General features: G+C 50.0%; 70 protein-coding genes, 5 tRNA genes and 1 riboswitch (1 of these 76 cut by a window edge). Of the genes, 66 read left to right on the top strand and 9 right to left on the bottom strand.

What is annotated here, in order from left to right:
• Positions 1–224 precede the first annotated feature (224 nt).
• The 6 genes from MRBLPE1_RS31945 to MRBLPE1_RS31920 all read left to right on the top strand — a co-directional run bounded on the left by MRBLPE1_RS31945 (position 225) and on the right by MRBLPE1_RS31920 (position 2407).
• Positions 225–301, top strand: a tRNA-Met gene (locus MRBLPE1_RS31945).
• A 40-nt stretch (positions 302–341) separates the two neighbouring features.
• Positions 342–418 (top strand) — tRNA-Asp (locus MRBLPE1_RS31940).
• Between the two features lie 30 nt (positions 419–448).
• Positions 449–523 (top strand) — tRNA-Gln (locus MRBLPE1_RS31935).
• A gap of 32 nt (positions 524–555) precedes the next feature.
• Positions 556–635: transfer RNA gene (locus MRBLPE1_RS31930), tRNA-Leu, on the top strand.
• A 376-nt stretch (positions 636–1011) separates the two neighbouring features.
• A tRNA-Gly gene (locus tag MRBLPE1_RS31925) sits at positions 1012–1086 on the top strand.
• A gap of 721 nt (positions 1087–1807) precedes the next feature.
• Positions 1808–2407, top strand: coding sequence for an AAA family ATPase (locus MRBLPE1_RS31920; protein WP_364154244.1), 600 nt, complete (start codon positions 1808–1810; stop codon positions 2405–2407).
• A gap of 54 nt (positions 2408–2461) precedes the next feature.
• Here the strand turns inward: MRBLPE1_RS31920 and MRBLPE1_RS31915 are convergent, their stop codons facing one another.
• Positions 2462–3850 carry a DUF5808 domain-containing protein gene (locus MRBLPE1_RS31915; protein WP_364154241.1) on the bottom strand — a complete coding sequence of 463 codons (1389 nt, stop codon included), beginning with the start codon at positions 3848–3850 and terminating at the stop codon, positions 2462–2464.
• Between the two features lie 10 nt (positions 3851–3860).
• Positions 3861–4256 carry a GntR family transcriptional regulator gene (locus tag MRBLPE1_RS31910; RefSeq protein ID WP_364154238.1) on the bottom strand — a complete coding sequence of 132 codons (396 nt, stop codon included), beginning with the start codon at positions 4254–4256 and terminating at the stop codon, positions 3861–3863.
• Positions 4257–4452: 196 nt separating this feature from the next.
• Between MRBLPE1_RS31910 and MRBLPE1_RS31905 the strand changes: the two genes are divergently transcribed.
• From MRBLPE1_RS31905 to MRBLPE1_RS31890, 4 genes are all read left to right on the top strand, one after another.
• Positions 4453–5448, top strand: coding sequence for a Gfo/Idh/MocA family protein (locus tag MRBLPE1_RS31905; protein WP_364154235.1), 996 nt, complete (start codon positions 4453–4455; stop codon positions 5446–5448).
• A 103-nt stretch (positions 5449–5551) separates the two neighbouring features.
• Positions 5552–6316: an NUDIX domain-containing protein gene (locus MRBLPE1_RS31900; protein WP_364154232.1), complete on the top strand. Its 765-nt coding sequence runs from the start codon at positions 5552–5554 to the stop codon at positions 6314–6316.
• A gap of 28 nt (positions 6317–6344) precedes the next feature.
• Complete coding sequence (locus MRBLPE1_RS31895; RefSeq protein ID WP_364154229.1) at positions 6345–7154, top strand: ribose-phosphate pyrophosphokinase; 810 nt, start codon at positions 6345–6347, stop codon at positions 7152–7154.
• 1 nt (position 7155) lies between these two features.
• Positions 7156–8640, top strand: a complete 1485-nt coding sequence (locus MRBLPE1_RS31890) for a nicotinate phosphoribosyltransferase (RefSeq protein ID WP_364154227.1) — start codon at positions 7156–7158, stop codon at positions 8638–8640.
• Positions 8641–8709: 69 nt separating this feature from the next.
• Here MRBLPE1_RS31890 and MRBLPE1_RS31885 read toward each other — a convergent pair whose 3' ends face one another.
• Positions 8710–9171, bottom strand: coding sequence for an SRPBCC family protein (locus MRBLPE1_RS31885; RefSeq protein ID WP_364154224.1), 462 nt, complete (start codon positions 9169–9171; stop codon positions 8710–8712).
• Positions 9172–9557: 386 nt separating this feature from the next.
• On the opposite strand from MRBLPE1_RS31885, the gene MRBLPE1_RS31880 reads away from it, so the two are divergent.
• The 7 genes from MRBLPE1_RS31880 (at position 9558) to MRBLPE1_RS31850 (ending at position 20924) form a co-directional block, all read left to right on the top strand.
• Positions 9558–10976, top strand: a complete 1419-nt coding sequence (locus tag MRBLPE1_RS31880) for an RtcB family protein (protein ID WP_364154221.1) — start codon at positions 9558–9560, stop codon at positions 10974–10976.
• Between the two features lie 258 nt (positions 10977–11234).
• On the top strand, positions 11235–12017 hold the full coding sequence (locus MRBLPE1_RS31875) for a nucleotidyltransferase domain-containing protein (RefSeq protein ID WP_364154218.1): 783 nt from the start codon (positions 11235–11237) through the stop codon (positions 12015–12017).
• A gap of 40 nt (positions 12018–12057) precedes the next feature.
• Complete coding sequence (locus tag MRBLPE1_RS31870) at positions 12058–13323, top strand: methyltransferase domain-containing protein (protein WP_364154215.1); 1266 nt, start codon at positions 12058–12060, stop codon at positions 13321–13323.
• Positions 13324–13328: 5 nt separating this feature from the next.
• The gene (locus MRBLPE1_RS31865; protein ID WP_364154213.1) at positions 13329–15914 is read left to right on the top strand and encodes a metallophosphoesterase; all 2586 of its coding nucleotides are present in this window, start codon (positions 13329–13331) and stop codon (positions 15912–15914) included.
• A 120-nt stretch (positions 15915–16034) separates the two neighbouring features.
• Positions 16035–16120, top strand: a riboswitch (cyclic di-GMP riboswitch).
• Between the two features lie 79 nt (positions 16121–16199).
• Positions 16200–19106 (top strand): EAL domain-containing protein, encoded by a 2907-nt coding sequence (locus MRBLPE1_RS31860; protein WP_364154210.1) that lies wholly within the window; start codon positions 16200–16202, stop codon positions 19104–19106.
• Between the two features lie 132 nt (positions 19107–19238).
• A complete protein-coding gene (gene speD, locus MRBLPE1_RS31855) occupies positions 19239–20048 on the top strand; it encodes an adenosylmethionine decarboxylase (protein WP_364154207.1) in 810 nt (269 codons plus the stop codon).
• A gap of 6 nt (positions 20049–20054) precedes the next feature.
• Positions 20055–20924, top strand: coding sequence for an SDR family oxidoreductase (locus MRBLPE1_RS31850; RefSeq protein WP_364154205.1), 870 nt, complete (start codon positions 20055–20057; stop codon positions 20922–20924).
• Between the two features lie 15 nt (positions 20925–20939).
• Here MRBLPE1_RS31850 and MRBLPE1_RS31845 read toward each other — a convergent pair whose 3' ends face one another.
• On the bottom strand, positions 20940–21824 hold the full coding sequence (locus tag MRBLPE1_RS31845; RefSeq protein ID WP_364154202.1) for an SDR family oxidoreductase: 885 nt from the start codon (positions 21822–21824) through the stop codon (positions 20940–20942).
• 136 nt (positions 21825–21960) lie between these two features.
• Here MRBLPE1_RS31845 and MRBLPE1_RS31840 point away from each other — a divergent pair, with 136 nt between their 5' ends.
• From MRBLPE1_RS31840 to MRBLPE1_RS31685, 32 genes are all read left to right on the top strand, one after another.
• A complete protein-coding gene (locus tag MRBLPE1_RS31840; RefSeq protein WP_364154199.1) occupies positions 21961–22917 on the top strand; it encodes a helix-turn-helix transcriptional regulator in 957 nt (318 codons plus the stop codon).
• 128 nt (positions 22918–23045) lie between these two features.
• A complete protein-coding gene (locus MRBLPE1_RS31835; RefSeq protein WP_364154196.1) occupies positions 23046–24278 on the top strand; it encodes an aminopeptidase in 1233 nt (410 codons plus the stop codon).
• Between the two features lie 472 nt (positions 24279–24750).
• Positions 24751–25194 (top strand): prepilin peptidase, encoded by a 444-nt coding sequence (locus MRBLPE1_RS31830; protein ID WP_364154193.1) that lies wholly within the window; start codon positions 24751–24753, stop codon positions 25192–25194.
• 88 nt (positions 25195–25282) lie between these two features.
• Positions 25283–26101, top strand: a complete 819-nt coding sequence (gene cpaB, locus MRBLPE1_RS31825; protein WP_364154191.1) for a Flp pilus assembly protein CpaB — start codon at positions 25283–25285, stop codon at positions 26099–26101.
• A gap of 4 nt (positions 26102–26105) precedes the next feature.
• Positions 26106–27317, top strand: coding sequence for an AAA family ATPase (locus MRBLPE1_RS31820; RefSeq protein WP_364154188.1), 1212 nt, complete (start codon positions 26106–26108; stop codon positions 27315–27317).
• Positions 27283–28626: a CpaF family protein gene (locus tag MRBLPE1_RS31815; protein WP_364154185.1), complete on the top strand. Its 1344-nt coding sequence runs from the start codon at positions 27283–27285 to the stop codon at positions 28624–28626. The genes MRBLPE1_RS31820 and MRBLPE1_RS31815 overlap by 35 nt, the downstream gene beginning before the upstream one ends.
• Positions 28619–29560, top strand: coding sequence for a type II secretion system F family protein (locus MRBLPE1_RS31810; RefSeq protein ID WP_364154182.1), 942 nt, complete (start codon positions 28619–28621; stop codon positions 29558–29560). Before MRBLPE1_RS31815 ends, MRBLPE1_RS31810 begins: the two co-directional genes overlap by 8 nt.
• Positions 29561–29564: 4 nt before the next feature.
• Positions 29565–30497 carry a type II secretion system F family protein gene (locus tag MRBLPE1_RS31805; RefSeq protein WP_364154179.1) on the top strand — a complete coding sequence of 311 codons (933 nt, stop codon included), beginning with the start codon at positions 29565–29567 and terminating at the stop codon, positions 30495–30497.
• 23 nt (positions 30498–30520) lie between these two features.
• A complete protein-coding gene (locus MRBLPE1_RS31800; RefSeq protein ID WP_169083940.1) occupies positions 30521–30742 on the top strand; it encodes a Flp family type IVb pilin in 222 nt (73 codons plus the stop codon).
• A 49-nt stretch (positions 30743–30791) separates the two neighbouring features.
• Positions 30792–31175 carry a TadE/TadG family type IV pilus assembly protein gene (locus MRBLPE1_RS31795; protein ID WP_364154175.1) on the top strand — a complete coding sequence of 128 codons (384 nt, stop codon included), beginning with the start codon at positions 30792–30794 and terminating at the stop codon, positions 31173–31175.
• A gap of 27 nt (positions 31176–31202) precedes the next feature.
• Complete coding sequence (locus MRBLPE1_RS31790) at positions 31203–32954, top strand: hypothetical protein (RefSeq protein ID WP_364154173.1); 1752 nt, start codon at positions 31203–31205, stop codon at positions 32952–32954.
• Positions 32955–32959: 5 nt separating this feature from the next.
• The gene (locus MRBLPE1_RS31785; protein ID WP_364154172.1) at positions 32960–33253 is read left to right on the top strand and encodes a hypothetical protein; all 294 of its coding nucleotides are present in this window, start codon (positions 32960–32962) and stop codon (positions 33251–33253) included.
• Between the two features lie 31 nt (positions 33254–33284).
• Positions 33285–34094 (top strand): S-layer homology domain-containing protein, encoded by an 810-nt coding sequence (locus MRBLPE1_RS31780; RefSeq protein WP_364154170.1) that lies wholly within the window; start codon positions 33285–33287, stop codon positions 34092–34094.
• Positions 34095–34102: 8 nt separating this feature from the next.
• Positions 34103–34903, top strand: coding sequence for a Tad domain-containing protein (locus MRBLPE1_RS31775; protein WP_364154282.1), 801 nt, complete (start codon positions 34103–34105; stop codon positions 34901–34903).
• 250 nt (positions 34904–35153) lie between these two features.
• Positions 35154–36209 carry a fatty acid desaturase gene (locus tag MRBLPE1_RS31770; RefSeq protein WP_364154167.1) on the top strand — a complete coding sequence of 352 codons (1056 nt, stop codon included), beginning with the start codon at positions 35154–35156 and terminating at the stop codon, positions 36207–36209.
• 155 nt (positions 36210–36364) lie between these two features.
• Positions 36365–37483: a sensor histidine kinase gene (locus tag MRBLPE1_RS31765; RefSeq protein WP_364154164.1), complete on the top strand. Its 1119-nt coding sequence runs from the start codon at positions 36365–36367 to the stop codon at positions 37481–37483.
• Between the two features lie 28 nt (positions 37484–37511).
• A complete protein-coding gene (locus MRBLPE1_RS31760; RefSeq protein WP_364154161.1) occupies positions 37512–38111 on the top strand; it encodes a response regulator transcription factor in 600 nt (199 codons plus the stop codon).
• 177 nt (positions 38112–38288) lie between these two features.
• Positions 38289–39734 carry a nicotinate phosphoribosyltransferase gene (locus MRBLPE1_RS31755; protein WP_364154158.1) on the top strand — a complete coding sequence of 482 codons (1446 nt, stop codon included), beginning with the start codon at positions 38289–38291 and terminating at the stop codon, positions 39732–39734.
• Positions 39735–39848: 114 nt separating this feature from the next.
• On the top strand, positions 39849–40874 hold the full coding sequence (locus tag MRBLPE1_RS31750; RefSeq protein ID WP_364154155.1) for an S-layer homology domain-containing protein: 1026 nt from the start codon (positions 39849–39851) through the stop codon (positions 40872–40874).
• Between the two features lie 402 nt (positions 40875–41276).
• On the top strand, positions 41277–42239 hold the full coding sequence (locus tag MRBLPE1_RS31745) for a sialidase family protein (RefSeq protein WP_364154152.1): 963 nt from the start codon (positions 41277–41279) through the stop codon (positions 42237–42239).
• Positions 42239–43990, top strand: a complete 1752-nt coding sequence (locus tag MRBLPE1_RS31740) for a glycoside hydrolase family 35 protein (protein ID WP_364154149.1) — start codon at positions 42239–42241, stop codon at positions 43988–43990. The genes MRBLPE1_RS31745 and MRBLPE1_RS31740 overlap by 1 nt, the downstream gene beginning before the upstream one ends.
• Before the next feature lie 27 nt (positions 43991–44017).
• Entirely contained in the window at positions 44018–47158 is a 3141-nt protein-coding gene (locus tag MRBLPE1_RS31735; protein WP_364154146.1) for a beta-galactosidase, read from the top strand.
• Positions 47159–47193: 35 nt separating this feature from the next.
• Positions 47194–48456: an alpha-L-fucosidase gene (locus MRBLPE1_RS31730; RefSeq protein ID WP_364154143.1), complete on the top strand. Its 1263-nt coding sequence runs from the start codon at positions 47194–47196 to the stop codon at positions 48454–48456.
• Positions 48453–49760: a glycoside hydrolase family 125 protein gene (locus tag MRBLPE1_RS31725; protein WP_364154141.1), complete on the top strand. Its 1308-nt coding sequence runs from the start codon at positions 48453–48455 to the stop codon at positions 49758–49760. The genes MRBLPE1_RS31730 and MRBLPE1_RS31725 overlap by 4 nt, the downstream gene beginning before the upstream one ends.
• A 37-nt stretch (positions 49761–49797) precedes the next feature.
• Positions 49798–50808, top strand: a complete 1011-nt coding sequence (locus MRBLPE1_RS31720; RefSeq protein WP_364154138.1) for an asparaginase — start codon at positions 49798–49800, stop codon at positions 50806–50808.
• A 374-nt stretch (positions 50809–51182) separates the two neighbouring features.
• Positions 51183–52607 (top strand): alpha-L-fucosidase, encoded by a 1425-nt coding sequence (locus tag MRBLPE1_RS31715; protein WP_364154136.1) that lies wholly within the window; start codon positions 51183–51185, stop codon positions 52605–52607.
• A gap of 159 nt (positions 52608–52766) precedes the next feature.
• The gene (locus tag MRBLPE1_RS31710; RefSeq protein WP_364154280.1) at positions 52767–54980 is read left to right on the top strand and encodes a helix-turn-helix domain-containing protein; all 2214 of its coding nucleotides are present in this window, start codon (positions 52767–52769) and stop codon (positions 54978–54980) included.
• Positions 54981–55271: 291 nt separating this feature from the next.
• Positions 55272–56240, top strand: coding sequence for an ABC transporter permease (locus MRBLPE1_RS31705; RefSeq protein WP_364154133.1), 969 nt, complete (start codon positions 55272–55274; stop codon positions 56238–56240).
• 12 nt (positions 56241–56252) lie between these two features.
• A complete protein-coding gene (locus tag MRBLPE1_RS31700) occupies positions 56253–57152 on the top strand; it encodes a carbohydrate ABC transporter permease (protein ID WP_364154129.1) in 900 nt (299 codons plus the stop codon).
• Positions 57153–57261: 109 nt separating this feature from the next.
• Positions 57262–58914 carry an ABC transporter substrate-binding protein gene (locus tag MRBLPE1_RS31695; protein WP_364154126.1) on the top strand — a complete coding sequence of 551 codons (1653 nt, stop codon included), beginning with the start codon at positions 57262–57264 and terminating at the stop codon, positions 58912–58914.
• Positions 58915–58997: 83 nt separating this feature from the next.
• A complete protein-coding gene (locus MRBLPE1_RS31690) occupies positions 58998–61316 on the top strand; it encodes a glycoside hydrolase family 3 N-terminal domain-containing protein (RefSeq protein WP_364154123.1) in 2319 nt (772 codons plus the stop codon).
• Entirely contained in the window at positions 61304–64444 is a 3141-nt protein-coding gene (locus MRBLPE1_RS31685) for an alpha-mannosidase (RefSeq protein WP_364154120.1), read from the top strand. The genes MRBLPE1_RS31690 and MRBLPE1_RS31685 overlap by 13 nt, the downstream gene beginning before the upstream one ends.
• 125 nt (positions 64445–64569) lie before the next feature.
• Here the strand turns inward: MRBLPE1_RS31685 and MRBLPE1_RS31680 are convergent, their stop codons facing one another.
• Positions 64570–65448, bottom strand: a complete 879-nt coding sequence (locus MRBLPE1_RS31680) for a tetratricopeptide repeat protein (RefSeq protein ID WP_364154118.1) — start codon at positions 65446–65448, stop codon at positions 64570–64572.
• A 27-nt stretch (positions 65449–65475) separates the two neighbouring features.
• Positions 65476–66441, bottom strand: coding sequence for an ATP-binding protein (locus MRBLPE1_RS31675; RefSeq protein WP_364154116.1), 966 nt, complete (start codon positions 66439–66441; stop codon positions 65476–65478).
• A 227-nt stretch (positions 66442–66668) separates the two neighbouring features.
• Between MRBLPE1_RS31675 and mutT the strand changes: the two genes are divergently transcribed.
• The 5 genes from mutT (at position 66669) to MRBLPE1_RS31650 (ending at position 71287) form a co-directional block, all read left to right on the top strand.
• On the top strand, positions 66669–67052 hold the full coding sequence (mutT, locus tag MRBLPE1_RS31670) for an 8-oxo-dGTP diphosphatase MutT (protein ID WP_364154113.1): 384 nt from the start codon (positions 66669–66671) through the stop codon (positions 67050–67052).
• 95 nt (positions 67053–67147) lie between these two features.
• Positions 67148–67945, top strand: a complete 798-nt coding sequence (locus tag MRBLPE1_RS31665; protein ID WP_364154110.1) for an alpha/beta hydrolase — start codon at positions 67148–67150, stop codon at positions 67943–67945.
• Positions 67946–68153: 208 nt separating this feature from the next.
• Positions 68154–68606: an ATP-binding cassette domain-containing protein gene (locus MRBLPE1_RS31660; RefSeq protein WP_364154278.1), complete on the top strand. Its 453-nt coding sequence runs from the start codon at positions 68154–68156 to the stop codon at positions 68604–68606.
• Between the two features lie 391 nt (positions 68607–68997).
• Complete coding sequence (locus MRBLPE1_RS31655; RefSeq protein WP_364154107.1) at positions 68998–69207, top strand: hypothetical protein; 210 nt, start codon at positions 68998–69000, stop codon at positions 69205–69207.
• A gap of 184 nt (positions 69208–69391) precedes the next feature.
• Complete coding sequence (locus MRBLPE1_RS31650) at positions 69392–71287, top strand: ATP-binding protein (RefSeq protein ID WP_364154104.1); 1896 nt, start codon at positions 69392–69394, stop codon at positions 71285–71287.
• Positions 71288–71386: 99 nt separating this feature from the next.
• Here the strand turns inward: MRBLPE1_RS31650 and MRBLPE1_RS31645 are convergent, their stop codons facing one another.
• A complete protein-coding gene (locus tag MRBLPE1_RS31645) occupies positions 71387–71629 on the bottom strand; it encodes an NHLP leader peptide family RiPP precursor (RefSeq protein ID WP_414698949.1) in 243 nt (80 codons plus the stop codon).
• 342 nt (positions 71630–71971) lie between these two features.
• On the opposite strand from MRBLPE1_RS31645, the gene MRBLPE1_RS31640 reads away from it, so the two are divergent.
• A complete protein-coding gene (locus MRBLPE1_RS31640; protein ID WP_364154099.1) occupies positions 71972–73882 on the top strand; it encodes a HAMP domain-containing sensor histidine kinase in 1911 nt (636 codons plus the stop codon).
• A 26-nt stretch (positions 73883–73908) separates the two neighbouring features.
• On the opposite strand, the gene MRBLPE1_RS31635 is transcribed toward MRBLPE1_RS31640, so the two are convergent.
• Both MRBLPE1_RS31635 and MRBLPE1_RS31630 read right to left on the bottom strand, forming a co-directional pair.
• Entirely contained in the window at positions 73909–74157 is a 249-nt protein-coding gene (locus MRBLPE1_RS31635) for an NHLP leader peptide family RiPP precursor (protein ID WP_364154097.1), read from the bottom strand.
• 114 nt (positions 74158–74271) lie between these two features.
• The gene (locus tag MRBLPE1_RS31630) at positions 74272–75207 is read right to left on the bottom strand and encodes a hypothetical protein (protein ID WP_364154094.1); all 936 of its coding nucleotides are present in this window, start codon (positions 75205–75207) and stop codon (positions 74272–74274) included.
• Between the two features lie 373 nt (positions 75208–75580).
• On the opposite strand from MRBLPE1_RS31630, the gene MRBLPE1_RS31625 reads away from it, so the two are divergent.
• The 11 genes from MRBLPE1_RS31625 to MRBLPE1_RS31575 form a co-directional block, all read left to right on the top strand.
• Positions 75581–76150, top strand: a complete 570-nt coding sequence (locus MRBLPE1_RS31625; protein WP_364154091.1) for a hypothetical protein — start codon at positions 75581–75583, stop codon at positions 76148–76150.
• Between the two features lie 80 nt (positions 76151–76230).
• Positions 76231–77313 (top strand): Gfo/Idh/MocA family protein, encoded by a 1083-nt coding sequence (locus tag MRBLPE1_RS31620; protein WP_364154088.1) that lies wholly within the window; start codon positions 76231–76233, stop codon positions 77311–77313.
• 96 nt (positions 77314–77409) lie between these two features.
• On the top strand, positions 77410–78423 hold the full coding sequence (locus MRBLPE1_RS31615; RefSeq protein ID WP_364154086.1) for a substrate-binding domain-containing protein: 1014 nt from the start codon (positions 77410–77412) through the stop codon (positions 78421–78423).
• Between the two features lie 33 nt (positions 78424–78456).
• On the top strand, positions 78457–80325 hold the full coding sequence (locus tag MRBLPE1_RS31610; RefSeq protein WP_364154083.1) for a cache domain-containing sensor histidine kinase: 1869 nt from the start codon (positions 78457–78459) through the stop codon (positions 80323–80325).
• A 15-nt stretch (positions 80326–80340) separates the two neighbouring features.
• Positions 80341–81561 carry a response regulator gene (locus MRBLPE1_RS31605; RefSeq protein ID WP_364154080.1) on the top strand — a complete coding sequence of 407 codons (1221 nt, stop codon included), beginning with the start codon at positions 80341–80343 and terminating at the stop codon, positions 81559–81561.
• Positions 81562–81756: 195 nt separating this feature from the next.
• Entirely contained in the window at positions 81757–82839 is a 1083-nt protein-coding gene (gene chvE / locus MRBLPE1_RS31600) for a multiple monosaccharide ABC transporter substrate-binding protein (RefSeq protein WP_364154078.1), read from the top strand.
• Between the two features lie 154 nt (positions 82840–82993).
• A complete protein-coding gene (gene mmsA / locus MRBLPE1_RS31595; RefSeq protein ID WP_364154075.1) occupies positions 82994–84526 on the top strand; it encodes a multiple monosaccharide ABC transporter ATP-binding protein in 1533 nt (510 codons plus the stop codon).
• Between the two features lie 5 nt (positions 84527–84531).
• Positions 84532–85695: a multiple monosaccharide ABC transporter permease gene (mmsB, locus tag MRBLPE1_RS31590; protein WP_364154072.1), complete on the top strand. Its 1164-nt coding sequence runs from the start codon at positions 84532–84534 to the stop codon at positions 85693–85695.
• A 191-nt stretch (positions 85696–85886) separates the two neighbouring features.
• On the top strand, positions 85887–86759 hold the full coding sequence (gene efeO, locus MRBLPE1_RS31585; RefSeq protein WP_364154069.1) for an iron uptake system protein EfeO: 873 nt from the start codon (positions 85887–85889) through the stop codon (positions 86757–86759).
• A 4-nt stretch (positions 86760–86763) separates the two neighbouring features.
• On the top strand, positions 86764–88077 hold the full coding sequence (gene efeB / locus MRBLPE1_RS31580; RefSeq protein WP_364154066.1) for an iron uptake transporter deferrochelatase/peroxidase subunit: 1314 nt from the start codon (positions 86764–86766) through the stop codon (positions 88075–88077).
• Positions 88078–88135: 58 nt separating this feature from the next.
• A protein-coding gene (locus MRBLPE1_RS31575; protein WP_364154063.1) for an FTR1 family iron permease crosses the window boundary here: on the top strand, positions 88136–89349 show its 5' portion. Its footprint extends 601 nt past the window's final position; the window shows 1214 of its 1815 coding nt (coding positions 1–1214); it begins with the start codon at positions 88136–88138; its stop codon lies off the right edge, out of view.

Here is an 89349-nt window from a genome sequence, read left to right as displayed (position 1 = left end):
ATACTAATCGGTCGAGGGCTTATCCTACAAAGTTTGAGAAGCAAACTTACATCGTAAGCATACGCTTAAGTTTGCCCCGGACCCATACATCCGGCAGACAGCAGCTAAAAAGGTTTCAGCAAACCTAAACTTTCGTATCCAGTTTTCAGGGCGCAATCTGCTAATGTTTACATTAGTTAACGTCCGACTAAGTGGCGTTTGTTCTGATTATAAGCAACAATTGACGCGGGGTGGAGCAGCCCGGTAGCTCGTCGGGCTCATAACCCGAAGGCCGCAGGTTCAAATCCTGCCCCCGCAACCAAACCTTGGTTTTACCTTCGGATTTATCCGAGCATACATATGGAGCTGTGGTGTAGTGGCCCAACATGCCTGCCTGTCACGCAGGAGACCGCGGGTTCGAATCCCGTCAGCTCCGCCATTTTAACAAAAGTGCACGAAATATAGATGTTGGGGATTAGCCAAGCGGTAAGGCAACGGACTTTGACTCCGTCATTCTCAGGTTCGATCCCTGAATCCCCAGCCATTTTCTTTAAACGGCTGGAATTTTATAATTGCGCGCGTATGGCGGAATTGGCAGACGCACTAGACTTAGGATCTAGCGGGCGACCGTGGGGGTTCAAGTCCCTCTACGCGCATCATACGAAAAAAGAGCCCTTGCTTAGCGGGGCTTTTTTTTATTTTTGAGGATGGGTTATGGGTTTGGTTTTATTTCTAGAAGGAGTTTTTTGATTTTGTCCCTCATGAGATGCAGTTAATTTATCATATGCTCATGCGTTATTAAAGAGTTATGAAGAACTGGAAAAGTATAATCGCTGTAAAACGCATAGGGGGATAAGTGCGGGCGAATTTCGATATGAACAAGCTCAGTGGGGTTAATATAAGAATTATCGCCGCGTTTGTTACAAGGTGAAATATTTTTTTCAGAAAACACTTGTATGTTATTCGTCAAAATGTTATTATATTTCTTGTCGCCGAAATGATAGGACAAAGATTCGTTCGATAAAATTATATGCGGAAGTGGCTCAGCGGTAGAGCATCGCCTTGCCAAGGCGAGGGTCGCGGGTTCGATTCCCGTCTTCCGCTCCATTCTAACTATCCCAAACACCTTGCGCTGCGAGGTGTTTTTTTGTTATGTATTTTGAGGGATGAATGTAGTATCTAGCTCAGAATACCTCTAGAATAAGGCCCTAGCAGCAGAAGGTTTATGCTTCGTCATATTATAAAATGAATATATCCATCTAATTATCTTGAAAAGTATCTATGATTTAAAATAGATGGAATTTCTCCCGTTAATTATAAGGGTTTCACTCGGAAGCAGGGAAAAGGGGGGAATTAGAAGGAGTTTTTCCTGTTAATTGGTTCATTATCTAGAATTACAGTACATTAGCGGGAGAAATTCCATCTAAATTCTAAGATCCTAGCAAGGCGGAAATTAGTAGCTATTTTCTCCTAAGAGTGGAGAAAGACAGCAGTTACGGGATAGAATGAAGGCGAGCCGAGAGTTGGCGGTATCGGGAGAGGATGAAGGAGCAGCCGAGGGTTGGCGATGTAGGAATAGGATGAAGGCGAGCCGAGAGTTGGCGGTACCGGGATAGAATGAATGAGCAGCCTGGTGTAGGCGGTTACGGGATAAAATGAAGGCGAGACGAGTGTTGGTGATACCGGGATAGGATAAAAGAGCAGTCGAGAGTCGGCGTATCGGGATAAGATGAAGGAGCAGCCGAGAGTTGGCGGTATCGGGAATAGAAGAGGGATAACCGTATTGTACAAATTAAGAATGAAGATAAGCGTTGAAGGAGGAGGGTTCATGCGTAAACTTGTGTTTTTTGTAGGCGGGGCAGGTGCGGGCAAGACTACGCTTGCGAAGGCTTTAGCGAGGAAACGGGGCGTTGCCGTAATCGACATGGATACGGTGCTGCGGCCGGCAGCGGAGGCGCTCATGACGCAGGCTGGACTGGATCCAACCGACCGGGATTCCAGCAGCTACAAAGCGTTATGCCGTGATTTGGGTTACCGAATTACGATGGATGCGGCGCTTGAGAATATTGCGAATGGCGGAGATATCTTTGTGATTGGGCCGTTTACAAAAGAAACGGAGACCCCGGATTGGATCGAGCATGAGCTCTCATCAATAGGGGCCTCCTTATCGGATGTTGAGGTAAAGGTCGTATTCGTTTATCTCCGGGACGAGCAGCTCCACTACGAGCGGATCAAGCACAGGGGATTGATTCTCGATCAGCACAAGCTGGACAACTGGAGCGAGTTCAGCCAATCATCGCTTGCGAAGCGAGAGCTGAAGTGGCGCATTCCAGCGGCATCTGTGCTTTATTTTGACAACTCCCAAAACCTAAACGAGCAATCGCTGGAAACGCTTGAGCATTTCGTATATGGCGCCAGCTCCTCTTAGCTTGCAGTGCTAGGAGTTCCCCTAATTCGCAGTGGCTATGGCGTTCTTTTAGCTCTATGGCGTTATGTGCGCCTTGAGCTCGTTAAAGAGCGCTTCCGTCTTCGCTGCGTCTTTGTCATTGAATACGACGGTTTTATCTTCTAATTGGATGAAAATGTACGGCGGCGAATTTTTGAATACATACAGTTTGGCGGCTCCCAGCTTCTCTAAGGAGAAATTGCCCCGGGCATATTCCGCCGTCGCCGTGCCGTTCGTCCTGAAGCCGCTCGGCAGCTCCTCCTCCAGCGTAATTCCTTTTATTTCGCTCAGATTAAAGCTGTAATCATACAACGGATAGTCAATCGATACGATGCCGTTGTCCGCAATGGTCAGAGCAGGCGATGTATGATCAGACTGCACGGCAAATGCGGCAAGCGGAAGGATGATAAGAAGCGCCAACGCCATTCCGCCGTATTGAATCCATTTGCCGCCACGCGTGGCCATATTCAGGGTCGTACCGATGCCCACGCGTTTAGGTACCATTACGGATTTATCATCCGGGTTGTAATAAGTGGAGCCATTAATCCAGTAGCCGTCATCATCGCTAGGAACAGCCTCCCCGTCAGTTTCAGCCAGACTCTCCTCTAAAGCACGAACCTTATTATGAACAAAGAAGATGCTGCCCAGCGGCACTAACGACACCATCACAATGCCGATCATCCACTGCGTAAAGCTAAGTGAGCTGCTTCCTGTTGTCAAAATTAGATAAGCGACATAAGCGTTAATACTCTCGAAAATAGCGAGAATTAGCCAAAGCATCGACCAGTAGCGCCGTGCTGCACGGTTAATAGCGGCATTGATATCGTGATTATCGCTGTAAACCTTCGTTTTCATATTGCCGAAGGCAGCGTAAATGACGTATAGGACGACGGTCATCGCAAGCGAAGCGATCCCGGTCATTTTTAGGAGAGTATCTTTGTTCTGAAAGGATACAAGAATGGGGACGATGGATAGCAAAGCGGGAATCAGAAACCAGTATGGCGATACGATCATCGCTTTTTTTAGCTGCGTGACCTTGGTATCGATTCGAATCATTCGTTTCTCGCCAACGAACCATTCGTTTTCCCGTTTTAGCGCGGCGGCTTTATAATGGATGCTGTTGAAGGGGAGCTTTGACGTGTAAAGAAATGCGGCAAACCAAATGATCATATAAGTTAGCGATAATGAGAAATAATGGCCGAGAAAGAAAAACGGCGCGAGGGATAGCAGCATGGCGGATCCGTAGATGGTATATGATTTTTTATATTCGGCTTGAAGCTTCTTCATCGCTTCATCCTCCAAGGCATGCGAAGGAAGCGTGACGCCGAATAAAATTTGATTGCTTGGCACGGCTTGCTTTAGAAACAGGACAAGAATACTGATATAAGCAATTACGGCTGGAATAACGAAATAAAAATTGTTCATAAAAAGTCTCCTATTCTATTAGGGGATGATTTTTGCTGGCTGCAGAAGTAAAGATATTCGAGCAAATTTGCATAAACTCCTCTTGTCCGACTCCCTTAAGGCAGGCCTCCGAAATGACAAGCTCTAATTCGCGTTCGAGCTTGCTGTTGAAGCCGGCCTGCTTGTTCCATACGGTACAAACCTTTGCGCCGCGCCGCCTGTCCATGGATATGTAACCTTCGGTTTTCAAAATGGCATAAGCTTTGTTTACCGTCATCGCATTGACGCCCAGATCATCTGCGAGCTGCCTGACCGTAGGCAGCCTTTCGCCATAATCGAGCCCGCCTACGCCAATTCCGATGACAATTTGGTTGCGGAGTTGTACGTAGATCGGTATGTCAGAGTTGAAATCAAGCTTCAAAATCATCGGATCACCCCTTGCAACAAAGTATTATTTGTATTGCAAATACTAATACAAAAGAACCGGCAAGTCAAAAATAGAGGCGCCAGCCTTTGGACAGGCTGTCCCTCGGATGGCTATAATAAGCAGAAGCGGATTTTATATCCTAACCATTTATGAGATTAAATCTTTAACCAATAAAATAGTTCAAGGAGAGAATACAATGATTAAATTCGGCGTTATCGGAACGAACTGGATTACGGAAGCTTTTATCGACGCAGCGCGTGAAATAGAGGATTTCGCTCTAACGGCTGTTTATTCCCGTTCGGAGGAAACGGCAGCTGCTTTCGCGGCGAAGCATCAGATCGCAGCATCGTTTACGGACGTGGCAGAAATGGCGGCCAGCGGCCAAATCGACGCCGTTTATATCGCAAGCCCTAACTCCTTCCATATGGGGCACGCGATTACTTGCATGAATCACGGCGTTCATGTGCTCTGCGAGAAGCCGATCGCTTCGAACGCGCATGAAATGCGCCAGATGATTGCGGCGGCCAAAGAAAATGGCGTACTGCTGATGGAGGCGCTGAAGTCGACGTTTCTTCCCGGTTTCAAGGCAGTGCAGGAGAACCTGGATAAGCTGGGAGAGGTGCGGCGCTATTTTGCAAGCTACTGCCAATATTCCTCCAGATACGATGCTTACAAAGCCGGAACCGTCCTTAATGCTTTTAACCCGGTGTTCTCGAATGGGGCGCTGATGGATCTTGGCATTTATTGCTTGTACCCGCTTGTAGCCTTGTTCGGCAAGCCGGATGTTGTTAAAGCTACCGGCGTGATGCTGGAATCGGGCGTGGACGGCGAGGGCAGCATCGTGCTGCAATATGCCAGCATGGATGCTGTCATCATGTATTCGAAGATCACCCATTCCTCGCTGCCATCCGAGATTCAAGGGGAGAGCGGAAGCATTGTGATTGATAAAATCAGCGAGGCAGGAAAGGTGGAAATCCAATATCGCAACGGAACAACCGAGGATATTTCCAAGCCGACAAACCCTAAGTCCATGTACTATGAGGCTAAGGAATTTATGGAGCTGATTAAAGCCGGCCAAACCGAATCATCCGTCAATACATATGAGAATTCGTTGATCACGCTGGAGGTTATGGACGAGGCAAGAAAGCAGATCGGCCTTGTATATCCCGCGGATAAAATAGAATCCAAATGATGAGCGGCCTATTCTTGGAAAAAGGCATTGACAACGCTTATTAATAATGTCATTATGATAATATCAAATCGAAACAATAACCTTGATCAGGAGAGCGGCAACCATGGTCGAAAATGAATCCAATTATTCCGCAAGCCATTACCGCACGCCGGATGGCGCGCCGGCAGATATCGTCATCTTTACAATCGTTTCGACGGAAAAGCCGTCAACGAAGAAGGCATTGCCCACCCGCGAGCTGCGCGTGATGCTGGTTCAGCGGAACATATGGCCCTACGAAGGGAAATGGGCGCTGCCGGGAGGCTTTACCAAGGAGAACGAGACCGTATACGAATGCGCGGCACGCGAGCTGCAGGAAGAGACTGCGGTCGATAACGTTCACATTGAATATTTTAACGTGTACAGCGCACCTGGGCGTGACCCGCGAGGCTGGATTATCTCGCATGCTTTTCTGGCGCTCGTTAATGAACGGGCATTAGCGCATAGGGCAGCGGCGGTTGATGCCTCGGATGTGCGGTTGTTCACGGTCGAGGAAGCTTTGCGGATGGACCTTGCCTTCGACCATAAGCAAATATTGAGCGATGCGCTGCAAGGCGTTCGCAAGAAGATGCTTACCACGACGATCGCTAAAGAATTTTTGCCGGAGGACTTTACGCTAAGCGAGCTGTATCAGGTGATTCAGACGGTTGTTCCGGATTTCGAGGAGCCGAACTTTATTCGCAAGCTTACGTCAACGAAAAGCCGCAGCACGATTATCGAGGAAGCAACAGACGAGCACGGATTGCCGAAGCAATCCAAGCAGTACTCGCAGCGGGCGGCGCAATTGTACCGTTTTACGAAGGAAGAGCCCCAGTTGTCTATCTACAGCTGAAGGCTTAGCTCACGAGGAGAGTGACGGCATGCTGAAGTTTAATGGTGTAGAGCTTGGCTTAAAGCAGTTTCCCAACGGGGAGACGCTCATTAACGGAGACGAGATTCTTACGCATATGGCGGATTTCAACACTATCGCATGGAAGTACGAGAATGACGGAGATCTCGTGAAGCTCATGTTCGTTAAGAGCTATCTCGATGACCGGAGAGTCAAATGTACGTTAACCGTATATTATTTGCCTTACAGCCGAATGGACCGGGTAGAGGGAACGTCCGCTTTTACGTTAAAATATACGGCCGCCTTCATTAACAGCCTGAACTTTGAGTCCGTTACGATTATTGAGCCGCATTCGGATGTGTCGCTTGCGCTGATCGACCGCAGCATCGGGAAATATCCGACGATTCAGCTGCTTGAGCGGGTTGCGGCAGAGGTAGGTTTCCAGGCGGAGCAGGATTATCTGTTCTTTCCGGATGCAGGGGCGCAGAAGCGGTACAGCAAGGTGCAGGGATATAAGCAATTGGTAGGCTTTAAGGCGCGAGACTTCCAGACGGGGCAAATCAAGAGCCTTGAGGTGGTTGGAAACGTAGAGCGTACGGGCTTCAAAGCAATCATCGTAGATGATCTTTGCTCTTATGGCGGAACGTTTATGCTTAGCGCGGAGAAGCTGAGGGAGATCGGCGCTTCGCAAATCTATTTGCTGGTCGGGCATTGCGAGAATTCGATTTATAAAGGGAAAATATTAGAATCCGATCTTATCGATAAAGTCTATACGACCGACACCATCCTCAGTCAAGCCGGGCATGAAAAAATTCACGTATATGAAATGGGAGGCCTTTAAAATGACTCAAACCTTCGTTTATCCCGCAACGCTGCTATGTGATTTTTACAAGGTGAGCCACAAAAACCAATATCCGAAAGGCACCGAGCTCGTATACTCGACCTGGACTGCGCGTACCAGCCGATTGGAAGGCATAAACGAGATTGTGGCATTCGGCTTCCAATCGTTTATTAAACAATATTTGATTGCTTATTTTAACGAGCATTTCTTTGCCAGAACAAAAGATGAGGTTGCCGCCGAATACAAAAGGCTTATCCGGCATGCGCTTGGCGAGGCGGAGCCCGATGCTTCGCATATCGAGGAGCTGCATACGCTTGGTTACCTGCCGATTCGGATCAAAGCGATAAAGGAAGGCGCATTAGTGCCCGTAAGAGTACCGATGCTGACCATCGAGAATACGAAACCGGAGTTTTTCTGGCTGACGAACTATTTGGAGACGTTGATGTCGTGCCAGCTGTGGATGCCGGCTACGAGCGCGACGCTTGCATTCGAATACCGCAAAATACTAGAGGCCTACGCGCTTAAAACCAATGGAGACAGTGCGGGAGTTCCGTTCCAAGGCCATGATTTCTCGATGCGAGGCATGGGCGCGCTTGAATCGGCGCTTGGCAGCAGCGCGGGGCATCTGCTTTCGTTTACGGGAACCGACACGATACCAGCCATTTTCTATTTGGAAAATTATTATAACGCCAATATCGAGACGGAATTGGTCGGTACGTCGATCCCGGCAACGGAGCACAGCGTGATGTGCGCGCACGGCCGTGACGAGATGGCATCGTACCGTTATTTGATCAAAGAGGTATATCCTAGCGGCTTCGTCTCGATCGTATCGGATACGTGGGATTTATGGAGCGTGCTGGATGTGGTTATCCGCGGCTTAAAAGAAGATATTATGAGCAGGGACGGCAAGGTGGTTATTCGTCCGGACAGCGGAGATCCGGTCAAAATCATATGCGGAGACCCGGACGGGGAGAGCGAATTCGAGCGCATGGGCGTTATCGAAATCCTCTGGGATATTTTCGGAGGCACGGTCACCGAAAAGGGCTACAAGCAGCTCGACAGCCACATTGGAGCGATTTATGGCGACGCGATTACGATTTCGCGCTGCAGCGAAATTTGCGAGAAGCTGGCTGCCAAAGGTTTTGCTTCGACGAATATGGTATTCGGCATCGGTTCGTTTACCTACCAGTACAACACGCGCGATACGTTTGGCTTTGCTTTGAAATCGACTTTTACCATCGTGGAAGGCGAGGAGCGCAAAATCTTTAAGGATCCCAAAACCGACAACGGCGTGAAAAAGTCGCAAACGGGCCTGGTTCTTGTTACCGAGCAGGACGGAAAACTTGGCTATACCGACAATCTAAGCGTTGCGGAGTATGAGGCGCGCAAAGCGGAGGATCTGCTGGAGGTTGTGTTTGAGGATGGGAAGCTGGTGCGGGATTTGAAGCTGGCTGAAGTACGCGCGAACTTATTGGCTCATTTATAATATACAATCGGAGAAAACAGCGACAGCAGCGACTATATACTAGTCGCTGGCTGCCGCTGTTTTATTTTCTTAACGTTTAACGTGGGCGTCCGGTGCCTTATCGTATACGAGATTCAAGAGGATGCCATGCTCGAGAAGCGCTTTTAATCCGCAGAGCACCATCGTGAAGCCGCCCATCGCATCAACGGCCTGCTCGGCCTTTTGAACCGCATCTCCGGCAAACCCCGAACTAGTAATCGTGACGAAGGTTTCATTGTCTGCCCGGGAAGTGAAGATCCACTCAACCGTGTAGCCGAGGTCGATGAGTATGCGCTTGTTTTCCTCGATCGCTTTGACAGCGATGTCCGCGGCAGCGCCGTACATTTCCCATTCCCAGTGGACCGTTTTTCCGGGTTCCAGTACTCCGCTGCCTTTGGTAAACCAGAATTTCGATGTGATCGCGGGATCGATAAAAGCCTGAAAAACCTCTTCAACCGGTTTTCTAATCAGCATTTCCGCTTTTGCAATCGGTTCATTCGTGAGAGCTGCCATGATCACTTCTCCTTATATCGTACAGGTTTCCTTAAATCATAGCATACTTTTCATTGCAAATAGGATGGGCCGCACGGCACGGCGCAGGCGGCTGCTGAAGTTGGGATTTTTATAAAGTGGTTGACAGATGTTGGTTATTGGGATTATTATGATGTAAATCAAATGAAGGGAGGCCGATGACAATGCACGAACAAAATTTAGAATTATACGCAGCTTTATATAGCAAGTCCATTTCATCGGCCTCTGCGGGGCCTATGACTGTTTTCTAATCGTTAGCATGCCGTATGCGCTGCAAGGGTTAGGGAATATAGGCGCAATCAAAGCCATGGACATCTTGAGGTCCATGGCTTTTTTGTGTTCATTTGATCATGAGGAGATTACCGTTTATGAAAGAGAATTTTTACCAAAAAGTACAGCTGCCGGCAGGGCAGGTACATGTGTATGCAGGACCGGAGCTATTCGCGTCCTTGGACTATAAAGTGTTTGAAATGGCGAACAACAATTTGCAAATTCCGAAGCAGGTCTATATGAGCTATACGCCGGATGTGCATGTGGGCGTAGGAACCTGCATTGGCACCACAGCGGTGTGGAATGCCGCTGACGGCTTTGTATCCCCATCGATCGTTGGCAGCGATATTGGCTGCGGGATGCGCGTACAGCTTACGAGCCTCCATAAGGATGACCTGAAGGAGGTTAAGCTGCGGCGGAAGTTCGTTCGGGCGATCGAGAAATACCTGCCTGTCGAAGAGCATGCGAGAGGCCATTTCTCTGACATTCGTCTGGAGAATGTTGTGAAGAAGGGGCTCCACGGCCTGCCGAAAAAATATATTCCGGATGCTTATACGCCGCGCAAAGCGACCTCGCTCACGCATGTGGAGAGCAGCCAGTTTTATTTTGACGACGAGGTGCTGGATAAGTTTCCGGAGATGGTTTGGCATCGCGCGCATCGGCAGCTTGGCACGCTGGGAGGCGGCAATCATTTCGTGGAAATACAAGCGATCGAGATTGCCGAAGAAAACCGGGAAATTGCAGAGGCTTGGGGCTTATACGACGGCCAGGTCGTGATTATGATTCATTCCGGCTCCCGTGCTTGGGGCGGGGCGGTCAGCCAATATTGCGGCACCGATATTGCAAAAATGATGCGGCAGGAGGGCCTCGGAACGGCTGATCCGATGCTGCTGTATGCGCCGCTCTCGCATCCGCTCGGCCAGAACTACGTGAATTTGATGTACTCTGCGCTAAATTACGCAGTCGTGAACCGCCACTTGATTGCCTATGCCGTCCGGGAAGCCGGTAAGGACCTATTCGGTCCGAAGTTCGAGCTGCGCACGCTGTATGATCTTGTGCATAACTATGCATGGGAGGAGAAGCAGGATGGGCATTCCTATTTCGTTCACCGCAAAGGGGCGACAAGGGCGCTTCCGGCAGGGCATCCGGATAACCCGGAGCCTTACCTTAGCACGGGCCATCCGGCGCTTATTCCCGGCTCGATGGGAACCGCGTCGTATATTATGGTCGGCAGCCCTGAAGGGAAAGCAAATCATTATTCGATCTGTCACGGAGCGGGAAGAATCCGTTCGCGGAATGCGACGAAGCAGCTGGTTTCGGTAGAAGAGGCTGCGGCGGCGATGCGCGTAGGAACGGATGATGAAATCGTCGTGAACCAGCGCTCGATGGAGTCTCTGGTCGATGAATCGCCAATGGCCTACAAGGATGTCGATCAAATCATTGAAAGCGTCGTTGGAGCAGGACTTGCGCAGGTTGTTGCCAAATGCAAGCCGCTGGCTGCAGTTAAAGGAACTTAAAATAAAGGAACAAAGGGGGTCCGGGGAGAATGGTAAATCGAGTAAATCAATATCTAGAAAAAAAGGTATTTTTTGAAAATAGTCAATTAAGCCATTTACGTCTCCAAAACGAAAATAGCTGTACCCATCGGACCCGTTGTTTGATGTAAGGGGAGCCATGCGCTGCGATCATGTGAGCGGATGCGCTGATTTTCCTTATTTCAAGACCATGGACGAATAGTCCATGGTCTTTTTTTGTGAAAGAAAGGAGCTGGTGAAATGAACAAAATACATACGGATATTTTAATGGAGCTGCATAAGATCGAGCAGGAGGAGCAGGTCCGGATTGTTTATGCATGCGAATCAGGCAGCAGGGCATGGGGCTTTCCTTCCAAGGACAGCGATTACGATGTCCGGTTTATCTACGTCAGGCCGGTCGAATGGTATTTATCCATTTTTGACAAAAGAGACGTCATCGAGCGTCCGATCAGCAATCTGCTGGACATTAACGGCTGGGATCTGAGAAAAGCGCTTCTATTGTTCCGCAAATCCAATCCGCCGCTGCTGGAATGGCTGCAATCGCCGATTCCGTATTACACCAAATACACGGTGGCCGCACAAATCCGCGGAATCTCCCCGCTCACTTTCTCGCCTAAGTCATGCATGTACCATTACCTCAATATGGCAAAGGGAAATTACAGGGATTACTTGCAGGGCGAGCATGTGAAAATTAAAAAATACTTTTACGTGCTGAGGCCGATCCTGGCCTGCGGCTGGATTGAGACTTACAATACGATGCCGCCGATCGAATTTGACCATTTGATGGATGCGCTCATCCCGAGAGGGAGTGTGCTTAGGGCCACGATTGAACTGCTTTTGCGACGCAAGAAGGCAGGGGAGGAACTCGATTATGAGCCAAGGCTTTACGCCATTAACGACTATTTGGAGGAGCGGATGGTTCATTTCGAACAAACGGCCTTTGCGCTAAGACAAGGCGAGGGCGCGCGGGACGAACAGCTCGACGAGCTTTTTCGCAGCGCTTTAAACGAAGTATGGCGTTAAAGATTCAGGTTGTTAATTTAGAGGCAAGGGGAAGGTCAGAATGGCTGTCGTGCAACTGAAATCGACGAATCCGAGCTTTTCGTTCGTCATTAGAAAAAATCCGCAAACCGGCATGCTGCTGCGCGCCGTCCGCAAAGGGATGGCTTACGGCTGGTATTCGGATGAAGCAACGTTCAATGTTTATTTTAAGGACGCTGACAATGAGGTTTCTTACAAGCAGCATAGAGAGGATCAATTCGAATATCTCAATGTGTCAAGGTACAACACGCCGCTCTTCGTACTGGGAGCGATCAATGAATTTTTTGCGTCGCCGCTCAAGGCGCAGCATACCAGTGACACGGAGGAATATGAGCATGCCTTTTATATCAATATGATTCATATCCAGCTGCTTCGGTATATTGATTTTTTCGGAAAGCATCTGACGGATTATACGTTTGAAGCGGTGCATCAAGCGCACAAAAGCTATTCGCTCACGATAAAAACGCGGAAATCGCTGTATGAGCTTATGCATGTCGTCAGCGTGCTGTGCTTGTTCCTATCCATGTTCAGCGACGAATATATCGATATTTCCGATGATATTTTGATCAAATACGTGAAGAGCATTCAAATTATCGATGCGCCTTTCTATATTCGCAGCTTGTTTTCCCGCAACTTCCTCGCTTCGAGAGAGCGATTCAAGAAGTATAAGGAAGAGCTGGAGCGGACGGACCGTTACGCCATCCAGCTTGCCTTCGGGGGAACGGCGCAGCAGCGGAGAAGCTATATCGGAAGCGTGCTCCCGTTCGATAAATCGATCGTGGATGTCGGCTGCGGCGAGGGTTTTTATGCGATACCGTTCGCTTCCAAGATCGATGCCAGCTATTATGCGATCGATATTGAGGAGCCGTTGCTCGAGATCGTGCAGCGGAAGGCGAAAGCGAAGGAGCTGGACAACATCGCGACCTTCCCATCCATCGACCGCTTTCTGGAGGCGTACAACGGGGAACAGGTGGATGTTGTGCTGACCGAGGTGATCGAGCACATGAGCCTCGCGGAGGCGGGATCGCTTATCCGGCAAATTTGCGAGCATATCGACTTCGATTATTTTGTGCTGACTACTCCCAATTCGGAATTTAATGCTTATTACGAGCTAACCGATTTCCGGCATGATGATCATAAATGGGAGCTCGGAAGAACGGCATTTCAGGAATGGCTGCTTGAAGAGGTTAAAGCGCAAAACGTAGAATGCGACTTTGTTGCGGTCGGTGACGGCGTAAACGGCGTTCAAACGACGCAGGGTGCGATCTTGAGGAAACGGAGGGAATAGCCGAAATGGTGATAAGAACGAGAGTCCATACGATTTTTATGCTGATTGGCTCGACAGAATGCGGGAAGACGACATTTGCGAACGAGGTTCTAATGCCGCAGCTGCGGTTTCGCGATGAGCTTAAAGGCGTGAATGCCAATGTGCAGTACATTTCCTCTGACAGCATCCGGCAGGAGCTGCTGGGCGCTGCTTACGATAAATACGATCAAGTAATGCTTGAGGCGAGCGAGCAGGCTTTCCGGCTTTTGTTCGAGAAGCTGCGCCTCGTGACGACCTATCCGGTCAATGCCGAGTTTGTCGTGGTTGATACGACGGGCTTGGCGGATCATTTCCGGGCGAAGGTGCGGGAGATCGCAAAGGATAACAACTATAACCTTGAGGTTATTTTGTTCGACTACCGGAAGCGGGATGATTATTATGCGTCGGAGCGCTCGAAGAAGCTGATTACGAGCCATATTAACCGCTTGCGCAAGGAAGTGCTGGGCGCGCTCTCCGGGGAAAAGTACGGCAAGATCCATAAAGTGCGCGCCAAGGATTTTTATTCGCCTATTGAAAAGCAAGCAAATGCGGAGTACAAAGTTATCATTGAGGATACTGACGAATATTTGAGCGCCATTTTGCCGCTTGACCAGAAGACGATTATCGTAGGCGACGTCCATGAATGCGTGGATGAGCTGAAGGCTCTGCTCGTTAGCTGCGGCTTTCAAATAGAAGGAAATCAGCTGTTTGAAACGGGAAAGGTAAGCGGTGCGAAAATTTTGCTGGTCGGCGATTGGATTGACAAGGGAAACCGAACGCGGGAAACTATCGATTTCCTTTATGAGAACAAAGATCAATTTTTGTTCGTATTAGGCAACCACGAAAACTTCGTATACAAGTATCTGCGCGGTGAGATTAAAGGAGTCGAGGAGGAGCTGCTGCACGCGTACTTCGATTCGACGGAGGTGCTTAAAGCGGATGAGGAGCTGCTTCGGCGATTCAATCATCTCGTCTCGCTTTCCAAGCCTTTTTACCGAACGGTGGGCAAAAGAGGGCCGTCCTTCTATGTCACGCATGCGCCCTGCGAGAACAAGTACATCGGCAAGTTGGACGTGAACTCGGTCAGGCATCAGCGGAATTTCCGGATCGATCGCTCGGCTCCGCTGGAGGAGCAGCTCCTGTTCCTGAAACAAGACGCGGCAGCGAACCAGCCTTATCATGTATTTGGCCATATTGCAGCCAAAAACGCTTTTCGGATTAAGAATAAAATCCATTTGGATTCCGGCGCGGTGCACGGCAACCTGCTGAGCGCGGTCATGCTTGCGGCGAAGCCGTTTTTCAAATCGCAAAAATCGGCGCATAAGGCGATGGATGACGAGCTGCTCACGCTCTTTAAGGATGAGCACAAGGTATCGGTGCAGGAGCTGGATGATGACTCGGCCCGTAGACTGCTTTACAGCTCAAACCATAAGATCAACTTTATATCCGGTACGATGTCGCCGGCGGATAAGGACGAAGCGGCTAGGGAGCTCGAGTCGCTGCAAAAAGGCCTGGACTATTTTGCGGAGCGCGGCGTGAAGGAAGTAGTGCTTCAGCCGAAATACATGGGTTCCAGATGCAATATTTATTTGCATGCCGAAGCAGACCGTTGTTTTGCGGTTAGCCGCAATGGGTACAAAGTCAGTAAGGTCGACCTATCGGGCATTTACGCGGGTCTGCTGCAAAGATTCGGAAATTATATGAAGGAAAACGACATCGCGATGCTGCTCCTAGACGGAGAGCTGCTGCCTTGGCTGGCGCTTGGCGAAGGGCTAATCGACCGCCAGTTCAAGCCGATTGAGAAGGCGCTCGAAACCGAGCTGGGCTTTCTAAAGGCGAACGGTTTCGAAGAATCATTCACGAAGCTTGCGCAGGAATATAAGTCCAGCGGTTTCGAGAAGGACCAGTTCCATCTCAGCAAGGCGGCCATGAATGAAAAATACGGCCAGACCGTCTATCAAAACTACAAGCATGTCCATGAGTTATTGGAGAAGCATGTGCCGCTGGATGAGCATCAAAAGGCATATGAAACCTACAAGAAGCAGCTGGAGCTTTACGCCGAGCCCGGGGAGTTGGAATACAAACCTTTTTCACTGCTCAAAATCGTCTATGGGGACGGAAGGGAAACGCTCCCGGATGGGAAGACATCGGATATGTACCGTTTCCTCTCGGATGATCCTTTCATCACGCTCTCGCTGTCCGATCCCGAAAGCGGCAAGCAGGCGGAGAAGTATTTCCAAACGCTCACGGTAGAAAACCATATGGAAGGTGTCGTCATTAAGCCCGAGATGCCAGAGCCTTATATGGTTCCTTATATGAAGGTACGTAACAAGGACTACATGTCGATTATATACGGCTATGATTATCGCTTTCCGCATAAATACAATAAGCTGATCAAGCAGAAGAGCATTACGATGAAGCTCCGCACATCCTTGAATGAATACAGGCTGGGGCAGAGCATGCTCGCGGTTCCGTTTGCGGATATAGCACCGAGCCATGAAGGCTATACGTCTGCCGCAGCTAATCTATTGTTCGAGGTTGCCAAAGAGAAGGAAATCGACCCGCGTTTGTAAAAATAATCGACCTAATAGACCTCCCTAGCCGGGAGGTTTCTTTGACTCGAAACTTTAATAGCAAAAAATTAGCTATGGAATATCTCAGTATTATATGGAATACTTATATAAGCAAAAAGTCCTAGTAAATAGCAAAGTTATCGAAAGATAATGACGCAAAGCCAACAGACCTAAAGGAAGCTTCCAAAGGTGGCTGGGTTGCCAAAAGGATGAGTGATTATTAATATCCTCCTCCGCAACACATCAGGTTACCGCATACGTTATACATAGGAAGGGATATTATAGATGGAGCAAAATATTAAACGTTATCGTGGCAATGATAACAGCTTTGACATCGTTCAGAAAATAGCGAATTTAGGCTATTGGGAATTCGACCATGGCAGCAAACAAGTATCATGGTCGAACCAAATGTTTTTCATATACGGGATGGATTTGGATTTTGTAATGAACCAGGAACGCTTTTTTGATCTAATCCATCCAGAGGACCGCGAGCGGGTTAAACGGCAATTTTTTTCCTCGGTCGAACAAAAGAAAGAGAGCACCAGCGAGTACCGCATTGTCCGCCAAAGCGGCGAAGTGAGATATGTTGTGGAAAATCTGACGATTGTTCTGGATGAGACCAATGAAGTATCGCTAACCATAGGCACGCTCCAGGATGTTACGGAAACCAAAAACCTAGAACATCGTTTGACTGTCGAAGAGCAGCATTATAAATCCATATTCGAGAATAACCCGGATGCGGTCTTCTCGTTTGACTTGAATGGTCGGTTTATGTCATGCAACGCATCGCTTGAGCAAATGTTTGGTTATGCGCGGGATGAGATTATGCACGGGAGTTTCCATCATTTTGTGGAAGAAAAGAGCTTGGAGCGGACGATTTTGCATTTTGAGGACACTGTGAATACGCTTACGCCTCAAAATTACGATACGACGGGCATAACCAAAAGCGGGCAAATCATTGAGGTTAACGTAACGAACATTCCGATTATCGTTAATCAAGAATTGATCGGCATTTATGGCATCGCCAAGGACATTACGCAAAAAAAGATGGTTGAACGATCTCTAATCGAATCGGAACTCAAATACCGCAGTATTTTGGAGCAGTCTATCGTAGGCATTTTTGTCGCGCAGAAGGAAAGATTCGTCTATGCGAACGATCAGTTGAATAAGATGCTAAGCTATGACACGCTGGTCGGCTTAGAGGTGGAGAAGGCTGTCCATCCGGATGACCGGGAAGCCGTCGTATCTCAGGTTATGCAGCTTACGGAAGGAGAGTATCTTCCGAATTTTCCTCATCGGGCAATTAAAAGGGATGGTACCGTCATTCATTGCGAGGTGCATTATAACCGTGTTTCTCATATGGGAGAAAAGGCGATTGTGGGCATTGTTATGGATATTACGGATCGGAACAGGGCGGAGGAGCTCAATCACTTTTTGGCTTACCATGACTATTTAACGGAGCTGCCGAATCGCAGGATGTTCGAGGAGCAGCTCAGCAAGCAGCTCAAGGTGAGCGAATATTTTAAACAAAAGCTAGCGATCTTGCTGATTGATTTGGATCGCTTCAAGTACATAAACGACACGCTGGGGCATCCGATTGGCGATGCATTGCTCAAGAAAATCGCTCATAGGCTGAAAAGCAAGCAACGGGAGGGACAAGTAACCTACCGGATTGGCGGAGACGAATTTGCCTTTATTATTGCCAACGTACAGAGAATAAGCGATGTAGCCGATATGGCGGATCATATTATACATTTGATTAAGGAACAATTAGTTGTTGAAGAATTTGAGTTGAATGTCACGGCAAGCATCGGAATCAGTCAATCGCCTGAGGATGGATGCACGGTGGAGTCGTTGATGAAAAATGCCGACGCCGCTCTTTATTTTGCCAAATCCAGAGGGAGAGACCAGTCGCAGTCTTATTCTTCTTCTTTAAACGTGCAGTCGTTTAAGCTGTTCTCGCTCAGCAATGACCTGCGCAAAGCGCTGGATAAGAAAGAGCTGTTCCTGCATTATATGCCTCGCGTGCATGCGCAAACGATGGAAATCGTCGGCGTAGAGGCGCTGCTGCGCTGGAATCATCCGGATTGGGGGCTGGTGCCGCCGACTGAATTTATTCCGATCGCAGAGGAAACGGGGCTCATCGTTCCCATTGGGGAATGGGTGCTGCGCGAGGCTTGCATGCAAAGCAAGCGTTGGCAGAGCAAGGGCCTGCCACCGATTACCATATCGGTTAATTTCTCGGTACAGCAGCTGCTGAAGCAAAATATTTTGCAGATGATAGATCAAATCGTGGCGGAAACGGGTTTGTCCCCCGATAGACTTGAAATCGAAATAACGGAGAGCTCATTTATTAGCAATGAGAAGATCGTGACCGAGCTTCTGCTCGAGCTGAAGAAAAGAAACATCAAAGTATCGCTCGATGATTTCGGCACTGGTTATTCCTCGCTTTATTTATTGAAGCGTTTAGCGCTGCATACGATTAAAATCGATAAGTCGTTTGTGGATGAGATGTTGACGGAGCCGTTCAATAAGAGCATTATCCAATGCATTATTCGTTTGGCAGGGGAGCTGAACATGCAGGTAGTGGCGGAGGGCGTCGAGAACGAGGCGCAGTTCAACTATCTGCGGGAGCAGCAGTGTGACGAAATCCAAGGCTATTATTTCAGCCGGCCGGTAGAGGCGGAAAGCATCGCGCAGCTATTAAAAAATAAATCACTGATGAAGCCTGTCTCGTTAAGTCATAGCAAGCAGCCAGTCGTTAATCGCAGGCAGTATTTCCGGATTGAGCTGAAGCATTGTTTGTTGGCAGAAATGACGATCACCATGTTTAAGGGAAGAAGCGTAAGACTCGGAAGCACGGAGGTGCTCGTTAGAAATATCGGGCCTGGCGGCTTAAGGTTTATGGTAGGCGTTAAGCTGCCGGTTAACAGCGATATTCTGCTGATGTTCAAAACACAGATTGCTAATCAACTGTATGTGCTGTACGGCATTATCGTGTGGTTTAATGAAGTGGAGCATGATATCTTTGAATACGGCGTGCAGTTTCAGTTGAAAGTGAAGGAGCATAACGAGCTCGTTAATGCATTAAATATTCTTGCGATTAAGCAGCGGGACGGCGTTATGCCTCAGACGCAAATTTATGTGGGTGACCCTATACTCCGTATAAAAGAATTGAAAAAACTCAATTAAACCAAGCAGAAAAAGCATTTTGCATTCGGCGATAACCGAGCGTGAAATGCTTTTTTTATTATGCGTAGGGTTTGGCCGCATCGGTCTTTGGGTAAAAGGAAATAGTAGTTATTGAAAAGGAGGAGTGCGCACTTGAAATTAACGCCGGAACAACGAATTCAACTGCATGGCTTCAATAACTTAACGAAGTCACTCAGTTTTAATATGTATGATGTCTGTTATACCAGAACGAAGGAAGAGCGCAAAGCCTATCTAGCCTATATCGACGAGCAATACAATTCAGATAGGCTGACCAAAATTTTAAATACGGTATCCGATATTATCGGAGCGCATGTGCTCAATATCGCCAAGCAGGATTATGAGCCGCAAGGCGCCAGCGTTACCTTGCTCGTATCGGAAGGGCCAGTCGCTGGCGGTCCGAATGATTCGTTTGAGGAGTCTCCAGGTCCGCTGCCTGATTCAGTCGTCATGCATTTGGATAAAAGTCATATAACGGTCCATACGTATCCGGAATACCACCCGAACGAAGGGATCAGCACGTTCCGCGCTGACATTGACGTGTCTACCTGCGGCGAGATTTCGCCGCTTAAAGCGCTGAATTATTTGATACATTCCTTCGATACCGATATCATGACGCTCGATTACCGGGTAAGGGGTTTCACTCGCGACATAAACGGGCATAAGCTGTTTATTGATCATGATATTAACTCGATTCAGAATTACATACCGAAGGAAGAAAGCCTTTTGTATGACATGATCGACGTCAATATTTATCAGGAGAATGTGTTCCATACCAAATGCAAGCTGAAGCAATTTGACCTGAACAATTATTTGTTCGGCTATACGAAGGATACGCTGTCCGTGAAGGAGCAAGAGGAAATTACGAGAAGATTGAAGACGGAAATGGACGAGATCTTTTACGGAAAAAATATAAGGAGCTGAACCAGTATGCCAAACTCGTCATCGAAAAAACAAGTAAACCCGCCGCAGCACCAGAACCAACAACCGGGTATAGAATCTGAAATGAACCCGCTTCCGGTCTACGAGTCTGACTCGTATAAAGCGGCAGGAAAGCTGAAGGGCAAAACGGCGATTATCACGGGAGGCGACAGCGGCATTGGCAGAGCGGTTTCCATTGCCTACGCGAAGGAGGGCGCCGACGTTGCGATCGTGTATTTGAATGAGCATGAGGATGCGAAGAAGACGAAGGAGATCGTCGAGAAAGCAGGCGCAAAATGCTTGTTGATTTCCGGCGATATCGGAGACGAGTCGTTCTGCAAGAGCGTGGTCGAGCAGACGGTAAACGAATTCGGCAAGCTTGATATTTTGGTGAACAACGCTGCGGAGCAGCATGTGCAGCAGAAGCTGGAGGATATTACGTCCGAGCAGCTGGTGTCTACGTTCCGAACGAATGTATTCAGCATGTTCTATCTGACGATTGTAGCGCTGCCGCATTTAAAGGAATCCGGTTCCATTATTAACACTACGTCGATCACGGCCTATCGCGGAAATCCATTGCTGATCGATTACTCGGCGACGAAGGGCGCTATCGTATCCTTTACTAGAGCGCTGGCCGTAAATGTAGCGGAGCAAGGCATCCGCGTAAACGGCGTCGCTCCCGGACCGATCTGGACGCCGCTCATTCCCGCGACGTTCGATGACCAGGCCGTAGCGACGTTTGGGTCCGACACGCCGATGAAAAGACCCGGACAGCCGCATGAGCTGGCCGCGGCTTATGTTTACCTAGGCTGCGACGATTCCAGCTACATGTCCGGCCAAATCATGCATATTAACGGCGGCGAGGTCGTTAACGGTTAACGGATAGCGTTTACGTTACAGGAAGCCATGCTGCTTCGCATAATTTCCCCAGTGCGGCTGTCTGCCATCGACATCCATGATGCCGAATTCATCGGACAGCTGCCAGCTCGGGAACACCTGCCCGGACCTCTCCATGTGGTCTTTTTTTGCTGCCAGCGCAGCAATGCCGCGGCCAATGTAATAAGGCGTTTCCGATTGGGCGAAATGCTCGGCATGCGGTTTGCCGCTGTGTACGGCATCCTGCCATGTGGCTTCCGTTACGCCAAAGTACTCGAGCATTTCCTCGGAGCGGAGAAAGCCCGGCGTAACGGCGACTGCGGATACGCCATGCGGTTTTAAATCCGCTGCCATCGCTAGAGCAAGATGGATGGTCGAGATTTTGGCCAAGCTGTAAAATAAGCTTCCGCGGTACCGGTAATCGATCCCGTCGGTTACTTCAATAATCAACCCGCTTTGTCTCTCGACCATAAGCGGTGCCCCATAATAAGCCGTAATGAGATGTGTCTTTACGGCACGCTCCTGCATAAGCAGCCCCTTGCTTAAGGAATGCTCCCAAAAAGGGGTTTCCCATTCCGTCAGCTGCTCTCCGCCCCAAATATTGTTGACAAGGATGTCGAGCTGTCCGTTTTGTTCCTTCTTGATTTGCTCGAATAGAGCCTGAACCTCATCTTCTGCCGTATGGTCGACTCTGACTGGAATACCGGTGCCGCCTTTTGCAGTGACAAGTTCAGCCGTTTCTTCGATGGTCTCGGTCCGGTTCAGGTCCGAAGCCTGTCCGCGTATGCTTCTGCCCGTGCAATAAACCGTTGCGCCCGCTTCGCCCAAGCTTGCGGCGATGCCTCGGCCGGCTCCGCGTGTCGCACCGGCGACAACCGCGATTTTCCCGTGTAATGGTTTCAATCCAATCTCTCCCGTCTTGTTTCATTTGTTTACTCTTTGTCAGTTTAGCAGACGATATACGACAGCTCTTGTCATATATTCATGCTAGAATGAAATTAACTTTGAAACGGATGCACGGATGGAGGAGGCAAGGGGAATGCGGGCTAGCCGGTTGATCGCGATCGTATTACTGATGCAGAATAACGGAAAAATGACTTCGAAGGCATTGGCAGAGAAGCTGGAGGTATCCGAGCGGACGATCATCCGCGACATGGAATCGCTAAGCGAGGCGGGCGTACCCGTCTATGCGGAAAGAGGGCTGCACGGAGGCTGGGTTTTGGCGGAGGGCTACCGAACAAATTTGACCGGCATGCAGGTGGATGAGCTGGTTTCGGTCCTTTTGGCGGATCAATCTGCTTTGCTGGATGATCTGGGGATCGCGAAGCACTACGATGCCGCCATTCAGAAGCTGCTCGCGGCTGCGCCCGTTGCTGTAAGCAGGGGCGCTGCACTCGCGAGGCAAAAAATTCATATCGACGGAGCGGGCTGGCATCAAGTCCAGGAGTCGCAGCCTTTTTTGGCGACGGTGCAGGAGGCGGTGTGGGAAGAGAAGCTGCTGCGTTTCCAATATCCGCGCGAGGACGGCATAGCCGAACGAACCGTCCAGCCTTTAGGTCTCGTTGCCAAACGAAGCGTATGGTATTTGATCGGCGAGGCAGACGGCGGAAAGCGGACATACCGCATCTCAAGGCTGCAGGATGCCGTCATGCTGGAGGAACGGTTCGAGCGTCCGGCTGATTTTGATTTGGCTGCGTATTGGGAGCAGTCTATAGGCGAGTTCAAGCAAAGCCTGCCGAAGCTGCCGGCTCTGATTGAGCTTCAGGAGAGCCTGCTTGCCAGACTAACCAGGGAGCGTTACGTCAAAATAATAATGAGCGAGCCTTCCGTGAGTCGGCCGGGCTGGCTGTCCGCACGGGTCGAATTCCAATCGGCAGAATCAGCCCTCGAAATCGTTCTAAGCTGCGGCTCACGCATTAAAGTCCTTGAACCCTCCTCGCTGCGGGAACGGGTTAGGGAAGAAGTGAAAGCCCTGCATGGACTGTATGCTCTTTAATAAACAAAACGTGGTTTTATCTGAGCCGGAAGGAAGCATGAATTTGACTGTGGGCTTGTATATTCGATACAATTTAGACGACAGCATGTGTGAGCTTAGAGGCATTCATGAAGGGAGAAAAGGATATCATGAGCGGATTTGAACATCATTTAGATACTTACGCACAATTAATCGTAAAAATAGGCGTGAACGTACAGCAGGGGCAAGAGGTATTTATTACTGGGGCCGTTGATCAAGCCGTGTTAGTCAGGCTGGTGGCGGGCAAAGCTTACGAGGCAGGCGCGAGCAACGTGCATGTCGATTGGACGGATGATTCGTTATCCAGATTGAAATACGAGAAGGCGGCAGACGAAGTTTTTACAAGGTTTCCCGAATGGGAGACAGGCAAGCGCAATTCGTTCGTGGAACGCGGCGCGGCGTTTATCTCGATCGTATCCTCGAGCCCGGATTTGCTGAAAGGCATCGATTCCAGCCGGATATCGAGCTTCCAGAAAGCATCCGGCCAAGGGCTGAAGGAATTCCGCAGAGCGATCCAAGCCGATAAGGTAAGCTGGACCGTTGTGGCGGCTGCGAGCAAGCAATGGGCGGCGAAGGTATTCCCGGAGGCAGGCGAAGAGGAAGCCGTCGAGCTGCTTTGGAAAGCGATATTTGATTCCGTTAGGCTTCATGCGGAAGATCCGGTGAAGGCATGGGAAGAGCATAATGCGAACTTACATAGCAAAGGCGAGACGCTGAACCAGAACCATTTTCAAAAATTGCATTACACCGCTCCCGGCACGGACCTCACGATTGAGCTGCCAGAGAAACATATTTGGGTCGCTGCGGGCAGTACAAACGTAAGCAACATTCCTTTCATGGCGAATATGCCGACGGAGGAAGTGTTTACGGTTCCGCTCAAAACGGGCGTGAACGGCTACGTTTCAAGCACGAAGCCGCTTAGCTACGGCGGCAACATTATCGACCGCTTCAAGCTCACTTTCGAGAACGGGCGTATCGTGAAGGTAGAGGCGGAAGAAGGTCAAGAGATTTTGCAGAAGCTGGTCGATATTGACGAGGGCTCGCATTATCTGGGAGAGGTTGCGCTTGTCCCGCATGAGTCGCCGATCTCGCAGTCTAACATTTTGTTCTATAACACGCTGTTCGACGAGAATGCCTCGAATCACCTTGCAATCGGCAGCGGCTATGCGTTCAATATCGAGGGCGGCAAAACGATGTCCCCGGAAGAGCTGGAAGCAAGCGGCGTCAACGCAAGCATTACGCATAACGATTTCATGATCGGCTCGGCCGAGATGGATATCGACGGGATTACGAAGGACGGCAAGGTCGTACCGATCTTCCGTAAAGGAAACTGGGCTATTTAACCCTATTAATGATGCGCTGTCGTCAACATTGAATCTGTGACCCATAAGAAGGACGCTTTGGAAAAAAGTGACCCTCTTGTGGGTCATTTGTGTTTTATTTAGTCATGAAGAGGGCGCGGGATAAGAATTTGAGAAAGAAATTTGATCAAGTAGTACTAAGAAATTATTACCAACAACACTTATTTGTGGTTTGGAGTCGGGAAATGGACCTATTTTTCGCGGGGGAAGGATGATGCATCCAGACTATTTCTTGCAGACTGCGTCACTGCTACACTAGAATTTGCGTTTTCTTCCCGAGATATCTTTTTTTGAGAAATTTCAGGAATGGTGTTTCATATTGTCTCAATGTGTTTAATAGATCAAAGATAGTGGTGCGTCCATTTTTGAAAATCCAATTTATGTAAGGAATTAATATCATTTAAATAAAAGGATATTAATTGCTTGCTGTTCGAGTCAGGATGATGTTTGTTCTATGCAAATGGCGTTAATCGTACTGTTAGTCTGTCTATTATTGGTTTGCGTCGTCACTGATTTAAGAAGCCGCAAGATTTATGATGGGGTGACCCTGCCGGGTACAGCGGCCTTTCTTGTTATTCATCTCATAACGAGGGATATTTCCTTGCTTGAGCCGCTCGCGGGGGCAGCCGGGCTGGGAGGGATCGCCTTGCTTGTCGCGGTGGTCAGCAAAGGGCAGTTCGGCGGCGGGGATATCAAGCTTTTTATGATGATCGGCGCAGGCTTAGGCTGGTCGGTCGGGATTTGGGTGTTTATGTTTGCTTTTTTGGCTGCGGCCTTTATCGCTTGGCCGATTATTGTGCTGCAGAAGCTGCTGCCGCAAAAACGGAGAGTGAAGGAGCTGCCGATGGCGCCCTTTATCGCTTTCAGCGCTATGCTTATCATGGCTTTGGCTTACTGATGGAGGCCGTCGAACAACCAGAAATACATAAGTATGAAAAGAGAGAAGAGATTAAGCTTATTACTAAGGCCAGGAGTGTTGGGAATTTATGTTTGAGTCAAAAAGACGCGCATTTTTATTATTATTCGTATCCATTGCGTTAGGATTGATCGCTGTTATTTTATTCTCCACGTATATGCAGGAAACGAAGGAAAGCATGGGAGAACTGGTTATGGTTCAGGTCGCGGGAAATGACATTCCCGCGGGCCAGCTCATCACCGAGGACCTGCTGACGGAAGAACAAATTCCCCGCAAGTATATGCTGGATTCTCTTATCCAATCGCCGGCCGAACTTGTCGGTAAGGTATCGATGGTTCCGATCGCCAAAGGAGCGGTTATCACTTCTGTCATGCTTAGAGACAACAGTCTCGTGTCGGGAGAGTACCGCCAAGTTATGCTTCGCGCGCCCATGTCCGTATTCGATGATCAGATCGATGCTTATGACGAGGTTGATATTCTTGTTTCTTACGAGCAGGAAGGCGGTGCCAAGGAAGCGGCGGCGGACCGCAGAACGACGAAGGTGCTCCTCAAAGGGGTAACGGTGAGCAGTGTGCATAAAAGCGGCGACGAAACGGTTGCCGTAGGCGTGCTTTTGAAGCTTGCCGATACGAAGAGCTTGATATGGGCACTTAATTACGGCAAAGAGGTACGGCTGCTCAAAACAGGCAATGCGAAAGCCTCGCAAGAGACTCTAATGGCCGAGGAACCTATAGCAGCTGAGCCGGCACCAAGTCCGAAGCCAACGGCCAAGCCAACGGCCAAGCCAACGGCCAAGCCAACGGCTAAGCCTGCGGCAGCCGGAACCGCTAAGCCGACAGTAAAACCGACGGCGCCAGCTGCCGTTACGCCGCCGAAGGGAGGAGAATAAGCCTGTGAACACTGCCAAAATATCGATCATTACGGATGACAGCCGCCTGATGCAGCAGCTCGTCCAGCATGTCAACTTTCTCAACCTGAGCATTGGAGAAACGATTGATAAGCCCAGAGAGGCTTACATGCATCTGCATCCGCTGGAGCCGCGGGTCGTGCTCCTTGCTGAACCTCTCGAGGAGATGAGCGTTCCCCAAATCGTCCAGCAATTAAAAAAAGTGAACAGCAGCGCGCCTATTATATTCATGTCGCGCGAGGGCCGCTTCGAGCAAATACGCGAGCTGTACCGCTGCGGGGTATCCGACGTGCTCCGCGTTCCGGAGGAGCTGGGGCAGCTCGAGCTGCTGCTGGATAAAACCGTGCGTCAAACGTCGGACAATCGGAATCGGAGCAAAGTCCCCGGATCGACAGGCTCGGAAGGCGGCCAGGTCATTGCCCTATATAGCGCAAAGGGCGGCTCGGGTACGACAACGGCAGGCATTAATTTGGCGCAAGGGCTCGCGATTCAGTCCGGTGCCCGTGTCCTGCTCATCGACCTGAACATGCAATTCGGCGGCTTGCAGCAATATCTCGACATACAGTTCGAGCGGAATTTAGGCGACTTAAAGTCCGTGCTAAAGGAATTGACATACAGCCAGCTGGATAATGTCCTCTACAAGCTTGCCCCTTCAGATGTCAATCTTCTGCTGTCGCCGGCTCATCCGCAGGAGGCTGAAAATTTCAAAGGCGAGGACATCGAGCTTTTATTCGCCGCTTGCCGCGCGCATTTTGATTATATCGTGCTGGATTTACCGAAGGAGCTCAATGAAATTTCGATCTGCGCGCTGGGCCAAGCTGACCGTGTGCTGTATCTGCTGCATTTGGACCGGCCATCGATTGTGCGGATGAAAGGCGTTTTTGATATTTTGGAACGATACCATTTGACCCACGAGGAGAAGCTTTCCATTGTGGTGAACAGGCACAGCAAGAAAAATGACGTCACGCTGGAGAATCTGGAGAAGATGACGACGATTCCTGTGGTCGGCGTCCTGTCAGAGGACGTAAAGCGCAACGTGCAAACGTCTATGAATCTTGGAAAGCCGCTTCTGACCGAGAAGAAGGTGAAGGGACTTAAAGGCCCTGCGAAGGATTACATGGCTCTGGCCGCAGCATTGCTCAAGCAAGAAGGGGGCGTGAACCGTGTCCATCTTCCATCAGCTAAGCAGTCGTCTTGAGGATTCGCCAAAAATAGAAAAGACCGCCCAGGATTATATTGACTACTTATTTAACCATTACAAGGAACGGCTCCTGAAAGAAACGAACCTGGATCAATTAATCAAGCTTCCCAACTTTCAGAAGCGGCGTACGATCGAGAAGCTGATCACCGACATGCTGGAGCAGGAGAAGGTCATTATTACGCAGCTCGACAAAACAAAGCTGCTGGATATGATTCTCAATGATTCGGTCGGCTACGGACCGCTCGAGCCGCTGCTGCAGGATGAAGATATTACCGAGATTATGGTAAACGGCCCGAATGAAGTGTACATAGAGAAAAAAGGCACCATCACGCTCTCGAACATATCGTTCAAAAATCAAGAGCATATCCGCCATATTATTGACCGGATCGTCGCGCCGATCGGCAGACGGATCGATGAAAGCTCGCCGCTTGTCGACGGGAGGCTGGAAGACGGCAGCCGGATTAACGCCGCGATTCCTCCGATTGCTTTGTACGGACCTGTGCTGACCATTCGAAAGTTCAAGAAGGACCCGTACTTGATGCACAACCTGCTTGAATTCCAATCGCTGTCGAAAAAAATGTCCGAGTTTCTTGAGGCGGCGGCGGCCGGAAAGATGAACATTCTGATTTCCGGCGGTACAGGCAGCGGGAAAACCACGCTCCTGAACGTCGTATCCGCAGCCATTCCCGTCGGAGAACGCGTCATTACGATCGAGGATATGGCAGAGCTTCGCCTGGGCCGCAAAAACTGCGTCTCCTTGGAGGCAAGGCCTGCGAATATGGAGGGAAGCGGTGAAATTACGATCCGCCATCTCGTGCGCAACGCGCTTAGGATGCGGCCGGACCGCATTATTGTCGGCGAGGTGCGCGGCGGAGAAGCGATGGATATGCTGCAGGCGATGAATACCGGCCATGAAGGCTCGCTGACGACGATTCATGCCAATACGCCCCGCGATGCGATGTCGCGTTTGGAGGCGATGATTCTGATGAGCAATACCTCGATGACGGCCGAGGTTGTCAGGCCGTTCATTTCCGCCGCGATCCAGATCGTCGTTCAAACGCTTCGTTTGTCTGACGGCTCGCGAAAGGTTGTATCGGTTGCCGAGGCGGTGGATGAAGCGGGCGAGCTGAAGCTAGTGGATATTTTCCGCTATGTGAGAACAGGCACGAGCGCGAAGGGAAAAAGCATCGGACGGTATGAAACCACAGGCTACGTCCCGAAATGTTATGAGAAGCTGAAGGCCTACGGATATGACCTTGGCATTGATTTTTTTGCGCCAGGCCAGGAGGACGTCACCCATGTCTAACGAGCTTTGGTTATGCATCGTTTTATTTCTCACCGTAGCGCTCGGCACGCTTGGCATCTATGAGCTTGGCAGCGTGCGCAAACGGATGAACGGCCTTAAACGCAAGCTGGATGAGCTGCATACGGAGGAGGCCAAAGCCTCGCGGGGAATGTATCATCGGCTCTCTCTGCGTTTTAAGCAAACAGAGTATGGACGGAGCTTAGAGGACCGTTTGACTGCCTCTAACGTCATGCGGAGCCCGCTCGATTGGGTGCTCATTTTGACCGTATTGTGGGCGGTGCTGTCCATACTCGTAGAACGGATGATGGGACTCGGTGTGCCTTACAATCTGCTTGCGGCTTACTTTGTGACCAATTGGGGCTCGAAGCAATGGCTTAAATCCCGAAGCAGCAAGTTCAGCCAGCTGATTAACCGGCAGCTTCCCGAGGTATGCCGTATGATGTCAAGCTGCATTCGCGCAGGCATGAGCGTGCAGCAAGGAATTGATATCGTAGCGAAAGAGCTGAAGCCGCCTGCGGGATTGTTGTTTCAAACGATGTCCAGGGAGCTCAAAATGGGTACGACGCTGCATTTGGTGTTGGAGCGCGTGCATGAGCGCTTTACCAGCAAGGACATTCGCTTGCTGACGCAGACGATCATCGTGCAGCGGCAGGCGGGAGGCAATCTGGGTCAAGCGCTTGACCACTTGGCGAAAACGCTTGAGGAGCGCGAGCGCATGAACAAAGAGATTAGCAACCAGACAGCGGAATCGCGTTATATTGCGCTTACGCTGGCGTTAATGCCCGTTTTCCTGATCGTCGTGTTTAATATGGTGTTTAAAGGATTTATTATGCCGATATTCACGGTTCCCGGCATGGTCCTGGTAGCCGTGGTGCTGCTGCTGATGACGGTAGGTTTCCTGATGATTCGCAAAGTATCCAATATAAAGGCGTGACGATATGAATGAGTGGACTGAGGCTTTGTTGTATGCGGGATTCGCGGTTTGGTGCTTATCCATGCTGCTGTTCTGGCGATACTGCCTGCATCGCATAGCGCTGCTTAAGCGGCTGGGCCTGATCAAGCTGGAGCGGAAAAAGAAAGAAAAATGGACCAATCGCTTCTCAGTGCGCGTTTTCGCGTGGTCCAAGCAGCTTGCGCCGCTCGGGCGCCGCTTCCGGATGTTCTCGAACGAGGAGGAGCTGGAGCGGAAAATAGCGTTAGCCGGCTATCCTGGAGGCTTGCAGCTTGATTCCTATTATGGCTTTCGCTTTTTGTGCCTGTTCTCCGGTCTGTTCGGAGGGACGATTTTGTCCTGGCTCGGCATAGGCGGCGGCGGCACGATTCTAGCTCTGTTCGCCGCAGGCCTTGTGTTTCCGCCGATGTGGATTCGCTCGGCTGCCGCACGCAGACAAGAGCAAATCGCGATTGAGCTTCCCGATTTCATGGATGCGATGAGCGTGACGCTGCAAGCAGGCGTGCCGCTGGATCCCGCGATGAAGCAAATCGTGAAGACGATGGATGGGCCTCTGCAGGAGGAAATGAGCCGCTTCCAGCAGGAGCTGGATATCGGGGTGCCGAGAGAGCAGGCCTATCTGCGCTTAATGCACCGCAATCAATGCAAGGATTTGGAGACTCTTATCCTGTCCTTGATTCAAGGCAGTAAGCTGGGCGTTCCGATTGCCAATACGTTCAAGCTGCTTGCCGAAGACATGCGGGAATCGCGCATCGGGCGAATTAAGGAAAGGGCTGCGAAGGCAGGTCCTAAGGTGACGCTTATTACGACCTTTGTGATTCTGCCGGCCGTCATCCTGTGCGTAATCGGATTGCTTGTTCTTAACTTTATGTATAACCCGGAAGGGCTCGGCATTTCTTGGGATGCATTCAACATGTAAATAGGAGAGGAGGTGAACGGATCATGCTGACGAATTTCGGGATCAAACTATACGGCAAATCAGTTCAAATATGGAACCATACAAAAAATCAGCGCGGCGCGCAAGCCATCGAATATATCGGGGTTGCTGCCCTTGCCGTCGTACTCATTCTCGCGATGATTAAGCTGTTTGGAAGCGACGGTGATGGAATTGCGAAAAAATTGGTTGATAAGCTTAAGGACTTTATCGATAAAATCAGTCTTTAACCGTACCCGCAAAAGAGGCCGGGAAAATCATCTCGGCCGTTTGAGGCGGATGGCCGGAAATGAGCAGGGCTCCCAAGCGATTGAATTTGTCGGGGTGCTGCCTTTATTTTTGTTAATGATATTAATCGTTACCCAATTCGTCTATGCAGGCGTGACCGTTGTCGTTGCGAAGCAAGTCGCCATGGAGGGAGCGCGCGCTGCCATGGTTGAACTTACGTCAGGGGCGAATTACGAGGCTGCGGTTCGCAACGCAGCGGGTAAATATAAGGTGAACAGCCTATCTAAGCATGAGTATATTTCCGGGTCGGATACCTATGTCACCGTTAAGGTTACGCTGGAATCTCCCATCGTGACAGGAGGATTATTTCGATCCTCCGGCATTTCGCTTCCCGTCTCGTCAGAAGTGACGGTGCGTAAGGAAGAGTTGGAATAGCCTGCTGGCTGAGAGGTTGTGATTACGATGCGAAGAAGCTCGAAACAGCGCTTCCTGCTTGCGTTGACCATCCTAATATGGATAGGTGGAGCGGTTCCTTCTGCTTTTGCGGAAGATGCTGATATTGATTCACAGCTTGATTCCTACACGATTCCCGACAAAAGCGTCCCGGCTGCTCCAATCATTGTGGATACGGCCGTACCGGACGGCTCCAACGTCAATCCACCGACCTATGAAGTAGGCGATACCGGTCCAGGCACTGGCCAAGGGGGATTGCCTGACACGCCGGGCGGAAGCGGGCAGCTTCCGGGCTATGATTCGGGCGGCGGCTCGAAGGGCGGATCCGTCGACGGTAAAGGGGATGGGCCTCCGGAAGGCGGCGGGATAGACGGGGCAAACCCTCAATCCCCCGAGCAGCCTGGCAGCGAGGGGACGCCGGGCGGAACGAATGATCCTCAAGGCCCGCTGCTTCCGGGATCCGGCGGCGACGGCAGCACGCCGGGCGTCACTGATCCGCAGACGGGAGAAGCCGGCAGCACAGGCCAAACGGGAACAGGGAACACAGGTACTGAGAATACAGGAACAGAGGATACAGGAACAGAGAACACGGGAACTGAAAATACAGAGACGTCGGATACCGATGCGCAGAGCACGAAGGACCCAGAAAACAAGCCTTGGTACGAGAGTTTCTTTAATCATGTTAAGCAAGCGGCGACGGGAGCATTGGCCGGCGCCATTGGAGCTGCAATCGTCATTGTCGTCGTCGTAGCGGTCGCGGCAGTGCTTGGCGTAACGATTGGCATTCCTTTATTAATTGTAGCGGCTGCCGCGGGTATAATCGCGGGAGCGGTATATGCTTTATATGCAGGGGATTCCTTTAATTTCCTGAAAGGCATCGGAATCGGCGGACTGGCCGCGGTATCGGTTATTTCCATCGGTCAAGCTGGAATTGCCGCGGCTTTCCGCGGCGGCTGGCAGCTCATTACGAATGTGGGGGTGCGGGGAGCTTTGCGGGCCGCCGGCTCGCGAATCGCAACCTTTGCGAATGGTGCATTCGGCGCGCTTAGAAGCGGACTTACCGCATTAGCGCGTACGCCGGTCGCAACGCTCAAATCGACGATCGTGTCGAAAACGTTCGGCTTTACGGTCTTGCTTAATATGGGAACGAGCGTATTCAGCAAACTTGCTTTTGAAGGGGAAATGCCAGGCCTTCAAGAAGGTGCTCTCATGCTCGCGGAAAGTGTCACGGGGGCGCTTATTTTTGATAAAATCGGAGATATCGTAGGCAAGCAGGCTCTGAGCAAGCTGGGGAAACGGCTGTCCTCGTTTGTTGCGAGCGCTTTTGAGTCAATGACAATCAATGTGCTGCTTAAGCGCGAGAACGCGGATGCGGGGACTGCGTCGCAGGTTGGCTTTTTTAAAGCATTTATCCTGCAGCCGCTGCTTGGCTTCCGTTTAAACCGCTGGCGGACGAATGAACAGGTAGGCACGGCGCTGTCTGATCTTGAGGCCAGAGGCATCACGGTAGATTCCTCGAACATCGGCGATAAAAAAATGACGAATGTGCAGCTGGACCGGCTCTGGAATAACGGCGCGAACCCCAATTCGGTTCGTCACTGGGGCCAAGACGGCCATCAGGTTACCCAAAACCAGTATGATCGGCTACTGGAGAACCAAGATAAGCTGACACAGATGGAAAACAAGCAGAAAATCGTCGAGAAGCTCACGGAGAAAGCGATTGAGGAGCCGGCTAAGGATAAATTCGGATTAGGGAAGTGAATGGGATGCTGAAGCGGATCCGGGAGCTGGAGGATAAGCAGCTGCTCCGCGGCGTATGGTGGAATACCGGTATTTTTGCGGTTGTTTTTCTTATATTGTGCTACTTGGCTGGCGATCGTGATTATGTGAGCTTCCAAGCCGCAGTCATTATATTGATTGTCGTATACATTCCAGGCCTGCTGCTTTTGCTGGCGATGTATGTCAAAGCAGATGCCGATACGCGAAAAGCCTATAACATGCGAATCGGATTAGTTGCCGCCGCAGGCGTTATTATAGCTTTGTGGAGGTATATGAATTAGCGACAGCCGTAGAAAAGGATGTGTATCATCGTTGCATAAAAGAATGGCTTTATTAATTTTATCCATGAGCCTCGCTGCCGTTATGCTTGCAGGATGTTTCGGAGGGACGGAGCCTAAGGAAGGCGGAGTGTCCGCCAATGCCAACGCCGTTAATGCCGAAGCGCCGTCGCCGGTACCGACTGCGGATAATGCTCCATCCGATGAAGAGGAGCAAAGCACGGAGACGCCTGAGGAATCTGCGCAGCCGGAGCCCGTTCAGGTTAAGGATATCGCAGGGCATACGTCTGAAACGTACATTACGCAGCTGCTGCAAAGCGGGAGCATTACTCCGGATGCGGACGGTAATTTCCGGCCAAACGAGGCGATTACAAGATCGGAATTCATTCATTGGATGTACGGCTATGACAACAAAGGCATTAAGCCTTATAAGCCTTCGGCGCCAAGCTTCATCGACGTGCCGAAGGAGCATGCTGATTTTGAGCTGGTAGAAGGGCTGCACCAAGCCGGGGTTATCACCGGATTCCCGGATCAATCCATGAAGCTGGATAAGGAGCTTACCCGCGAAGAGCTGTGCTTGCTCTGGGCTTGGTATCAAAGCGCGGATAGCGTAATCGATCCGATTATTCCGCTCGCATCCGCGGAGCTTAGCTTGAAGCCTTACGGAGACGGGGATAAGGTCGGCCAAATCTTCATCCGCGCCGTCGATCAATATTTAACCAATGAAGAGGTATCGTACACGGCCGTGTTCGGCAAAACGCCGAAGCTGAATCCGCAAGGATCGGTTACAAGAGCGGAAGCGGCGCAATGGATCGTATCGTACAGCGATGACAACGAGCAGTAAGAAGGGTGATGCTTAAAGTGAAGGGAGATTCCTGTCGGAGCGGTATCGCTGCAGCCGTGAAGAATGAGCGCGGAAGCATGTCGCTGCTGGCGATAGGCACCTTGGCGCTTGTGATCATCGTCAGCGTTTATTTGTTTTATTTTTTTACTGTCTTTATTGAGAAGCGCCAAGCCCAAAACATCGCCGATGCCGCATCGCTGACTGCTGTTCAGACGATACGGGAGGAATATGAAGAGGCAATGCAGGACAAGGCGGAGAATGAAATCGAAGCTTTTCTTCTGGAATACGGCGAGCTGCTTAAGCCTGCAGTGCCTGACACCGAGGGAGAATCCCCATTGCCTGAGAGCGGAAGCGATACGGAAGGCGGCCCAACCGGTTCAATCATTCCTCCGGTACCGGCGCTTAAGCTTGAGGACTTGATCGACAGTACGGAGCTGCGCAATTTAATTGCGAGTGAAACCTTCGATAAGGAAGAGCATTGGCTGCTTGTTGCCAAGGAGAGCTACTTCTCGGATGAATTCACTGCGCGAAAGAATGGCGAGCTTCTCTATGATGTCATTCGGCGCGAGGCTGGACAGGTTGAAGCGGCTGCCAGAGAAGCCGTCGCGGCAAACAACGGCAAAGCCGGCGGCAGCCTGACCTTTCCGGTGGAGGGCGAGCCGAAATTCCTTCTCAAAGCCACGCGTACGATGAAGCTGGACAGCATCGGCTTCGAAAAAGATATATTAACCGGCGCCGCCGCAGGCATTTCTTCGAAAGAAGTGCCTATTGACGTAAGCGGGAAGCCTCCTTTTACAATTTATTGGTAACGAATTAGCTGCTGTTGGAAAAGTCCCTGACTTTTCCAACAGCAGCTTTTTTGATGTATGAAAAATCCCTCGAATTGTAAAAACTAGCGGATGAAAGGCGGCAAAATCACGTCGTATATGACATTTGTCATGCCATCGTATTGACGTTTATGACTACAAGCACCTGACACTTTTCTTTACAATAAAGTTAGAATACTGCGATAGACGTTCGAGATACTCTCCAAGCGTCATATTGAGGAGGAAGAATGCGATGACAGAGCCGAAACATGCTCACCTGAAGAAAGAAGTTGCCCCATTTGAGAAAACGGATTTAAAGTCGAGCATCAGACAGCTTATTAACACCTTAGTGCCACTCGTTCTGCTCTGGTATGCCGCTTACTATAGTCTCTCGATATCGTACTGGCTTACCGCTCCACTCGTGCTGCTTACTTCTGGTTTCGTTATTCGGACCTTCATCATTTTCCATGACTGCTGTCATGGCTCATTCTTCAAAAGCAAAAAAGCAAATGATATCATAGGCACCATTACAGGCGTCATCACGCTTGTTCCTTATAGACAGTGGAAAAACTCGCATTCGATCCATCATGCGACGAGCAGCAACCTCGATAAACGGGGAGTCGGCGATTTGTGGATCCTTACCGTAGAAGAATATGCAGCAGCGCCGTTGATGCGCCGTATCGCATACCGCATGTACCGTCATCCTTTGGTTATGTTCGGGCTAGGCCCAATCGGCGTATTCCTTATTCAATACCGCTTTAATACAAAAGGCGCAAAGCGTAAGGAACGTATGAACACCTATTTAACGAATGCTTTGATCGTCGGCGTTTATGCTCTGCTCATTTGGGCAATCGGCTGGCAAGCGTTTCTGCTCGTGCAAGGTCCCGTGTTTTTTGTATCAGGCTTGCTCGGCATCTGGTTGTTCTACGTACAGCATCAATTCGAAGATTCCTACTTTGAAACCGAAGACGAATGGAGCTATGTAAAAGCAGCGGTTGACGGAAGCTCTTATTACAAGCTGCCTAAAGTACTCCAATGGATTACCGGCAACATCGGCTTCCACCATGTTCACCATTTGAGCCCTAAGGTTCCTAACTATAATTTGGAGAAAGCGCATAATGCGACTCCGCCGCTTCACAAAGCAACGACGATTACAATTGGCGAGAGCCTAGAGTCGCTTCAATTCCGCCTTTGGGACGAAACCGACAAAAAGTTCGTCAGCTTCAAAGGCATCAAGCATCGCCTTCGCAAGATGCAAAATGCTTCAGACAAGGTGAAAGCATCGCAGCCGAGCTTGAAATTCAAATAGCTGTCGCATATACCAAATGAAGCCATGCCCTCACAGGCTGGCTTCTCTTATGTACAGCGATAAGGAAAATAAATACTTGAATAGATGTATATGATAAAATGGAACTATTCATTGAATCGTAACCTTAAACCGGATGAATAGAAGGATGGACGACCATGAACAAGTGGTATCAGATTTTTCATAAAAACACAGGTCTCAGCCCTTACGTTTGGGTCGTCTTCTGTATTCTTCCTTTTTACTTTATCTTTCGCTCATCGACGCCCTATGAGGCGGTATCGGGCATTATCATGATTATCCTGTTTTTTATATGTTACCGGTTATCCTTTGTATCGAAAGGGTGGCTCGTTTACTTCTGGACGAGTGTGCAAATTGTCATATCGATCGCGATGACCTTGTTGTTCAGCTACGTCTATTTTTCGATTTTTCTCGCTTTTTTCATCGGAAACATTCAGAACCGGGCCGGCTTTTTTACGCTCTACGCGATTCATATCGTCAGTACGTTTATTACCGTCAATTATGGCTTTGCCACACAGAACACGCTGTTTTTCACGCAGTTTCCGTTCATTCTTATCAGTCTGATCGTCGTTATTTTGCTTCCCTTCAACACCTACAACAAAATTAAGCAGGGACAGCTTGAAGGGCAGCTTGAGGATGCGAATAAGCGGATTTCAGAGCTGGTTAAGCTGGAGGAGAGACAGCGGATCGCGCGCGATCTGCATGATACCCTCGGACAAAAGCTTTCCTTAATCGGGTTGAAAAGCGATCTCGCCGGAAAGCTGATGGTTAAGAACCCAACGCAAGCGCAGGCTGAAATCAACGATGTCCGCCAAACGGCGAGGACGGCGCTCAAGGAAGTGCGGGAAATGGTCACGCAGATGCGCGGCACCAGAATCGAGGACGAAATGTTTCGGGTGAAGCAGATTCTGAAGGCGGCTGAAATCGAATTCGAGCTCGAAGGAGACTTAAAGCTCGGTACGACGGATCTATTGACTGAAAATGTGCTCAGCATGTGCTTGAAGGAAGCAGTGACGAATGTGGTGAAGCACAGCGGCGCTTCAATCTGCACCGTAACGATTCAAACCTCGCGCACAGAGCTGCTGCTCAAGGTGAAGGACAACGGGGTAGGCATCCCCGAGGAAGCAAGAAATTACGGGGGACATGGCCTTCAAGGGATGAAGGAGCGGCTTGAATTCGTAAACGGCAGCTTGGAAATCGTGAACAATGACGGAGCAGCGCTGAATATACGGATACCGAACGTAATCAAACAAATCTAATGCTTAGCGATAGAAGGGATTGAGGGTTATGATCAGAATCGTCATTGCCGAGGATCAGCGCATGATGCTGGGCGCCCTTGCTTCCTTGCTTGATTTGGAAGAGGACATGAAGGTCGTCGGAAGAGCGAGCAATGGAGAAGACGCCATAAATCTTGTTCATCAGCATAAGCCCGACATTTGCATCATGGATATCGAGATGCCGGCGAAGACCGGACTCGATGCTGCCGAGGAGCTGAAAGGGAAGGACTGCAAGGTCATTATTTTGACCACCTTTGCGCGGTCTGGCTACTTTGAACGCGCGCTCAAGGCGGGCGTGAGCGGCTATCTGCTGAAGGACAGCCCAAGCGAGGAGCTGGCGAATTCGATACGCAGCGTCATGGCCGGACGGCGCATCTTTGCTTCCGAACTCGTAGATGAGGCATACGGCCAGGAAAATCCGTTAACGGAGCGCGAGAAGGAAGTGCTGGTGCTCGTCGCGGACGGCAAGAATACGAAGGAAATTGCGAGCGAGCTTTTTATTACGACCGGGACAGTCCGCAACTATATATCCGTCATTCTCGACAAGCTTGATGTCAGTAACCGCATTGAAGCGATTACTCGTTTTAAGGAGAAGGGCTGGTTTAAATAATGCGATGGCCGAAGGCTGAATAGGCAGGTCAAAGCATCATGCGCTATTGAGAGGAGTCATCCGTCTCATCGGCGCTTTTTTTGTTTATATAAGAGAATAGCGGCAGCTGTCATATACGCAGGCGAAGAGTGAAAGCGACGGGGAATGGAAAGAGTACTAAGGAAGGGAGTTAATGGGATGAACTATTCGAATTTGACGCTTCATACCGATAAATATCAAATCAATATGATGTACGCGCACTGGCTGCAAGGCAGCTCGAATGAGAAAGCGGTTTTTGAGGCGTATTTCCGCAAGCTGCCCTTCGGCAACGGCTTCGCTGTCTTTGCCGGACTAGAGAGAATCGTTTCTTATATCCAATCGCTTCGGTTCGGAGACGAAGAAATTACATATTTGCGTGCCCAAGAAGAAAATTACAAAGAAGAGTTTCTGGAAGAGCTGCGGCATTTCCGGTTCACCGGCAATCTGTATGCCGTAGAGGAAGGTACGCTTGTGTTTGCAAACGAGCCGCTGCTCTGCGTGGAGGCCCGCATATTTGAGGCGCAGCTGGTGGAAACCGCGATTCTTAACATGATGAACTATCAAACTTTGATTGCGACGAAGGCGGCACGTATCAAGCAGGTTGCGCCGGATGACGTGCTGCTGGAGTTCGGAACAAGACGCGCGCAGGAGACGGATGCCGCGATTTGGGGAGCGAGAGCCTCCTATATCGCCGGCTTCCATGCTACATCCAATATGCGCGCCGGCATGCTCTTCGGCATTCCCGCCAAAGGGACGCATGCCCATTCCTGGGTGCAGGGGCATGATTCGGAGGAGGAGGCGTTCCGCCTTTATGCGGAATCGCTGCCCGATCAAGTGACGCTGCTGGTGGATACGTATAACACGCTCAAAAGCGGCGTGCCGAACGCGATTAAGATCGCCGGGCTGCTGGAGCAGCAGGGAAAGCGGATGAATGCGATCCGTCTCGATAGCGGCGATCTGGCGTATCTCTCCCAGATGTCGCGAAAAATGCTGGACGAAGCGGGTTATTCCTACGTGCAGATCGTGGCATCCAATGACCTCGACGAAGGCATTATTGCGAATCTGAAATCGCAGGGAGCAAAGATTGACGTATGGGGCGTTGGAACGAAGCTGATCACCGCGGCAGACCAGTCTTCGCTGGGCGGCGTGTACAAGCTGGTCGCGCGCGAGAAAAACGGCAGCTATGAGCCCGTGATCAAAATATCGGCCAATCCGGAGAAGGTATCGACGCCGGGATTCAAGGAGCTGTACCGCATCGTGAATACGGAGACGGGAAAAGCAGAGGCGGATTATATTACGCTGAAGGGCGAACAGCATATCCATGACGGAGCGAAGCTAAAGCTGTTTGACCCCATTCATCCTTATATTCATAAATACATTGCGCATTATGAAGCCGTTCCGCTCTTAAAGACGATCTTTTCCCAAGGCGAGCTGGTGTACGGAATGCCGAGCTTGGAGCAGATCCGCAGCTATCATCAGGAGCAGTTCGAGCTGTTTTGGCCGCAATATCTGCGCAAGCTGAACGCGGAGGCTTACCGTGTAAATTTAAGCGAAGCCGCATGGGAGCTGAAGAGGGAGCTTATACAGCGCCATCAATTCTTGTAACCGCGTCGAAACGCGGCACGGAATAAACGAAATTTTGTCGAAAATGAAGGATTTTCCAAGTGTATTGTGGAATGGATAGCAGGTATATATCACAATTCACTTGGAGGTTAACCCATGAAAAGAAGAAACAAAGCTATCTTTATGATGATGGCCGTGTGTTTAATGGCGTTATCATTCGTAATGCCGGCAGCGGCCGCAGAAATTTCAAAGGATAAGTATACATATTCGATATCGAAGAAGCTTGGCGAAGTATCGGAAACGTTAACGATTGACGATCTTGGGGAAATTTATGAGGATCTCCAGGTAACATCGACGCTCGTGCCGGATAAGGCGGTTTTGAGCTTCACGGCAAAAGTGAATATGAGTGTTATCGTACTGGGCTACAGCCTGGAGAACGGGATTCTCGTAGCGGATCCCGTTCCTTGGACCGTTAACGGCACGAAGGAGCTTGTCAATGGGTTATCCGCCAATACGACGGCAACCGTTACCTTCGAATATGGCGTTCCTTATTATGAATTGTTCATTTGGGATGAGGCAACCGGCGATCAAACCAGTTATTTCTTCAAAATAGACAAGGGTACAGCTGCAGGAGACCAGCCCGATACATGGGCGAAAACGGAAGTAGAAGCCGCTATCGCAGCGGACCTCGTTCCTACTGAGCTTCAGGGCAGCTACAAGCAAAAAATAACGCGCGCTGATTTTGCGAAAATCATCATCCGATTGCTGGAGGTAAAAACCGGCCAGACGATCGATGAGATTTTGGTCGAAAATGAAGTCAGCCTCAGCGATAATCCGTTTACGGATACAAGCATCAAGGAAGTGATCGCCGCGAACCTGATGGGCATCGTAAACGGCAAAGGGAACGGTATATTCGATCCTAACGGAAGCATCACAAGACAAGAGGCAGCCGTGATGCTGGCAAATACGGCAGAAGTGCTGGGCTATGACGTGGCCGCTGATGCTTCGGCATTTACTGACAGCAAGACGATCGCAAGCTGGGCGAAGCCAAGCGTTGATTTTGTTTTTACGTACGGCGTTATGAATGGAACGGGAAATAACAATTTCAGTCCCAAAGGGACGTACACGCGCCAGCAAGCTTACATGACGATTGTACGATTGAATGACGTGCTTGTTGAATAGCAAAGGAATGCTGTATAAGAGAAGCCGTGCGGTCTGCAAAGACCGTACGGCTTCTTTTTTTTAGCTTTATGCGATGCTTATATTTCGCCGTGAAACGAGCTTATACCGCCAAGGATGGAGCCAGCCGTTTAAACTTGGCGAGGATGCAGGGAGAAGTTCACCTTTTTCACCCTGCGCAGGGCGGCTGGAAAATAGAGAAGTCGCTTATCCGCCTGGATCGCTTAGTTATAGGGGAAGCAGCTGGAAAAAGGAGAAAAGGTTGAATTTCTCCCGTTGAGCACCGCGCAAAAACCGATTATGGTCAAAGCAATGCAACAGCAGCATGGTGTTGCAATTCAGTGCGGGCGGATGCGGCCGAAATCAATACGGCGTTAGTCATCACTGCTTGCGAGGAGGTCGCGAATGACTGCACTTACCGGTACAAAAAGCTTTATTTTCGAACAAAATGACGGTTTCCCAAGCTGCCATGCTTCAACGCTTACCCATTTATCCGGCCTAGATTTGCTGGCGGCATGGTTCGGAGGAACCTGCGAGGGAGATCCGGATGTCGATATATGGATTTCCCGCCGCCATAAGGGCATATGGTCGCCTCCCGTCAAAGCGGCGGAGGAAGCGGGACTGCCGCATTGGAATCCGGTCTTGTTTACATCGGGGGACGGAACCGTTTATTTATTTTATAAGGTGGGTCATACGTTTTCGGAATGGTATACGCGAGTGGCGGTTTCGACCGACGAGGGCCGGACATGGTCACAGCCAAGGGAGCTTGTTCAAGGAGACCGCGGCGGAAGGGGACCTGTAAGGAATAAACCGATCATTTTGCAAAATGGCGCTTGGGCGGCGCCCGCTTCGCTGGAGCAGGCAGCGTGGGAGGCTTTCGTGGACATATCCACGGATGCGGGAGAGACGTGGACGAGCAGCAACATCATTCAGGCAGGTGTTTCGCGGGAGCCGGGCAAGGGCATTATCCAGCCGACGCTTTGGGAATCGCAGCCGAATCACGTTCATATGCTGCTTCGCAGCACGGAGGGCTTCATTTACCGCAGCGATTCGGTGGACGGGGGGAAAACCTGGCGCGAGGCGTATGCGACCCTGCTGCCTAACAACAACAGCGGAATCGATCTGGTGAAGACAGCGGACGGCATGCTCGCGCTCGTCCATAATCCGGTCGGGGCAAACTGGGGTCCGAGGACGCCGCTTGTCGTCAGTCTCTCCGCGGATGAGGGCGTATCCTGGCAGCAAGCGCTCGTTCTGGAAGAAGGAGAGGGCGAGTTTTCCTATCCGGCTATTATTGAAGCGGGCGGTAAGCTGTATGTTACGTATACGTGGAATCGGAAGAAAATAGCATTCTGGGAGCTGGTTTGGTAATGGGTACGTTCAGCATGAGCGGAAACGAATTTACGTATAACGGCGAGCCGATTCGTATCGTATCCGGCGCCATTCACTATTTTCGAGTAGTGCCCGAATACTGGGAGGATCGGCTGCTGAAGCTCAAGGCCTGCGGATTTAATACGGTGGAGACGTATATTCCTTGGAATTTGCATGAGCCGAAGCAGGGGCAATTTTGCTTTGACGGCCTAGCCGATATGGAGAAGTTTATCGGGATCGCTGCCAGGCTTGGATTGTTCGTCATCGTTCGTCCCAGTCCTTACATTTGTGCGGAGTGGGAATTCGGAGGCCTGCCGGCCTGGCTGCTTGCCGATTCGGATATGCAGCTGCGCTGCAGCTATAAGCCGTATTTAGAAAAAGTAGACGCTTATTTCGATGAGCTGCTGCCGAGGCTTGTTCCTTTTCTATGTACGAATGGCGGACCGGTCATTGCCATGCAGATCGAGAACGAATACGGCAGCTACGGCAATGACCGTAACTATTTGGTTTATTTGCATGATGCGATGCGGCAGCGGGGAATCGACGTGCTGCTGTTTACCTCGGACGGTCCAACCGATGCCTTGCTGCAAGGCGGCTCCGTCCCGGGCGTGCTGGCAACCGTAAATTTCGGGTCGGGGCCGGATGCTGCCTTCGCCAAGCTGCTCGAATACCAGCAGGGGCATCCGCTCATGTGCATGGAATATTGGAACGGGTGGTTCGATCATTGGGGAGAGCAGCATCATACGCGGGATGCGGCGGATGCTGCCGCCGTATTCGGGGAGATGCTGAAGGCGAATGCTTCCGTCAACTTTTATTTATTTCATGGCGGGACGAATTTCGGCTTCTATAACGGAGCGAACGCCCAGCTTCGCGATCAGTATGAACCAACGACGACGAGCTATGATTACGATGCGCTGCTCGATGAAGCGGGGCGGCCGACGGACAAATTTTATGCGGTTCGCGAGGTGCTTGCGAGCTACATGGAAATAGGCGAGCTAAAGCTTCCTGAGCCTGTGCCGGTCAACGCATACGGAAGGGTCGCGATGACCGGGCAGGCGGCGTTGTTCGAGCATCTGGATGTGCTGTCCGCGGCCGTTTCGTCGCCGTCGCCGCTGCCGATGGAGAAGGTAGGGCAAAGCTATGGCTTTATTGCGTATACGACCCAAATCTCCGGGCCAAGGCCCAAGGAGCAGCTTCATCTTCAGGAGGTGCGGGATCGGGCGCTTATCTACGTGAACGGCGAATTTATCGGAGTCATTGAACGCTCAGCGGAGGAGCAAACCGTTTCCTTCGAGGTTCCGGCTGGCGGGGCCGAGCTCCGCATCGTGGTCGAGAACATGGGGAGAATCAATTACGGCCCATACTTGAAGGACCGCAAAGGCATTACGGAGGGCGTAAGGCTTGGCTTTCAATTCCTGTTCGATTGGGTGATCCACCCGCTTCAGATGGAGGAGCTGTCCTCGCTCGCCTATAAGGCGGTTTCCGAAACAAACCGCCCTGCTTTCTACCGAGGAAGCCTGTGTGTCGACGAACTCGGAGATACATTCCTTGCTATGGGCGGCTGGACGAAGGGGATCGTATTCGTGAACGGTTTTCATTTGGGACGCTATTGGAACAAAGGTCCGGGGCAAACGCTGTATGTCCCAGCTCCGTTACTGCGCCTAGGGGAAAATGAAATCATCGTCTTTGAGCTGCAGGGGACGGAGGAAGCGGCAGTCGCTTTCACGGACATGCCGATGCTGGGCAGCTAACATTTGAACAACCAGGAGAGTGCGCAGATGAACAAAATCATTGTGTTTTACGATAAATCGTTTCCTTACGAGGGCGCACGCCCGAACAAGCAGCAGCTGGCGGCTCTTGCTTCATTTGCTACGGTAGTTGACGTGAGCGGCTTGACGGATGCGCTGAGAACGGCACGCAGCTTGGTGTCTCTGCATGGAAATTATTTTCCCAAGGCGGCATGGCCTGCCCTGCTTGGCTATTTGAAGCAGGGAGGAGGCTTGCTGCATATGGGCGGGGCGCCTTTTCGCATTCCCGTCTACTTGGAAGACGGACATTACCGGGCTGAGCCGGAGCAGACGGCTTATCATCAAGAGCTGAACATCCATGAAATGCTGCCTGTGGATGCTGGTCCTATTGCGGAATACGCGGCGAATCTGGACATTCCTCTATTCTCAGATAAACTGTCGTTGTTTTCTGTACAGCCGACAGTAGGCTTTGTGCTTCATGTGACTAAGGCTGACGACCAGCCGGGGCAAGGCGGTTCAAGCGGACCGATGGATGCGCATATTTACCCGCTGCTGAAAGGAATTTCCGCTTCCGGCCGGGAGGTAGCCGCACCGTGCGTACTGCTGGAGAATACGAAGGGCGTATTTGCCGGCGGGCGCTGGCTGTTCGTTAACCAAATGCTGGAGGAACGGTTCTGGCATGCCGGCGGCGCAGAGGCCATCCGGGAGTGGAGCTCGTTTTGCGCGAGGGGCGTAACCGAAATTTGGTTCAAGCCGAACTATGGCAGCTATGAGCCGGGCGATCGTCCGACGTTTACGCTGCAGCTACAGGCGCTTGGCCGGAGTGGGAGCATACAGGCAGCATTGGAACAGAATGCTTCACCGTCAGAGTGGCGGTTTCAAATAACGGTGACTAAACAAGCGGCAGGCGGAGCGCAGGCGATATGGAAGCATGACTCAAGCCTGGTCAGCTCGCGCGAGCTGACGCTTTTGCGAATTCCTATGCCAATTGCGATAGAACCGGGTTATTACGAGGCGGTCTGCACGGCGGTCTCTGCTGAGGGAGAAACGCGAATTTACCGTCAAGGCTTTTGGGGGTATGACGAGCAGCTGCTGCGGGAGGGGGAGCATCTGACCTGTGACCGCGATTATTTCCAGAAAAACGGCAAGCCGCTGCCGATTGTCGGCATGACCTACATGACCTCCGACGTGGCGCGCAAGTTTTTGTTCATGCCTAACGTATCGACGTGGGACCGGGATATGGCCCAAATGAAGCGGGCCGGCATTAACTATATCCGAACCGGGATATGGACGGCATGGCGGCAGGTCATGTTCGTTGACGGGCATCCATCCGAAGAGGTACTGCGAGCGATCGATGCCTTTCTGCTGACAGCCAAAAGGCATAGCTTGGAGGTTACGTTTACGTTTTTTGCGTTTACTCCCGAGGCTTGGGAGGGCGTCAATCCGTATCTGGATCCGAGAAGCGTCGAAGCGCAAAAAAGATTCGTGGCGGCTATCGTATCGCGCCACGCGAATTCAACGCATGTGCACTGGGATCTGGTGAATGAACCCTCATTGTTTCACCCGGATAAGACGTTCAGCGGACCGCAAACCTGCGCTGACCCTTATGAACAGGAACGGTTTATTGCTTGGCTGCGGCTGCGGCATCAGGACGATATTCGGCTGCTGCAGGAGCGCTGGGATCGAACGCCTGCCGATCTGCCCTCCTTCGAGGCGGCGCGGCCGCCACGCAAGTCGGATATTAATTTCAATACAACCGCGATTCATCCGCGCAAGAACGGGCCGTGGCTCGATTATTGCCTGTTTACGATGGAGATGCATAATCAGTGGGCGCGGGAGCTCAGCGCAACGATTCGTCATCTGCAGCCGAAGCAGCTTATAACGGTCGGGCAGGATGAGGCGCTGGCCGGACAGCGGCCGTCCCCGTTTTTTTACGAGGAAGCGGTGGATTATACGAATGTTCATTCCTGGTGGCTCATGGATGATCTGGTGTGGGATACGGTGTTTACCAAGACGCCGATTAAGCCGAACCTCGTCCAGGAGACGGGCATGATGTATGTCGAGACCCCGAACGGCAAGGCAAAGCGCTCGGAGCTGGAGCTCCGGAATATATTGGAGAGGAAATATGCCTACGCCTTCGCAACGGGGGCGGCAGGCGCGGTGCAATGGATTTGGAATATTAACTTCTATATGCATAACGTGAACGAATCAAATATCGGCGCGCTCAGAGCGGACGGAACCGAGAAGCCGGAGGCGGATGTCTCCTATGATTTCGGGCAATTTATTGGCGGGATCAGCCATTTATTCGAGGATCGGCGCTTGGAGGAGACCGTTGTGGTCTATCCGTATTCCAACGACTTCTCCGCCCGCAGTCTTGCCTACGCCGCAACCGCAAAGCTCGCGCGAACGATGGCCTATGAGCTGAAGCAGCCGTTCCGCGCGCTAGGCGAGTATCATCTGGAAACGCTTGGCGAGCAGCCGCCTAAGCTTATCATCGTCCCGAGCGCGCATAATTTCAGCGGCGAAGCGCTGGGCAAGCTGCTGAACCATATCAAGGAGCATGGAGGCACGCTTCTGTTTACGGGGCCGATCAGCATGGATGAGTATTGGCGTCCAACCGAGCGCGCGTTTGGGCTAATCGGGGAATCCGCGGTAGGCAATGTGCTCCGTGAAGAGGTATTGGAACTCGACGGACGGCTTATTCCCGTATCCTTCGCTAACCATCGGATTGCGGAAGCGGCCAAAGAAACGATTCCCGTCTCTGTGAGCGCCGCATGCTCCGCGCGGCTTGCTTCCAAGAAACTCGGAAAAGGAATGTTTCTTTGGTGCCCGCTGCCGATCGAGCTGAATGACCGTTCCGAGGCTTTAACCGAGGTATATGATTATGCGATGGGCCAGGCGGGCGTAGCTGCCGAGCTTCTATGGCTTAAAGGCGGCGATTTGCCGGGCGTATACGGACGGAAGCTTGCGTTCAGGGAAGGCTCGCTGTACGTCTTTGTCTCGGAATATGCGGTTAAGGCCGAGGTGGAAGTAACGGACCCTGAAACGGGAATATCCTACGGCTTCGCCATGGAGCCGGAGAGAACGGTGATGTTCGCTGCCGACCGGGCAGGACGGCTGCTTAAGGTATACAGGCCGGAAGAGGTTGAGATTACGGTTAATGAAAGTTAAAGCCTGCTGCAAAAGCAAGTAATGGAGGGATAACAATGAATGAACCATATTTAGCGAAGCCTACACAGCAGCAGCTGGCATGGCAGGATTTAGAACGGGGCATGTTTTGCCATTTTGGCCTGAATACATTTTGCAACCGTGAATGGGGCGAAGGCAGTGACAGCCCCGAGGCGTTTCATCCGGCTGAGCTGGATGCGAGGCAGTGGGTAAGGACGGCTAAGCAAGCGGGCTTCCGCTATTTCATGCTGACCGCAAAGCATCATGACGGCTTTTGCTTATGGCCGACGAAGACGACCTCCTACTCCGTCAAGTCCAGTCTATGGAGGAACGGGGAAGGCGACGTCGTTCGTGAATGCGCGGAGGCATGCCTTGAAGAAGGGATAGGGTTCGGCATTTATATATCGCCGTGGGATCGGCATGATCCGCGTTATCCGGATGAAGCGGCCTATGATGATGTTTATTGCGAGCAATTAACGGAGCTGCTCACCAGTTATGGCGAGCTCGTTGAAGTGTGGTTCGACGGGGCGGGCTCGGAAGGCAGACGATATGATTGGCCGCGGATCATGGGCCTTGTGAAGCAGTATCAGCCCAATGCCATGGTATTTAACATGGGCGCGCCGACCGTACGCTGGGTAGGCAACGAGGACGGCTTCGCTCCCTATCCATGCTGGAATACGGCGGAAGCGGCCCGTGTCAGCATGTTCACGAATGATATGACGGCTTGGCTGCCGGAGACGCCGGATTGGGTACCGGCCGAATGTCCCGTTCCGATCCGGGGCAACCATTGGTTTTGGCATCCGAATGACGAGACGCCGCTTCGTTCCTTGGAGGAGCTGATCGATTTATACGAGAGATCCGTCGGCCACGGAGCAACGCTGCTCCTTAATGCAGCGCCGGACAGCAGGGGCTTGATTCCGGATGCCGAGGTTCAGCGCATGAAGGAGCTGGGTGATGAAATTAAGCGAAGATACGCGAGCCCCCTAGCGGAGAGCAGCGGCGGCCGTACGGTTTCGATTCGCCTGGAGCGGGAGGCGGACATTCACCGGACGGTTATTATGGAGCAAATTGAGCTGGGCGAAAGAGTGCAAAGCTACATCGTAGAAGCGGAGAGCAAGGGCGAGTGGACGGTAATCGCTAAAGGCAGTGCGATCGGCCATAAGAAGATCGATCCGCTAATTCTACCCGTTCGTACCTCGCATATCCGCTTAACGGTATTGGAGAGTACCTTGGAGCCTCATATTCGTTCATTTACCGTCTATAGCGATAACCATTCATTTTATGAAGAGGTGACCCCATGAACAAGTTAAGCGAGAAGACTTTGCCAAAGGCAGTTCAGGAATGCCTTAAGCTGGCGGAAACCGAGCTGGCCCATCATCCGAAGCTGCTGCAGATGTTCAAGCAGTGCTTTCCGAATACGCTGGAAACGACAACGAAATTAATGGATGACGGCACGGCCTTCGTATTTACCGGCGACATACCCGCCATGTGGCTGCGGGATTCCAGCGCCCAAGTGAGGCACTATCTTCCGCTTGCCGCGCAAGATGAAGAGCTGCAGCGCGTGATCGAGGGTTTAGTCAAACGCCAGCTGATGTGCATCCAAATCGACCCTTATGCGAATGCCTTCAACGAGGAGGATAATGACAACCGTTACGAGGATGATTTAACGGAGCTGAACCCATGGGTATGGGAGCGGAAGTATGAAATTGATTCTTTATGTTATCCGATTCAGCTTAGCTACTTATATTGGAAGCAGACGGGAAAAGCTTCTTTGTTCGACGAAACGTTTTTGAACACGATGAAGACGATCATTCGCTTATGGCGCACGGAGCAAAGGCATTTCGAGCAATCCCCCTACCGCTTTGCGAGGACGACGGGACCCAAAACCGATACGCTGCGCAATGACCGGATGGGCATGCCGGTCAATTATACGGGCATGACATGGTCCGGCTTCCGGCCAAGCGACGACGCGTGTACCTTCGGCTATTTGATTCCGGCTAATATGTTTGCATGCGTCGTGCTCGGTTACATGGAGGAAATAGCGGAGCAGGTTTACGGCGATGCGCAGGTAAAGGAAGAAGCGGGCATCTTGAAAGAAGAGATCGATTACGGCATTCGCACGTACGGCATTTACCGGCATCCGGAATTCGGCGAAATGTTTGCTTATGAAACCGACGGCTTCGGGAATTACAACCTGATGGATGATGCAAACGTGCCGAGCCTGCTATCGATCCCCTATCTCGGTTACGCGGATAAGGATGATCCGATTTATAGCAATACGAGGAAATTCATTTTGAGCAAGCAAAATCCCTATTATTACGAGGGCAGCCATGCAAGGGGGATCGGCAGTCCGCACACTCCGAAGCAATATATCTGGCACATAAGCCTGGCGATGCAAGCCTTAACGTCATCGGATAACGAGGAAGTCGCTGAAATGATCCGCACCTTAACGAGCACGGACGCGGAAACCGGTTATATGCATGAGGGTTTCCATGTGAATGATCCGAATGCGTACACGAGACCTTGGTTTGCGTGGGCGAACAGCCTTTTTGCGGAATTGATCCATAAATTGATGCGTGAGCATCGATTAAAGGAATTAGCTTAGTCCCATCAATTTGGAATGGTTAAGGAGGCTTGGTTCGATGGAGTCTGCCGTTAGGCTGGTCGAGCAGTACCGCGGAGGCCGTCTTGAAAACGTTCATTCGGGCCATATTTGCGGAGTGAATGAAAGAGGCGAGGTCATTTTTAGCGCCGGAGATCCGGAGTGGGTCGCCTTCATGCGCTCATCGGCAAAGCCGTTTCAAGCGATTCCCGCGTTTATGCATGGCGTCCCGGAGATGTTTCGTTTTACGGATAAAGAAAAGACGGTCATGATGGCCTCGCATCGCGCGGAAGCCTATCATATAGAGGCGCTTGAAGGGATGCTGGGCAAGCTGGGCTTAAGCGAGGAGCTGCTGGTATGCGCGCAGACGTACCCGCTTAGCCCGCAGGCGCGAGATGAATTGCTTTGCTTGCAAAAGCCGAAGCGGCGCATTTACCATAACTGCTCGGGAAAGCATCTTGGCCTCTTAGCGCTTAGCAAGGCGAAGGGCTATCCGCTTAAGGGCTATGGGGAGCCCGAGCATCCCGCGCAGGCGGAGGTGCTGGACATCGTTGCTTATCTATCGGACTATCCTGCAGCAAATATTCATATCAGCGTCGATGGCTGCGGTTTTCCCGTATACGCGCTGCCGCTAAAGCCTATCGCGTCTATGTATTTGAAATTGGCATGCCCGGATTTGATTGATAGAACGGAGGTCCGAAGCGCCGCGAGCGAGGTATCCCGTCTCATGAACGGCCATCCGGAGATGGTGTCCGCGCCATGGTTCATCTGCTCGACTTTGCTGAGAGATCCGAATATCGTGGCCAAGGGCGGGGCGAAGGGCATTTACTGCTTCGGTCTTCGGAAGGAGCGAGTCGCGTTCGCTTTGAAGGTAATGGACGGCTCCGAGGAGCCGTGGCCGATCATCATCGCATCGATATTGGAGCAGATCGGTTATGATAATCAGGATACCATTGCTGGCATGTATGCACTCGCGCCGACAGCGCTTCGCAATGACAGCGGGCGTACGGTCGGAGAAAATAAGGCGGTATTCAAGCTGAGGAAAAAATAGAATCAACGGAAAAAGGCTGCGCTTTGTTATTCAAAGCAAGCCTTTTTTTAAATATAAGGAAGTGAAAGATTTAACCGTATACGATGCTTCTATTTCACCCCGAAACGAGATTTTGCCGCCTAGGACTGCGTCAGCCGTTTACGCTTGGCAGGAAAAACGCTATTCTACGGCGCTTTTCCGAAAAATGCAATCTTTTCGAAAAAGGTGTACTCGATAGCAGGCGCATTTACAAAGCGTTAACGAAAAAAGTGATTTTGTTGGAAAGATGGCAATTGCGGGCGCTTGGGCTTATGGATTATACATGAAGGAGATTAGTACAGCAGCCACTGGCTGGAGAAATAAAGGTTAGGGACATAAAAGGAGGAGCAGACAAAATGAGCAACGGGCAGACGCAGCAGCATGAGGGCAGTCTTATAGTTGATACGGTAGAGGAAGCAGCAGAGGTAGAAAATGGCGTACACAATTTCAGCGCGGAGGAAGAGTGGGTCAAGCCGGATAATCCGCTTATTTTGGAACGGCTGGAATGGTTCAAGGATCAGAAGCTCGGCATTATGATGCACTGGGGACCTTATTCGCAGCTTGGTCTCGTGGAATCATGGGCGCTTAGCGACGAAGACGGCGATTGGTCCCGTGACGGCATCGATTGGGGAGTGGACAGCGAGGAGCTGAAGCGGCAATATTTCGGCTTGAACAAAACGTTTAATCCCGTTCGGCTGCAGCCGGAGCTTTGGGCTGATATAGCGGCAGAGGGCGGCTTCAAATATTTGACTTTTACGACAAAGCATCATGACGGCTTCTGCATGTGGGACACGCATACGACGGACTACCGGAGTACCGGTCCGGAGACGCCGTTCCATACGCACAAGTACGCGGATATTTGCAAAAATGTATTTGATGCCTTCCGGGACAAGGGAATGGCGATCTCGGCTTACTTCTCGAAGGCCGATTGGCACACGCCTTATTATTGGACGCCGGGAATGGAGCGCGGAACGCATACCTGGCGCGGGCCCTCTTACGATCCGAAGCAATATCCTTGGCTGTGGGAGAAGTTCGTACAGTTCACGCACGAGCAAATGATGGAACTGCTGACGAAGTATGGACGCATCGACGTGCTGTGGCTCGATGCCGGCTGGGTGAGGGACGGCGGCAGAGTGCCGCAAGATATTCGCTTGGGTGAACTAGTCGATCGCGCGCGAGAAACGCAGCCATGGCTGCTGTCGGCAGACAGAACGGTCGGCGGACCTTACGAAAATATCGTAACCCCGGAGCAGACGATCCCGGACGGACCGATGAATGTGCCGTGGGAAAGCTGCATTACGCTCGGCACCTCCTTCTCCTTCCGGTACGAGGACAAGTACAAATCGCTGCGCAAGGTTGTGAACATTCTGATGGAGGTCGTTGCCAAAGGCGGAAACCTGGCGCTCAATGTCGGCCCGCAGCCGGACGGAAGGCTTCCGGAGGGCGCCATTGCGACGATTAAACAATTAGGCGCATGGATGAAAACATACGGCGAAGCTGTTTATGGAACCAGAATCTGCGCGCCTTACTTTACCGGCGGCTTTGCGTTCACCCGCAAAGAAAACAGCGTATTCGCTACTTATTTGTATCCTTCCGAGGATACGGCGGTTGCGGAGCATGTCGTGATTCCGTATACAGAGCCCGTGAACAAAGTCGAGCTAATCGGTACCGATGAAAGCCTGCCGTTTGAACGAACGGAGGCTGGCCTAATCGTTCAACTGCCGCAAGCAGAGTACGGTGGCAAGGCGCCTGTGGCGCATGTGTTCCGGCTGCTTGCCTAAATAACCGGTTACCCGTCCATTCGATTGAAAAACTGACGTCTTCCTGCAGACGTCAGTTTTTTGGATATTCAAATTGGAAATTATGTATCTTGTCCTGCCCTTTTGGATAGGGTACGCTTAGAGATAAATAAGGGGAAGGTGATACAAGGGTTGAACAAAATGTGGTTTCGCCGTTTGTTGTTATCGTATCTACCGGTCTTTTTTATCGTAACGATGATTTTGTTTGTCGTTTTTTTCCAAACTTTAAATGAACAAAATCGAAGAGAAGCGATAAAAGCAAATGATTTTTTGGCGCAGCAGGTCATTCTCTTTACGGATAATTCATTAAAGGCAATCGATTATCAGGTTGTGCGGGAAATATTGACGAATCCCGATATCAGCCGTTTTTTTAGCAGAGACAGCGTAGACGTAGCTGCAAACATTCAAGCGCTTAAAGTGATGGATGAATTGAAATTCAATTACCCGATTATAGATTCCATTTATTTCATGCGCTTCAAGGATCAGTTTATTTTTGGAGATGTTCCGAGAACGTACGAGGATTTCCAGGATAAATCGTTTATTGAGAACTATGAGGAGCAGACAGGCGGAGCAAATTGGACGGGTGAGCGCAAGTATAAAGCATTTACCAATTCCGAGGTCGATGCCGAAAACGTTATTACCTTAGTAAGAACAGCTCCGTATAATATGGGTGTTAAGCAGGGTTATTTTGTTGTGAACGTCAGCTTAACGAAGCTGCACGATACGATTAGCCGGATGTACAACTCGGATATAAGCTTTGTAAGCATGATCGACAAGGAAGGCCGGAATTTGCTGGGGGAGGAAGTTGATCCGTCCGCCACGGGCCCCGTCTTATCGAAATATACTTCCCCGTATACAGGCTGGGAGATTAACAGCGGCATTTTGGACAAGAACGGCCTGAAATTCGTGCTCACCTTTTACAATGTGTGGGTCGTATTCGCGATGGCTGTCGTGGTGTTCGGCATTTTGTGGGTTATTTACGTGACCAAACGGAACTATCAGCCGATCCAGCAGCTCGTGTCGCTCATTCAGACGTATTCGTCCAAAAGCGAAGGAACGGGCGCCGCGTCCGAGAGCGAATTTATTTTTATTCAAAACACGCTTGAAAACTTAATGAGCGAAACGAAGCAATTCCAGCAGCAATACCGGGAAAAGCTTATTTTGCAAAAGAAATACCATTTTCATCAGGTGCTTGAGGGTGCCGTACAATTAACCGATGAAGCCTGGATTGCCGAGCTCCGCGGCTATGATTTGGACGTAAAAGGGAAAATATCGACCGTTCATGTCATTGAAATCGATGATTATTTCGCATTTCAGGCGATTTACAATCAACGGGACCAATCGTTGCTGAAATTTACGTTATACAGCGTTATCCATGAGACGGCCAAAAACCTTGGCGTTACGGTCTGGGCGGAATGGACGACCGAGCGCCGGGTATCCTTCATCCTCTGGCAGGAGCCAGATGCGGATGCGATGGAGAAAAACGATTATATTATCCAGGAATGCCGGACTTGGATCGAGCAAAATGTCAGCTTCAATATTACGATCGGGCGCGGAGAACCGGCGAATACGCTGGAGGAGCTGCGCGGCTCTTACGAAAAGGCGAATTATTGCCTGCAGTATAAAGCCGTTCTGGGCAGCAACCGGATCATCACCTTGGAAGATACCGTCAGGCCGCAGACCGAAATTCAAGAGTATTTTAAAACCATTTATTTGCTTTCCCAGTCGCTGCGCCTTGCCGAAAATGATTGGCTGAAGCATTTGAACGTATTTTTCGATCAAATCCGGGATTCGCTGCTGCCTCGCAAAGAGATCGAAAGCCTGCTGCAGTTTTTCGTTCATCATTTGGAGGGCGAGGTACTCGAATTATCGAAGGAATATCGCAATATTTGGCGGGCCGTTCAGACGGATTTACGGGAATTGGCCATGCGGTGGGATAACCTCGATGATTTGCAGCAGGGCTGCAGCAGCATTTTCGCCATGATGAACGAGAAGATGCAGATGCAGAGGGATTCGCACAGCAACAAGGCGCTTATTATGGAAATAAGGGCGTATATTGAAGAAAACTATGCGAACTCCGAGCTGTCGCTCGATTTCTTGAGCACGAAATTCCAGCTAAACTCCAAATATTTGAGCAAAATGTTCAAGGAAGAGTTCGGGGAGAATTTTGTGGATTTCCTCATTGGCCTCCGCATTGCGAACGCAAAGCAGATGCTTTTGGAGACACAAAAGCCGATGCAGGAAATTAGCAGCGAGGTTGGTTATTATAATTACAATTCCTTCAACCGCGCCTTTAAAAATGTCGTTGGCCTATCCCCCCGGGACTTCCGGAAACAGCTAGGGGAAAGCAGTTAAATCCGAAACAGAGCCTTGAGAGCGGAGTTCCGCATTCTCAAGGCTTTTTTGGTTGCTTGGAAAGGCGCGGACTGCTCATGCATCGCGCTGCGGGAATTATGAATGGTTTGTGAAAAATGCATGAATCGGCTTAATTGGCGGTATATTGCGCTTATTCAGAAAAAGGTGGGGTACGGGAAACTTACGAATTGATGAAGTTTTCGTAAAAGGGCTAGAATCGAATTGTGGACCAGGACACGACCGACTACTGCAAGAAGTGCTTCGTTAAATTGCTGCAAAGGAGAGCTGCGAATGAATCATGCACAGGTGAATGCGTTAGAAAATACGGAGCTTCACAATCTAAAATTCAAAAGTAAGCTTACGACGTGGAAAAAAATAAAGAAACATTGGGAATTGTACTTTTTGGTTCTTCTGCCAGTCCTCTATTTAATTATTTTCAAATATGTGCCGATGTTCGGCGTGCAGATCGCCTTTAAAGATTTTAACGTCGTGCAGGGCATCTGGGGCAGTAAATGGGTAGGGCTTAAGCATTTTGAAACCTTTTTCAGTTCTCCGAACTTTTGGCTGATCATTAAAAACACGTTAGGAATCAGTTTCTATTCGCTTCTTGCAGGCTTTCCGATTCCGATCATGCTGGCACTTGCCTTAAATGAAGTGCGTACGGGGAAATTTAAAAAATCGGTACAAATGGTTACTTATGCGCCTCATTTTATTTCTACGGTCGTTATGGTTTCGATCGTTATGCTGATGCTTACGCCTCATGTCGGTGTCATTGACCGGTTGTTTTCTTTCATGGGCTGGGAAATGACCAACTTCATGGGCGTTCCGGAATTTTTCAAATCGATTTACGTATGGTCGGGAGTTTGGCAGGAAATGGGCTATGCCTCCATTATATATATTGCGGCGCTCGCCAGCGTCGATCCATCGCTGTACGAGGCGGCAAGAGTAGACGGTGCCTCCAGATGGAAAAAAATTATTTATATCGATCTTCCGTCGCTGCTGCCGATTACGGTTATTATGCTCATACTCAGCCTCGGAAGCGTGATGGGCGTCGGCTTTGAAAAAATATACCTGATGCAGAACCCGCTCAACTTAAGCTCCTCCGAGGTTATATCCACTTACGTGTATAAAGTAGGGCTCGTGGGCGCGAACTTCAGTTTCTCGTCAGCGGTCGGCTTGTTCAACTCCGTCATCAATTTGATTTTGCTGATGGTGGTTAATGCCTTTGCGAAGAAAATTTCGGAAACAAGTTTATGGTAGGGAGGGATGAACATGATCGAAACAAAAAAAATTAAAGAACCCTTTGGCGATCGCATGTTCTTGTTAGGTATTTATATCTTTTTGACGCTGCTTATGTTAGCCGTTATGTATCCGCTCCTCTATATTATTAGTTCATCCTTCAGTTCGCCTAGAGCCGTCGTATCGGGACAAGTATGGCTGCTGCCCGTGGAGTTCAGCCTAAAGGCGTATAAATCGATCTTTAACAGCTCGCAGCTTATGTACGGCTATTACAATACCATCATTTACACGGTTTTCGGTACGTTGATCAACTTGGTATTTACGGTGCTGCTTGCTTATCCGTTGGCAGTCAAAAGCTTTTACGGCCGAAATTTTGTCATGATCCTCATGATGATTACGATGTTCTTCAGCGGCGGACTTATTCCTACTTATCTCCTCGTCAAAGATTTGGAAATGCTGGACACACGCTGGGCGATGTGGCTGCCGGGCGCTTTCTCGGTATTCCAGGTCATCGTGGCGCGAACATTTTTTCAATCTTCTATTCCGCACGAATTGTCTGAAGCGGCGCAAATTGACGGCTGCAGAGATATAAGGTACCTGGTCAGCATCGTGCTCCCGTTGTCAAAGCCGATTCTCGCCGTAATGACCCTCATGTATGCGGTAGGCCACTGGAACGCGTACTTTGACGCTCTCATTTATTTAAGATCGGAGAATCTGTTCCCGCTGCAATACGTACTGCGAAACTTGCTTATTCTAAATGCGTCAGATCCGGAAATGCTCGCGAACACCGCCCAGCAGGCGCGGGTGCAAGGTTTCGAGCAGGTGCTGAAATACGCATTGATCGTTGTAGCTTCGGTACCGGTGCTCATTATGTATCCGTTCGTGCAGAAGCATTTCGTGAAAGGCGTCATGATCGGATCATTGAAAGGTTAAGCGGATTTTCATTTATAATAAGGAGGTGATGCGGCGAGCCCAAAGTGCGAAGTTAGGTTCGTTAACTAGAAGCAATGTTTGTGTAACTACCATTTTAGGAGGGGTCCAAATGAAAAAAACATTTTTCGGCATGCTTGCACTCATCATAAGCCTTACATTGGTATTGACGGCTTGTGGGAAAAGCAATGAGGGTAACAATACTTCTACTAACACCGGAGATACAAATACAACCGAAGAAGCGGGACCGGTTACGATGACATTTTTTGCTCCCCAAGGCAAAGCACCCTTAGAAGACAACACCTACACGAAGCATGTTGAGGAAAAATTCAATGTCAAAATAAAATGGGATTTGGCTCCTGCGGATGCGCTGACGGACCGCCGACAATTGCTGCTTGCGAGCGGTGATTATCCGGAAGTATTCCTAGAGGGGAAATTCACGCATACGGATTTGCTGACTTACGGCAAGCAAGGCGTTTTCCTTCCGTTAAATGATTTGATTGATAAGTATGCCCCGAACATCAAAGCGATGATGGAGAAGAAATCGTATTTTAAAGATGCGATTACGGCAACAGACGGCAACATTTACGCCCTTCCGCGTTTAAATGAATGCTACCACTGCACCTTCTCTCAAAAGTTTTGGATGAATAAAGAGTGGCTCGATAAGGTAGGCTTAGCGGTTCCGACTACGACAGACGAGCTGTATACCGTGCTGAAAGCTTTCAAAGAAAAGGATCCGAACGGAAACGGAAAAGCCGACGAAATTCCGCTTACGGGCGCACCGAACAAAAACGTATGGAACGGGAACATCGACGCTTATTTAATGAATTCCTTCATCTATAACGATAATGGCAAATATTTGACATTGAATGACGGCAAAGTAGACTTTGCAGCTAACAAGGAAGGCTGGAAGCAAGGCCTCATTTACATGAACAAGCTGTACAAGGAAGGTCTGATTGACCCGGCTTCCTTTACGCAAAACGATCAAGCGATCGGCCAGCTTGGCAATCGCGAGGGTGACGAAATCGTAGGCGCGATTACGACGGCACTCGTTAGTTACTTGGTCAATCCGTACGATGATAAGATAACAAGACATAAGCACTGGGTCATCGTACCGCCGCTTAAGGGACCAGAAGGCGTGCAGCTGGCGGGCGCTTCGCAGGGCATCAGCGAATTCCAATTTGCGCTAACGAACAAAGCATCCGAAGCGCAGCAAATCGCTGCGATCAAAATTATGGATTATGCCTTCAGCGAGGAAGGCGCGATTAAGAGCGAATATGGATCGGAAGAAGGCATTGGCTGGAAAACAGCAGAAGCCGACGAGAAAAATATCGACGGTCAGCCTGCTAAATATAGCTTCAAGGGAACTCCGGAAGCCGATCCGGACGTTATCCGCAACGACAGCTGGGTTTTGATGGGGCCGAAGGATTTGACGAAGGAGTTCCGCGACCTGTTTGCTGTAGGACAGGATCCACTCTCTGCAGACGGCTACGAAACGCGGCTTGCGCAGGCGACTAACGCATTTGCTCCTTATTCGCCAAAAGAAATTTACCCGTCCGGCGTCTTTATTCGTCCGGAGGATACCGATGCCGCTTCGCAATTGACGACATCGATCCAAGACTATGTAACAACGAACATGGCGCAATTCATTATTGGCAGCAAAGACATCCAGAAGGATTGGGATGCTTACGTGAAAGGCTTTGACGGCTTGAACCTTGCTAAATATATTGAGATTTACAGCAACGCGATCAAAAAAGAAGAATAGGCAAGACAAATTGCGGGCAGGAAGTATAACCTTCGGGTTTACTTCCTGCTGCTATATACGGAGCATGATAAGGAGAGACAACCATGAGCTACAAGGATTCGTCGCTGCCAGTCCCGGAACGGGTAGAGCATTTACTGAAGGAAATGACATTAAACGAGAAAATTGGCCAGCTGCTGCAACCGTTTGGCTGGAAAACATATGCAAAAGAAAATGGAAAGGTCACGCTGTCGGAGGATTTCCGGGAGCAGGTGAAGAGCGGCGGAATCGGCTCGTTATACGGCGTGCTGCGCGCCGATCCGTGGACGGAGGTTACGCTTGAGAACGGGCTCTCGCCCGAAGAAGGGGCAAGGGCGGTCAATGATATCCAGCGCTATGTGATCGAAAACTCGCGGCTCGGCATACCGATTCTATTTGGAGAGGAATGCTCGCACGGCCATATGGCTATTGGCGCGACCGTCTTTCCCGTCCCCTTGTCCGTAGGCAGCACCTGGAACATCGATCTGTACCGCGAGATGTGCCGGGCCATTGCGCTCGAGACGAGAAGCCAAGGCGGAGCAGCTACGTATTCGCCGGTGCTCGATGTCGTGCGCGATCCGCGCTGGGGCCGGACGGAGGAATGTTTTGCCGAGGACCCTTATTTGATCGGAGAGCTGGCGGTCGCGGCAGTGGAAGGGCTGCAAGGAGATCGGCTGGACGCGGAGAACAGCGTGATTGCAACGCTGAAGCACTTCGTAGCTTACGGCAGCTCAGAGGGCGGTCGCAATGCGGGGCCGGTCCATATGGGCATGCGCGAGCTGCATGAATCGGATTTGCTTCCCTTCCGCAAGGGCGTGGAGGCAGGAGCGCTTTCCGTAATGACCGCATACAACGAAATTGACGGCATTCCCTGCACCTCTAATGCTTATTTATTACAGGAGCTGCTCCGTGAGCAGTGGGGCTTTGACGGCTTTGTCATTACGGATTGCGGCGCGATCAACATGCTGGCTTGGGGGCATGACGTCGCCGAGAATGGCGAGCACGCGGCCGTGCTCGCTCTGAAAGCCGGCGTTGATATGGAGATGTCGGGCGAAATGTTCGGCAAGCATCTGGAGGCGGCCGTGCAGCATCAATTGCTCGATGAAAACGTGCTGGATGATGCGGTTAGACGCGTATTAAGCATAAAATTCAAGCTTGGGCTGTTCGAAAATCCGTATGTTAATCCTGAAAGAGCGGCAGAGGTGATTGGCTGCCCAGAGCATGTCCAGCTCGCCAGGCAAATCGCGCAGGAGAGCATCGTGCTTTTAAAAAATACGGACCAGACGCTGCCGTTAAAGAAAGATACGCGTAAGATCGCCGTTATCGGACCGAATGCTAACCATATGTATAACCAATTAGGCGATTATACCTCGCCCCAGCAGCGCAGCCAGATTGTTACGCTGCTCGACGGTATGCGAAATAAGCTGGGCAGCAATGCGGATGAGCAACTGCTGCATGCGCTTGGCTGCCGGATAAAAGGCGATGCAAGAGAAGGCTTCGAGCATGCGATTGCCTGCGCGGAGCAGGCAGACGTTGTCGTTATGGCTATCGGCGGTTCAAGTGCGCGGGATTTTGGCGAAGGCACGATTGATCTTCGGACAGGCGCATCAGTGGTCACCGAGCATGCATGGAGCGATATGGAATGCGGCGAAGGGATCGACCGTGCAGGACTTAGTCTGCTTGGCGTTCAGCTGGAACTCGTTCAGGAAATTTATAAATTAGGAAAGCCGGTCATCGTCGTCTATATTAACGGCCGCCCGATCGTCGAGCCATGGATTGACGAGCATGCTCACGCGATCGTCGAGGCTTGGTATCCCGGGCAGCAGGGCGGCAACGCGATTGCCGATATTTTATTCGGTGACGTAACTCCTTCCGGCCGTCTTACGGTTTCCGTGCCTAAGCATGTGGGACAGCTGCCTGTCTATTACAACGGCAAAAGAAGCAGAGGCAAGCGGTACTTGGAAATGGATAATAAGCCGCAGTATCCGTTTGGCTACGGGCTTAGCTACACAGAATTCCGGTACGGGGGCTTGCAGGTTTCTCCGCGGCAAATCGGTCCGGACGAAGAAGCCACCGTCCAAATCGAAGTAACTAATGTCGGTCAGGCAGCGGGCTCGGAAGTCGTGCAGCTGTATGTGACGGACAAGGTCAGCTCGGTAACGCGTCCGAATAAGGAGCTGAAGGGCTTCCGCAAGGTGCATATCGAGCCCGGCGAGACGAAGACGGTAACGTTCGCGATTTCGCGCGAGCATCTGCAGCTTATCGATCAGAACTATGAACCGGTCGTTGAAGACGGAGAGTTTATCATTATGGTGGGAAAAAATGCCGAGGATGTTGTCAGCGGAAGTTTAACGGTAAAGGATGAGGGACAGCGATGCATAGAATAAACCGTTTTTTGAAGAAGCTGGCGGGCCTGCAATGGCGGGAGACGATCCCGCTTCCCGAATGGGAAATGAGGAAAGCCCGTTATATCGTGCCTGGCGTTTATGAATATGATTCAGAGGATTTTTTCGTCCAGACGATGGATCCTTTGAACAGCACGCAGGGCGTGACCTATTTTTTGCGGAAGCAGCTTGAAATTCCGATTGCTTGGCTTTCCGATCCGATCGGCCTGATCGTGAACGGCGGGGGCGAAGGGATGCTGAAGGTGAACGGCGTTCCGCATCATGGCATAGACAAAAACCACTCCTATGTCCCGCTGCACATGGAGGGAGTCAGTTTGAATCCCTATATCGAAATCGAGCTGTATGATCCGATTCCGGAGCCGGCCGATCCGTTAAACGCCCAGGCGACGATCAATCCGCCTATGTCCTATATCCGCATCCAGCTTGTCCGCGTGAATAAACCGTTGCAAAGCCTGCTGTATAGCATTCAAGCAGCTTATGAATCTGCATTGCTGCTGCCTGAGCAGGATTTAAAAAGGCTGCGGATGAAAGAAGCCTTGTATGAAACGATGGACGAGACCGAGCGGCAAATGGATATCGGGAGCCTCGAAGGGGATTGGCTGCAGCTTTTGGAGAATCGGCTTGCAGAGAAGGTCAAAGCGTTCGCAGCTGCACCGGGCGCGAACGGCACGGTGCATATGGTTGGCCAGTCCCATATCGACATCGCCTGGCTGTGGCCAGTGAGGGAAACGGTTCGTAAAGTCAGCAGGACATTCTCCACAATGAATACGCTGATGAAGGAATATCCGGATTTCGTTTATACGCAGAGCCAGCCGCTGCTGTATGCTTTCGCCAAAGAGCATTATCCCGAGCTTTATGAGCAAATCAAGCAGCGCGTTGCCGAAGGACGCTGGGAGCTGGTTGGCGGCATGTGGGTCGAGCCGGATTTGAACATTCCAAGCGGAGAGTCGCTTGTGCGTCAAATTTTGTACGGACAGCTCTTCTATAAAGAGGAATTCGGCAAAACCTCCAATATCGAATGGCTGCCCGATACGTTTGGCTATTGTGCTTCCCTGCCGCAGCTGCTGAAGCTGGCTGGCGTCGATTATTTTATGACAACCAAATTAAACTGGAATGACACCAATCGCTTTCCACATGATCTATTCCACTGGGTCGGCATTGACGGCACGTCTGTCTTATCCTATTTGAGTCATAGCTTGAACGTGAATACGAGACCGAAGGACATACATGAGCATTGGGAAGCTTACCGGCACAAAGACAAGCTGGATGAGCTGATGCTGCTTTACGGCCACGGAGACGGCGGGGGCGGCGTGACTAGAGAAATGGTGGAGCTTGTGGAGCGCTCCGAGATGATGGTCGATTTGCCCAGCAGCCATTTCAGCACGGCAGCCGAGTTTTTCGGAAACGCCTGGGAACGGCGGAAGGAACTGCCGAAGTGGCATGGCGATTTATATTTGGAACTGCACCGCGGCACCTATACGACGCATGCGCGCAATAAGCGGAGCAACCGGAAAGCGGAGGTGCTTTACCGGGAGGCGGAAATGTGGAGCAGCATGGCCCGGAGCGCCTTCGAAGCTGGCCAAGCGGATAAGGTGCAGGCGGCGCTTCATGAGGGCTGGAAGCTCATTTTGCTGAACCAGTTCCATGACATTATTCCGGGTACGGCTATACCGGAAACGTACGTTACTTCTGCCGAAGAGTACGAGAAGGTATTCAAGCTTGGCCATGCATGCTTGGAGCAATCGCTGGCGGCACTCGCAGGGAGCATTGACGCGCAAGGGGAAGGCATTCCATACTTCGTATTCAACAGCTTAGGCTGGGCAAGAGATGAAATCGTACAGATCGATGTCGATGAAGCGCAAGAGGATTTCGCGGCATTCGATCAAAACGGCGAACGGCTGGAAAGCGATATTTTGCGCCATGCTGCGTCTAAGGGAAAAGTAACGCTGGCAGTAAGCGTGAAAGCCATTCCAGCCTTCGGCTATACGACCGTTTGGCTGAGACCGTCACAGCCGGCGGAGACGGCGATTATTCCGGCAAAGCTGGACCGCTCATGGGAAACGCAGCATTACGTTATCGAATTCAACGAGGCAGGCGAAATCATAAGCTGGTACGATAAGTCTGCAGAGCGCGAAATGATTTTGGCCGGAGGAAAAGCAAATGAATTTCAGCTTTTCTTCGATAAGCCGTTATCTTGGGATGCCTGGGATATCGATCCTAGATTCGAATCGCAGCGCGCAGGCGCTGCTCGGCTTCTGAGCAAGGAGGTTATCGTTCAAGGGAAAGCGCAGGACGTGCTTCGTTTTAAGTGGCAGCTGAGCCGCTCCGTCATTATACAGGATATTATTTTCTACCATGACAAGAAGCGGGTCGATTTCAAAACCAACGTCGATTGGAAGGAAGAGCATAAGCTCCTGAAGGTCGCGTTTCCGGTCGATATCGTAGCCAGCAAGGCGACCTATGAAATTCCGTTCGGCGCTTTGGAGCGTCCGACGCATACGAATACGAGCTGGGAGCAGGCGCAATATGAGGTTTGCGGACACCGCTTTGCGGATTTATCCGAGGGAAATTACGGAGTAAGCCTGTTGAATGATTGCAAATACGGCTACGACATAAAAGACAGCACGATGAGGCTATCTTTATTGCGCGCTCCGAAATGGCCGGATCTAACCGCAGACCAGGGAGAGCATGAATTTACGTATTCGCTCTACCCGCACGAGCAGGATTGGCGCGGCGCCCATGTCGTGCGGAGCGCGATGGAGCTTAATCATCCGGTACGGGTAACGGAAGGCCATGCCGGGTCCGCGATGGAAGCGGATCGCCAAGGCCAAGGCAGCGCAAGCCCGACACGTCTGGAGCTGCTGCCATTTGAAAGCAAGCATGTCATTTTGGATACGATGAAGACTGCCGAGCGGGGCGAAGGGACGATTTTTCGCCTATATGAATCGGCTGGAGGACGTGAGCAGGTTACGCTTCAGCTGCCGCCGGCAGCAAAGGAAGCGTATGTCGTCAATTTATTGGAGGAGGAGCTGCATCAGCTGGACATTCAGGATGGGAGTGTACAGCTGAGCTTTAAGCCCTTTGAAATCCTAAGCGTTCGCGTGCGATAAGGCGAAACAGGCGGGGGAACCCGGTTTCCTGAAAATAAGAAACACCGCTCCGCTTCGAAGGATCTTCCGAAGCATGAGCGGTGTTTCTTATTTATGGGGCTTAGCTGAACGATAGGGACTCAAATTTATCTTCGAAAGTTCCAGCCGAATAGTTTGACATGCACGAGCAAGCGGGTGATCCAGTAGGTGGCGTAATAAAGAATTAAAAATGCGATCATCAGCGGTCTGAATATGATCCAAAGCGTGATCCAGCCGAGTAGAATCTGCCATGGCTTCATTTTTTTCATGAGGTTGCTCGGAAACAGTAAAAACTTGAACACCTTATACGTTTTCTGCAGACCCTCCATATATTCCTTGCGAATTTGCTTGTCGTCGGGATCGAGCCGGATTGCGTTTTTCAGCATGATCAGATAGTCGTCATAGTCATTCCGTCTCTCGGCGGACCAGGCAAGATACATATAGACAAGCTCGGATTCTACTTCCAGCCGCAAAGCCTGGTTAGCTAGCATTTTAGACTCGGAGAAGTTGCGCAGCAACGCTTCGTTATAACTTAGATTAGCGAGATAAAGGGCATTTTCGGGCGATAGTTCAAGCGCCTCCAGCAGTAAGTCCCGAGCCTCTGCGTATTTGCTTGTCTTATTGTAAATATTGGCGAGCAGGAAAAAATAATGGGGCTCATAGGGATCAATCCGCTGTGCCTCGGCGATGGATTCGAGCGCGGCCTTCCACTTCTCCATCGTATAATACGTATTGCATTGAACGAACCATGCAAGTTCATTTTCCGGATCATGGCGGAGCGATTCGCTTACCCAGTGAAGCGCCTGCTCATATTCGTCTTGGTAAAGAGAAACCCTGCCGAGAAGCGCATAGGCGTAGGGATCTTCAGGCATATCTTGAATAAGCGACACAGCCGCTTTCCTTGCTTCATTTAGCTTTTTCCATTCGATCAGCTTTTCAATTTCCTGGTAGCGCCTATTCTGCAGCTCTTCTTCTAATTCATACATGGCGGTAGCTTCCTCGCTATAACGTAATTATTTCAACCCGTTCTGCTTCATGTAATCCAGAACGATTTGGTAATCCTGGTTCACGTCGCTGAATGTCGCGTAGTTCTTGGCGGTCGCAAACCAATCGAGCGTCGTTGCTTTCCGATGCTTGGACGCTTTCTTCAGGTCATCCTGCGAAATAGGCTGGATTTCACCGGTTTCGAGCGTTCGCTCCAGCGCGCCTTCAACGGCGTCCTTCACGATCTGCTCCAGATCCGCACCGGAGAAATGTTTCGTTTCCTTTGCTATTTTGCTCAAATCGAGCGGGGAGAGCGGTTTTCCTGCCAGCTTTAGCTGCAGGATCGCTGCACGCTCCGATTCCTCCGGCGGCGGTACAAAGATCATATGATTAAACCGGCCGGGCCTGCGCAGCGCCGAGTCGAGGTACCAAGGCGTATTCGTCGCGCCGATGACAAACACTTGATCATTAAACGTGCGGAGCCCGTCAAGCTCCATTAGAAGCTGGTTAACGAGGATACGGTCATGATGCTGCCGCATCTGATTACGGCTGCCGCCCATTGCATCGAGCTCATCGATAAAGATCACGCAGGGCTTATTCTCACGGGCCTTTTCAAAAATATCATGCAAATTGTTCTCGCTTTGCCCGACGTACATGCCAAGAATCGCTTGCAGCTCGATATGCATGAAATTCGCATCGATTTCACCCGCAACCGCCCGGGCAAGGAAGGTCTTGCCGCAGCCTGGAGGTCCATAAAGCAATAAGCTTCCGCCGGCTTCCTTCCCGTACGCGGCGAAGAGTTCAGGCTGCTTCAGCGGCAAAATAAAGTTCATTCGGATTTTTTTCTTAACGTCTTCAAGTCCGCCAACATCGGCAAACGTTTCTTCGGGCTTCTCGGATTCTACCAGATCTTTGCCGTTATTATCAAAACGAAGCACTTTCAGCTTGTTACGGCGGCGATCGGCGAGATCGTCGCGGTCATTGTAATCCGACATAGCCATCATCCTTATCAATACAAATTTGTTATTAGTGTACCAAATTTCTTTCATAGATTGGGCATTTTTATGAAAGTAGGTAAAATAAGAGAGAGTTCGGGCTTCAGTGATCCATACGCTTATTTTGCGCATAGATCGGCATATCACGTATGATAGAAGCCTATCCGTAAGGCTGCGCAGCAAGCAAACGGATATAAATCAGTGTATAGTTGAGGATGTGTGTTTGAATGATTCGGGTCGCGGCAGCCATTATTGAAAACGAGCAAGGGTTATTGCTGATTGCAAGGCGCAAACCCGATAAATCCCAGGGAGGCCAATGGGAATTTCCTGGAGGCAAGCTGGAGGAGGGCGAGTCGCCTGAGGCATGTCTTCGTAGAGAGCTAATGGAAGAAATGGGCATTGAAATTGCCGTAGGCGCATTTTTTGGACAACATGATCATGATTACGGCGCTGTCCACATTCAATTAATCGCTTATCAAGCCCGGCATGTCGCTGGGGAGATCAGATTGGTGGACCATGATCGATATGAATGGGTAGAAGCGAAGCAGCTGTCGAATTACCCTTTCGCTCCAGCGGATATCGCCTTTGTGCATAGGCTCATGGAATCGTAACGAGGCTTGATTCGAGCCGTTCAGCCGATGCGGAGATAGCGTGGAAATCGCAACATTGGAACATGAGTATGCTTAGATAAAGGGAGTGCAAAGAGATGAGACAGAATTCACAGGCTTTGTCAAAACCGAAGCAGGGCCGCAAAGTAAAAGTGCTTATTTGGTCGGCAGCCATCCTGCTGGTGCTATTATTAACGCTTGGTATCGTATATCAATTGATGGTGTATCCGCCGTCCGCGGATGCGAAAGCCGCTATGAAAAGCGATAAACAGGTCACCGTAAGCATAGGCCAAGCCGGTTACCGCTTTGAGCCGGCAGCAGGCGCAGAGGCGATGGTTCAGCCTAATGTTATCTTTTATCCGGGAGGCTTGGTGGATCCCAAAAGCTATGCTCCTTTGGCCCGCAAGCTGGCTGCGGCCGGCCACCGGGTATATATCGCCAGCATGCCGCTTAATTTGGCTTTTGCAGGCCAGAACAAAGCAGATGCTTTCATTGCCGGGCATCCGGAGGATCGTTATGTAATAGGCGGCCACTCGCTTGGCGGCGTGTTCGCATCGCGGTATGCCGCGGAGCACTTGGATCAAATCGACGGCGTTTTCTTTCTTGCGGCCTATGCGGATAAGACAGGGAGCTTAGCAGAAGCCAAGTTTCCCGTCCTGCAGCTGACCGCCTCGAACGATGGGGTTATGAGCCCGGAGGATTGGGACAAAGGGAAGTCTTTTATGCCAAGCCAAACGGAATACGTTACGATTGAAGGTGGAAACCACGGGCAATTCGGCTCGTATGGCGCGCAAAAAGGCGACCAGCAGGCCAGCATAGCTCCGCAGGAGCAGCTGGATCTGGTAAGCGGAGCGCTGCTCGGTTGGATGAAAGGGATTCAAGCAGGGAAGCAATGATTAGAAGCTGCATTCTCATTACAACTATTATTGGATGCACAAGGAAAAGAAGCTGTCTCCTAGGGGTCAAGGACCACGGGAGGCGGCTTCTTTTTTTGCGCAAACGCGCTGTCCTAATGCTTTGGACAGGCGCGAACCATTTAGGCTTGACCGATATGGTTCTTTTACGGCGATTAAAGATATTTCTTTTAAGCTGGGGTGGTAAAATATACGCCTGCTAGGTAGGAACGGCTCGGGAAAAACGAGCTTGCTGTCGATCCTGGCCTCCTTCCGGGAACAGTCGAAAGGCACAGTAACCATTGGCGGAGAGGCACCCTTCGAAAATGCGCGAATCATGGAGCAGGTCTGCTTTATTCAAGAAAGCGGCTATATGGCTGAGAGCATCAATGTCCGGGACACATTAAAGCTGGCGGCAAGCTGCTGGCCTAACTGGGATACCGAATATGCGCAGCGTCTTATCAAGCAATATGAGCTTTCTATGAAGAAACGAGTATCCTCGCTTTCCCGAGGCATGAAATCAGCTCTTGGCGTAATATTATGTGCTGAATGTGGCGCGGCATATGATATACAGCTTCCGATGGACCTTTGTCTCTTACTGGCTCATCTATATTGCGATTTTTGTAGGCCTAGCCATTTTAAAGAACTCCAATGCTGTCATTGATGTTGAGTTTGGTTTGCAAGGCGTTTGGGAAAGTGCATCCGTATCACCCAAAATTTTTCCTATGGTCATCGGCATCATACTGACCCCGCTATCATTAGCCAGCTTTGTTTCCAACGGTGTAACGAGGAAACATTTCATAGGCGGCATGATTCTAGTCGTAACCGCAGTGTCCACTTTATTCGGACTCACCATGACGGCTGGTTATCTTGTTGAGCAATTCGTTTATAATCAAAATCATTGGACGCTGGAGCTGCAAAATCCGCATCTCTTTACATCTTCCGCGTAGCCGGTCTGGATTTTTTTCGAATACTTTTTCTTATTCTCTGTCTATTTTGGCAGCGGATGGCTGATCGGCTCCGGATTTTCCCGTTTTCATTGGCAAATGGGCATCGTGTTCTCGATCATCGCGCTATTGTCAGCTATGGCCATGGAGGCTGTTTTATCGTCTGATTGGACCGGGAAGCTGCTGCAATCGGTATTAGATGTAGAGCGAAATTCGCTAGCGGTTGTTGTCCTGCTTGCCGTTCTCGTGCTGGCTTTCACGATGGCCATGAATTATTTCCTCCTTCACCGCGTGGCGATTAAGAAAAGGACCTATTAAAGGAAATGGGCAGGCTGCCCCCAATGATCACGGTGATCGGCGGGAGCAGTCTTTTTTTTCGTAACTGAGATGTAATGATTTACTATTTATTTTTATTAGCAGTAATATAGTAGAAGGTGCTTTATCGAAGATTGTCGAATTACAGTTCAATAGAATATTTTGTATTTTAAATTAGAGGTGCTGTATGAAAGCTATACATAGATTTTTAACGCTCCTTGTATTGGTGCTGTCCACCGCCTCTTTAGGCTTAGCAACGACTTCACATGCGGGATCGAACACGACGACAATTTCAGATTGGGAAATGATGTGGGAGGAGGGTTTGACTCCTTCTATTGAAGATACGGCTTCTAAGAGGAATGCCGGACAATGGCAATCCTTCACATTCGAGGACTCGCTGCCCGTAAAGCCTGAGGATATTCAATCCGCGTGGCTCAGATTCCAACTGCCGGAGTACGATTTGGCGAGGCCTGCTGTCTTAATTACAAAGCTCACGGCAAAAGACGTTATGATCTATATCGGGCAGAAGCTCGTTTATGAATCTCATAGAAATTATCCCTTTAATAAAAATGAGATCCTGCTGTCATTAAGCGAGGCCGAATCGAATGAGATGGTTTATATTTATTTGCAGACGGATTCGGACTGGCTCGGCTTAAAGAAACAGCCGTTGGTTGGCGAGGAGCAAACGCTTAGCAAAGCTTTTATGAAAAAGGAAGTTTATGATGTTATCCTTGGAGCGGTGCTTCTGTTTGTATCTCTCGCATTGCTTCTCTGTTTTATTTTTTTGAATAAGACGTACTTGAACGGCCTAAGCTCCCTTTGCATCGTCATCCTATCAATTAGTCTAATGATCCTCTCGTTAGCGCCTTATGTACATACGATGTATAGCGAGTATGGGCGGGTTATATATTATATGTTCGACATCGGTTCCTGTTTATTGATGCCTTCTCTATTCTTCTTTTTCGAGAGCATATTCGGCAAGGGGCCATGGCGTATCATTACTCGTTTCAGAAAGCTGCAAGTCGTTGTTTCCGCGGTTAGTATTGTATGTTTATTTCTTTCTTTTTCGTCCAGCGAACTCGGAAGCTTGTATACTTCGGTTACGATTGTTACCTTTGGCTTGACGGTCATCTTTGGCAACGGCTTGCTCTTTGTTTTGTTAATTCGGTTTTGCCTGCAAAAAAACAAAGAGGCGCTTATTATTACAACAGGCTTTGGTATTTTCGCCGCAATCGGTATTGCAGAAGTCATATGGTATTTCATTAATGATATGAATTACGAGATGATCTATTGGAAATGGGGCATTTTAAGCTTTATCGTTTCACTTGTGTTTATTCTTGCGAGAAGAATTATTCAAAATTACGATCAAGTCGTAAAATATTCAAAACAGCTTGAGGTGTTCAATAATGAGCTTCAACGCTCGGAAAAAATGGAAATCATTAGTCAGCTGGCCGCTTCGGTAGCCCATGAAGTGCGCAACCCCTTACAGGTGACGAGAGGGTTTCTTCAAATTCTGGGAGAGAGCACCAGAAGCGAGAAAGAGAAGGGTTTCATGGGGCTGGCCATTGAAGAATTGGACCGGGCCTCGGAGATCATTACAGATTTTCTTATGTTTGCGAAGCCGCAGCATGAACAGACGACAATTTTAGACGTTGCTGAAGAAATCCAGAAAATCGAGGCAATACTTGTTCCTATGGCGAATATGCAGGGAGGCGTAATCGAGGTCGATTTAGCTTCTGATTTGTACGTTCAAGGGAATTCGTCGAAATTCAAGCAAGCGCTGATCAACATTATTAAAAACAGTATTGAAGCCCTAAATAAAGATGGAATCATCACCATCAGAGCATACATCAAAGATACCGACACTGTGGTGATCTGCGTCAAAGACAATGGTGAAGGAATGAACGAGATTGAATTGAAAAAGCTGGGGGAGCCCTATTATTCCAAGAAAACAAAAGGAACGGGCTTAGGCTTAATGGTGACGTTTCGAATTATTGAGGTTATGAAGGGAACGATCGTATTTACCAGCGAAAAAGGGATTGGAACGGAATCGCTTATCCAATTCCCATTAGCAAAAAAATAGCGCTGTCTGCCTTCTTTAGAAGGCAGGTCAGCGCTTTTTTAAATTCAACGCGAAACGAGCTTTTGCCGCCAAAGGGATGGCGACAGCCGTTTGCGCGGTCTATTGCCAAGCAGCTTCTACGGAATCGTCGGCGCTTTTTACGACTGTAGGGCTTTGCGGAAGGACTAAATAATATTTATTTGCCGTCTCTTCTACGACTTCCACTTCGATTGAATCCGGTACATCAATGCCAAAAGCCTCTTTCACCGCTGCTTTAGGATCCGCAAGGAGTTGTTTCTTGAATTCTGCATCTTCCCATGCTTTTTGAATGATTTTTTCTTGCAATGTTTGCTCTGCGGTCACATTGATCATCCTTCCGAATATGTATAAGACTAACTTCCTAATTGTAACAGTAAATTTCGACATAATCTATATAAAAAATCAAATTCCGACATATAATAGATACTATAGAACCTTTAAATGGGCGTAATATTATGAAAACCGGTCTATAAGACCCTGGTGTTCAATGTTATTTCCTCCCGTATGACGTATACTAGAATGAGATATTTATGTGTATATAGGATAAATTTTCTTCAAATTATTATTTTTGGCAAAAAAGGTAACGTTGGAAGGAACTAAATCGAAGATTGTCGAAATACAGTGAATTGAAGTGTAGTATTTATATTTTTTTCATAGAGGTGCAATATGAAAGGTTTATCTAAATTTGTATTTGCGGTCATGCTTTTGTTTATTTTAACCTCCTACTTTCTGGATAAACCTACCTATGCCTTTTTGGATTCGCCTGCTGTGGCCATAACAGAGTGGGAAATGATGTGGGAAATCAACCCTGACTCCGTGCTTTCGGATGCGGAGTCCGAGGTTAGGGAAAGGGACTGGTTTGCTTTCTCTGAGGGAGAGGAGCTTCCCGAAGCGCCGGAGAACATTCAAGCCGTATGGATGCGGTTCGAGATTCCGGCCTTTCATTTAACGAGGCCGACGCTTGCGATTAATAATCTGAACGGAAAAAAAATATCCATTTATATAAATGAGAAAATGGTTTACGAATCTGATCGAACGTATACGAACAACAGCAATCAGATTATAGTGCCGCTGCAATGGAATGAATCGAACCAAATAGTTTATATAAAAATAGACAGAAAAGTAAAACCGCTGGGCATGCAGGGCAATATCGTATTGGGAGAATACCAGCAGCTTGAAAAAGAAAATATGAAAAAAGGGATATTGGATGTTATTTTAGGAGCGGCACTGGTGTTTATTGCAGCTGCGATGCTCCTTTGTTTATTATTTATTCAGAAATCATATTTTATTGCCGCGAAGTCATTGTCTTTCATCATTTTGTCCATTGGGATGATGATCTTAACTTCTACACCCTTTTTAGATATTTTGTATCCCGATTTAGGCATGATTCTATATCATTCGTTTGATATTTCTTCTACGCTGCTCATGCCGTCTATTTTTATCTTTTTCGAGAAAGTATTCGGCAAGGGCCCCTATGGGTTAATTACGTTTTTTAGAAAGCTGCAGGCGGGTTTTGCCGTCATCAACATTATGTTCTTTATCGTCGGCTTCCTATCGAATGATGTTAGAGAATGGTACTCTGCTTATGGTGCATTTGCCTTTGCGGGTTTGCTTCTTGTCAGCAACGTCCTTCTCATCGTTTTGCTTATTCTGTATTGCAAGCGAAAAAATAAAGAAGCGATTATTATATCCGCCGGCTTTGGTTTATTCGCTTTTATAGGCGCGGTGGAATTGGGATGGTATTTTTATAAGAAAATGGACTATAACCTGTTCGTATGGAAATGGGGAGTACTTTGCTTTCTATGCGCGCTCGTTATTATTCTTATTCGTCGCAGTGTTCATAATTATGAGCAAATCATTAAATATTCGAAGCAAGTGGAAATTTTCAATAACGAGCTGCAGCGGTCGGAGAAGATGGATATCATTAGCCAGTTAGCCGCATCGGTAGCGCACGAAGTGCGGAATCCGCTGCAGGTTACGAGGGGATTTCTGCAAATTATCGGCGGAAAAGCAACAGAGGAAAAGGATAAAACCTTTATGACGCTGGCCATTGAAGAGCTTGATCGCGCATCGGAGATTATTACGGACTTCCTGACCTTCGCGAAGCCGCAAATCGAGAACACGGCAGTGCTGAACATTGGAGAAGAGCTGCAGCAAATTGAAGGGATCCTGGTTCCGCTGGCTACGATGCAGGGCGGTGTTATAACCGTCGATTTGGCCGATGAGCTGTATATCCACGGCAATTCCTCAAAGTTGAAACAGGCACTCATCAATATTATCAAGAACAGCATTGAAGCATTAGGCCAAAACGGAGTAATCCATATTCATGCGTATGAGGATAAAGATCATAACAGCGTAGTTATACAAATAAAGGATAATGGGGAAGGGATGAACGAGATTGATTTAAAAAGACTTGGCGAGCCCTATTATTCCAAAAAATCGAAGGGAACCGGCCTCGGATTAATGGTAACTTTCCGTATCATAGAGGTTATGAAGGGAAACTTGCGTTTTACCAGTAAAATAGGAGTCGGAACCGAGGCGGTCATTACATTTCCAAACGAGAAAAAACGCCCTTAGCTGCAATGGCAGCGGGCGCTATTTTTTTATTCATTAGGCCATCTAGGGAAATCTACCTGTGCATCGTTATTAACCTCAGCCGGGCTTTGCGGCAGCACGAAGTAAAACTTATTAGCCGATTCTTCAACGACTTCGACTTCAATTGTATCCGTAACGTCTACGCCAAAAGCATCTTTGACGGCTGCTTTCGGATTGGCGATCAGTTGCTTCTTGAACTCGGCGTCTTCCCAAGCTTTTTGAATCACTTGGTCTTTCAGTGTTTGTTGTGCGGACATGACAATCACCCTTCCGAATATGTATAAGTTTTCCATACTCAGTCTATCATGTCTTTTCGACAAATTCTATATCATTTTTCAATTATTCGACAAATTATATAACTTTTGTATCTTTTATATAGCGGAATTAAATAGGAAGTAGTTAAAACCGCCCTTGAGCAGCTGCTGCTTGTTTGATTCTATCGTCTCATAGGTCTGGTGCAAATGAATGAGTATGAAATTATGGAATGCCTCTAATTCGGCCGATCCTGCTTCCAATTCCAGCAGCTTCGCATGATTATCAGCCGCATGCTGAACATACTTCTTCATGCAGCCTCGAATATAGATGGCATTTTCAGCTTCCTTTTCAGTTAGCGGGGTGTCAGCTGCGGGTCTGTCGGCAGCGATCATCGCCAATAAACCGTTATAGCTGCCGTCTGCAAGATCAACCTTCCAATCTGCGTAATCATCAGCCATCTGCAGCGTCATCAGCACAATATCAATTGCATGCTCCAGCTTCTCAATGAGCTCCGTACGATCCGTTAACAGCAGAGCGCCAGTGCAGGCGATTTTGACGGGGCCGGCTTTGCCGGCCGTCCGAATGGGATTCCGGATAAAATAATCGTCGCGCTGCTCATTCGTTACGCTTTCGGCCCAGGTCGTCACATAACGGTGATAATAGCTCCAAAACAATGAATGCGAAGGAAATAGCTCACGGAACACGCTAAACATCTCAAGCATCAGCAGATTGCCGAGCGCCAGCTGTTCCTTCCATCCTGAGGAAGGCTGGCTGTCCATCACATCATCCTGAATGAAAAAATAAAGCATCCCATATACATTAGCTAAAGCGAGCTTTTGGCACTGCGAATCGTTGATTCCGCTGGGCTCTTGAACCCAGTAGGGAAGCAGGCTGCAAATATAATCTTTGCCGCTTTCCTTCTTAACCGGGTTGAACTTATCCGCGTAAACTAGACCAATCGTATTAAGCGGCTCGGGAAAAAGGGCAATGCGGGCTTCAGCCGTCCTGTAAACATGCGCCAACTGTACTTCATAACGGGTAAACCATTCCATGTAAACGCCTCCGCTGCAAATAGATATACGTGAAACAACTATACTAAATGAAGATTTGTTGCATATAGATAGGTTATGAACGGTGTCAATCTTTTCCTACTATATCATTTAGCTTGCAAGAAAATCTTAACATTTTTTTAAGCAAGAGGGAGAAAAGGGCGAGTTGCTTATTGAGTAAAAAGAGAAAATCCAGTAATATGAAGTTAGGTTATGAAAGTAGAAGAGGTTGGTAGACGGCCCTCTGTCACACTATACTTACAGAACTGGACTAAGGTCGGGGATAGGCCTATTACCTGAGCAGGTTTAGAATTTCGTTCTCCTGCATTAAAGTTAATACCTAGATGAAAGTTCTTTAATGTGGAGGTAGTACGGCATGAATAGAGATAGGGAAATTTATGTGCTCTTAACGAACACGGGGACATTATTTTCGAAGACAATTAGATGGTATACGAAGAATATGCTGAATCACGCGTCAATCGCTTTTGACAGCGATCTGAACGAGGTTTACAGCTTCGGCAGAAAGAATCCGAACAATCCTTTTTTTGCAGGTTTTGTGAAAGAGGATGTCCGAGGCGAGTTTTTTGAGAATTCAACCTGCGCTTTATACAGATGCACGATTAGCCATTGCTCCTATATAAATATAAGAAATCAGATTCATTACATGGAAAAGAACCGCGATCAATACAAGTACAACCTGCTTGGCATGTTCGGCATCATGCTTAACATTGAGATGAAACGGGATTACGCTTATTTTTGCTCACAATTCGTGGCCTCTGTCTTTGAGGAAAGCGGAGTGAACCTGGTCAATAAGCCTTCATTGTTCGTTACCCCGGCTGATCTGGAGAACACTTCTATGCTTGAGTTAGTCTACCACGGCAAGCTGCACACCTATACAGGCGTCAAAGAAGAAATTAAAGCGACTGGCACGTTCCGAACAGCGTAAAAGAGATCTCTCATGCGGGGGGTCTTTTTCTTTTATGTACCCTCACCCCATCATTTTGAAACACGGAGGCTGAATTTAATATGTCTACTATAAATTTTGGTATCGTCGGCGGAGGCTGGCGGGCGGGATTTTACATACGAATCGCAAAAGCGCTGCCTGAGCGGTTTCGCATTCATACTATCCTTGTCAGAGACGAGCAAAAGGGCCGGGAGCTTGAAGCGAAATGGGGAATAAAGACCGTGCGCACGCTTCAGCAATTTACGGCGGAAGCAAAGCAGTTCAGCTTCGCTGTTGTTTCCGTGCCCCGGACGGCTGCCCCGGATATCATCCGCGAATTAGCGGAGCTTCGCATACCTGTTCTTGCGGAGACGCCACCGGCTGTCGATTTGGCAGCACTTTCCGCGCTATGCGGTTCATTGCCGAAGGATGCAAAAATACAGGTAGCCGAGCAATATTTGTTCCAGCCGATGCATGCCGCCCGTATTCGAATCGCAAAATCAGGCAAACTGGGAGAGGTGTCTCAGGTACAGGTGTCGGCTGCCCATGATTACCATGGAATCAGCCTAATCAGACAATTGCTCGGCGTTGGGTTCGATACCGCGACGATAAGCGGCGAGCAGTTTGAGTCCTTGCTCATGAAAGGCCCGAGCAGGCAAGGCGATCCGCTCGAGGATCAAACGGTTCAGTCGGTGCAGCGGATCGCTACTTTCCGTTTTGGCGGCAAGCTGGCCCTGTACGATTTTACCGGAGATCAGTATTTCTCATGGATACGGCGCAGCCGCATGCTCGTAAGAGGCAGCAAAGGCGAGCTGGCCAATAATGAAATTAGCTATTTAGAAGATTACGCTACGCCTATTTATACGGAGCTTCGCAGGGTGGATACCGGCCATCATGGCAACTTGGAGGGATATTTCCATCGCGGAGTTATGGCGGGCGGGGAGTGGCTGTACAAAAACCCGGTTGCTCCCGCGCGATTAAGCGATGATGAGATCGCGATCGCAACCTGCTTGCTGCATATGGGGGATTATGCGGCCGGAGCGAGGCCGTCCTTCTATAGTTTGGCCGAGGCTGCGCAGGATCAGTATTTGGCGCTGTTAATGGATCAAGCGATCACAACGGGCCAGACGGTTAAGACGGAAAAGCAAGTCTGGGGCGAGCTTTAATTGCATTGTAAAATTTATTTGCTTGTATGTTAAAATAAACGCAGCCCGCGAAAGCGGAGCAGCGTTTTATTTTTTTGTGAAAGGGGTTACACCGGCGTGAAGAAAATACTGCTCATATATGGATTGCTCATCGTAACGTTCATGCTGTTCGTTTTTTATAACCAGAATGTCGGTTACCGCAATGCCGACCCGAATCCGTGGGAGCAGATGGATGAAGGGCTGCGCGGCACCATTGACGAGAAATACGTGATGGTGACCTTTTTATCCGGTATCGAGTATTGGAAAACGGCGATCAAAGGATTCGAGGACGGCGCGCAGGCGCTAAACGTGTCGGTCGAGTATCGCGGCGCGACGCAGTATGATGTAAACGAGCAGGTGACCGTCCTTGAACAGGTTATCGCCAAAAAACCGGCAGGCATCGCCCTATCGGTCATGAATGCGCAAGCGCTTACCGGCACCATCAATAAAGCGGTCGAAGCCGGGATCCCGGTCGTGCTGTTCGACGCAGGCGCGGACAAGAGCAAGGCATATTCCTTTCTGGCTACAAACAACTACAATGCCGGGGTTACGGCAGCGCATAAAATGGCCGAGCTTATTGGCAATCAAGGCAAGGTCGCCGTCGTGACGCTGCCTAACCAATTGAATCATCAGGAACGGACGGTTGGGTTCCAAGAGACGATTTTGAAGCAATATCCGGAAATAGAAGTAGTCGCGATTAAAGACGGCAAAGGCGATCAGCTTGTATCGGGGCAAATGGCGGCTGATGTGATGAAGCAGCATCCAGACATGAAGGGTTTTTTCATGACGGAGGCGAATGGCGGTGTAGGCGTCGGCAAAATGATGCAGCATAATAACGGCGTAAAGCTCATCAGCTTCGACACGGATAAAGGGACGCTGGATATGGTGAAAGAGGGCACAATCGCGGCAACCCTTGCCCAAGGAACATGGAATATGGGGTACTGGTCCCTGCAGTTTTTATTCCATCTCCATCACAACATGACAGGGCAAAGCGCCACTGCAGTCATGGGCGGATCGCCGCTGCCGAAGTTCGTGGACACGGGTATCACCGTCGTCACGCAGGACAATGTCGACAGCTTCTATGCGAAATAACCGAGTACAGATAGCGTACGTTGAAATGAGAGGATGCCATTGAAACAGCTGAAATTTTTTCAATTGAATAATTTGCCGATACGTTACAAGCTGATCATCATGTTCTTGCTTATCTCTATTTTGCCGTCTATCGGGCTCGGGCTGCTCATTGATTATACGGTCGAACGAATTATTGGCAAGCAGGTGAATGAAAATACGCTCCAGCTTATTGGGAAGGTGAATAAGTCGCTGGAGTTTTACGTGAGCAATATGCAAAATATGACGTATCTTATTGCGTTTGACCCTGGCGTACAGCAATTTTTGCAAGGGAAGGACAGCGCGGGTTCCCTAGCGGAAAGGGAGAATAGCGTCTATGCCATGCAAAAATTTTTGCAAGGATTCACCACGCTATATTCGGAAGTGGCCGGCGTCATGGTGGTCGACAGCAAGGGCGAATACATCAGCAACGAGCTGTACGCCCGCAGCGCGCAGCCGTTAACGGAGGAAAGCTGGTTCAAGGAGGCGGTCGCGAGCAAGGGAATTTATAAAATTCTCGGCAAGCCGGGCCATCGGAACATTACGAGTCACGCAAATTATAAGGAGGACGAAGTGATCTCCGTTGTCCGCGCCATTCTTAATCCGAATACCCAGGAGGTAGAGGGCGTCGTGCTCATCGATTTGAAGCTCAGGGTTATCGCGGAAGCCGTGAAGGATGTAAGACTGGGGAAAACGGGCTATTTGCTGGTCATCGATCATGACGGGGGGCATATTTATTCGCCAGCTAAACCGATTATTCGCGATATTCCGAAGCAATGGGTGATGGAAGGCAGCTCGGGCAATTTTTCAAAAACGGTAGAAGGCGAGAAATTGCAAATCATTTACCGGAAATCATCGTTTACCGATTGGACGACAGTCGGCGTGTTTTCATCGAAGGAATCAGCGCTGGAAGTTCAGGAAATCCGCTTCTACGTGATCACCTTCGTCTTTTTCCTTTGCCTGCTCAGCATCGCGGCCGCCATTTATTTGGCGCATTCGATGTCCAGGCCGATCAATCAGCTGATGTCATTTATGCAAAAAGCGGAGAACGGTGATCTGACGATCCGGTATTGGGGCGAGCGCGAGGATGAAGTCGGCAAGCTTGGCCGGAGCTTTAATACGATGCTGGCCCAAATGAATAAGCTGCTCAGCTTAACCGAGCTTCAGGGGCGGCAGAAGCGGGAGGCGGAGCTGCGCAGCCTGCAGGCGCATATTAAACCCCATTTTTTGTACAATACGCTGGATACGATCCACTGGATGGCACGGAAAAAAGGTGCCGAAGACGTTGCCGAAGTCGTGCAGTCGCTGTCAAAGCTGTTCCGGATCGGACTAAGCAAAGGCAACGACATTATTCCGCTTACCGATGAAATCGAGCATATTCAGAGCTATCTTGTCATTCAGAAGACAAGGTACAAGGAGAAGCTGAATTACACGCTGGATATCAGCCCGGAAGTACAGCAGCTGTACGTCATCAAGCTGGTGCTTCAGCCTATTGTGGAAAACGCGATTTATCACGGGATAAAGGAACGGAGAGGACCGGGACATATCGCGATCAAAGCTTATGCGGCAGAAGACACGCTTCTATTGTCAATAAGCGATGACGGCGTTGGAATGTCACCCGGTAAGCTGGAGCAGCTGCGGAAGCAGCTCGAGAGCACGGTAGCTACGCCGAAGCTTTCGGAGCATGATCTTAAGGAGCTTAAAGAGCATCAAGAAGGGGACAATTCCAAAAGAACGAAGGAGCAGCAAGGCTACGGCGTACTCAATGTACAGGCCAGAATTCAACTCACGTTTGGCGAGCGGTACGGCATGAGCATGGTAAGCGCGGAGGGCAGGGGGACGACGGTGACCATCGTCCTTCCGATTTTGCGGGATATTCATGGGTAGAAAGGCGGATTTCAATTGGATGGCTTACTAAGAGTATTAATTGCTGACGATGAACCGATTATTCGGGAAGGAGTCCGGGACTCGGTCGATTGGGCATCGCTCGGCATGCGCGTATGCGCGGAGGCGGAGGACGGCGAAGAAGCGCTGGAGCTGGCGCTTTTGAATCATATTCACGTTGCGCTGGTCGATCTGAATATGCCGATCATGAACGGTATCGCGCTCATGAAGGAGCTGCGGCAAAAACTGCCGCAATGCCGGATCGTTATCATTACGGGCCACGATGAATTCGCATACGCGCAAGAGGCGATCCGGCTTAGCGTGGATGATTATATTTTGAAGCCGGCCAATGCGGAGCAGCTGCACCAGGTGCTTGCCCGGATCAGGCATGACCTGGAGACGGTTCAGAAGCAGGAGGAACATTTGCAGCAGGCATCCAAACAAATCGTAAAGAACTTTCCGCTTATTCGCGAAAGGTTCTGTCTCGAGTGGACGGAGGGAACGCTGACGGAAGACGAAATCGTAGAGCAGCTGCAGTTTTTGCGGCTTCCTGCCCAGTCACCGGCTCTGATCGGCGTCATCCGTTGGCCCGAGCTTAATGCGAGCATGCCGCTGCGCAAGGAAAACGACCGTCAGCTCTTTTTATTCGCGATCGAGAACATCGTGTCCGAGATGCTTGAGGGCTATGAAAAAGCATTATTCCGCGACCATGCGGGTTTAATCGTCATGATCATGTGGGGAACGGTGCCGGAAGCGCTGATATCGGATATGCAGCATGCGGTCCAGGCCTACTTAAAAATATCCGTACACGTGTATACCCAATCGGTCGAGCAAGGCCTGCTGTCCGTTCCTGCGGTCTATCGGCAATGCAAAGCGGGCATCTACAAGGAGACGGTAATGTCTCCGCTTGTACGCCGGGCACAGGACTACATCCGCGAGACGTACATGGATGCGGATATGAGTCTTGAGGCATTCGCGAATTTAATGCAGGTATCGCCGGTTTATATGAGCCGAATCATAAAGCAAGAGCTGGGCACTTCCTTTGTCAGCCTCGTGACGCAGCTTCGCATGAGCAAAGCGATTCAACTGCTGAATGCAACGGATTTGCCAATCAATGAAATCGCCGAGAGGGTTGGCTACGATACGCAGCATTATTTCAGCACCGCCTTTAAGAAAGCGGTTGGCGTCTCGCCCAATCAATACCGAAAAGGAGCTGCCTTCCAGGAGGATGAGCCTTAAATATGGAGCACAACCGAACCATTTCTATGCCCTGCCGGCGCGATATCGCGCTGACGGGGCATTTTTTTATTTGCCGGGCAAAGGTTTAATTTTTATAAAAAAGGTAGCTTTATTGCAAAGACGCTTCCCGGCGCCCGAATGTATATTGATTAAGCAGAAATAAACTTGTTCAGAGACGAAAGGGGACTGGCACACGTGAGAAAAGGGCTGGCTTTACTTGTAGTAACGGCACTTGTATTCGTACTTGCAGCTTGCGGAGGAGGTTCTAATAGCGGAGGCAGTGGGGATAGCGGCTACGTAGGCATCTCGATGCCCACGAAATCATCCGAGCGATGGGTAGGCGACGGATCGAACATGGTGAAGGAGTTCGAGGGGCTCGGCTATAAAACGGATCTCCAGTATGCGGAGGATGTTATCGAGAACCAAGTATCCCAAATTGAAAACATGATCACGAAAGGCGTTGATATTCTCGTCATCGCGCCTATTGACGGAGAATCGCTTAGCGACGTGCTCCGCAAAGCAGATAAAGAGGGCATCGAGGTTATCGCTTACGACCGCCTAATCAAGAAGACGGAGCATGTCAGCTACTACGCGACGTTCGATAATTTTAAAGTAGGCGTTCAGCAGGCTTCTTATATTGAAGAAAAGCTTGGCCTTAAGGATGGCAAAGGCCCGTTCAACATCGAGCTGTTCGCAGGCTCCCCGGACGATAATAACGCCTACTTCTTCTTTGACGGAGCGATGTCCATTCTCAAGCCGTATATCGACAGCGGTAAGCTGGTCGTTCGCAGCAAACAAACGACGATGGATCAGGTTGCAACACTTCGCTGGGACGGCTCGCTTGCCCAGTCCCGCATGGATAACCTGTTAAGCGCGAACTACGCATCGGAGAAGGTGCATGCCGTATTGTCGCCATATGACGGTATCAGCATCGGTATTTTGTCTTCCTTAAAAGGGGTAGGCTACGGTGCGGACGGCAACCCGCTCCCGATCGTTACGGGCCAAGACGCAGAGCTGGCTTCGGTCAAATCGATTATTGCGGAAGAACAAACGCAAACGGTATTCAAGGATACGCGTGAGTTGGCGAAAAAAGCGGTAGCGATGGCGGACAGCATTTTGAAAGGAACGGAAGTCGAAGTAAATAACACGGAAACGTACGATAACGGCGTGAAGGTCGTTCCTGCTTTTCTGCTGGAGCCCGTCTCGGTAGATAAAACCAATTATAAAGAAGCGCTTGTAGATACCGGCTTTTATACGGAAGACCAGCTCGCCAAATAATTCGCATGCCAGATAAGCTCCAATGGTTTAGTGATGGTTGCTCAGACTGTCACTAAATCATTTTTGTTAAGACGAATTCACCACGAAACGATGCGAGGCCGCCATAGGACGGCGTCAGCCGTTTACGCTTGATGGGTAAGGAAGTGATCATGACATGACGACAGGCATCATCCTCGAGATGAAAAATATTACGAAGACGTTCCCGGGCGTCAAAGCGCTTGAAAATGTGAATTTGCAAGTGAAGGAAGGCGAAATCCACGCGCTCATGGGCGAGAATGGCGCCGGCAAGTCAACGCTGATGAAGGTGCTCAGCGGCGTATACCCGCACGGTACTTATACGGGCGATATTTTATACAAAGGTCAGGTTTGCGAGTTTAAGGACATTACGCAAAGCGAGCAGCTTGGCATCGTAATCATACATCAGGAATTGGCGCTGATCCCGCAGCTATCCATATCGGAAAATATCTTTCTCGGCAATGAGCAGTCGAGAAGAGGAATCATTAATTGGAATGAAACGATTATTAAAACGAAAGAACTGCTTCAAACGGTGGGTCTAAACGAGTCGCCCAATACGCTCATTTCCATGATTGGCGTCGGCAAGCAGCAGCTTGTGGAAATTGCAAAAGCGCTGTCGAAAAAAGTGAAGCTCCTTATTCTAGATGAGCCGACGGCCGCATTGAACGAAGAGGACAGCGAAAATTTACTGGAGCTGCTCCTTGCATTTAAGAAGCAGGGCATCTCTTCGATTATGATCTCGCATAAGCTGAATGAAATTACGAAGGTTGCCGATTCCATCACGATCCTGCGTGACGGCCAAACGATAGAAACGCTCGATATGGTAAAGGACAGCATTACGGAGGACCGGATTATAAAAGGGATGGTCGGCCGCGATTTGACGCAGCGTTATCCGGTGCGCGAGCCGAATATCGGGGATACGATCTTTGAGGTGAAAGAGTGGAACGTTTATCATCCTACGCAGCAGGACCGCAAGGTGATCGACGACGTGAACCTGCATATCCGCAAGGGTGAAATCGTAGGCATCGCGGGACTGATGGGGGCCGGCCGGACGGAGCTGGCGATGAGCATATTCGGCAAATCCTACGGAAAACGGATAAGCGGAGACGCCTATTTGAAGGGCAAGAAAGTGCAGCTGAATACGATCAATCAAGCGATTGACCAAGGCATTGCTTACGTGACGGAGGATCGCAAGCATTATGGGCTCATTCTTATCGATGACATTAAACGGAATATTACGCTCACCAGTCTCCACAAGATATCGCGGAATGGTGTCGTGAATGCGAACCAGGAAATCGTCGAAGCGGAAAGCTTCCGCTCGAAGCTCAATATAAAGACGCCGAGTATTTTGCAGAAAACAGGTAATTTAAGCGGAGGCAACCAGCAGAAGGTCGTGCTGAGCAAATGGATTTTTGCGGGACCCGAGGTGCTCATGCTGGATGAACCGACACGGGGCATTGACGTAGGCGCCAAATATGAAATTTATACGATCATTAATCAGCTTGCGTCGGAGGGCAAAGGCGTACTGATCATTTCATCGGAGCTTCCCGAGCTGCTCGGGATGTGCGATCGCATTTATGTGATGAGCGAGGGCAGGCTGACGGGCGAAGTAAGCGGGCAGGAAGCCTCGCAAGAGCATCTGATGAAATTAATGACGAAAAGCAGGAGGTAAGGCAGATGGAGGCATTTAGCAAATTGTTCAAAAGCAATATCCGCCAATATGGCATGATTATCGCCCTCGTACTAATTATGGTGCTTTTCCAAATCTTAACCGACGGCATTCTGCTGAAGCCGCTCAACATAACGAATCTCATATTGCAAAATAGTTATATTCTCGTGCTCGCCATCGGCATGCTTCTTGTTATCATAACGGGCCATATCGATCTCTCCGTAGGTTCGGTTGCTGCTTTCGTCGGTGCGATATCGGCGATATTGGTTGTCGATATGCAAATTCCTTATCCGATTGCTATCGTTTTATCGCTAGTATTCGGAGGTCTGGTTGGCGCTTGGCAGGGATTCTGGGTCGCCTATATTCGCATCCCATCGTTCATCGTTACGCTGGCGGGCATGCTGTTATTCCGAGGCTTGACGATGGTTGTCTTGAATGGGCAGTCGATCTCTCCTTTTCCCGAAGGGTTTCAACGCATCAGCTCCGGTTTCATTCCGGATTGGTTCGGGGGCGGCGACATTCATGTGCTTACGATCGTGATCGGCTTGGTCTTATCGCTAGTGCTTGTTTTTACGGAATGGCGCAACCGCTTGACGCAGCAGCGTTATCAGTTCAGCGTGGTGCCGGCGCCGCTGTTCGCGCTGAAGCTTGTCGGAATCGTGGCGATTATTAATTTGTTCACCTATGTTCTGGCGGCTTACGAAGGCATCCCGAATATTCTCATCGTTTTGTTCATACTCGTTGTCGTTTATACGTTTGTCATGAATAAGACGGTTATGGGACGGCATATTTATGCGCTGGGCGGCAATGAGAAGGCTGCCAAATTGTCCGGCGTAAAAACACAGCGGATGACATTTTGGGTATTCGTCAATATGGGCGTGCTTGCCGCGCTGTCGGGTCTATTGTTCGCGGCCCGCTTGAATGCGGCAACGCCGAAGGCCGGCGTTAACTTTGAACTGGATGCCATTGCGGCTGTCTTTATCGGAGGCGCTTCGGCAACCGGCGGTATCGGTACGGTTATCGGCGCGATCATCGGAGGGCTCGTGATGGGGGTTATGAATAACGGGATGTCGCTCGTTGGTCTCGGCATCGATTGGCAGCAGGGAATTAAAGGATTGGTGCTGCTGCTCGCCGTAGCGTTTGACATTTATAACAAAAATAAAGCTTCATAAATTGCAGCATGAATAAAGGGATGGGTGCCCGGTTAGCCGGGTCCCGTCTTTTTTTATCGTCCAACGGGTGGTGAAGCACATCTGTGATGGCTCCATTTTAATTAGAAAACTATTCGTTGACAATGATTATCATTTGCGAATATACTTCATTTTAGAATAAAACAGATCCAATTTATTGGAGCGGGGGAGCAATGATAATGAAGTTTAAACTAATGACCTTTTTACTGGCTTGCACGATCGTATTTACGGGCTGCGGTTCCAATGCTGCGGAGAAGAATGAACCGGCTAATGCAACAAATGCCGCAGACAATGCGACGGAAGAGACAGCAGCTTCGGATGACGTTTGGGCGCCTATTTTGGAGAGCTACCGTCAGTTTACGATCGAGCAGGCCGATACGTTCATTATAGAAACGGAGAAGTTCGTAACGGCGGTTAAGGGCGGTGATTTGGAGGCTGCCAAGCAGCTGTACGCTCCAACGCGCATGTATTTCGAACGCATTGAGCCGATTGCTGAAGCGATTGGCGATTTAGATCCGAATATCGATGCGCGCGAGAATGATGTTGAAGACAAAGACTGGCGCGGGTTCCACCGCATTGAACAAGCGCTCTGGGCGAATAACACGACGGAAGGCATGGCGGAGTACGCGGATCGCCTGCTGGAGGACGTTAAGCTGCTTCGCGCGTTGATGGAAACCGTCGAGGTGGAGCCGAGCTTGCTTGTTACGGGAGCCGTAGAGCTATTGAATGAGGTATCTTCAACGAAGGTAACCGGCGAGGAAGAACGTTATTCCCACACGGATTTGTATGATTTCGCCGCGAATGTGGAAGGCGCCGACAAAATCTATCAGCTGGTAAAGGCTGAATTGAATAAGAAGGATGCCGCGCTTGATGAGCAAATCGGCAAAGGCTTCGCCGATCTCGAGCAAGCTCTGGCGGCATATAAGACAGGCGACGGTTATGTTTCTTACTTGGATTTGAAAGAAGAAGATACGAAGAAGCTGAGCCAGCTAATCGACGCGCTTGCAGAACCGCTTTCTCAAATGGGAACGATATTGGAGGCTTAAACACATGTCTAAATCAACCGAATCCGATCAAACCAAAGGTGACGTTCATTCGGGAATCATTGATAAAAAAATAAGCCGCAGAGATTTACTGCGGATGGCAGGCGTAGGCGGTGCAGGATTGCTGCTGGGCGCAGCTGGAGTAGGCGGATTATTCTCCGCGCAGGAGCGCGGCGCTGCCCAGCCGGCCTCAAAGGCTGCGAAAGCGGATGCGGATCAGATCGTGAGCTTCTATGGCAAACACCAGGCTGGAATTACGACGCCGGCGCAGGATTTTATCGTATTTGCCGCCTTTGATTTAACGGCAACATCGCTTGATGAAGTACGCAAGCTGTTTCAAGCTTGGACGAAAGCGGCGGCTGCGATGGCAAGCGGTGAGATGCTCGGCAATACGAATGACAACTTGAATCTGCCTCCATCGGATACGGGCGAGGCTGAAGGGCTGTCGCCTTCACGCACAACCGTTACCTTCGGAGTAGGTCCTTCCTTCTTTGACGGAAGGTACGGCTTAGCCGGCAAACGGCCGGCGGCACTTCCCGATTTGCCGGCATTTGGCGGCGATGAGCTGCGCGAGGAATGGTCAGGCGGCGATATTGGTGTTCAAGTGAATGCCAATGATATGCAAATCGCATTTCATGCGGTACGCAACCTGGCCCGGATTGCCAGAGGGAAAGCGATACTGCGCTGGACGCAGGAAGGCTTTCAACGAACAAGCGCAGCCGATCCGGCCGGAGCAACGCCGCGTAACCTGATGGGCTTCCGGGATGGCACAGGCAATCCGGATGTTACGGACGACGCGGAAATGAAGAAGGTCGTATGGGCTGCCGCATCCGACGGCGCCTCTTGGATGGATCAAGGCAGCTACATGGTTGTAAGGCGAATCCGCATGCGCATCGAAGTTTGGGACCGTTCTACGCTAGGCGACCAAGAGGCATCCTTTGGTCGTCACCGGAACAGCGGAGCGCCAATCGGGTCCGCCCATGAAATGGATAAGCTTGATCTGGACAAAAAGGATGAGAAGGGCGAGCCTGTCATTCCGATGAATGCCCATGTCCGGCTGGCGCACGGCGACGGCTCGGTAAAAATCCTGCGCCGCTCCTTCTCTTATTCGAGCGGAATGGACAACAAAACCGGACAGTTGGATGCCGGCTTGTTATTTATTTGCTTCAATCGCGATTCACGCAAGCAGTTTATTCCGATGCAGCAGAAGCTCGGGCAAAGCGACCTGCTGAACGAATATATCGTTCATACGGGCAGCGCGGTGTTTGCATGCTTTCCCGGCGTAAGCGAGGGCGGCTATATCGGAGAAACGTTATTTTAAACGCTGGAGCCAAGTTAATAAAAAAATGATCTTTTTAAGACGAAAGGGGCGGACCAAGATGTTCGCACAACGCAGCAGCGGAATGAAACGTCATGTAATACGTTTCTTTTCCGTTGTTTTTCTGTTAGCGATGATAAGCAGCGGCGGATTTTATGCCCAGGCAGAGGGAAAGCAGGCGGCTGAGCTGGATCGCCTGCTTCCCTTGGTGGGCAGCGCGTTAGTAGAGGCTGGCCAAGGGAAATGGAAAGAGGCATCCGGGCATGTGGAAAATGCGGCCGTGATGTGGAAAGAGCTTAAACCGGCTGCGACAAAAGAAACGGCAGACGTAGATTCCGCGCTTGCAGGAGCGGCTAAAGCTCTGGCGGCTGCAGAGAGCGATACAGATCCGGCGAAAGCGAAAGCCTCGCTTTCCACGCTGGCCAAAGCATTAAATAAATATGTGAAAAGCGTGCAAGGGGAAACTCCGCAGCTTGACGGTCAAGCTGCGGCCGTAAGCCTGCTGCCGTTAGCCCAGCAGCTGCTTGAGCATATTCAAGCCGGGGAGTGGGAGAAGGCAAGCGGCGATTACCGCCAGATGAACGCGGGCTGGCCTAAAATCGAACCGGCTGTAAGAGCGGATAATCTCAGCGTATACGGCGGCTTGGAAACAAAGATGAGCATGCTTCGCATTGCGATCCAAGCAGAGCCGCCGCGGGCAGATCAAGCGCAGACCGAGGCGCTAGCGCTCATTCAATTGATCAACGATTACCGTGACGGCAAGATTACGGCTGCCCCCGCGAAAACGGGTTTGACGGTAACGGACGCCGTCGATATTTTAAATCAGGCGCTTAACGATATTCAGCAAGGGCATTACCCGGAAGCAGCAGGCCAGATGGAAGCTTTTATTGTCCAGTGGCCGGCAATCGAGGGCGATGTTCAGCTTCGTTCCTCTGCGGTATACAGCAGCATCGAGATTCGGATGGCCGAGGTTGGCGGATATTTGGTTTCTGATCCGCCGGAAGCGGAAAAAGCGGAGCAATTAGTCGCCGGGATGCTAAGCCAGCTCGAGCCAATGCTGCAGGAAACGAAGTACACGGCTTGGGACGCGGGGATGATTTTGCTGCGTGAGGGGCTTGAGGCCATATTGGTGCTAGCAGCCTTATTGGCGTACTTACAACGTACGGGCAACAGCGATAAACGCAAGTGGGTATGGTCTGGCGTTTGGGTAGGTCTGTTGCTTAGCGGCATCATGGCTTTCGTGCTTACCTACGCCATTGCCCAAGTAGCTGCCGG

Origin of the sequence: Paenibacillus sp. LPE1-1-1.1 (genome assembly GCF_040676435.1) — a bacterium.
Classification (GTDB): Bacteria; Bacillota; Bacilli; order Paenibacillales; family Paenibacillaceae; genus Pristimantibacillus.
Note: the sequence above shows the minus strand (reverse complement) of the source record. Positions and strands in the feature narration are given on the sequence as shown.

What these genes read in the sequence shown, in the direction of transcription:
- MRBLPE1_RS31890 (WP_364154227.1), top strand. Translation starts at nt 7,156, where the DNA reads ATGACTCAAACCTTCGTTTATCCCGCAACGCTGCTATGTGATTTTTAC.
- MRBLPE1_RS31635 (WP_364154097.1), bottom strand. Translation starts at nt 74,157, where the DNA reads ATGTCCGCACAACAAACACTGAAAGACCAAGTGATTCAAAAAGCTTGG.
- MRBLPE1_RS31725 (WP_364154141.1), top strand. Translation starts at nt 48,453, where the DNA reads ATGAACAAGTTAAGCGAGAAGACTTTGCCAAAGGCAGTTCAGGAATGC.
- mutT (WP_364154113.1), top strand. Translation starts at nt 66,669, where the DNA reads ATGATTCGGGTCGCGGCAGCCATTATTGAAAACGAGCAAGGGTTATTG.
- MRBLPE1_RS31860 (WP_364154210.1), top strand. Translation starts at nt 16,200, where the DNA reads ATGGAGCAAAATATTAAACGTTATCGTGGCAATGATAACAGCTTTGAC.
- MRBLPE1_RS31770 (WP_364154167.1), top strand. Translation starts at nt 35,154, where the DNA reads ATGACAGAGCCGAAACATGCTCACCTGAAGAAAGAAGTTGCCCCATTT.
- MRBLPE1_RS31630 (WP_364154094.1), bottom strand. Translation starts at nt 75,207, where the DNA reads ATGGAATGGTTTACCCGTTATGAAGTACAGTTGGCGCATGTTTACAGG.
- MRBLPE1_RS31720 (WP_364154138.1), top strand. Translation starts at nt 49,798, where the DNA reads ATGGAGTCTGCCGTTAGGCTGGTCGAGCAGTACCGCGGAGGCCGTCTT.
- MRBLPE1_RS31730 (WP_364154143.1), top strand. Translation starts at nt 47,194, where the DNA reads ATGAATGAACCATATTTAGCGAAGCCTACACAGCAGCAGCTGGCATGG.
- MRBLPE1_RS31675 (WP_364154116.1), bottom strand. Translation starts at nt 66,441, where the DNA reads ATGTCGGATTACAATGACCGCGACGATCTCGCCGATCGCCGCCGTAAC.
- MRBLPE1_RS31710 (WP_364154280.1), top strand. Translation starts at nt 52,767, where the DNA reads ATGTGGTTTCGCCGTTTGTTGTTATCGTATCTACCGGTCTTTTTTATC.
- MRBLPE1_RS31775 (WP_364154282.1), top strand. Translation starts at nt 34,103, where the DNA reads ATGCTTAAAGTGAAGGGAGATTCCTGTCGGAGCGGTATCGCTGCAGCC.
- MRBLPE1_RS31625 (WP_364154091.1), top strand. Translation starts at nt 75,581, where the DNA reads ATGAATAGAGATAGGGAAATTTATGTGCTCTTAACGAACACGGGGACA.
- MRBLPE1_RS31900 (WP_364154232.1), top strand. Translation starts at nt 5,552, where the DNA reads ATGGTCGAAAATGAATCCAATTATTCCGCAAGCCATTACCGCACGCCG.
- MRBLPE1_RS31910 (WP_364154238.1), bottom strand. Translation starts at nt 4,256, where the DNA reads ATGATTTTGAAGCTTGATTTCAACTCTGACATACCGATCTACGTACAA.
- MRBLPE1_RS31920 (WP_364154244.1), top strand. Translation starts at nt 1,808, where the DNA reads ATGCGTAAACTTGTGTTTTTTGTAGGCGGGGCAGGTGCGGGCAAGACT.
- MRBLPE1_RS31805 (WP_364154179.1), top strand. Translation starts at nt 29,565, where the DNA reads ATGAATGAGTGGACTGAGGCTTTGTTGTATGCGGGATTCGCGGTTTGG.
- MRBLPE1_RS31875 (WP_364154218.1), top strand. Translation starts at nt 11,235, where the DNA reads ATGAACAAAATACATACGGATATTTTAATGGAGCTGCATAAGATCGAG.
- MRBLPE1_RS31715 (WP_364154136.1), top strand. Translation starts at nt 51,183, where the DNA reads ATGAGCAACGGGCAGACGCAGCAGCATGAGGGCAGTCTTATAGTTGAT.
- MRBLPE1_RS31640 (WP_364154099.1), top strand. Translation starts at nt 71,972, where the DNA reads ATGAAAGGTTTATCTAAATTTGTATTTGCGGTCATGCTTTTGTTTATT.
- MRBLPE1_RS31880 (WP_364154221.1), top strand. Translation starts at nt 9,558, where the DNA reads ATGAAAGAGAATTTTTACCAAAAAGTACAGCTGCCGGCAGGGCAGGTA.
- MRBLPE1_RS31795 (WP_364154175.1), top strand. Translation starts at nt 30,792, where the DNA reads ATGGCCGGAAATGAGCAGGGCTCCCAAGCGATTGAATTTGTCGGGGTG.
- MRBLPE1_RS31850 (WP_364154205.1), top strand. Translation starts at nt 20,055, where the DNA reads ATGCCAAACTCGTCATCGAAAAAACAAGTAAACCCGCCGCAGCACCAG.
- MRBLPE1_RS31735 (WP_364154146.1), top strand. Translation starts at nt 44,018, where the DNA reads ATGAACAAAATCATTGTGTTTTACGATAAATCGTTTCCTTACGAGGGC.
- MRBLPE1_RS31905 (WP_364154235.1), top strand. Translation starts at nt 4,453, where the DNA reads ATGATTAAATTCGGCGTTATCGGAACGAACTGGATTACGGAAGCTTTT.
- MRBLPE1_RS31620 (WP_364154088.1), top strand. Translation starts at nt 76,231, where the DNA reads ATGTCTACTATAAATTTTGGTATCGTCGGCGGAGGCTGGCGGGCGGGA.
- MRBLPE1_RS31800 (WP_169083940.1), top strand. Translation starts at nt 30,521, where the DNA reads ATGCTGACGAATTTCGGGATCAAACTATACGGCAAATCAGTTCAAATA.
- MRBLPE1_RS31700 (WP_364154129.1), top strand. Translation starts at nt 56,253, where the DNA reads ATGATCGAAACAAAAAAAATTAAAGAACCCTTTGGCGATCGCATGTTC.
- MRBLPE1_RS31760 (WP_364154161.1), top strand. Translation starts at nt 37,512, where the DNA reads ATGATCAGAATCGTCATTGCCGAGGATCAGCGCATGATGCTGGGCGCC.
- cpaB (WP_364154191.1), top strand. Translation starts at nt 25,283, where the DNA reads ATGTTTGAGTCAAAAAGACGCGCATTTTTATTATTATTCGTATCCATT.
- MRBLPE1_RS31785 (WP_364154172.1), top strand. Translation starts at nt 32,960, where the DNA reads ATGCTGAAGCGGATCCGGGAGCTGGAGGATAAGCAGCTGCTCCGCGGC.
- MRBLPE1_RS31705 (WP_364154133.1), top strand. Translation starts at nt 55,272, where the DNA reads ATGAATCATGCACAGGTGAATGCGTTAGAAAATACGGAGCTTCACAAT.
- MRBLPE1_RS31870 (WP_364154215.1), top strand. Translation starts at nt 12,058, where the DNA reads ATGGCTGTCGTGCAACTGAAATCGACGAATCCGAGCTTTTCGTTCGTC.
- MRBLPE1_RS31755 (WP_364154158.1), top strand. Translation starts at nt 38,289, where the DNA reads ATGAACTATTCGAATTTGACGCTTCATACCGATAAATATCAAATCAAT.
- mmsB (WP_364154072.1), top strand. Translation starts at nt 84,532, where the DNA reads ATGGAGGCATTTAGCAAATTGTTCAAAAGCAATATCCGCCAATATGGC.
- MRBLPE1_RS31695 (WP_364154126.1), top strand. Translation starts at nt 57,262, where the DNA reads ATGAAAAAAACATTTTTCGGCATGCTTGCACTCATCATAAGCCTTACA.
- MRBLPE1_RS31885 (WP_364154224.1), bottom strand. Translation starts at nt 9,171, where the DNA reads ATGGCAGCTCTCACGAATGAACCGATTGCAAAAGCGGAAATGCTGATT.
- mmsA (WP_364154075.1), top strand. Translation starts at nt 82,994, where the DNA reads ATGACGACAGGCATCATCCTCGAGATGAAAAATATTACGAAGACGTTC.
- MRBLPE1_RS31610 (WP_364154083.1), top strand. Translation starts at nt 78,457, where the DNA reads ATGCCATTGAAACAGCTGAAATTTTTTCAATTGAATAATTTGCCGATA.
- MRBLPE1_RS31650 (WP_364154104.1), top strand. Translation starts at nt 69,392, where the DNA reads ATGAAAGCTATACATAGATTTTTAACGCTCCTTGTATTGGTGCTGTCC.
- MRBLPE1_RS31840 (WP_364154199.1), top strand. Translation starts at nt 21,961, where the DNA reads ATGCGGGCTAGCCGGTTGATCGCGATCGTATTACTGATGCAGAATAAC.
- efeO (WP_364154069.1), top strand. Translation starts at nt 85,887, where the DNA reads ATGATAATGAAGTTTAAACTAATGACCTTTTTACTGGCTTGCACGATC.
- MRBLPE1_RS31915 (WP_364154241.1), bottom strand. Translation starts at nt 3,850, where the DNA reads ATGAACAATTTTTATTTCGTTATTCCAGCCGTAATTGCTTATATCAGT.
- MRBLPE1_RS31810 (WP_364154182.1), top strand. Translation starts at nt 28,619, where the DNA reads ATGTCTAACGAGCTTTGGTTATGCATCGTTTTATTTCTCACCGTAGCG.
- MRBLPE1_RS31745 (WP_364154152.1), top strand. Translation starts at nt 41,277, where the DNA reads ATGACTGCACTTACCGGTACAAAAAGCTTTATTTTCGAACAAAATGAC.
- MRBLPE1_RS31790 (WP_364154173.1), top strand. Translation starts at nt 31,203, where the DNA reads ATGCGAAGAAGCTCGAAACAGCGCTTCCTGCTTGCGTTGACCATCCTA.
- MRBLPE1_RS31830 (WP_364154193.1), top strand. Translation starts at nt 24,751, where the DNA reads ATGCAAATGGCGTTAATCGTACTGTTAGTCTGTCTATTATTGGTTTGC.
- MRBLPE1_RS31865 (WP_364154213.1), top strand. Translation starts at nt 13,329, where the DNA reads ATGGTGATAAGAACGAGAGTCCATACGATTTTTATGCTGATTGGCTCG.
- MRBLPE1_RS31765 (WP_364154164.1), top strand. Translation starts at nt 36,365, where the DNA reads ATGAACAAGTGGTATCAGATTTTTCATAAAAACACAGGTCTCAGCCCT.
- MRBLPE1_RS31685 (WP_364154120.1), top strand. Translation starts at nt 61,304, where the DNA reads ATGCATAGAATAAACCGTTTTTTGAAGAAGCTGGCGGGCCTGCAATGG.
- efeB (WP_364154066.1), top strand. Translation starts at nt 86,764, where the DNA reads ATGTCTAAATCAACCGAATCCGATCAAACCAAAGGTGACGTTCATTCG.
- MRBLPE1_RS31750 (WP_364154155.1), top strand. Translation starts at nt 39,849, where the DNA reads ATGAAAAGAAGAAACAAAGCTATCTTTATGATGATGGCCGTGTGTTTA.
- MRBLPE1_RS31740 (WP_364154149.1), top strand. Translation starts at nt 42,239, where the DNA reads ATGGGTACGTTCAGCATGAGCGGAAACGAATTTACGTATAACGGCGAG.
- MRBLPE1_RS31665 (WP_364154110.1), top strand. Translation starts at nt 67,148, where the DNA reads ATGAGACAGAATTCACAGGCTTTGTCAAAACCGAAGCAGGGCCGCAAA.
- MRBLPE1_RS31690 (WP_364154123.1), top strand. Translation starts at nt 58,998, where the DNA reads ATGAGCTACAAGGATTCGTCGCTGCCAGTCCCGGAACGGGTAGAGCAT.
- MRBLPE1_RS31835 (WP_364154196.1), top strand. Translation starts at nt 23,046, where the DNA reads ATGAGCGGATTTGAACATCATTTAGATACTTACGCACAATTAATCGTA.
- MRBLPE1_RS31680 (WP_364154118.1), bottom strand. Translation starts at nt 65,448, where the DNA reads ATGTATGAATTAGAAGAAGAGCTGCAGAATAGGCGCTACCAGGAAATT.
- MRBLPE1_RS31895 (WP_364154229.1), top strand. Translation starts at nt 6,345, where the DNA reads ATGCTGAAGTTTAATGGTGTAGAGCTTGGCTTAAAGCAGTTTCCCAAC.